Here is a 113939-nt window from a genome sequence, read left to right on the forward strand (position 1 = left end):
ATCCTATTATTTTGTTTGCCATACATTTTACTCCCCCGCCAGGCGAGGGAGCGATGCATCACAGATACGGCGACCAGGCAGGGAATTTGACCTGTCCATCAGTTGCCGGAAGACGCGCTTTGAAACGCCCATCGGTTGAAACCAACTGCAACACGGAACCCATCCCCTGAGTAGAGCTATAGATTACCATCGTGCCGTTAGGAGCCAGACTTGGCGTCTCATCCAGGAACGTGTCCGTTATTGTCTGAACGGCTCCCGTTTCCAGATCCTGTTTGGCGACGTGCTGCGCGCCACCGGCGCTGCTGATCATCACCATCGTTTTACCGTCAGATGACACATCCGCATCCTGGTTCTGAGCCCCTTCCCAGGTAATGCGCTGTGGCGTTCCGCCGTTAACGTTAACTTTGTAAATCTGTGGCGCACCGGCCTGATCCGAAGTGTAAGCCAGCGTCTGGCTGTCCGGGAACCAGGTAGGTTCGGTGCTGTTGTAGCGGCCATCGGTCACCTGACGCGTCTGACCGGAGGCCAGATCCATCACGTACAGGTTCAGGCTACCGGTTTTCGACAGGGCGAAGGCCAGCTTAGAGCCGTCCGGCGAGAAGGCCGGCGCACCGTTGTGACGCGGATAAGAAGCCACCTGACGGATAGCGCCGTTGGCCAGCGTCTGCACCACCAGCGCCGATTTACCGCTTTCGAAGGTCACGTAAGCCACTTTGCTGCCGTCTGGCGACCAGGCCGGTGACATCAGCGGCTGCGGCGAACGGTGTACCACAAACTGGTTGTAACCATCGTAGTCAGACACGCGCAGCTCGTACGGGAACTGACCACCGTTGGTCTGCACCACATAGGCGATACGGGTACGGAACGCGCCTTTGATACCGGTCAGCTTCTCAAACACTTCATCGCTGGCGGTATGCGCAGCATAGCGCAGCCACTGTTTGGTGACTTTATAGGAGTTCTGCGCCAGCACAGTACCCGGTGCGCCACCGGTATCCACCAGCTGATAAGCCACCTGGTAGCTGCCATCGGCGTTCGGCGTAACCTGCCCGACGACCACGGCATCAATACCCAGTGCGCTCCACGCGGCAGGCTGAACTTCCTGTGCGCTGGTCGGCTGCTGTGGCAGACGAGAGCGATCCAGCGGGTTGAATTTACCGCTGTTACGTAAGTCTGCTGCGACGATGCCACCAATATCTTCGGGTGCAGCGCCCGGACCGGCCCACTGGAACGGCACCACACCAATTGGGCGTGCGGTATTAACGCCCTGCGTAATTTCAATGCGTACTTCCGCGTGCAGCATCGCTGCCCACAGCAGTACAAAAAAACCTAAGGTTACACGAAGTGCCTGCTTCATCTTATCTCCCTTATCTGAACCTGAGTTCATGATAATTCGCACAGTTCCTGAAAAAACACGAGTACTCATAGAGTACGGCAAGCTAACCTTAGTTCAACCTGCCGTACGTTACTGCATTTATTGCGGCTTGAAATCCAGCGGCGCGTTTTTGAACACTTCATATACCGCCTGACTTGGCGGTTTAGGGATACGAGCCTGCCGAGCCGCTGCGACAGCAGCCTGGCATAGGGCAGTATCACCCCCCTGCGCTTTAACATCCGCTAACGTACCATCAGACATCATGACAATACGTAAAGTACAGGTGCGCCCCTTATAGCTTTCCCAATCGTAAAACTTACTTTTGATCGCAGCCTGAATTTGACCGGCATAGTTGCTAATGTCAGCACCCGATGCACCCGCTTTTTTCTGACTACCCTGGCCAGCTGGAGCACCACCAGCAGAGGAACCGCTTTTCGGCGCATTCTTACCGGAAGAGAGACCGCCTAACAGATCATCCACATCGCTCTCGTTCTTCGCCGCTTCGGCAGCCGCTTTCTTCTTCGCATCGGCGGCCGCTTTAGCTTTGGCCGCCGCATCCGCTTTGGCTTTGGCTGCTGCCTCAGCTTTCGCTTTGGCTTCGGCGGCCGCTTTCTCTTTCGCGGCTTCCGCAGCTTTCTCTTTGGCTTCCTGTGCAGCTTTGGCTTTCGCATCTGCCGCAGCCTGAGCTTTGGCTTCTGCCTCCGCTTTGGCTTTCGCTTCAGCTGCGGCTTTCGCCTGCTGCGCGGCTTTCTCTTTCGCCGCTTCGGCTGCGGCGGCTTTAGCCTGCTCTTCCGCTTTCTTCTTCGCGTCGGCTGCGGCCTGCTTCGCCTGCTCTTCCGCTTTGGCTTTCGCGTCCGCTGCAGCCTTCGCCTGAGCATCGGCCTGCGCTTTGGCATCGGCTTTGGCTTTCGCTGCGGCCGCTTCTGCGGCTTTCTGCTGCTCCTGCGCCTGCTTCGCTGCTGCTTCCGCCGCCTTCTGCTGCTCTGCCTGCTGCTTCGCCTGCTCTTTGGCTTCCTGCTGCGCCTGCAGACGCTCTTTTTCCAGCTCTTTCAGCCGCTGCTGTTCAGCGGCCTGCTTCTGCTGCAACTCTTCCGCCTGCTGCTGTGCCTGCTTCTGGCGCTGCTGCTCGGCGCGCTGACTATCACTCTGCTGATTCTGCTGACGGTTATACTGCTCAACCACCGCGCCAGGATCGACCATCACCGCGTCGATATCACTGCCGCCACCGCCGCCGCTGGCTTCGATATGTTCGTTAAACGAGCTCCAAATCAGCAGGGCGATCAGCACGATGTGCAGAATCACCGAAATGATTATCGCGCGTTTTAACTTCTCGTTCTGCTCGGTTGCCTTCGACACTCTCGGTTCCCAAAAACGGTTCGCGTTAAATCGGCTGCGTCATCAAACCGACGGATTTCACGCCAGCCTGATGCAACAGGTTCAGCGCCTTGATGATTTCGTCGTAAGGCACATCTTTCGCCCCACCAATCAGGAAGACCGTCTTCGGATTGGCTTCAATACGGCGCTGCGCTTCGCTCACCACCTGCTCCGGCGGCAGCTGCGTCATACGATCGTGATCCACCACCAGGCTGTACTGCCCTACCCCGGCCACTTCCACGATCACCGGCGGATTATCGTCGCTGGAAACGGTTTTCGAATCGGTTGCGTCCGGCAGGTCCACTTCCACGCTCTGCGTAATAATCGGCGCGGTTGCCATAAAGATGAGCAGCAACACCAGCAGCACGTCCAGCAGCGGAACAATGTTGATTTCCGACTTAAGATCGCGACGCCCGCGACCACGGGTTCTGGCCATCGTTAACCTCGACTTACTTGCTGTTGTCGGTAGAGAAAGCCTGACGATGCAGGATGGCCGTGAACTCTTCCATAAAGTTGTCGTAGCCCTGCTCCAGCTTGTTCACGCGCTGGTTCAGACGGTTATACGCCATAACGGCAGGAATGGCCGCGAACAGACCGATTGCGGTGGCGATCAGCGCTTCGGCGATACCGGGCGCAACCATTTGCAGTGTGGCCTGTTTCACCGCACCCAGTGCGATAAAGGCATGCATGATCCCCCACACCGTACCAAACAGACCGATATACGGGCTGATGGAACCGACGGTGCCAAGGAATGGGATGTGATTTTCCAGCGCTTCCAGTTCACGGTTCATCGAGATGCGCATGGCGCGACCGGCCCCTTCGACCACCGCTTCCGGCGCATGGCTGTTAGCGCGGTGCAGGCGGGCAAACTCTTTGAAGCCAGAATAGAAAATCTGTTCGGACCCGCTCAGCTCGTCACGGCGCGCCTGGCTCTCCTGATAGAGACGCGACAGCTCGATACCGGACCAGAACTTGTCCTCGAACGCCTCGGCCTCACGCCCCGCCGCGTTAAGAATGCGGGTGCGCTGAATGATGATTGCCCAGGAGGCAATAGAAAAGCCGATCAAAATCAACATGATAAGTTTGACCAGAAGGCTTGCCTTCAGGAACAAATCAAGAACGTTCATGTCAGTCACTGCTTGAACTCCGCGACAATAGACTTGGGAAGCGCAATCGGCTTCATTAGATGTGGGTTGATGCAGGCAATCAGGACGTCTGCTTCATTGAGCACTTTGCCTTCAGCATTCACGATACGCTGCGAGAACGTCATGGTTGCGCGCGTCATTGCTGTCACTTCGCTCTGGATCTCCAGAAGGTCGTCGAGACGTGCCGCGGCAATAAAGTCCACCGTCATGCGCCGTACCACAAAAGCCACCTGCTCTTCCAACAGGGCCTGTTGATTGAAATGGTGCTGGCGCAACATCTCGGTACGTGCTCGTTCATAAAAAGCAAGATAGCTGGCGTGGTAAACCACACCACCGGCGTCAGTGTCTTCGTAATAGACCCGAACCGGCCAGCGAAACAGCGTTGTACTCACTCTACATCCCGGTCTCATTTTAAACGTTGCTACTATACGCAAGTGAGATCGGCTTGGGAATGGTCCGCCAGAGCCAGGAGAAAATAATTATCAGACGTTAACAACTGGGAGGATTTTTGGGAGATTTCCTGACCAACCGCTGACAAAAACTCACGTCAGCAGCGGTAAAACAGCCCTTGCGGGCTGAGAAAGAACTTAATGGTAGAACCAGTAAATTCCCAGCGCCAGCACGATCAACGCCGGCAGCGGGGCAAACAGCGCCTGCCAGCGGGCACGCTGTGGCCGGAAACCGGTGCCGTGGATCACGCCGCTGCACACCGCCCAGATTAACAATAATCCGTGCCAGATAGCGAGCTCACTGGTGCGTGCGGCAAAGCGCGCCGGCTGCCAGATGACGCATCCGGCCAGCCACAGCGCCAGAATCAGTGAAAGGGCCCGCAGCGGGCCCTTATCCATCAGACGATACAGCGTCTGTATCAGGCTGCGCATCAGAGCTTGTCGTCCTGCGCGCCGCCCTCTTCCACATGCTCGATCGCCAGTGCCGTGACTACGCCAAACGCACAGGCCAGCAAGGTGCCAAGAATCCAGGCAAAATACCACATGCTCAATCTCCTCAATCAGTACAGGGAGTGCGTATTGCGCTCAATGTGTTCTTTGATGATGCGGCCATACATCTTGTAGTAACACCAGCTGGTGTAAGCCAGAATAATCGGCACAAAGATGATGGCGGCCACGGTCATGATCTGCAGCGTCAGCAGGCTGGAGGTCGCGTCCCACATGGTCAGGCTGGTGCCTGGCACGGTGCTGGATGGCATGATGAACGGGAACAGCGCAATGCCCGCCGTCATAATGACGCACGCCAGCGTCAGCGAAGAGAAGATAAACGCCCATGCGCCCTTCTCCATGCGCGAACACAGGATCGTCAGCAGCGGCAGCAGCGCGCCGAGCAGCGGGAACAGCCACAGCACCGGCATCTGTTCAAAATTGACCAGCCAGGCGCCGGCTTCACGCACCACGTCTTTACCCAGCGGGTTAGACGCCGCGTGATGATCGATTGCGCTTTTCAGCACATAGCCATCAATGCCGTACTTCACCCACACGCCGGCCAGTACAAAGCCTACCAGCATCACCAGCGCGCTGATTTGCGCCGCGGTGCGGGAACGCAGGTGCAGTTCGCCGCTGGTGCGCATCTGCAGGTAAGTCGCGCCCTGGGCCAGAATCATCGCGACGCTGATCACCCCAGCCAGCAGGCCAAACGGATTAAGCAGCTGGAAGAAATTACCGGTGTAGAACAGGCGCAGGTACTCATCAGCATGGAACGGCACACCCTGCAGCAGGTTACCGAACGCCACGCCAATCACCAGCGGCGGCACAAAGCTGCCAATGAAGATGCCCCAGTCCCAGGCACCGCGCCAGCGCATATCTTCAATCTTCGACCGGTAATCAAAGCCGACCGGACGGAAGAACAGCGAGGCCAGCACCAGAATCATCGCCACGTAAAAACCGGAGAACGCGGCGGCATAGACCATTGGCCAGGCGGCGAACAGCGCCCCGCCGGCAGTGATCAGCCAGACCTGGTTACCGTCCCAGTGCGGCGCGATGCTGTTAATCATGATGCGACGCTCGGTATCGGTGCGACCGAGGATGCGGGTCAGCATTCCCACGCCCATATCGAAGCCGTCGGTGACGGCAAAACCGATCAGCAGAATGCCAATCAGCAGCCACCAGACAAAACGCAACACTTCATAGTCAAACATGGTAGCTCTCCTTATCCGCGCGCCGGTTGAGTCACAGCCTGCACTGTTTCATGGTGATAGCGGCCGGTTTTCAGGCTGCTTGGACCAAGGCGGGCAAATTTGAACATCAGATACATTTCCGCCACCAGGAACACGGTATACAGGCCGCAGATCAGGATCATCGAGAACAGCAGATCGCCGACGGTCAGCGACGAGTTGGCCACAGCGGTTGGCAGCACCTCACCAATCGCCCACGGCTGACGGCCATATTCAGCGACAAACCAGCCAGCTTCGACGGCAATCCACGGCAGTGGAATACCGTACAGCGCCGCTTTCAGCAGCCAGCGATTCTTACCGATGCGGTTACGAATCACGCTCCAGAACGACAGCGCAATGATGCCCAGCAGCAGCACGCCACACAGCACCATGATGCGGAAGGCAAAATAGAGCGGTGCCACGCGCGGAATGGAATCCTGCGTTGCCTGCTGGATTTGCGCTTCCGTGGCGTTCGCCACGTCCGGGGTATAACGCTTGAGCAGCAGACCGTAGCCGAGATCCTGTTTATGCGTCTCAAACTCACTGCGCACCGCCGGATCTTTACTGCCGGCACGCAGCTCGTTCAGCAGCGCATAGGCTTTCATACCGTTACGGATGCGCACTTCATGCTGCGCCAGCAGATCTTTCAGGCCGGTGACCGGCGTATCGACGGAACGCGTAGCAATCAAACCGAGCAGATACGGGATCTGGATGGCGTACTTGTTCTCCTGCGTCGCCTGATCCGGCACGCCAAACAGCGTAAAGGCCGCCGGCGCCGGCTGGGTTTCCCATTCGGCTTCGATGGCGGCCAGCTTGGTTTTCTGCACGTCGCCCATTTCATAGCCGGATTCGTCACCCAGCACGATGACCGACAGCACGGCAGCCATACCGAAGCTGGCAGCGATCGCAAAGGAGCGTTTGGCAAACGCGATGTCGCGCCCTTTCAGCAGATACCAGGCGCTGATGCCCAGAATGAACATCGCTCCGGTGGTGTAGCCCGCGGCCACGGTATGCACAAATTTCACCTGCGCCACCGGGTTCAGCACCAGCTCGGAGAAGCTCACCATCTCCATACGCATGGTTTCGAAATTGAATTCAGAGGCGATCGGGTTCTGCATCCAGCCGTTCGCCACCAGGATCCACAGCGCGGACATGTTCGAGCCAAGTGCCACCAGCCAGGTCACCGCCAGGTGCTGCACTTTACCGAGGCGATCCCAGCCGAAGAAGAACAGGCCGACAAAGGTGGATTCAAGGAAGAACGCCATCAGGCCTTCGATGGCCAGCGGCGCACCGAAGATATCGCCGACGTAGTGGGAGTAATAAGACCAGTTGGTACCGAACTGAAATTCCATGGTCAGACCGGTGGCCACGCCCAGCGCAAAGTTGATACCAAACAACTTGCCCCAGAATTTGGTCATATCTTTATAAATCTGTTTTCCCGACAGGACATAGACCGTTTCCATGATCGCCAGCAAAAACGCCATACCGAGCGTTAAGGGCACGAACAGGAAATGGTACATCGCCGTCAGGGCAAACTGTAAACGCGACAGCTCGACAATATCTAACATGATGACTCCTTGCTCCTCGCATGAACTCATCCTGCGAATAACAACCACAAACAGCGGGCAGTGCGATGCAGAATAAGGTCAGGAACGACTGATTATTGATTCCAGTTTTGTTACCGACAGCACAATGCGTACTGCGGCCCGAAGTGAGCGAGTAACAGTGGTGAAAATTCCCCGAAAAACCGATCGCTTCAGCCTGTTTCGAGCAGGAGTAAGATGAGGAGGCGACAGAATTGATATGACAACGCCTGGCACAAACTCCTGAAAAATGATGAAAAAGACTGAATTGATGCAGCGCAATTTATACCGGTTGGGTTGCTTTTAGCCAGCGGTAAAGTTTGCTATATATCGCCTTTTATTGATCTGGATTAAGACAATAATTTTCCAGATATGTAGTGTTAGAGTTGTTGTTAATTAGTTGTCATAAATCGATGGCGCAATTAAGAAAACAATTACCTTTCCCGTAATTATTTAACCTCTTTGCCAGCCAGACGCCTGGACGCTGACGGGAAAAAGCACGCCTCTTTGCCCTTCTTTACTCAACGACAAAGTAAGCATAGCCGCAGAAAATGTTGCCGTTACGTTTTTACTGCAAATGTGTGAGGACGGCTAATGGCCGTGCATGACAGCCATAAAAAAAGCCACCCGCAGGTGGCTTTGTTCTTTCAGCAGCAAAATCTTATTTCGCTGGCAGTACCGCTTTCACCGCGTCGCCGATATCGGCCAGGCTGCGAACGGTTTTCACACCGGCCGCTTCCAGTGCAGCAAATTTCTCATCGGCGGTGCCTTTACCACCGGCAATGATGGCGCCGGCGTGGCCCATACGCTTGCCTTTCGGCGCCGTTACGCCGGCGATATAGCCGACGACAGGCTTGGTCACGTGCTCTTTGATGAACGCCGCGGCCTCTTCTTCAGCGCTGCCGCCGATCTCACCGATCATCACGATCGCTTCGGTCTGCGGATCGTCCTGGAACATTTTCAGGATGTCGATGAAGTTGGAGCCTGGGATCGGGTCACCGCCGATGCCCACACAGGTGGACTGGCCGTAGCCGATGTCGGTGGTCTGCTTAACCGCTTCATAGGTCAGCGTACCGGAACGTGACACGATACCCACGCGGCCTGGCTGGTGAATGTGGCCCGGCATGATGCCGATCTTACATTCGCCTGGGGTGATCACGCCCGGGCAGTTCGGGCCGATCATGCGCACGCCTGCTTCGTCCAGCTTCACTTTCACCGTCAGCATATCCAGCGTCGGGATACCTTCGGTGATGGTGATGATCAGTTTGATGCCCGCGTCGATCGCTTCCAGGATACCGTCTTTGCAGAACGGTGCCGGCACGTAGATCACGGTGGCGGTGGCGCCCGTGGCTTCTACTGCTTCACGCACGGTGTTAAACACCGGCAGACCGAGATGGGTGGTGCCGCCTTTACCTGGCGTCACACCGCCAACCAGCTGCGTACCATAGGCCAGCGCCTGCTCAGAGTGGAACGTTCCCTGGCCACCGGTGAAACCCTGGCAAATGACTTTGGTGTTTTTGTCGATCAGAATGGACATTATTTACCCTCCGCAGCAGCGACAACACGCTGTGCTGCGTCTGTCAGGCTGGTTGCTGCAATGATGTTAAGACCGCTGTCCGCCAGTTTCTTCGCGCCCAGCTCGGCGTTGTTACCTTCCAGACGTACCACGACCGGTACGTTGACACCCACTTCAGCCACAGCACCGATGATGCCGTCTGCGATCAGGTCGCAGCGCACGATACCGCCGAAGATGTTAACGAATACCGCTTTCACAGCATCGTCAGACAGGATGATTTTGAAGGCTTCGGTAACGCGCTCTTTGGTTGCGCCGCCGCCAACATCAAGGAAGTTTGCAGGCTGACCACCGTGGTGTTTCACGATGTCCATGGTGCCCATCGCCAGACCGGCGCCGTTGACCATACAGCCAATGTTGCCTTCCAGCGCGACGTAGTTCAGTTCCCACTGCGTCGCGTGGGCTTCACGGGGATCTTCCTGGCTTGGGTCACGCATTTCACGCAGCTCTGGCTGACGGAACAGGGCATTGCCATCGGCACCCAGTTTGCCATCCAGACAGATCAGGTCGCCCTGTTTGGTGATCACCAGCGGGTTGATCTCAACCATCGCCAGGTCGCGCTCCAGGAACATGGTCGCCAGACCCATGAAGATTTTGGTGAACTGACTGACTTGCTTGCCGGTCAGACCCAGTTTGAATGCCAGCTCGCGGCCCTGGTATGGCTGCGGGCCGGTCAGCGGATCCAGCGCCATTTTGTGGATCAGGTGCGGGGTTTCTTCCGCCACTTTCTCGATTTCCACGCCGCCTTCGGTTGACGCCATGAAGATCACGCGACGGGTGGCACGGTCAACCACCGCACCCAGATACAGCTCCTGATCGATGTCGGTCGCCGCTTCAACCAGGATCTGGTTTACCGGCTGACCATTGGCGTCAGTCTGGTAGGTCACCAGACGTTTGCCCAGCCAGTTTTCAGCGAAAGCACGAATGTCTTCTTTACTGTTAACCACCTTCACACCGCCCGCTTTACCGCGGCCACCGGCATGAACCTGACATTTCACCACCCACGGACCCGCGCCAATTTTCGAGGCGGCTTCTTCGGCTTCACGTGGCGTGGTGCAGGCGTAGCCAGTCGGTGCTGGCATACCATACCGTGCAAACAGCTGCTTCGCCTGGTATTCGTGTAAGTTCATGATGTTCTATCCATTCAGATCTAAACAGGGTTAATTTGGGCGCGCCTCGTGCCAGCGCGCCCGGCGAAAATCAGACATCCAGCAGCAGACGCGCCGGATCTTCCAGCAGCTCTTTCACCGCGACCAGATAGCCGACAGATTCACGACCATCGATCAGACGGTGATCGTAGGAGAGCGCCAGATACATCATTGGCAGCACCACCACCTGACCATTCACCGCCATTGGGCGATCTTTGATGGCGTGCATCCCCAGAATCGCGCTCTGCGGCGGGTTGATGATCGGCGTAGACATCAGCGAACCGAACACACCACCGTTGGTGATGGTGAAGTTACCGCCGGTCAGTTCTTCCACCGTCAGCTTGCCGTCACGGCCTTTCACCGCCAGCTCTTTAATTTTCTTCTCGATGTCGGCCATGCTCAGCGCATCAACATCTTTCAGCACTGGCGTCACCAGACCACGCGGCGTTGAGACCGCGATGCTGACATCGAAATAGTTGTGGTACACCACATCGTCGCCGTCGATCGACGCGTTGACTTCCGGGAAGCGTTTCAGCGCTTCGACCACCGCTTTGATGTAGAAGGACATAAAGCCCAGACGCACGCCGTGACGCTTCTCGAAGGCATCGCCGTACTGCTTGCGCAGATCCATGATCGGCTTCATGTTGACTTCGTTGAAGGTGGTCAGCATTGCGGTGCTGTTTTTCGCTTCCAGCAGACGCTCGGCCACACGCTTGCGCAGACGGGTCATTGGCACGCGCTTCTCGCTGCGGTTGGCGACTGCCTGCGGAGCCGCATCGGCTGCCGGTGCCGCTTTCGCGCCGTCGGCTTTCTTCGCCAGATGTTTTTCTACATCTTCGCGCGTCAGACGGCCGCCAACACCGGTGCCTTTAATCTGGCTGGCGTCGAGGTTGTTTTCCGCAATCAGGCGGCGCACGGCCGGGCTGAGCGCGTCATTGCTCTCTTCTTCCAGAGATGCAGTCTGACGCTGTGCAGGCGTAGACTCCTTGCTTTCCACTTTCGCCGTGGTCTCTTTCCCGCCGCTGTTGCCTTCCTTCAGACGGCCCAGAATCTGGCGCGATGTTACGGTGGCGCCTTCGTCTTCCAGCACCGCTTCCAGCACACCGTCAGCGGCGGCAGGCACTTCCAGTACCACTTTGTCAGTTTCGATCTCGACCAGCACTTCGTCGCGGGTCACAGAGTCGCCGGGTTTTTTATGCCAGGTGGCTACCGTGGCGTCCGCTACGGATTCAGGCAAATCGGGAACGAGAATTTCTACGCTACTCATTTTCTTTCCTTTTAATTAACCAAGGTTCAGCGCGTCATTGACCAGGTCTTGCTGCTGTTGTTGATGTACGGACATATAGCCCACGGCCGGTGAAGCAGAAGCCGGACGGCCTGCGTAACGCAGTGACGCACCAAATGGAACCACTTCGCGGAAATGATGCTGACTGCAATACCATGCGCCCTGGTTCAGTGGCTCTTCCTGACACCAGACGAAATCCTGAACATGGGCGTAATTCTTCAGCGCTTCCTGCACCGCTTTGTGCGGGAACGGATAGAGCTGTTCGATACGCACGATGGCGACATCGGTCTGCTCGTTCTTACGACGCTGCTCCAGCAGATCGTAATAAACTTTACCGGAGCACAGCACCACGCGTTTCACCTGCTGCGGATCGAGGTCGTCGATCTCACCAATCGCCGGCTGGAAGCTGCCGTTGGCCAGCTCATCAAGGCTGGATACCGCCAGCGGATGACGCAGCAGCGACTTCGGCGACATCACGATCAGCGGACGGCGCATACCGCGCAGCGCCTGACGACGCAGCATGTGGTACACCTGCGCTGGCGTTGATGGCACGCAGACCTGCATGTTCTGCTCAGCACACAGCTGCAGATAGCGCTCGAGGCGCGCGGAGGAGTGCTCCGGACCCTGCCCTTCATAGCCGTGTGGCAGCAGCATCACCAGACCACACATGCGGCCCCATTTCTGCTCGCCGGAGCTGATGAACTGATCGATCACCACCTGAGCGCCGTTGGCGAAGTCACCGAACTGCGCTTCCCAGATGGTCAGCACGCGCGGCTCGGCGGTGGCGTAACCGTATTCGAACGCCAGAACCGCTTCTTCCGACAGCACCGAATCCCACACCTTGAACTGACCCTGACCGTTATGGATGTGGTGCAGCGGGGTGTAAGTCGAACCGTTCTGCTGGTTGTGAATCACCGCGTGACGGTGGAAGAAGGTGCCACGGCCGGAGTCTTCACCCGACAGGCGCACCGGAATGCCTTCGTCCACCAGCGTGGCGTAAGCGAGGTTTTCCGCCCCGCCCCAGTCGAACAGCTTGTTGCCTTCCGCCATCTCTTTGCGGTCGTTATAAATCTTGGCAACGCGCGACTGCACTTCCACCGCTTCCGGAATGCTGCTGATGCGGCGCGCCAGCTCCTGCAGACGTTTCATGTCCACGGTTTCCGGGTAGCTCTCATCCCACTCGTGGTTGAGGTACGGAGACCAGGTGAACGAGTGCAGGCTCATCGGACGCCATTCCGGCACCACGCACTCGCCTTCATCCAGCGCATCGCGGTACAGGTTTACCAGCTCGGTGGCATCTTCCTGCGTGGCCACGCCTTCGCTTTCCAGCTGATCGGCGTAGATTTTGCGCGGCGTTGGATGCTTTTTGATTTTCTGATACATCAGCGGCTGGGTTGCGCTTGGCTCGTCGGCTTCGTTATGGCCGTGACGGCGGTAGCACACCAGGTCGATGAACACATCGCGTTTAAAGGTGTTGCGATAATCCAGCGCCAGACGGGTAACAAACGCTACCGCCTCCGGATCGTCCGCGTTGACGTGGAAGATCGGTGCCAGCACCATTTTGCCGATGTCGGTGCAGTACGGGGTAGAACGCGCATCTTTCGGATTCGAGGTGGTGAAGCCCACCTGGTTGTTAATCACGATGCGTACGGTGCCACCCACTTCGTAACCGCGAGCCTGCGACATGTTCAGGGTTTCCTGCACCACGCCCTGGCCAATAACCGCGGCGTCACCGTGAATGGTGATCGGCAGAACTTTGTTGCTGCCCGGCTCCGCCAGACGATCCAGACGCGCGCGCACCGAGCCCATGACTACCGGGCTTACAATTTCCAGATGCGACGGGTTGAACGCCAGCGCCAGGTGCACCAGGCCGCCTTCGGTTTCCACGTCTGACGAGAAGCCCATGTGGTACTTCACGTCACCGGTACCGAGGTGCTCTTTGTGCTTGCCGGAGAATTCGTCGAACAGATCCTGCGGTTTTTTACCCAGCACGTTGATCAGTACGTTGAGACGGCCGCGGTGCGCCATGCCAAGCACCACTTCGCGCGTGCCGCTCTTGCCGGCGTGGCGAATCATTTCGCGCAGCATCGGTACCAGCGCATCGCCGCCTTCCAGCGAGAAGCGTTTGGCACCCGGGAATTTCGCGCCGAGGTATTTTTCCAGGCCCTCTGCCGCCGTCAGCTCTTTCAGGAAACCTTTTTTCTCGTCCGCGCTGAATGACGCATGGCCTACTACCGATTCCAGACGCTGCTGAATCCAGCGCTTCTCTTCGGTGTTGTTGATGTGCATGTACTCTGCACCAATCGAACCACAGTAGGTCTGCTGCAGTGCGGCATAAAGATCGGCCAGCTTCATGGTCTCTTTGCCAATGGCGAAAGAGCCTACGTTAAAGCTTTCCTGAAAATCGGCGTCGGTCAGATCGTGGAAGGCCGGATCGAGATCCGCCACGCGTTCCTGCTTCCACAGGCCGAGCGGATCGAGGTTAGCGTGCTGATGGCCGCGGAAGCGGAACGCATTAATCAGCTGCAGCACTTTAACCTGTTTGGAATTAGCGGCCGGATCGGTGACTGTGGAGGTGTAGCGGGTGGCGTCTTTCGCCAGGCGGCGGAAATATTCACGCGTCGTGGAGTGAAACTGCTCAGGTTTCACGCCGGTGCCCGGCAGCTGCTGGAACATCGAGCGCCACACTTCATCAACAGAGTCAGGATCGGTCAGGAAATCCTCATAGAGTTGCTCTATGTAGGACTGGTTCGCGCCGGCCAGCCAGGAGGAGTCCAGCCAGGGTTTCATCGCGCTGTTCTGCATTGTGATCCCTTAAGCATTAATCTGCTTTTTTGAGGTTTCATTTGTTGCCGCTTACGCGGCTTGCCGTAGTGAGTTCAGCGATACGAACCTGTGCGCAACCGGCGCCTGGCCCGTAAGGGAACCTTTATAAGCGTGGTCAGTACCGCGCTTATAGAGGCTTCCGTAAACGATCGGGAACCTGAGTTCCCGACCGTGACTTCCGTTTATTACGCCCCGCGCTGCAGCAGCATCGACTTAATGTGGCCGATGGCGCGCGTTGGGTTTAAGCCTTTCGGGCACACGCTCACACAGTTCATGATGCTGTGACAGCGGAAAACACTGAAAGCATCATTCAGATTGTCGAGGCGCGCATCGGTTTCGGTGTCGCGGCTGTCAATCAGGAAGCGGTACGCCGCCAGCAGGCCGGCCGGACCGATGAACTTGTCCGGATTCCACCAGAACGACGGGCACGACGTGGAGCAGCAGGCACAGAGAATACACTCGTACAGGCCGTCCAGGTGCTCACGCTGCGCAGGCGTTTGCAGATGCTCGCGCGCTGGCGGATTTTCCCCATTATTCAACAGGAAAGGCTTAATCTTCTCATACTGAGCATAGAATTGTCCCATGTCCACCACGAGGTCGCGGATTACCGGCAGACCGGGCAGCGGACGGATAACAATCTTCTTGCTGCCATTGCCCAGTGCGGAGACCGGCGTGATACACGCCAGGCCATTTTTACCGTTCATGTTGAGGCCATCGGAGCCGCACACGCCTTCACGGCAGGAGCGACGGAAGGCCAGCGTAGGATCTTTTTCTTTCAGACGGATCAGCGCGTCCAGCAGCATCATGTCGCGACCATCTTCCGCTTCGAGGGTGTAATCCTGCATGCGCGGTTTGTCATCGACTTCCGGGTTGTAACGATAGATAGAAAATTCGAGTCTCATGATGATCTCCGCAATTAGTAAGTACGCGCTTTCGGCGGGAAGGCCGCACGCAGTTTCGGTTGCATGTTCACCTCACGGCGCGTCATGCTTTCCGTTTGCGGAACATAGAGGCTGTGGCACAGCCAGTTGGCATCATCACGCTCCGGGTAGTCGAAGCGGCTGTGAGCGCCACGGCTTTCGGTGCGGAAGTTGGCCGCTACCGCGGTTGCGTAAGCGGTTTCCATCAGGTTATCCAGCTCAAGGCATTCGATACGCTGGGTGTTGAAGTCCGGTGAACGGTCATCGAGACGCGCGTTTTTCAGGCGCTCACGAATCTCTTTCAGTTCGGCCAGGCCTTCACGCATCGCATCCCCTTCGCGGAATACCGAGAAGTTGTTCTGCATGCAGCGCTGCAGCGCCTTGCGGATTTCAACCGGGTCTTCACCGGTGGTGTTGTTTTCCCAGCGGTTGAAGCGGGCCATCGCCGCGTCGATTTCATCTTCGGTGGCGTCGCGCAGTTCGCCCTGCTCAGCGATGCACTCCATCAGATGAACACCGGCCGCGCGGCCGAATACCACCAGGTCGAGCAGCGAGTTGCCGCCAAGACGGTTTGCGCCATGTACCGATACGCAGGCAATTTCGCCTACCGCGAACAGGCCCGGAATCACTTCATCTTCACCCTGCTCGTTAACGCGCAGCGCCTGACCGGTCACGCGGGTCGGCACGCCGCCCATCATGTAGTGGCAGGTCGGGATAACCGGAATCGGCTCTTTAATCGGGTCGACGTGAGCAAAGGTGCGCGACAGTTCGAGGATGCCCGGCAGACGGGATTCCAGCACTTCAGCGCCCAGATGGTCGAGTTTCAGTTTGATGTGCGGACCCCACGGGCCGTCGCAGCCGCGACCTTCACGAATTTCCACCATCATTGAACGCGCCACCACATCACGGCCCGCCAGATCTTTGGCGTTCGGCGCGTAGCGCTCCATGAAACGCTCGCCATGCTTGTTCAGCAGATAGCCACCTTCACCACGGCAGCCTTCGGTCACCAGCACACCCGCACCCGCGATGCCGGTTGGGTGGAACTGCCACATCTCCATATCCTGCATTGGCACGCCGGCACGCAGCGCCATGCCGACGCCGTCGCCGGTGTTGATGTGGGCGTTGGTGGTGGACTGATAGATACGGCCAGCACCGCCGGTCGCGAGGATAGTGGCTTTGGCTTTGAAGTAGACTGTTTCACCGGTTTCGATGCAGATGGCGGTACAGCCGACGATCGCACCGTCAGCGTTTTTCACCAGATCCAGTGCATACCACTCGGAGAAGATGGTGGTTTTGTTTTTCAGGTTCTGCTGATACAGCGTATGCAGCAGGGCGTGGCCGGTACGGTCGGCAGCAGCAGCGGTACGCGCCGCCTGCTCACCACCGAAGTTTTTCGACTGACCACCAAACGGACGCTGATAAACGCGGCCGTCATCAAGACGGGAGAATGGCAGGCCCATGTGCTCCAGCTCCAGAATCGCTTCCGGACCGGTTTTACACATATATTCGATTGCGTCCTGGTCACCGATGTAATCGGAGCCTTTGACGGTATCGTACATGTGCCATTCCCAGTTATCTTCGTGGGAGTTACCCAGTGCCACGGTAATCCCGCCCTGCGCCGATACGGTGTGGGAACGGGTTGGGAACACTTTGGATAACAGAGCACAGCTCTGGCCCGACTGGGAGATTTGCAGCGCGGCGCGCATACCCGCACCACCTGCGCCGATCACCACGGCATCAAATTCTCTGACTGGCAAACTCATTTACACACCCCACACCACAACAGTTCCATAAATTGCATACGACAACAGCGCGACCACAATCACCAGTTGCAACACCAGACGCGTTGCCAGCGGTTTCACGTAGTCGGTCAGGACCTGCCACATGCCAATCCAGCCGTGGACCAGAATCGAGAACAGCGTCAGCAACGTGAACACTTTAGTAAAGGAGGAAGCGAAAAAGCCGCGCCAGACGTCATACGTCAGCGTGCCGGTCATCACGACAAAACCGAGGATGTAGAGAATGTAGAGCGTAATTAAGATTGCAGCAGCACGCAGTAACAGCCAGTCATGGATACCGTTGCGTCCTAATGCAGAAGCATTGCTTACCATACGAGGACTCCAGCCAGAATTGAGAGCACGACAGTGATAACAAAAACCGCTTGCGCGGTACGGGTTCCCACCTGCAGGGTTTCTGCCGTAAAACCGAAGTCGGCCAGCATGTGACGAATGCCGCTTGCTGCGTGATATGCCAGCGCGGTCAGAATGCCCCACATGATGAATTTGGCGAAGAAGCTATCCATGATGGATGCCGCTTGCTGGAAACCTTCCGGAGAAGAGAGGGAGAGACCCAGTAACCAGAGCAGAATTCCGAGAGCGACAAAGGTAATCACGCCGGAGACGCGGTGGAGAATGGACGATATTGCAGTAACGGGAAACCGGATCGTCGAGAGATCCAAGTTAACAGGTCTTTGTTTTTTCACGGTTTTGCCCACACAGCTCTTTTTTATTTTGCTTCCTCCGGTCCTGAGTTACAGAAGAGCACAGTGCGTGTTCGGACTGCAACCGCCACCAAAATAGCAACATCCAGTGTTAAGTGAAGCGGGTAAAACGCTGGGTGGCTCCTGGTGTCAGGGTATTCCGGAGACCTGGCGGCAGTATAGGAGGATCACATTCTGATTACAATTCCCCTACAATCTCTTTGGTCACATTTAAGCTGAACAGTGATCCGCCTCACGTATTTCACAATTTATACATTTTTAATTATCTGATTTGACAATAGATCAACATTTCAGTTACAAACGAACGCACTAAAACCCTATGATGCATAAAAGTTATGGGGATACACTTTCCCCTAAGCTCAAGTTATGTAACATTGCCTTTACGAGCAACACAAACCGTCAGGTTATTGGTTACCAAGAAGTTATGTCGTGACAGGATCTTTAACATCCACGATGTGCAGCGCGTCATGCCCGGACACCACCGATTGGCTTTACACATTTCGCTCCGTAACCTTGCAGCATGAACGTTACCGCGGAGTGATGCTGTGAAGATTCTGTTTTAGCCTAAGTCGTGCGGGTTGCAATAAGGCAGTAAGCGTGCAAATGATGGGCGTTTACGCAAGTAAATGACCGCACTGCGCGCGCGCAGCCAGTGTAGCGGCGGCCCGAAAATACGGCTGGTAAACGCAACATGATGACTGTTCTGGTGTCTAAGATCCTTACCTACTAAGGCGCTATGGAGACGAAAAATGACAGATAAAAAAGTGACGCTAACCCTACAAGATAACAACTCCGTGGAACTGGATGTGATGCAAGGCACGCTGGGACAGGATGTTGTTGATGTCCGCGCCCTTGGCTCAAAAGGCCTGTTCACCTTCGACCCCGGTTTTACCTCTACGGCGTCCTGCGAATCAAAAATTACCTTTATTGATGGTGATGAAGGGATTTTGTTACATCGCGGTTTCCCTATCGATCAGCTGGCTACCCACTCGAACTATCTGGAAGTGTGCTACATCCTGCTGAACGGCGAAGCCCCTACTCAGGCGCAGTACGACGAGTTTCGCACTACCGTAACCCGTCACACCATGATTCACGAGCAGATTACCCGCCTGTTCCACGGCTTCCGTCGTGATTCACACCCGATGGCGGTGATGTGCGGCGTGACCGGCGCGCTGGCTGCCTTTTATCACGATTCATTAGACGTGAATATTGAACGTCACCGTGAAATCGCCGCCTTCCGCCTGCTGTCAAAAATGCCGACCATGGCCGCGATGTGTTACAAATACTCCATCGGCCAGCCGTTTGTGTATCCGCGTAACGACCTCTCCTATGCCGGTAACTTCCTGCACATGATGTTTGCTACACCGTGTGAAGAGTACAAAGTGAACCCGGTGCTGGAACGCGCCATGGACCGTATCCTGATCCTGCACGCTGACCACGAACAGAACGCATCAACTTCTACCGTGCGTACCGCCGGTTCTTCCGGTGCCAACCCGTTTGCCTGTATCGCCGCCGGTATTGCCTCGCTGTGGGGACCTGCGCACGGTGGTGCCAACGAAGCCACGCTGCGTATGCTGGAAGAGATCAGCACCGTGGATCACATCCCGGAATTCGTGCGTCGCGCCAAAGATAAGAACGATTCGTTCCGTCTGATGGGCTTCGGCCACCGTGTGTATAAGAACTATGACCCGCGCGCGACCGTGATGCGTGAAACCTGTCATGAAGTGCTGAACGAGCTGGGCATGAAGGACGACCTGCTGGAAGTGGCGATGGAGCTGGAGCACATTGCGCTGAACGACCCGTACTTCATCGAGCGCAAACTCTATCCGAACGTCGATTTTTATTCCGGCATCATCCTGAAAGCGATGGGCATTCCGTCATCAATGTTTACCGTGATCTTCGCGATGGCGCGTACCGTTGGCTGGATTGCGCACTGGAAAGAGATGCACGACGAAGGCATGAAGATTGCCCGCCCACGTCAGCTCTACACCGGTTACACCGAGCGCGAATTCAGCTCGGCGCTGAAAAAATAACAATCAGGGCGGGTTATCCCGCCCTTTTCTTTTTTAGTATACGGCGAAAGTTTGGGGCGCATCGTGCCGAGCCCTGCCTGGCTGAGCCAGTCAGGGCATTAGCTCTGGTGCAGTTTGCCGCAAGACAATGCGGGGATAGCAGGACATGCTGCTTCTGCTGATGCAACGGGCTATCCGCAGCGCTGAGGCTTTTACGGTGCGCCAGGAGATTCCCGCAGGACGCGGGAATCAGGCCGGGCCGGTCAGGATGACCGATACCGGCCGGTCCGTCAGGCGGGCCGTGAACGCCGAGGGCACCGCGCAGCGGCGCGAGGACTGCCCGGCAGCAGCAGATGCAGCAGGTCCCGCGCCTTGTCTGCTCATTAACATCCGCATCTGCACAAAACTCAATGCTGACAGCCCGGACACCAGTAAAACGGTCGTGAGGACAGTACGCCCTTCTCAATGACGGTACCGCAGCGCCGGCACTTTTTGCCCTGGCGGTGAAACACCTCGAAACGAAACGCCGCCTCTTCGTGATACTTCTTCATGCTGCCACGCATCTGATAAGACAAACGCGGCACCGCCAGCATGGCGTGGCTCAACGCATCCAGCTGCTGGTCGCTCAAATCCTGTGCACGATGCTGCGCCAGCAAACCGGCGTGCCACAAAATCTCGACGCGCAGATAGTTGCCGAGCCCGGCGAGAAATGCCTGATCCAGCAGCAAACCGCTGAACTGGCGGCGACGAAAACGCGGCGACAGCAGTCGCTCGCGCACCTCTTCCACCGTCAGCGTAGCGTCCAGCACGTCCGGTCCGACGCGTTGCAAAAACGGATGCGCGCCGAGCGTATCTGCGTTCAGCAGCTCAATATCCGAAGCGCTATACAGCAAAATTGCCCGGTCGGCATTACCCAGCCGCACGCGCAGCTGGCGCGAAGTATTGGGCTCAGTCCCGCTCGGCACCACACGCCACACGCCGTACAGCTGATTATGGCTATACAGCGTCAGCCCGTTGGAGAAGTGCGTCAGCAGTGCCTTGCCGCGCGTTTCAAAGGCGTCGATGGTTTCCCCCATCAGCGCCGGTTCGTAGGTCTTCAGCGCCGGGAAAGCAAACCACACCTCGGTCAGAGGTTTGCCCACCATTGCCGCTGCAAGTTGATCTGCCGCGCGGCGGATCTCCGGTCCCTCTGGCATAACCGCTCCTGATTAATGGGTTGCGCCGCCCACTTCGCGAATGTCTTTCTCAGTGCTGAGAATCACCTGCAGCGACGTTTCCAGCGCCTGAATCACACTGGCGGTCGACATACTCGGTGCCCCAGGATGCTGCGCCGCCTGCTGCGGCATATAAGGAATATGCACGAAACCGCCGCGTGCTGTGCTGCCTGTGGTCTGCAGCCAGTGCAGCAGGTGATACATGACGTTATTACAGGTAAACGTCCCGGCGGTTTGCGACACCGAAGCCGGAATCCCCACTTCGCGCAGTGCCGCGACCATCGCTTTGATCGGCAGCGTAGAGAAATAGGCCGCCGGTCCCCCGGCGACAATCGGCTGATCGACCGGCTGCTGCTGGTCGTTATCCGGAATGCGCGCATCGTTCACATTAATCGCCACGCGCTCTACGCTGATATCGCTGCGCCCGCCAGCCTGGCCGACGCACAGCACGCGGTGCGGCTGCAGCTCTTCCAGCGCGGCGGTCAGCACCTGGCCGCAGCGGGCGAATACCACCGGCAGCTGGCGCACCACAATCCGCGCGCCGCCGAACTCCCGACCATCAAAGCTGCGTACCGCTTCCCACGACGGATTAATGCGCTCGCCGCCAAACGGCTCGAACGCCGTCATTAACACCGTTTTCATCGCAACCTCACAGGAACATCAGGAAATAAAGCAGGAAAATATTTACCAGTAACAGTAGCACACCGGTTGGCACCTGAGCCTTGATCACTGCGTTACGGTCCGGCAGCTCCAGTAAACGCGCCGGAACAATATTGAAGTTGGCAGCCATCGGCGTCATCAGCGTGCCGCAGTAACCGCAGAACATGCCGATCGCCGCCATCACCGCCGGATTGCCACCGTGCTGCAGCACCAGAATCGGAATACCGATGCCGGCGGTGACAATCGGAAACGCCGCAAACGCGTTGCCCATCACCATGGTCAGCAGCGCCATGCCCAGTGCATACACCGCCACCGCAATCAGCCGGTTATCCACCGCCAGATAGTGTTCGGTAAGATGTGAAATCGCTGTCCCAACGCCAGCGCTGGTAAACAGCAGGCCGAGCGTGGCGAGAATCTGCGGCAAAATAAATGCCCAGCCAACCGCATCCAGCAAACGCCGCGTCTCCTGCATCGACTGCAGCGGCTTCTCGTGGGTAAACTTCAGCGCAATCAGCCAGCCCAGCACGCAGCCAATCATCATCGAAAACAGCGTGACCAGCGTCGAATGATTGCCCGGGCCAAACACCCGCTCCTGCAGACCGGGAATATGATTGAACGCCAGCACGCCAATCACCGTCACCAGCGGAATTGCCAGCGCCGGCAGGAACAGCTTATTGCCGAGACGCTGCGCGCTCTGCTGCTTCTGTTCATCGCTGCGCTGATGATAGCGACCGAGGCGCACGCCGCCGAACCCGGCAATCAGCGCCATGACCACCACCGCCGCGCCCACGGCAATATGCAACCAGCGACGTCCCAGCTCCGCATCACCGGCCCACTGCCCCATCAGTTGATAAGCACCGTCGCCAATCAGGAAAATCACACCGTACAGCGCCCAGAATAAACCGGTGGTAAAACGGCGTGGGTTGGCGCTATCGCGCCATGACAGCAGCGCGACAATCAGCAGGATCGCCCCGGCCAGCCACATCAGATACTGTTGCTGAAACATCACTCACCTCCTTTTGCGCGCAGCGCCTGCTGGTTGAGCGCGCCCAGCTCACGCGACAGCTGACGGTCGAGCCGCACCAGTCGCGCAGCATGAATCAGGAACGCACACAGTGCGGTCGGAATGCCCCACAGCGCGATGTGCAACGGTTCGGTGCTGATGCCCGCTGACTCCTGCATAAAGTTGTGCATAAAAATGATCGCGCCGAAGGCCACGAAAATATCTTCACCGAAGAACAGCCCGACGTTATCGGTAGCCGCCGACATGGCGCGCAGCCGCTGACGAATCTCCGGTGATACGCTGCCGTAACGGTTTTCAGTAGCACCTTCGGCCATCGGCGCCAGCAGCGGACGCACCATCTGCGGATGCCCGCCCAGGCTGGTCAGCCCCAGCGCCGCAGTCAGCTCACGCACGAACAGATAGACGATCAGTAAACGGCCGGCGGTGGCGGTTTTGATCCGGGCGATCCACGTCTGCGCCCGCTCTTTCAAACCGTGGCGCTCCAGCAATCCGATGACCGCCAGCGGTAACAGCAGGATCAGCGGCAGATTACGGGTATTGAGAAAGCCGGAACCGAGCTTCTCCAGAATATCGCCGAGCGGCATATGCGCCGCCAGCCCGGTGACAAAACCGGCAACAATCACCACCAGCACCGGGTTGAAGCGCAGCACAAAGCCGAGCACAATCGCGGCAATGCCGAGTAACGGCCAGAGATTGACCACGTTATCCATGTTTTCCCCTCGTCAGAAATAAAAAGCCCGGCAACAGGCCGGGCTAACAGTCAATGATCAGGCGCTGGTGACAGCAATCTGATTTGTCGCAAAAGCGGCGCGCAGCGTGCGGGCGAATTCCAGCGCATGGGCGCCATCGCCGTGCAGACAGACCGTCTGCGCATTCACCGCTACCCATTCACCGCTGACGCTGCGCACCTGACGCTGCTGCACCATGGTGAGCGTCTGCGCCAGCGCCTGCTCAGCCTCTTTGATTAACGCCCCCGGCTGGCTGCGCGGCACCAGCGCGCCACTGGCCAGATAGCCGCGGTCAGCAAACACTTCTTCGCGCGTACGCAGACCATGATGCGCGGCGGCGGCAATTGAGGCGCTGCCCGCCAGGCCAACCAGAATCAGCGCCGGATCGACGGCTTTCACCGCGCGCGCAATCGCATCCGCCAGCGCTGCATCCGCCGCCGCCTGGTTATACAGCATGCCGTGCGGCTTCACGTGCACCAGCTTCGCCCCTTCACTTTCGGCGAGGCTTTTCAGGGCACCAATCTGGTAGATCACCTGCGCGTAGACGGTTTCCGGCGGCAGCTGCATGGCGGTCCGGCCAAAATTTTCCCGGTCGGGAAAGCTCGGATGCGCACCAATCGCCACGCCATTGGCGCTGGCCCAGCGCACCGACTGCAGCATGGTTTCGGCATCGCCGGCATGGAAACCGCAGGCGATGTTGGCCGAGCTCACCAGTTCCAGCAGGGCCCGATCGCTGGCACTGCCTTCACCGAGGTCGGCGTTAAGATCGATCTTCATGAGCAAGCCCCCAAGCTATCTGATCAAGCGAACGTTGCTGCTGCTGTTTGGCCAGCAGCGCCTCCTCCAGCGTGCAGCGGATGAAGTGAATCGGTTCTCCCAGACGAATCTGCGCCAGCTGATAGAGATCGGCCTCGATGACGCAGGCAATACGCGGATAGCCGCCGGTGGTTTGCGCATCGGCCATCAGCACAATCGGCTGACCGTTCGGCGGCACCTGCACCACACCCGGCACCAGGCCGTGCGACAGCAGTTCACGTGCGACACTGCGCTGCAGCGGACTGCCCTGCAGCCGGTAGCCCATGCGGTTACTTTGCGGGCTGAGCTGCCACGGGTTACGCCAGAATGCGTCCTGCGCGTCGTGGGTAAATTCGTTGTACTCCGGCCCCGGCAGTGCGCGGATGCGGTTGCCCCACAGCAGCTGCCGGACGCCAGCCTGATGGCTGAAGCGGTGCGTCGGCTTGCCCAGCGGCAGCTGATCGCCATCCTGCAGTTTACGCCCCTGCCAGCCGCCAAAGGCCGCTTTGAGATCGGTGCTGTGTGAGCCCAGCATGGCGTCGATGGCGAAACCGCCGTTCACCGCCAGATAGCTGCGCATACCGCGCGTGGGCATAGACAGACTCAGCACCTGGCCTTTTTTCACCGGCAGACGCCAGCCAGTCCACACCGGCTGGCCATCCAGTTCGGCGCTGCAGCTGGCACCGGTCAGCGCAAACCAGCCGTCGCGACGAAACTCCGCTTTGAACTGGCCGAGCACAATTTCCAGCACCGCGCTGTTTTCCGCGTTGCCGACCAGCATATTGGCCGTGCGCATTGAAGGCTCATCCAGTGCGCCGCTCAGGCTGATACCGTATTGTCGCCAGCCGTGGCGGCCGCGATCCTGCACCGAGGTCATTAATCCGGCACGCAAAATGTTTAACATACGCCCTCCCGTTGTGGCACGAAGCGGACGCTGTCGCCGGGACGCAGCAGCGTCGTCGGCTGCTGTTGTGGATCGAACAGGCTAAGCGGCGTGTGGCCAATCAGCTGCCAGCCACCGGGCGCGGCCAGCGGATAGATGCCGGTCTGGCTGCCGCCAATGCCCACCGAACCGCCAGGCACTACCAGCCGGGGCTCGGCGCGACGCGGCGTGTGCAGCCGCTCATCCAGCCCACCGAGATAAGGGAAACCCGGCTGAAAGCCAATGAAATAGACCACGTAATCCGCGCTGCTGTGCAGCTCCACCACCTGTTGCGAGGTCAGCTCCGCCGCACAGGCGACCTCCGCCAGATCCGGTCCGCCCGCGCCGCCATACACCACCGGAATCTCAACCTGACGCGGCTCGGCCAGCAACACCTCGCTCTCTTCCCACCAGCGCTGCAAACGCTCGATAGCATCCAGCGCTTTCAGCTGCGGATCGCGCAGCAGCAGCGTCAGGTTATTCATGCCCGGAATCACTTCCGCGATCTGCTCATTCTGCTGCAGCCGCTGGCACAATCCCCAGATGCGCTGCTGGCTGACGAGCGAAACCGGCGGTTCCAGCTCCAGTACCACCGCCCGCTCACCCAGCAGATAACAACGTGCTCGTTGCAAAACCCACCTCCCGGTCATTAATAAAACGCGCCGTGACCGCAGTGACGGCGCGCCTGAGGGCATTCGCTTATGCGAAAAGTCAATAAGTTATGCGAAAGTGAAGGAGATGTGTCAACTGATTTGCGCCCGGCACGTGTTTTCCGGGCGCATAAGCGAGGCGGTCAGGCGGGATTGTCGATATCGATAAAAGTCACATCCAGACCATGCTGGCTGGCGAGCCACTCACCGAGCGCTTTAATGCCGCCGCGTTCAGTGGCGTGATGGCCGGCAGCAAAGAAATGCAGTCCCTGTTCCCGGGCGCTGTGAATGGTCTGCTCAGAGACTTCACCGCTGATAAAGGCGTCAACGCCAAAGGCGGCGGCCGCATCGATAAAGCCCTGGCCGCCACCGCTGCACCATGCCACCCGGCGAATCAGCGCCGGAGCATTATCACCGCAGTGCAGCGGCTGGCGTCCAAGGCGCGCCGCGATTTTTTCCGCCAGCGCCGGACCGCTTAGCGGCTCAGCCAGCTCGCCCCAGGGCACCAGCGGCTGAATTTCACCTTTGACGTCGATATCAAACAGCGTGGCCAGCTGGGCGTTGTTGCCCAACTGTGGGTGAGCATCGAGCGGCAGGTGCCAGCCGTACAGGTTGATGTCATTGGCCAGCAGCGTGCGCAGACGCTGGCGCTTCATCCCTTTAATTACCGGCGCTTCGCTCTTCCAGAAGTAGCCATGGTGCACCAGTATCGCATCGGCGTGGCGTTTTACCGCCTCATCCAGCAGCGCCTGACAGGCCGTCACGCCGGTGATTACACGGCGCACCTGCTCACGCCCCTCAACCTGCAAACCGTTGGGCGCATAGTCGCTGAAGGCACTGGTGTTGAGTTGCTGATTGACGATCTGTTCTAACTCGAAATTATTCATAACGGCTCCGTGACTGCCTCAGGCTGCGCTGCGCGCGCGCTCAAAGGCGTCTAGTGTCTTTTTACGTGCCGCCTTATGTTCCACGATTGGCGCCGGATAATCGAGTTTCTTGTTATTTTTCTCCGCCCAGGCGTGCGGCTGATGGATGGCGCTGTCCGGCACGTCTTGCAGCTCCGGCAGCCACCGGCGGATAAACTCGCCCTGCTTATCAAAGCGCTCGCCCTGGGTCGTCGGGTTGAAGATGCGGAAGTAAGGCGCGGCGTCGGTGCCGGTCGACGCGGCCCACTGCCAGCCACCGTTGTTAGCCGCCAGATCGCCGTCAATCAGCTGCTGCATGAAATAACGTTCACCCTCGCGCCAGTCAATCAGCAGATCTTTCACCAGAAAGCTGGCGGTGATCATGCGTAACCGGTTGTGCATCCAGCCCAGCGTATTGAGCTGGCGCATCGCTGCGTCGACAATCGGATAACCGGTTTTGCCCTGCTGCCAGGCGGTAAGGTGTTGCTCATTCTGTTGCCAGCTGACGTTGCGCGTCCAGTCGACAAACGGCTGATGCTTACACAGCGCCGGAAAGGCCACCATCAGGTGACGATAAAATTCGCGCCAGACCAGTTCATTCAGCCACACCAGCGCGCTGCCGTTGTTTAGCGCCTGCGGATGCTCCTTCAGAATGCGATGCAGGCACTGACGCGGCGACAGCACACCAATCGCCAGATACGGCGACAGGCGGCTGGTGCCGTCAATCGCCGGTATGTCGCGCTGCTGGTCATATTTTTCCACCCGCTGCTGGGCAAACTGGCGCAGCTGCTTTAGCGCAGCCTCTTCTCCGGCGGGAAACCAGGTTTCGTCGAATTCTTCCACAGGGTAATCGAATGCTGCTATTTTTTTGCCGGCGGCCACGGGTGCCCCGGCGCGCGCTTTTGGTGCGTGATGGCACTCTGGCAGCCCCTGTTGCAGACGCCGGATAAACGCTTTGCTGAACGGCGTGAACACTTTGAACATGCTGTTGCTGCCGGTCTGTACGCTGCCCGGCGGTAACAGCAGGCTGTCATCGAATCCCTGGCACACCACGCCCTGCTGATCGAGCAGCTTCTCAGCCGCAGCATCGCGCTGACGCTCATTGATTTCATACTGATAGTTGTAAAACAGCGCATCCACCTTGTGCTGCTGGCAGAAGGTCGCCAGATAGTCGACCGACGCGGCGAAGTCATCGCACTGATGAAAGTGCAGCTTAATACCGCGTTCTGCCAGCGACTGCTGCAGCAGACACAGGTTTTGATGGATAAAAGCCGCCTGTTTGGGGGCCATGCTGTGTTGCTGCCACTGGCCGGGCGTGGCGATGAACAGCGCGAGCACCTCGGCCTGACTGTCGCGGCAGGCCGCGGCCAGTGCGCTGTTATCATTAATGCGCAAATCGTTACGCAGCCAGACTAAGTGAGTGCTCATAACGCTCCGTGTTTACTGGCCGTAGCGCAAACGCAGCGCTTCCGGGTAGGGATCGAAATAACGCTGCTGCGCCAGCCACGGGTGCGGGAACTCTGCCATGTAATGTTTCAGCATGGTGATGGGGGCCAGCAACGGCTGCACACCGCGACGGTAGCGGTCGATCAGCTGCGCCAGCTCCTGACGCTGCGGTGAACTCAGCTTCGGCCGGAAATAGCCCTGTACGTGCATCAGCACATTGGTGTGATTACGACGCGACGCCTGGTGCGACATCAGGTGCATCAGACGGTTACGGTATTCAAAGGCGTACGCATCCAGTGACTCCCACTGTTCCATCGCTGCGACAAACCGCCCCATTTCGCGGTACTCATCCTGCGCATGCGACAGCAGCAGTAATTTGTAGCGACTATGGAAGGCAATCAGCTTGTGGCGCGTCAGCCCGCTGCGCCACATTTCGTTGAACTCATGCAGCGCATAGACGCGCCCCATGAAGTTTTCGCGAATCGCATCATCGTGCAAGCGTCCATCCTCTTCCAGCGGCAGCCACGGCAGCTCTTTTTGCAGGAATGAGGTGAACACACCGGTGCCGGCTTTGCGATTGTTGTTAGTGTCAGGCTCGTAGACGCGCACGCGCTCCAGTCCGCAGCTCGGCGATTTGGCACACAGGATGTAGCCGCACAGATGGTGCAGCGATTTAACGCGCTCCGCAGACCAGCGGGCCATGTCGTCGGTCAGCTCTTCCCCGCCGTCTTTACTGAAACACAGGTGGATCTGATCGTCGCTCTGTTTGACCAGCCGCAGCGCCGGGCGCGGCGTCGGCAGACCGATGGCCATTTCCGGGCAGACAGGTTCGAAGCGCACAAATGGCGCGAGCTCGTCAGTTGCAAAGGCAAAACGCTTGTGGCCGCCATCGAATCGGACGCTATCCCCGAGCAGGCAGGCACTGATACCTACAGGAATTTTCTCGCTCATACTTGTACAACCTCCAAAATCTTGTAGAGGTTTAAGTGTAGCTGAAATGCCGCGAGATAACAGCGGGACAATGCGTTTGTCGCACCACTTTAAGATAAAAAAACCCGGTGCCTCGAGCGAGGTCACCGGGTTATCAGCGCGAAGCCGGGGGTTACCAGTAGATACCGCCTGCCGCTTCCGATTGCGCCAGCCAGACCGGTTTGGTGCTGGTTTTGCACCACATGCGGTGCAGATAACTGTAGAAGCGCGCGCGATCCTGGCGGAACAGCATCACTGGCAGCGCCAGTACGCCAATCAATACCACCAGCACACGGCGCAGCACAATTTTGGCGAGTGGATATGCCTGATACATCAATGCCTCCTCGTGGTAAATTTTGCTATGAAATGTGATCTGCCTCAGATATTACGCCTGATTGTGTAATTTTACTACTCATCCGACCACTATTTTGATCTTTTTTCAGTCATTTCCTGGCCGGGATGAAAGGAAGTTACATTTTTGTAAAATTTCGGATCACGGCGAGTTACTGAGATCGTGACGGACGCCGTCGCGGTTTATTGTTAAAGTAATGCGTTAACCTTATTTGCCGCAGGAGTCAGCGTGACGACCATCTTGATTGTCGAAGATGAAAAGGAGATTCGCCGTTTCGTGCGCCTGGCGCTGGAGAGCGAAGGCCTGAAGATTGTGGAAGCGGAGCAGCTGCAGCGCGGCCTGATTGAAGCGGCTACGCGCAAACCGGATTTGGTGATTCTCGATCTCGGTTTACCGGACGGCGATGGCAATGCCTTCATCCGCGAAGTGCGGCAGTGGAGCAGCATGCCGGTGATTGTGCTGTCAGCGCGCAGCGACGAGCAGGATAAAATAGAGGCGCTGGATGCCGGCGCTGACGACTATCTCACCAAGCCGTTTGGTATCGGCGAACTGCTGGCGCGCGTGCGCGTGGCACTGCGTCGTCATCAGCGCAGCCAGCCGGAACCGCTGGTGCAGTTTGGCGAAGTGAGCGTCGATCTCGCCGCGCGACGCGTGCTGCGCAGCGGCGAAGAGGTGCATCTGACGCCGACCGAATTTCGCCTGCTCAGCCTGCTGCTGAATAACGCCGGCAAAGTGCTGACCCAGCGCCAGTTGCTTAACCAGGTGTGGGGGCCCAACGCCGTGGAACACAGCCATTATCTGCGCATCTATATGGGACACCTGCGGCAAAAGCTGGAAGCCAACCCCACCCAGCCAACGCACCTGCTGACAGAAACCGGCATCGGCTATCGCTTCATGCCATAAAAAAAGGCCGCAAACGCGGCCTTCTTCATGCAGGATGCCCTGTCAGGCGTTTTTCAGCACTTCGCTGACAATTTCTACCGCTTCTTTCTCGATCTGCTGGCGATGCTCAGCGCCGAGGAAGCTTTCACAATAGATTTTGTAGGCGTCTTCCGTGCCGGATGGACGTGCCGCGAACCAGCCGTTTTCAGTCATCACTTTCAGACCACCAATCGAGGCGCCGTTGCCCGGTGCCGCGGTCAGACGTGCGGTGATCGGGTCGCCCGCCAGCGTATCGGCGCTGACCATTTCAGGTGACAGCTTCGACAGTGCCGCTTTCTGCGCAGAAGTGGCAGGTGCCTGCAGACGGTTGTAGCTTGGCGCACCAAAACGCGCGGCCAGCTCATCATAGTGCTGCTGCGGGTTCTTACCGGTAACCGCAGTGATTTCCGCCGCCAGCAGACACAGGATGATGCCGTCTTTGTCTGTTGACCAGGCGGAGCCGTCGAAACGCAGGAACGAGGCGCCGGCGCTCTCTTCGCCGCCAAAGCCAAAGCTGCCGTCGAACAGACCATCCACGAACCATTTGAAGCCGACCGGGACTTCCACCAGCTTGCGACCAATGTCGTTCACCACGCGGTCAATCATCGCGCTGGAAACCAGCGTTTTACCAACGGCCACCTCTTTGCCCCACTGCGGACGGTGCTGGAACAGGTAGTTGATCGCTACCGCCAGATAGTGGTTCGGGTTCATCAGACCGGCGGGCGTGACGATGCCGTGACGGTCGTAATCCGGATCGTTACCGAAGGCCAGATCGAACTTATCTTTATACGCCAGCAGACCGGCCATCGCGCACTCGGACGAACAGTCCATGCGCACCACGCCATCTTTATCCAGATGCATGAAGCGGAACGTCTGGTCGATGGCATCATTGACGATGGTCAGATCCAGCTGGTAGTGCTCAGCAATGCGCTGCCAGTAGGCCATGCCGGAACCGCCGAGCGGATCGACACCGATTTTCAGGCCGGCTTTCTGGATTGCCGGGAAGTCAATCACCTGCGCCAGACCTTCAACGTATGGCTGGATCAGATCCTGCTCAACGATGTGGCCACTGGCCCACGCCTGATCCAGCGCCAGACGCTTAACCTCTTTCAGCTCACCTTTGATCAGCTGATTCGCGCGATCTTCCACCACTTTGGTGACGTTGGTGTCAGCCGGTCCACCGTTCGGCGGATTGTACTTGATGCCACCGTCTTCCGGCGGGTTGTGCGACGGGGTAATCACGATACCGTCCGCCTGCGCGCCGCCGCGCTTGTTGTGCTCCAGAATGGCGTTGGAGATCGCCGGCGTCGGCGTATAGCCGTTGTCCTGCTGCACAATCACATCAACGCCGTTAGCGGCCAGCACTTCCAGCACTGACAGGATCGCCGGCTCAGACAGCGCATGGGTGTCTTTACCTACGTAGCACGGGCCGGTGATGCCGTTCTTTTTACGCTCTTCAGCGATCGCCTGCGCAATCGCCAGAATGTGTACTTCGTTGAAGCTATGACGTCCCGCGCTGCCGCGGTGGCCGGAGGTGCCAAATTTCACCGCATGGTCCGGGTTCGCCGCATCCGGCTTCAGGACGTAGTACTGCGAGGTTAATTGTGCAACGTTAATCAAATCGCTCTGCTGGGCAGGTTGCCCGGCACGGGGGTGATTGGCCATTGGCGCTTCTCCCTGACGCTTCGGTTTAAATGGTGCCGCAAACTTTCTCTGCCAGTTCCTGCGGGAACTGCATGGCGAGCATGATGTGTTCCACCATGCTGCATTTACGACCTGTATTGGTATTGGTGATCACCCAGTACGGCGTGCCGGGCACGTGCTTCGGCTTAGTATGGGTGCCATTTTGCAACAGCGTGTGCTCATCACCCGCGAAGTAAACGCGGGTGCGGCCCTGCAGTGAAGCAGTGGCATCAGCAAAGGCTGCCGGATCAAGACGATAAAGCGTTGACAGGATCAGCATGAAGCGATTAACCGCTTTCTTCTGCTCCGCATACTCGTCAGACAGCAGCAGCTCGCGTACGGCGCGCACGCGATCCTGAGGTCGCGCTTCGCTGCGTGCAGCCGGTGCTTCTTTTACCGCCGCATTCGCCGCTGGCGCAGCGGATGCGCTCTGGCCGGCAGTGAATTTCAGCATACGGCGCAAAATGTCCGAGGCGCTTTCACCAATATGCTGGGTGTGGCTGGCAATATAACGGTAGAGTTCTTCGTCAACTTCAATCGTTTTCATCTTTTTCCGTGCGATTCTGGCAAATGGCAGAACCACGCTACTTTGCAAAGGCCTTAACAAAATCCGGTCGTGCAAAATGTGAGCGGGCTCTAACATAAGGATTATAAAGTTAAATCCGCGACAGCCGGTAGCGCTGGCATCGTTTACGGGCAAAAGTCGGAATATGCCCTAATGCCTGACCGCCTGGCGCCGGGACAGGTGAATCCATGATACCCTAAGCCCAGGTCTCAACCGAAAGAACTTTAGCCATGATTTTGAACGCCCGTCTGCAAACTGAACAATCTGCCCCTGATGCCCAGCCCATTCTGTTAATTCATGGCCTGTTTGGTAGCCTGGATAACCTCGGCGTACTGGCGCGCGGCGTGCGCGATGCACGGCCCACGCTGCAGGTGGATGTCCGTAACCACGGCCTGTCACCGCGCAGCGAAGAGATGCACTACGCTGCGCTGGCGCAGGATATGGTTGACACGCTGGATGCGCACCACATCGAACGGGTCGATGTTATCGGCCACTCAATGGGCGGCAAAATTGCCATGGCGCTGAGCGCCGTTGCGCCCGAACGGATTGGCAAAATGGTGCTGATTGATATCGCGCCGGTGGATTACCAGACGCGACGCCACGATGAGATCTTCGCGGCGATCCGTGCGGTCAGCGCAGCTGGTGTCACGCGCCGCAGCGCTGCGGCCGACGTGATGCGTGAGCACGTGCGCGAAGAAGGCGTGATTCAGTTCATTCTGAAATCTTTCTATGAAGGCGAATGGCGCTTCAACGTGCCGGTGTTATGGGACAATTATCCGGTGCTCTCCGGCTGGCAGGAGGTGCCCGCGTGGCCTCATCCGGCGCTGTTTATTCGCGGCGGTGATTCACCCTATCTGGACAATCAGCACCGTGATGCGCTGCTGCGCCAGTTCCCGCAGGCGCAGGCGCACATTATCAGCGGTGCCGGCCACTGGGTGCATGCCGAAAAACCCGATGCCGTACTGCGCGCGGTGCGCCGCTTTTTTAACCTGTAAAAGCAAAAGCTTGCTACGGGCGGTTTAGGGTTGGCGTCGCGCCGGGCGCTGGAGTATGATGTCGCGCTAAAAATTTGCCGCGGATGCTTTTTTCGCCGCGGTCGGGCCGATAAATGTTTAAATCGCGCAGCGCCTTTCCGCCGTTCGCGCCCACGCAGTTTCACAAACCATGGCAAAAGAACAGACAGATCGTACCACGCTCGATCTCTTCGCAGACGAGCGGCGTCCCGGTCGCCCTAAAACCAGTCCGCTGTCGCGTGATGAGCAGCTGCGCATTAATAAGCGCAACCAGCTGAAGCGCGACCGGGTGCGCGGCCTGCGCCGCGTTGAGCTGAAAATGTCCAGCGAAGCGGTCGACGCGCTTAATACGCTGGCCGAGCAGCAGAACATCAGCCGCAGTGAACTGATTGAACAAATGCTGCTGGCGCAGCTCAAACTGGCGTAACGTGCGCAGACAGCACGCTGGAACACAAAGTCAGCGCTTTACACATTCCGCGCTTTTCGCCGGTCTGCTATCATTCGCATAACTGTGTCGTCTTCTGACTTACTTTCACAATCAGGATTTAAGAGGTTACTCACTCCATGGCAATCGTAGGCATTTTCTTCGGCAGCGATACCGGCAACACTGAAAACATTGCAAAAATGATCCAGAAACAACTGGGTAAAGATGTCGCCGAAGTGCATGACATTGCTAAGAGCACCAAAGAAGATCTCGAAGCATTCGATATTCTGCTGCTGGGTATTCCGACCTGGTACTACGGTGAAGCCCAGTGCGACTGGGATGACTTCTTCCCGACGCTGGAAGAGATTGATTTCAACGGTAAGCTGGTAGCGCTGTTTGGCTGCGGCGATCAGGAAGATTATGCCGAGTACTTCTGTGACGCGATGGGCACCATTCGCGACATCATTGAGCCAAACGGCGCAGTGATTGTGGGCCACTGGCCAACCGAAGGTTACCACTTCGAAGCCTCTAAAGGTCTGGCAGACGACAAACACTTCCTTGGCCTCGCCATCGATGAAGATCGTCAGCCTGAACTGACTAACGAGCGCGTCGACAAATGGGTTAAGCAGATCTTTGACGAGCTGCAGCTGCAGGCGATCATCGAAGCCTGATGCTTTCCTGTCCGATGTGGGCGCTGGCTCACATCGGGCAATGGAATTACCTATAAAAATAATAGCTACGGTTTTTTAACTTTTTCCCTCAATTCTGTAGAATACCCGCAACGGTCATCTGCTTATTCCTCGGGCATCAGACTGAGACTGCGCGAAAAGGAACATCGATCTGCACGATCCCGCTGAGGTTCACGACATTTCTCCTTACAGCATCCGGGGAATTGTCCGCCGCAGCCGGTTTTCATTTCGCAGGCTGAGCTCTATAATGAGACGCAAATGAGAATGCGCGTTGACCACACATTCAAGGCCTTTGCGCCGTAAGTGACTAGCAAAGTAACAGGACAATATCCGCATGACTGACAACAACTCCGCATTGAAAAAGGCTGGCCTGAAAGTCACGCTGCCCAGACTGAAGATTCTGGAAGTGCTTCAGGGACCCGGACCCGAGTCCCATCATGTCAGTGCGGAAGATTTGTACAAACGCCTGATCGACATGGGCGAAGAGATTGGTCTGGCGACGGTATACCGTGTTCTGAACCAGTTTGACGACGCCGGCATCGTGACGCGTCATAACTTCGAAGGCGGGAAATCCGTGTTCGAACTGACCCAGCAGCATCATCATGATCACCTGATTTGCCTCGACTGCGGCAAAGTAATCGAGTTTAGCGATGAATCTATCGAAACGCGTCAGCGTGAGATTGCGACACGCCACGGTATCAAACTCAGCAACCACAGCCTGTATCTGTACGGCCACTGTGCGCTGGGAGACTGCCGCGAAGACGAGACGCTCCACGATCAGTAATTGAATATGCTATGCAGTATAAAAAAACCGGTGCCAGGCACCGGTTTTTTTATGGCTGCGTTCAGGCGACCAGCGTTTCCTGCAAATAGCGCCAGCGCGGAACCGGCGTGCTGCAGTCCAGCACCGCCAGCGAAATGCGGGTCTGGTTGTTGCCGTTAAGCATTTGCAGTTCGTGATACTGAATGGTCACTTCCTGCTGCTGCTGGGAAATGATGGCATGCTCACTGGTGGCGATTCGCATCCCTTCCCGCTGCCCGTGCAGTTTGCGAAACAGGGTTTCAGTGTCATTGAGATCGAGCTGTTTGCCTTGCGGCGTCACCATTTTGAAGTCGGGATGAAAGTGCGACAGCAGCAGATCCATACTGTCATCGCTGCCTTCGGCCTGATTAAAAATACGTTCGATAAGCTGATGTAAAACCACCACGCTATGTTTGGCTTCCAGAGCGAGACTTGTCATTTTTCTTCCTTCGCTAACCCGCACAGCAACATTTAAGAGCGCATAGCCTACCTGAAAATAACGATTTCACACGGGTAAATTAGTTAATTTTATTAAAGTCAGATTAGTCGTAATCGCGCGTAATTACTGTTTTTTGTCTGGTTCAGCATAATCGATTCCCGTTTGCAGATAACGGGCAATAAAAAAGGGCGATTGCTCGCCCTTTGCTGATCATATCGTGCTATCAAGCAGTAAAATTATTCGCCGATTTTTGCCCAGGTATCACGCAGACCCACGGTGCGGTTGAACACCAGTTTCGACGGCTGCGAGTACACGCTGTCTGCGCAGAAGTAACCTTCGCGCTCAAACTGATACGGTGCCAGCGCGCTGGCGGCACGCAGACCCGGCTCAACGAAGCCCTGTTTGATCTCCAGCGAGTTCGGGTTAATGGTGGTGAGGAAATCCTCGGCCGCGCCCGGGTTTGGCACGCTGAACAGACGATCGTACAGACGGAATTCGGCAGGCAGCGCGTGAATCGCCGATACCCAATGGATAACGCCTTTCACCTTGCGGCCATCGGCCGGATCTTTGCTCAGGGTGTCGACATCGCAGGTAGCGTAGATGCAGGTGATGTTGCCGGCTTCATCTTTCGCCACGCGCTCGGCACGAATGACATAAGCGTTGCGCAGACGAACTTCTTTACCCAGCACCAGACGTTTGTACTGCTTGTTGGCCTCTTCACGGAAGTCGGCGCGATCGATCCACACCTCACGGCTGAACGGCACCTCACGCGTGCCCATCTCCGGCTTGTTCGGATGGTTCGGCATGCTGATGATTTCTTCATGCCCGGCCGGCAGGTTCTCGATCACCACTTTCAGCGGATCCAGCACCGCCATAGCGCGCGGCGCGTTCTCGTTGAGGTCGTCACGAATGCACGACTCCAGCGACGCCATCTCAACAATGTTGTCCTGCTTGGTCACACCAATACGGCGGCAGAATTCGCGGATTGACGCCGCGCTATAGCCACGACGGCGCAGACCGGATACGGTCAGCATGCGCGGATCGTCCCAGCCTTCAACAATCTTCTCGCTCACCAGCTGCGTCAGCTTACGCTTCGACATCACCGCATATTCCAGATTCAGGCGCGAAAACTCGTACTGACGCGGATGCACCGGAATAGTGATGTTATCCAGCACCCAGTCGTAGAGACGACGATTGTCCTGGAACTCCAGCGTACACAGGGAATGGGTGATGCCTTCCAGCGCATCGGAGATGCAGTGGGTAAAGTCGTACATCGGATAGATGCACCACTTGTTGCCAGTCTGGTGGTGTTCGGCAAATTTAATGCGGTACAGCACCGGATCGCGCATCACAATAAAGCTGGATGCCATGTCGATTTTGGCACGCAGACAGGCTTTGCCCTCTTCGAAGCCGCCATCACGCATCTTCTGGAACAGCGCCAGGTTCTCTTCCACACTGCGATCGCGATACGGGCTGTTTTTGCCCGGCGCGGTTAGCGTGCCGCGATATTCACGGATCTGCTCTGGCGACAGCTCATCAACGTAGGCCAGGCCTTTGTTGATCAGCTCAACCGCGTAGTTGAAGAGTTGGTCAAAGTAGTCAGAGGAGTAACGAATGTTGCCGCTCCACTCAAAGCCCAGCCATTGCACATCATTCTTGATCGATTCAACGAACTCCATATCCTCTTTGACCGGATTGGTGTCGTCGAAACGCAGGTTGCACTGCCCCTGATAATCTTGTGCGATACCAAAGTTCAGGCAGATCGATTTTGCATGGCCAATATGCAGGTAACCATTGGGCTCAGGCGGGAAACGGGTATGCACACTGTTGTGCTTACCGCTCGCCAAATCTTCGTCGATGATCTGACGAATAAAGTTCGTTGGGCGGGCTTCAGCCTCACTCATCTCAAAATCCTCAAAACAATAGCGGGTGATTTGTACCACGAAGTAACGGAGTATGATCCACAAAGCGCTGAAGGGAAACAACCGTTTGTTGGTCGTTTTAAAACAAAAAAGGCAGGAATTGCTTCCTGCCTTCAGTGACGATCAATACGTGTTAATTTTTGACTTCGTACAGCGGCGTAACGCCTGCCACCACGGTACCGCCTGCCAGCAGATTCAGACCAGCAAAATCATCGCTGTTGCTGACCACCACCGGGCTGATCATCGAACGCGCATTGGCGTTGAGGAAGTCCAGATCCATTTCGAGGATCGGCTGACCCGCTGTGACGGTTGCGCCCTCTTCCACCAGACGGGTAAACCCTTTACCTTCCAGCGCGACGGTATCGAGACCCATGTGCACGACAATCTCAACGCCATTTTCGGCTTCAAGGCAGAATGCATGGTTGGTGTTGAAGATTTTCACCACAGTGCCCGCCACCGGCGCGACGACAGTTTTATCGCTCGGTTTGATCGCCAGACCATCGCCTACCGCTTTGCTGGCGAAGGCTTCATCCGGCACGTTTTCCAGCGCTACCACTTCGCCACTGACCGGTGCCAGCAGCGTTGCAATCACCTTTTTCTCGCTGTTGCGCACGGCCTGGGGCTGAGCAGCCGCAGGCGCGGCGGTGGTTGCCGCAGCAGGTGCCGCTGCGCCGGCTACCGGACCTTTGCTCAGTACGGTTTTCATCGCGGTCGCAATGCTTTCGGCCTGCGTACCAACAATGATCTGCACGCTCTGCTTGTTAAGGCGGATCACACCAGAAGCACCGAGGCGTTTAGCCACACTCTCATTCACCTGCGCAGAGTCTTTCACATTCAGACGCAGACGGGTGATGCAGGCGTCGATGTTGGTCAGGTTGTCAGAACCGCCCACCGCGCCGATGTAGCGACGTGCCAGAGATTCGGTTTCGCTCTCACCGTTGCTGCTGTGATCAACGTTGACGTCGTAGCCATCTGTCTCATCACCGGCAGCCAGCTCGCGGCCCGGCGTCAGCAGGTTGAATTTCTGAATGGTGAAGCGGAACACCACATAGTAGATGACGAAGAACACCAGACCCTGCGGGATCAGCATCCACCAGTGCACAGCCAGCGGGTTACGCGTCGACAGCACCATGTCCACCAGACCGGCACTGAAACCGAAACCGGCAATCCAGTGCATGCTGGCAGCGATGAAGACCGAAATACCGGTCAGCACGGCGTGGATTACATACAGCACTGGCGCCACGAACATGAAGGAGAATTCCAGCGGCTCGGTGATGCCGGTGAAGAAGGCGGCGAATGCCGCTGCCAGCATGATACCACCGACTTTGGCGCGGTTTTCCGGACGTGAGCAGTGATAGATTGCCAGCGCCGCACCCGGCAGACCGAACATCATGATCGGGAAGAAGCCCGCCTGATAGCGACCGGTGATACCCGGGATGCCGGTACCGTTGGCGATAGACTGCGCGCCGCCCAGGAATTTCGGAATGTCGTTGATGCCCGCCACGTCGAACCAGAACACCGAGTTCAGCGCGTGGTGCAGGCCAACCGGAATCAGCAGACGGTTAAAGAAGGCGTACACGCCCGCGCCGACCGAGCCCAGTTTCTGGATGTGCTCACCAAAGCTCACCAGACCGCCGAAAATGATCGGCCAGACATACATCAGGATAAAGGCGACCACAATCATCAGGAAGGAGACCAGGATCGGCACCAGACGGCGACCGCTGAAGAACGACAGCGCCTTGGGCAGCTCAACGTGGCTGAAGCGGTTGTACACTTCCGCCGAGAGAATGCCCACCAGAATGCCGACAAACTGGTTATTGATTTTACCGAAAGCGGCAGGAACCTGCTCCACCGGCATTTTCTGAATCATGGCCACCGCGGCGGGTGAACACAGGGTAGTAACCACGAGGAAACCTACAAAGCCGGTTAATGCCGCTGCACCGTCTTTATCTTTTGACATGCCGTAAGCCACACCGATGGCGAACAGCACGGACATGTTGTCGATGATGGCAGAACCCGATTTGATCAGCAGTGCTGCCAGCGCATTGCCTGCGCCCCAGCTGTCCGGATCGATCCAGTAACCTACCCCCATCAGGATTGCCGCTGCCGGCAGGGTCGCTACCGGCACCATAAGCGCGCGGCCGACCTTTTGCAGATATCCTAAAATACTCACCTTATTCTCCCCCTATGAGACTGGCGTTTTGCCGTGATGCGGGTTGATTTTATTATCCCGGCACCCGGTACCTTGATGACACACTTCACCACGAGGCGCAGTGTAAAGATAAATTAATTCGCCTCGCAAATTAAAACCAGTGTAACTGTGACTTTAATCACCAAAATGGACGTTTTTCACTGCGAAATGCTAGCCACCACCACAAACTTATTTTATGATGAAAAATATCAGGTCGCACTTTTCCAACGCCGCGAGCGCGCAAACGGGTTACCCTATAAGCAGCCAGCTGCAGCAGTAAACGCGACCCTAACTTTCCAATCTTAACTGAGGTGAAGACATGAGACTGATCCCTTTGGCCACACCGACCCAGGTGGGTAAATGGGCTGCACGCCATATCGTTAATCGCATCAATGCCTTTAAACCCAGCGCAGACCGTCCCTTTGTGCTGGGACTGCCAACCGGCGGTACGCCGCTGGAAGCCTACAAGCACCTGATCGAGATGCATAAAGCGGGCCAGGTTAGTTTCAAACACGTGATCACCTTCAATATGGATGAGTATGTCGGACTGCCGAAAGAGCATCCGGAAAGCTATCACAGCTTTATGCACCGTAACTTTTTCGATCACGTTGATATTCAACCAGAAAATATCAATCTTCTGAATGGCAATGCCGAAGATATTGACGCAGAATGTCGCCAATACGAAGAGAAGATCCGCGCACTGGGTAAAATCCACCTGTTTATGGGCGGCGTCGGCAACGATGGCCACATTGCGTTCAACGAGCCGGCTTCTTCGCTCTCTTCCCGCACCCGCATTAAAACCCTGACGCACGACACCCGTGTGGCGAACTCGCGTTTCTTCGACGGCGATGTTGATCAGGTGCCTAAATATGCCCTGACCGTGGGCGTCGGCACGCTGCTGGATGCGGAAGAAGTGATGATTCTGGTGACCGGCCACGTCAAAGCCCAGGCGCTGCAGGCGGCGGTAGAAGGTAACGTCAACCACATGTGGACCATCAGCTGCCTGCAGCTGCACCCGAAAGCGGTGGTGGTGTGTGATGAGCCAGCCACCATGGAACTGAAAGTGAAAACCGTGAAATATTTCCGCGAAATGGAAGCGGAAAATATGAAAGGTGTGTAACAACACGTTGTAGAAAGCCTGCTGTTAAGCGCAGCAGGTTCAGCCGGGAGAAGAGATGATGTACGCATTAGTTAACGGCCGGATTTTTACCGGTCATGAAGTTCTGGACAATCACGCCGTGGTGATTGCCAATGGCCTGATTGAGCGTGTCTGCCCGCGCGATGCGCTGGACGCCGCGATTCCACAACAGGATGTGGCTGGTGCGTTCATCGCTCCCGGATTTATCGACCTGCAGCTCAACGGCTGCGGCGGCGTGCAGTTCAACGATGACATCAATGCCCTGAGCGTGGAAACGCTGGAGATCATGCAGCGTGCCAATGAAAAATCCGGCTGCACCAGCTATTTACCGACGCTGATTACCAGCAGTGATGAACTGATGAAGCGCGCGATTGAAACCATGCGCGCTTACCTGGCGAAGCATCAGAATCAGGCGCTGGGCCTGCATCTGGAAGGTCCGTGGCTGAATAAAGAGAAGAAAGGCACTCACAATCCGCAGCTGATTCGTCTGCCGGATGCGGAGCTGGTGGATTTCCTGTGCGCCAACGCTGACGTCATCACCAAAGTTACGCTGGCACCGGAAAATGCGGGCAGCGCAGTGATTCGCCAGCTGCGTGACGCCGGAATTATTGTGTCGTCCGGTCACTCCAATGCTACCTATGCCGAAGCCAAAGCGGGCATCAGCGCGGGCGTCACCTTTGCCACCCACCTGTATAACGCCATGAGCGCCTTTAGCGGTCGTGAGCCAGGTCTTATCGGTGCGCTGTTTGATTCGCCTGATGTATACTGCGGCATTATTGCAGACGGTTTACATGTCAATTACGCTAACGTGCGCAATGCAAAACGAATCAAAGGCGACAAACTGGTGCTGGTGACCGATGCCACCGCGCCGGCCGGTGCGTCGATTGATCAATTCATTTTTGCAGGTAAAACAATATACTATCGCGACGGCCTGTGCGTAGATGAGAACGGTACCCTGAGCGGATCTGCGCTGACGATGATTGAAGCGGTGCAGAATAGCGTGGAACATTGTGGTATCGCGCTGGACGAAGCGCTGCGCATGGCGACCCTGTATCCGGCAAGGGCAATGGGTGTGGAAAAGCAGTTTGGTACGGTGGAAGCAGGAAAAGTCGCCAACCTCACTGTCTTTACCCGCGATTATCAAATCACTAAGACGTTCGTCAACGGAGACAACGTCCTCAGCGAGTAAGTACTGAATGACCACTGGCGGCCAGACTCAAATAGGAAATGTCGATCTTGTCAAACAACTTAACAGTGCAGCTGTTTACCGGCTGATTGATCAACAGGGGCCGATTTCGCGTATTCAGATTGCCGAACTCAGCCAGCTTGCGCCCGCCAGCGTCACCAAAATTACCCGTCAGCTTATCGAACGCGGCCTCATCAAAGAGGTGGAGCAACAGGCCTCCACCGGTGGGCGCCGCGCCATCTCCATCATCACCGAAACCCGCCATTTTCATACCATCGGCGTGCGCCTGGGGCGCAACGATGCCACGCTGACGCTGTTCGATCTCAGCGGAAAATCGCTGGCGCAGGAAGATTATCCGCTGCCGGAGCGCACCCAGGAGACGCTGGAGAACGCGCTGTTCAACGCCATCAGTGCCTTTATGAGCGCGCACCAGCGTAAAATTCATGAGCTGATCGCTATCGCGGTGATCCTGCCGGGGTTGGTCGACCCGATTAACGGCATCATTCGCTACATGCCGCACATTGCCGTCAGCCACTGGCCGCTGGTGGCGAGCCTGAAAAAACGCTTTAACGTCACCAGCTTTGTCGGCCACGATATCCGCAGCCTGGCGCTGGCTGAGCACTATTTCGGTGCAAGCCGCGACTGTGCAGACTCCATTCTGGTGCGTTTACACCGCGGAACCGGCGCCGGCATCATCGCGAACGGCCACATTTTTCTCGGCAGCAATGGCAACGTAGGTGAGATTGGCCACATTCAGGTCGATCCGCTCGGCGAACGCTGCCACTGTGGCAACTTTGGCTGCCTCGAAACCATCGCCGCCAACGGCGCGATTGAGAACCGCGTGCGCCACCTGCTCAATCAGGGTTATCCCAGCAGCCTGACGCTGGATGATTGCCAGATGCCGCAAATCTGCCGCGCCGCCAATCAGGGCGACGCGCTGGCCTGCGAAGTGATCGAGTACGTTGGCCGCTATCTCGGCAAAGCGATCGCTATCGCCATTAACCTGTTTAACCCGCAAAAAGTGGTGCTGGCCGGCGAAATTACCGATGCCGATAAAGTGCTGTTCCCGGCGATTGAGGGCTGCATTAACACCCAGGCGTTGAACGCGTTTCGCAAAAATCTGCCCGTGGTGCGGTCTGAGCTGGACCATCGTTCGGCAATTGGCGCTTTCGCGCTGGCAAAACGCGCTATGCTGAATGGCATTCTGCTGCAGCACCTGCTGGAAGAATAATAGAAAGCCTGCCGGCTGGCAGGCCCGACCGGAAGCCATCTATGACCATCAAAAGCGTAATCTGTGACATCGACGGCGTGTTGATGCACGACAATACCGCCGTTAAAGGCGCAAACGAATTCCTGCAACGCATTCTGGAAAAAGAGATGCCGCTGGTGGTACTGACCAACTATCCGTCACAAACTGCGCAGGATCTAGCCAACCGCTTTGCCAACGCCGGCGTCGACATTCCGGATTCGGTGTTTTACACCTCCGCCATGGCAACCGCGGATTTCCTGCGTCGTCAGGAGGGCAAAAAAGCCTACGTGATTGGTGAAGGCGCGCTGATTCATGAACTGTATAAGGCCGGTTTTACCATCACTGACGTCAACCCGGATTTCGTCATCGTCGGCGAGACGCGATCGTTTAACTGGGAGATGATGCATAAAGCCGCCTTCTTTGTGGCTAACGGTGCGCGTTTTATCGCGACCAATCCCGATACCCACGCACGCGGCTTTGTGCCGGCCTGTGGCGCGCTCTGTGCCGGTATCGAAACCATTTCCGGCCGCAAACCGTTTTATGTCGGTAAGCCCAGCCCTTACATCATGCGCGCCGCACTGAATAAAATGCATGCGCATTCAGAAGAGACGGTGATTGTGGGCGATAACCTGCGCACCGATATTCTGGCTGGCTTCCAGGCCGGTCTGGAAACCATTCTGGTGCTGTCCGGCGTCTCTACGCTGAGCGATATCGACGCCATGCCGTTCCGTCCGGACTGGATCTACCCTTCCGTGGCTGATATCGACCTGTTCTGATTCGCGTCATGCTGTCTGCTTATGGCCCTGCTCGCCGTTACGGTGTGCAGGGCTTTTTTATGTGTCTGGCATAGCGCTGTGATTCAGCCGCTGACGCGGCCTCATCGGTTGCGCACAAAACCATCACTTCTGACAATTCATTAGACACCATCTAATTTAATAGTTATATTTTTGAATAAAATTCAACATTACTTCACACCAACAATCTTTTTATCAGTATTTGGTGATTTCGCTTGCGTTACCACTATCAATTAGCGCATTTTCTTATACATCACGCAGCGCAGTCTGCCGGACAAACAAGTCAATAACATCGCCACAGGGTGAGATCAGGAGTCAGTTATGTGTTCGATTTTTGGTGTGCTGGATCTGAAGACCGATCCTGTTGAACTGCGCAAGAAAGCGCTGGAATGTTCCCGTCTGATGCGTCACCGCGGCCCGGACTGGTCAGGCGTCTTCGCTGATGAGAAAGCCATTCTGGTGCACGAGCGCCTGTCCATCGTTGACGTGAACAACGGCGCCCAGCCGCTGTACAACGCGGATCACACCCACGTACTGGCTGTTAACGGCGAAATTTATAACCACCAGGCGCTGCGCGCGGAACTGAGCGATCGCTACGCGTTCCAGACGGGTTCAGACTGCGAAGTCATCCTCGCGCTGTATCAGGAAAAAGGCCTCGACTTCCTCGACGACCTGCAGGGCATGTTCGCCTTCATTCTGTGGGACAGCGTCAAACAGCAGTATCTGATTGGCCGCGATCACATCGGTATTATTCCGCTCTATATGGGCAACGATGAGCACGGCAACCTGTATGTTGCTTCTGAAATGAAAGCGCTGGTGCCGGTGTGCCGCAGCATCAAAGAATTCCCGCCGGGAAGCTACCTCTCCAGCACCGATGGCGAAATCCGTCGTTACTGGCAGCGTGACTGGATGGATTTTGCCGCCGTGGCGCAAAACACCACCGATGCCGCTGGCCTGAAGCACGCGCTGGAAGAGTCAGTGAAGAGTCACCTGATGTCAGACGTACCGTACGGCGTGCTGCTGTCCGGCGGACTCGACTCTTCCATCATCTCTGCGGTGACCAAGCGCTTTGCCGCCAAACGAGTGGAAGATCAGGACAAGAGCGATGCATGGTGGCCGCAGCTGCACTCGTTTGCCGTCGGTCTGGAAGGATCGCCGGATCTGAAAGCGGCGCAGGCGGTGGCCGATCACCTCGGTACCGTGCACCATGAAATTCACTTCACCGTGCAGGAAGGTCTGGATGCGATCCGCGATGTGATTTACCACATCGAAACCTACGATGTGACCACCATTCGTGCGTCGACGCCAATGTATCTGATGTCGCGTAAAATCAAAGCGATGGGCATCAAAATGGTGCTTTCCGGTGAAGGTGCGGATGAAGTGTTTGGTGGTTACCTCTACTTCCATAAAGCACCGAACGCTCAGGAGTTCCACGAAGAAAACGTGCGTAAGCTGCTGGCACTGCACATGTTTGACTGCGCGCGCGCTAACAAAGCGATGTCGGCGTGGGGCGTGGAAGCACGCGTGCCGTTCCTTGATAAGAAATTCCTTGATGTCGCGATGCGTATCAACCCGGAAGACAAAATGTGCGGCAGCAACGGCAAAATGGAAAAACACATTCTGCGTGAGTGTTTCTCCTCTTACCTGCCGGAGAGCGTGGCGTGGCGTCAGAAAGAGCAGTTCTCTGATGGCGTAGGCTACAGCTGGATTGACACGCTGAAAGAAGTGGCGGCGAAGCAGATTAGCGAGCAGCAGCTGGCGACCGCACATTTCCGCTTCCCGCACAACACGCCAACCTCGAAAGAAGCGTATCTGTATCGCGAAATCTTTGAGGAGCTGTTCCCACTGCCAAGCGCAGCAGAGTGCGTTCCGGGCGGTCCATCCGTGGCCTGTTCGTCAGCGAAAGCCATTGAGTGGGATGAAGCGTTTAAATCGATGGACGATCCGTCTGGCCGTGCGGTAGGCGTGCATCAGTCAGCGTACAAATAAGCATTTTCTTTATGCGTATAAGGGGCCCATTGTGGCCCCTTTTTCTTGCATCTGACGCGGATACGATCGAAAATTGCCGAATAAATCATCAGCCTGGTTACAAGCCAGACAAACAGGCGCGTTAAGGCAAAAAACGGCAAAAAATTTGTTGACGCTACAAAGCTCAATACGCATAATGCGCCCCGCAACGCCGATGAAGGTAACGCGAAAAAAGATGGCTACGTAGCTCAGTTGGTTAGAGCACATCACTCATAATGATGGGGTCACAGGTTCGATTCCCGTCGTAGCCACCATCTTTTTGCGGGAGTGGCGAAATTGGTAGACGCACCAGATTTAGGTTCTGGCGCCGCAAGGTGTGCGAGTTCAAGTCTCGCCTCCCGCACCATTTCAGTCTTCGGCAGCCGGATGGGGTATCGCCAAGCGGTAAGGCACCGGTTTTTGATACCGGCATTCCCTGGTTCGAATCCAGGTACCCCAGCCAATCCGATGCACTCTCGTGGATACGAGTCGACGAATGGGATATCGCCAAGCGGTAAGGCACCGGTTTTTGATACCGGCATTCCCTGGTTCGAATCCAGGTATCCCAGCCATCATCGGGTGCAGTAAAGCAGTACAATCTGGCTACGTAGCTCAGTCGGTTAGAGCACATCACTCATAATGATGGGGTCACAGGTTCGATTCCCGTCGTAGCCACCAAACAAATTGGGGTGTCGCCAAGCGGTAAGGCAGTGGATTCTGATTCCACCATTCCGGGGTTCGAATCCCTGCACCCCAGCCATACAAAGACAATTTGACCAAACACCTATTGGGGTGTCGCCAAGCGGTAAGGCACCGGATTCTGATTCCGGCATTCCGGGGTTCGAATCCCTGCACCCCAGCCAAATTGCACAACAGGCCCGCTTTTGCGGGCTTTGTTGTTTTTGTCGTTCCTCAATTTCACGCCTTATACAACAGATGGCGCCGCCACGATTGCGGCGCCCGGTGAGTTTACAACCCCAGCGCGTAACGCAGCACCTGACGCTTGAGCACGCCAGCATTCTCTGCCGCAATCAGTCCAAGGTTACGCACTACACGTAGCGGCGGCAGCGCGTTGCTAAAGGCGAAGTAGAACAGATCCATACCGCCCTGCATCAGCAAGTTATCTTTGTAGCGCTGGCGGTGATAACGCTGCAATACCGGCAGCGATGCCCAGCGCTGCGCCTGGTTGCGCGCATCCACCAGCGTATCAATCAGCGCATCCACATCCCGGTAGCCGAGATTAACCCCCTGCCCGGCCAGCGGATTGATGGTGTGCGCAGCATCACCGACCAGCGCCAGGCCCGGCAGCACGTAGCGTGTGGCATGGCGGCGCACCAGCGGAAACGACGCCGCGTTCTTCACCTGGAAGCGGCCGACACGCGCCGGGAAGTTAGCCTGCACCTCTTTGGCCAGCTGGCTGAGCGGCAGATTTTGCAGCTGACGGATCCGCGCCGGCGCGTCGTACCACACCAGCGAAGCGTGGCGATCGAACAGCGGCAGAAACGCGCGCGGTCCATCCGGCGTAAATTGCTGCCAGGTGGCATCGCCGGCCTCGTGTTCACACTCAACGCTGATTAGCATGCAGGATTGCGCATAGTTCCAGCCGCGCACGCCGATACCCGCCAGCTGTCGCACGCGCGAATTAGCACCATCGGCCCCCACCACCAGCTGGCTATCCAGCGTGGTCCCGTCATCCAGCTGTAGCTGCCAGCCGCCGCTGTGCGCCTGTAACGCCTGCAGTGAGGCCGGGCACAGCAACGTTACGCCATCCTGCTGCATCTGTTCCCACAGCGCGCGCTGCAGCACGCTGTTTTCCACCATATAGCCCAGCTCGGGAATGCCCAGTGCAGCCGCGTCGAAGGTGACGTGTGCGCTTTGCCATTCCCAGGTTTCCAGCTTGCGGTAGGGCGCGCTGCGCATCGCCTGGACACGCGGCCAGACATTGAGCTGGCGCAGCAGCGCCACCGATGACGCACCAATGGCGGAGATACGTATATCCGGCGCCAGGCTGGCGTCAAACGCGGCCGGCTCGGCACGTTCAATCACCGCCACGCGAAACTGCTGCTGCGCCAGACCACAGGCCAGCGCGGCACCGACCATGCCGCCGCCCACTACCACCACATCAAACTGTGAATCCTGCATCGACTCTTATCCTTCTGATTGCCGTGACGCCTTGCGGCAGCACTCTATGTGGCAAAGTGTACCGGAAATTTACCGCACCAGCAGAAAAGCCCTGCTAACCTTGTGCTTCAGACGGCTCAGCCGCGCGAAGTATAACCGGGCATCATGCCCTGAATAATTCGTGCGCCAGGAAGGCGGCAAGCAAGGATCTCCCCGGAAGCTTACATCAGTAAGTGACCGGGGGAGCCGCGCGCAGCCAACGCACCTGGCATGTGAAGTATGACCGGCATCATGCCCTAAATAATTCGTGCGCCGGGAAGGCGGCAAGCAAGGATCTCCCCGGGAGCTTACATCAGTAAGTGACCGGGGGAGCCGCGCGCAGCCAACGCACCTGGCGTGCGAAGTATGACGGGCATGCTGGTCACACCCGCGCCAAAGCATTACAATACGCGCCCTGCACTTCTCTGCTCAGAATCAATGGCTAGTTCAATGACCAAAAAACTGCATATCAAAACCTGGGGCTGTCAGATGAACGAATATGATTCATCGAAGATGGCTGACCTACTGAACAGCACGCACGGCTATACCCTGACGGAGGAAGCCGAAGACGCAGACGTACTGCTGCTGAATACCTGCTCCATCCGTGAGAAGGCGCAGGAAAAAGTGTTTCACTTGCTGGGACGCTGGAAGAAGCTGAAGGCGAAGAATCCTGAGCTGATTATTGGCGTGGGCGGCTGTGTGGCTTCGCAGGAGGGCGATAAAATTCGCCAGCGCGCGCAGTGCGTGGACATCGTTTTTGGCCCGCAGACGCTGCATCGTCTGCCGGAGATGATTAATCAGGTGCGCGGCAGCAAGAGTCCGATTGTTGACGTTTCGTTCCCGGAAATCGAAAAGTTTGATCGCCTGCCGGAGCCACGCGCTGAAGGTCCGACGGCTTTTGTCTCGATCATGGAAGGCTGCAATAAATATTGCACTTTCTGCGTGGTGCCTTATACGCGCGGCGAGGAAGTGAGCCGTCCCTGCGATGACATCCTGCTGGAAGTTGCCCAGCTGGCGGCGCAGGGCGTGCGTGAAGTGAATCTGCTGGGGCAGAACGTCAACGCCTATCGCGGCGCGACCTTTGACGACCAGATTTGTACCTTTGCCGAGCTGCTGCGTCTGGTGGCCGCGATTGACGGGATTGACCGGATTCGTTTCACCACCAGCCATCCGATTGAGTTCACCGACGACATCATCGACGTTTATCGTGATACGCCGGAGCTGGTGAGCTTCCTGCATCTGCCAGTGCAGAGCGGTGCCGATCGTATTCTGACGCTGATGAAGCGAGCGCACACTGCGCTGGAGTACAAAGCGATTATCCGCAAGCTGGTGGCCGCGCGCCCGGATATCCAGATCAGTTCAGATTTCATCATTGGCTTCCCGGGCGAAACCCAGCAGGATTTCGAGCAGACCATGAAGCTGATCGGCGAAGTTAATTTCGACACCAGCTTCAGCTTTATCTATTCGGCGCGTCCGGGGACGCCAGCGGCCGATCTGCCGGACGACGTGCCGGAAGAGGAGAAGAAGCAGCGTTTGTACATTTTGCAGGATCGCATCAATCAGCAGGCGATGGCATGGAGCCGCCGCATGCTTGGTACCGTTCAGCGTATTCTGGTGGAAGGCACCTCACGTAAGAATGTGATGGAGCTGACCGGCCGTACCGAAAACAACCGCGTGGTCAACTTTGAAGGCGACGTGCGCATGATCGGTAAATTTGTTGATGTCGAAATCGTCGATGTTTATACCAATTCGCTGCGTGGCGTCGTGGTTCGCACCGAAGAGGAGATGGGCCTGCGCGTCGCGGAGAGTCCGGCATCGGTGATTGCGCGTACGCGTAAAGAGGATGAGATCGGCGTGGGCCTGTATCAACCTTGAGACCGCGATTACTGAGCGACAGCGCACAACGCGCTGTCGCCTGTTTCATCCCGCAGCCCTTGCTTTCCGCAGCTGCCGCCCAAATATCTCCCCTGAAGCTTGCGCCCGGGCGCGACCCCATAAATAATTCCGTAAAGATGCTGACGCCTGGCGTACGGTATCTGCTATTTCTTTCAACTGGCCCTGAGTGACCCAAAGGATTCATTTGAATATAGAAACTCGTGAAATCGCCCTTGAACCGGCAGACAATCGTCGACTGATGAGCCTGTGCGGTCCGTTTGATGACAACGTAAAACAGCTGGAGCGCCGTCTGGGCATTGAGATCAATCGCCGCGACAACCTGTTTAAGCTGGTCGGCCGTGCGCTGAGTGTCGAGGCGGCCGCCAATATTCTGCGTTCGCTGTACGTTGATACCGCGCCGGTGCGCGGCCAGATCCCGGACATTGAACCGGATCAGATCCATCTGGCGATCAAAGAGAGTCGCGTGCTGGAACAGACGGCCGACAGCGTGCCGGAGTACGGTAAAGCGGTAAACATCAAGACCAAGCGCGGCGTAATTAAACCGCGTACGCCAAACCAGGCGCAGTACATCGCCAATATTCTCGATCACGACATCACCTTCGGCATTGGGCCGGCCGGGACCGGGAAAACCTATCTGGCGGTCGCCGCCGCGGTGGATGCGCTGGAGCGGCAGGAGATTCGCCGTATTCTGCTGACGCGTCCGGCGGTCGAAGCCGGCGAAAAGCTCGGCTTTCTGCCCGGCGATCTCAGTCAGAAAGTCGATCCTTACCTGCGTCCGCTGTATGACGCTCTGTTTGAAATGCTGGGCTTCGAGCGCGTCGAGAAGCTGATGGAGCGCAACGTGATTGAAGTCGCGCCGCTGGCCTACATGCGCGGCCGTACGCTGAATGACGCGTTCGTGATTCTTGATGAGAGCCAGAACACCACCATCGAACAGATGAAGATGTTCCTGACACGTATCGGCTTCAACTCCAAAGCGGTGATTACCGGTGACGTGACGCAGATTGACCTGCCGCGCAGCACCAAATCCGGTCTGCGCCACGCCATTGAAGTGCTGGCCAATGTGGAAGAGATCAGCTTCAACTTTTTCCACAGCGAAGACGTGGTGCGTCATCCGGTGGTCGCACGCATTGTTAATGCTTATGAAGCCTGGGAAGAAGCGGACCAGAAACGCCGTGATAAACTGGCGGAAGAGCGTAAGCGTGAAGCACAGGCGGCACAACCTGCCAGCCAGCCGACGCCGCAGGAGCCTTCATGAGCACGGTGATTTTAGATTTGCAGCTGGCGTGTGCCGATGAAAACGGCCTGCCCGCAGAAGCGGCGTTTCAGCGCTGGCTGGAGGCGGCGGTCACGCCGTTTCAGCCTGAGAGCGAAGTCACGATACGGCTGGTCGATGAAGCGGAGAGTCATGAGCTTAATCTGACTTATCGCGGCAAAGATAAGCCGACTAACGTGCTGTCGTTTCCGTTTGAAGCACCACCGGGCATTGAGCTGCCGCTGCTGGGCGACCTGATTATTTGTCGTCAGGTTGTCGAGCAGGAAGCGGCCGAGCAGGGCAAAAGCCCTGAAGCGCACTGGGCACACATGGTGGTTCACGGCACGCTGCATCTGCTGGGTTATGACCATATTGAAGACGAGGAAGCTGAAGAGATGGAAGCGCTCGAGACCGAGATAATGCTTGCTCTTGGCTATCCCGATCCGTACATTTCGGAAAAAGAAGACGCCTGAACCGCCGGTTCAGGACATTGCGCTGCTGGCGAGGATGCCGGCAGTTCCTTTCCCTCATTCGAGAGAACTAAATAAAAACGCCATGAGCGACGACCATTCTCAAAACAACGACGCACCCAGTAGTAAAAAGGGTTTTTTCTCCCTGTTAATCAATCAGCTTTTCCACGGCGAACCCAAAAACCGTGACGAACTGCTGGGGCTGATCCGCGATTCTGAGCAAAAAGAGCTGATCGACCAGGACACCCGCGACATGCTGGAAGGGGTGCTGGATATTGCCGAACAGCGCGTGCGCGACATTATGATCCCGCGCTCGCAGATGATTACCCTGAAGCGCAACCAGAGCCTTGAAGAGTGCCTGGCAGTGATTATTGAATCTGCCCACTCGCGCTTCCCGGTAATCAGCGAAGATAAAGACCATGTTGAAGGCATTCTGATGGCGAAAGATCTGCTGCCGTTTATGAGCAGCAGCGCCGAGCCATTCAGCATGGAAAAAGTGCTGCGCCCGGTCGTGGTGGTGCCTGAGAGCAAGCGCGTCGATCGCATGCTCAAAGAGTTCCGCTCGCAGCGCTATCATATGGCAATCGTCATTGATGAGTTCGGTGGTGTCTCCGGACTGGTGACCATCGAAGATATTCTTGAGCTGATCGTCGGCGAAATTGAAGACGAATATGACGACGAAGAAGATCGCGATATCCGCCAGCTCAACCGCCACACCTATACGGTGCGTGCGCTGACGCCGATTGAGGATTTCAATGAGGTATTTGGTAGCGATTTCAGCGATGACGAAGTCGATACCATTGGCGGTCTGGTGATGCAGGGATTCGGCCATCTGCCGGCGCGCGGTGAAAGCATCGACATTGAGGGTTACCAATTCAAAGTTGCGATGGCTGACAGCCGCCGTATCATCCAGGTGCATGTGAAAATTCCGGAAGACTCTCCGCAACCGCAACTGGAAGACGAATAATTTTATGGCATTAGCCTCTCTCTACTCGCAGCAGCGGGTTCGCCTGCTGCTGGCATTAATTCTGGGTGCCGCGGGCACCCTTTCCTTTTCCCCGTATGATTTCTGGCCCGCCGCCCTGCTCTCTCTGGCTGGTTTGCAGTTGCTGTTGCTGGATCGCCGCAGCGCGCAGGCGGCAGGCATCGGTTTTGCCTGGGGCTTTGGCCTGTTCGGTAGCGGCATCAACTGGGTGTACGTCAGCATTGCGACGTTTGGCGGCATGCCCGGCCCGGTCAATGTGTTCCTCGTGGTGCTGCTCGCCGCCTATCTGGCGCTCTACCCGCTGCTGTTTGCCCTGCTGCTGAACCGCTTCTGGCCACGAGCCACGCTGTGGCGCATGGCGCTGGCGGCACCGGCGCTGTGGCAGATCACCGAGTTTCTGCGCGGCTGGGTGCTGACCGGCTTTCCGTGGCTGCAGTTTGGCTACAGCCAGATCGATGGGCCGCTGAAAGGCCTGGCGCCGCTGGCTGGCGTGGAAACCATCACCTTCCTGCTGATGGTGATTGCCGGTCTGCTGGCCTCGGCCTGCTATCACCGCAGCGTGAAAAACCTGATTATCGCCGTCGCGCTGCTGCTGCTGCCCTGGCCACTGCGGATGCTGCAGTGGTATCAGCCGCTGCCGCAGCGCAGCGTCAATGTAGCGATGGTGCAGGGCAATATTCCGCAGTCAATGAAGTGGGATCCGCAGCAGCTGCTGACCACGCTGCGCGTCTATACCGCATACAGCAAGCCGTTTATCGGCAAAGCGCCCATCATCATCTGGCCGGAGTCGGCAATTACCGATCTGGAGAGTAATCAGCAGCCGTTTCTGCATGCGCTGGATGACGAACTGCGCGCGCGCGGCAGCACGCTGATCACCGGCATTGTTGATTCGCGCGTGGAGAGCGACAACCGCTATCACGATTACAACTCGGTGATTGTGCTGGGCGGCGCGCAGCCTTACAGCTATCAGAGCCGCAACCGCTACCAGAAAAATCATCTGGTGCCGTTTGGCGAGTTTGTGCCGCTGGAAGGTCTGCTGCGTCCGCTGGCGCCGTTCTTCGACCTGCCGATGTCCTCGTTCAGCCGTGGCGCCTACCTGCAGCCGCAGCTGAAAGTGGCGGGCTACAACCTCACCAGCGCCATTTGCTATGAGATCGTGCTGGGCGAACAGGTGCGCGCCAACTTCCGTCCGGACACCAACTTCCTGCTGACGGTATCGAACGATGCCTGGTTCGGTCATTCGATTGGTCCGTGGCAGCATTTCCAGATGGCGCGCATGCGTGCGCTGGAGCTGGGTCGCCCGCTGCTGCGCTCAACGAACAACGGTGTTACCGCAGTGGTGAATGCGCAGGGAGACGTGGAGAACATCATCCCGCAGTTCACCCGCGAAGTGCTGAGCGCAACAGTCACGCCTGCCAGCGGGGAAACGCCGTATGCACGCGTCGGTATCTGGCCGGTATGGCTGCTGACGCTGGCGGGCATCGTGCTGGCGATTTTACGCCGCCGCACCTGATATCCCGCCCCCTTTTACCAGGCGAAGCGCAGGCTTCGCCTTTTTTCTGCGCAGTTTTCCGCTCCCTTTATCCTTAGTCACCACCACTTTCTGCTGCCTTTTTGCCCGCTCTCCGCGTACTGGCACGATCATTGCTAATTATTTCAGTGGTTTTAGCAACATCCGTGATTTGTCAGCGTAATGCCACGTTTGCGCACCATGATCTGGCACCGAAGCGCACTTAATTGGCGCAGAGGCTGTTTTTTGCCTCTTATTGGTGCGGAGCGGCTCGCAAAAAACGAACTTTTTTGTTTCATTACGTTAACAATTCGCTATGTTAATCACTATCCTGCGCGCAGTTGCGCTAAGGGATAATTAAAAAAGCAGCAGGAAATACACACAACATCACAATCTGCGCAGTTTATGTTCTGCGCAACATTCACACGAAGGAGTAGGAACATGCAGATTCGCAAAGTGGCATTATCGCTTCTGCTGTTGGGCGCAGCAGCGGGCGCGGCCCAGGCGGAAGATCTCACCGGCACCCTGAAAAAAATCAATGATAGTGGCGTGATTGTCGTGGGGCACCGTGAGTCATCCGTTCCCTTTTCTTACTACGACAACCAGCAGAAAGTGGTGGGCTATTCGCAGGACTACTCCAACGCCATTGTTGCCGCCATCAAAGCGAAACTGAATAAGCCGGATCTGCAGGTCAAAATGCTGCCGATCACCTCACAAAACCGTATTCCGCTGCTGCAGAACGGCACCTACGATTTCGAGTGTGGCTCGACCACCAATAACGTAGAACGTCAGCAGCAGGCGGCGTTCTCTGACACCATCTTCATCATCGGTACGCGTCTACTGGTGAAAAAAGGTGGCGACATTAAAGATTTCGCCGATCTGAAAGGCAAAACCGTGGTCGTCACCTCGGGCACCACCTCTGAGATTCTGCTGCGCAAGCTGAATGACGAGAAGAAAATGGATATGCGCATCATCAGCGCGAAAGATCACGGTGACTCGTTCCGCACGCTGGAAACCGGTCGCGCAGTGGCCTTCATGATGGATGACGCGCTGCTGGCCGGTGAACGTGCCAAGGCGAAGAAACCGGATAACTGGGAAATCACTGGCACGCCGCAGTCCAAAGAAGCCTACGGCTGCATGCTGCGTAAAGACGATGCGCCGTTTAAACAGCTGATGGATGACACCATCGCCAAAGCGCAGACATCGGGTGAAGCCACCAAATGGTTCGATACCTGGTTCAAACAGCCAATTCCGCCGAAGAACCTGAACCTGAACTTCGAGCTGTCTTCTGACATGCAGGCGCTGTTTAAAGCACCGAACGACAAAGCACTCTGAATTAACAATGAAAACAAGGGCGACACTGCTGCCCTCTCGATTGCTGAACACGCGGTGCGGACAGACAGACTGTAACAGGCCGTTCCCCTGAAGCAGGACACAAGACACCGCTCAACAATCTTATGGGTAGCCTCGCTACCCTTTTTTTACCGGAGCTCGTTATGGGTATCGATTGGAACTGGGGCATCTTTTTACAGCAGGCTCCGTTCGGCAATACGACTTACCTCGGCTGGCTGTGGTCCGGATTTCAGGTGACCGTCGCGGTCTCCTGCTGCGCCTGGATTATCGCCTTCCTGGTAGGTTCCTTCTTTGGCATTCTGCGTACCGTGCCTAATCGCTGGCTGTCCACGATTGGCACCTGCTACGTGGAGCTGTTTCGTAATATCCCGCTGATCGTGCAGTTCTTCTTCTGGTATCTGGTGGCGCCAGAACTGGTCGGGGAGAAGCTCGGCATGTGGTTTAAGGCTGAACTGGACCCGAACATCCAGTTTTTCCTCTCTTCGACCATCTGTCTCGGTCTGTTCACCGCCGCACGCGTGTGTGAGCAGGTGCGCGCCGCGATTCAGTCGCTGCCGCGCGGCCAGAAAAACGCCGGTCTGGCGATGGGCCTGACGCTGCCGCAGACCTACCGCTACGTGCTGCTGCCTAACGCCTATCGCGTGATTGTGCCGCCGATGACCTCGGAAATGCTTAACCTGGTGAAGAACTCCGCCATCGCCTCTACCATCGGTCTGGTCGACCTGGCGGCGCAGGCGGGCAAGCTGCTGGATTACTCGGCGCATGCCTATGAATCTTTCACCGCTATCACCCTGGCCTACGTCGGTATTAACCTGGTGATCATGCTGATTATGAGTCTGGTAGAACGCAAAATCCGCCTGCCCGGCAACCTGGGAGGCAAATAATGTACGATTTTGACTGGAGTTCGATTCCGCCCAGCCTGCCCTATCTGCTGAACGGCATGATCATTACGCTGAAAATCACGGCGGTGGCGGTGGTGTTTGGCATTATCTGGGGCACTATTCTGGCGGTGATGCGTTTGTCCGCGTTCGCCCCGATCCGCTGGTTCGCCAAACTGTATGTAAACCTGTTCCGCTCGGTGCCGCTGGTGATGGTGCTGCTGTGGTTCTATCTGGTGGTCCCCAGCTTCCTGCAACAGGTGCTTGGGCTGTCGCCGAAAACCGATATCCGGCTGATCTCCGCCATGGTGGCGTTCGCGCTGTTTGAAGCCGCCTACTACTCGGAGATTATCCGCGCCGGCATCCAGAGCATCTCGCGCGGCCAGTCCAACGCCGCGCTGGCGCTGGGCATGACGCAGTGGCAGTCGATGAAGCTGATCATCCTGCCGCAGGCGTTCCGCGCCATGGTGCCGCTGCTGCTGACGCAGGGCATCGTGCTGTTCCAGGATACCTCGCTGGTGTATGTGTTAAGCCTGGCGGACTTCTTCCGTACCGCGTCCACCATTGGTGAACGTGACGGTACCCAGGTTGAAATGGTTCTGTTTGCCGGTCTGGTCTATTTCGTGATCAGCCTGAGCGCTTCGCTGTTGGTTAGCTATCTGAAAAGAAAAAGGACGGTTTAAATGATTAGCCTGAAAAATGTTTCTAAGTGGTATGGGCACTTTCAGGTGCTGACCGACTGCTCCACCGAGGTGAAGAAAGGTGAAGTGGTGGTGGTCTGCGGGCCGTCCGGTTCCGGCAAATCGACGCTGATTAAAACGGTGAACGGACTGGAGCCCGTGCAGCAGGGTAGCATTCAGGTGAACGGCACCGAAGTGAACAACAAGAAAACCAATCTTGCCCAGTTGCGCAGCAAAGTGGGCATGGTGTTCCAGCACTTCGAACTGTTCCCGCACCTCAGCATCATTGATAACCTGGTGCTGGCGCAGGTGAAAGTGCTGAAGCGTGACAAAACTGCCGCGCGCGAGAAAGGTCTTGCGCTGCTGAAGCGCGTGGGTCTGGCGGCGCATGCGGAGAAATTCCCTGGTCAGCTGTCTGGCGGTCAGCAGCAGCGCGTCGCCATCGCCCGTGCGCTGTGCATGGATCCTATCGCCATGCTGTTCGATGAACCGACTTCCGCACTGGATCCGGAGATGATCAACGAAGTGCTGGATGTGATGGTGGAGTTAGCCAACGAGGGCATGACGATGATGGTGGTGACGCACGAGATGGGCTTTGCACGCAAAGTGGCGAATCGCGTCATCTTTATGGATGAAGGGAAGATCGTTGAAGACACCAACAAGGATGACTTCTTCAGCAATCCGCAGTCCGAACGTGCCAAAGACTTCCTGGCGAAAATCCTGCACTAATACCCACAATGCTGGCGGTCCACGGACCGCCAGCGTCAGGGCTTGTCTTGCCCCTCCTGCCCTTCACCAAAATCGATATATTGCTGCTGTGATGTGGTACCCGACTGCGCAAGGCATAGCGTCTTGCCGCACCGGCATGAATCCTCCTGGAGCCTGCCGCCGCGCCTTCCCTGGCGCGGAGGCTGCCGCAAGGCGCTATGCCTTGCGCACCATTAAGCTTCATCATCGCGGTAACTAAATGCGCGCATACCGCCGCACCTGTTTTTTACGGCAGAAGGGATCCTGAACTAAGCCGGACGTCACGCGGCAGGGATGCCGCGTGTCGAGGCACGCAGGGATGCGGGTTTTGCCGATCCGGGCGTGTTCAGGTTCCCTTCTGACAGTCCGCACGCCTTCAGCAACAATACTTTTTTGCTTCAGAGCACGGTGATAATTCAGGGCTCAAACGGCTGACGCTGGAACTGATCGTGGCCGCACTCCGGGCAGCGCGTCAGGCTCTCCGGGGTGTAAATCGCCCGGGTAAAGCCGCACTTTTCACACACCAGGTTACCCAGTCCCACCACTTCGCCGCTCTGATACACGCCGTGATGCCGCAGATCCTGGAACACTTCGCGCCACTCCAGCTGGCTCTTATCGGTGATATCGGCCAGCTCTTTCCACAGGCTTTCACGGATCACCCGCAGAAACACTGAATCGCCGAGCGCTTCGCTGGATTCCTGATAGCTGAGCGCGAACTCGTGCAAATCGCGCCGCACCGCGCGCATGACCTCGTCGACTTCGGCGGTGGTCAGCGTCTGTTTCTGCAGCAGCGCACTACGCGCCTCGGCGACCAGTGCGTCGACATCACGCTCGCCACGCTCCAGCCGCTGGGTTAATGCTGCTACCGTTGCACGATACTCCTGCGCCACATTATTCATTTTGTTCTCCTTTCCGCTGCGGATGCTGAGTTAAGTTTAGCCGCTTTGCCATATTTGCTGCGCTTAGCGCAGAGGAAATCGCAAAAGGGTGAAAGCGCTGGCGCATTCCGCACAAATCACGCCGCCGGAGGGCGTCAATTGTTGTTGAGGGGCGGCCTTATGGGTATGCTATGCGGATCAAAAGTGTTTAAAAAACGATTTCACAAGGACCACAGGCAGCCATGCAAGAGCAATACCGCCCGGAAGAGATAGAATCCCGCGTCCAGCAGCACTGGGACGAAAACGAAACCTTCAAAGTGACCGAGCAGGAAGGCAAAGAGAAATACTACTGCCTGTCTATGCTGCCCTATCCTTCTGGCCGCCTGCACATGGGCCACGTGCGTAACTACACCATTGGCGATGTAATTGCGCGCTACCAGCGCATGCTGGGCAAAAACGTCCTGCAGCCGATTGGCTGGGATGCCTTTGGCCTGCCCGCCGAAGGGGCGGCGGTGAAAAACAACACTGCGCCAGCGCCCTGGACCTACGACAACATCGAATACATGAAAAACCAGCTGAAACTGCTGGGCTTCGGCTATGACTGGAGTCGCGAACTGGCGACCTGTCAGCCTGAGTATTACCGTTGGGAACAGTGGTTCTTCACCAAACTGTACGAAAAAGGTCTGGTCTACAAAAAAACCTCCGCGGTCAACTGGTGCCCGAACGACCAGACCGTACTGGCGAACGAACAGGTGATCGATGGCTGCTGCTGGCGCTGCGACACCAAAGTCGAACGCAAAGAGATCCCGCAGTGGTTCGTGAAAATCACCGATTACGCCGAAGAGCTGCTCAACGACCTCGATAAGCTGGAAGACTGGCCGGAGCAGGTCAAGACCATGCAGCGCAACTGGATTGGCCGTTCTGAAGGTGTCGAGATCACCTTTGACGTGGCCAACAGCGCGGAAAAAGTCACGGTTTACACCACCCGTCCGGACACCTTCATGGGGGCAACCTATGTCGCCGTGGCAGCCGGTCATCCTCTGGCACGCCAGGCTGCCGTCAACAACCCGGCGCTGGCTGACTTCATTGCTGAATGCAGCAACACCAAAGTCGCCGAAGCGGACATGGCCACGATGGAGAAGAAAGGCATGGCCACCGGCCTGCACGCTATCCATCCGCTGACGGGCGAGGAGATTCCGGTCTGGGTCGCTAACTTCGTGCTGATGGAGTACGGCACCGGTGCCGTGATGGCCGTACCGGGTCATGACCAGCGCGACTGGGAATTCGCCACCAAATATGATCTCAACATCAAGCCGGTGGTACTCAACCTCGACGGTACCGCGCCGGATATCAGCGCCGCAGCGATGACCGAAAAAGGCACGCTGTTCAACTCCGGCGAGTTTGACGGTCTGGACCACGACGCCGGCTTCAATGCCATCGCCGATGCGCTGGCGGCCAAAGGCGTCGGCGTGCGTAAAGTGAACTATCGCCTGCGCGACTGGGGTGTGTCACGCCAGCGCTACTGGGGTGCGCCAATTCCGATGGTGACGCTGGAAGATGGCACCGTGATGCCAACCCCAGAAGATCAGCTGCCGGTAATTCTGCCGGAAGACGTGGTCATGGACGGTATCACCAGCCCAATCAAAGCCGATCCGGAGTGGGCAAAAACCACCGTTAACGGTCAGCCGGCGCTGCGTGAAACCGACACCTTCGACACCTTTATGGAATCATCGTGGTACTACGCGCGTTACACCTGTGCGAACTACAACGAAGGCATGCTGGATCCGGCGGCAGCGAACTACTGGCTGCCGGTCGATCAGTATGTGGGCGGTATCGAACACGCCATCATGCACCTGATGTATTTCCGCTTCTACCACAAGCTGCTGCGCGACGCGGGCCTGGTCAACTCTGACGAGCCGGCCAAACGCCTGCTGTGCCAGGGCATGGTACTGGCAGACGCCTTCTATTACGTCGGCGCCAACGGCGAGCGCAACTGGGTTTCTCCGGTTGACGTTAACGTCGAGCGCGACGAAAAAGGCCGCATCACCAAAGCCATCGACAATCAGGGCCGCGAAGTGATCTACGCGGGCATGAGCAAAATGTCGAAGTCCAAAAACAACGGCATCGACCCGCAGCTGATGGTTGAGCGCTACGGCGCAGATACCGTGCGTCTGTTCATGATGTTTGCCTCCCCGGCGGAAATGACGCTGGAGTGGCAGGAGTCAGGCGTGGAAGGCGCTAACCGCTTCCTGAAACGCGTATGGAAGCTGGCGTACGATCACGTGGCTAAAGGCGCGACCGTGGCGCTGGATGTCAACGCGCTCAACGATGAGCAGAAAGCGCTGCGTCGCGATCTGCACAAAACCATCGCCAAAGTGGCGGATGACATCGGCCGTCGTCAGACCTTCAACACCGCGATTGCGGCGATCATGGAGCTGATGAACAAACTGCTGCGCGCGCCGCAGGAGAGCGAACAGGATCGCGCCCTGATGCAGGAAGCGCTGGTCGCCGTAACGCGCCTGCTCTACCCATTCACCCCGCACGCCAGCTACGTGCTGTGGCAGGCACTGGGTGGCGAAGGCAGCATCGACGACGCCAGCTGGCCGGTTGCCGATGAAGCAGCAATGGTAGAGGATTCGCTGCTGGTGGTGGTGCAGGTCAACGGTAAAGTGCGTGGTAAAATTACCGTGGCGCCGGATGCGACGCAGGAACAGGTGCAGGCGCGTGCGGCACAGGAGCATCTGGTGGCGAAATATCTCGATGGCGTCACCCTTCGTAAAGTGATTTATGTCCCTGGCAAACTGCTTAACCTGGTCGTAGGTTAAGTTCAGGAGGAACTGTGCGACAACTCGTTATCAGGCTGTTTGTCCTGCTGGCAGTGCTGGTCACTGCCGGCTGTGGTTTTCATCCGCGCGGCACCACGCAGGTGCCACCGGAAATGAAAACGCTGATCGTCCAGAGCGGCGATCCGTATGGCCCGCTGGCGCGCACCGTGCGTCAGCAGCTGCGCATCAACGATGTCAAAATCGTTGAAGACAGCAAAGCGGCCAGTGCGCAATACCCGACGCTGCGTCTCGGCGCGGAGAGTCAGGGACGCGACACCGCGTCGGTATTCATCAGCGGCACCACCGCCGAATACTCGCTGGTGATGACCGTCAGCGCGCAGGTGTTGCTGCCGGGTAAAGGCATTTATCCGATCAGCACCACGGTGTACCGTTCGTTCTTCGACAACCCGAACGCCGCGCTGGCGAAGGATGCCGAGCAGGATATGATCGTGCAGGAGATGCGTCAGCGCGCCGCCGAGCAGCTGGTGCGTAAGCTGCTGACGGTGCACGCCGCGCAGGAGAGCAACAAAGAGACGCTGCCGCAACCTGAAGTGATTGCGCCAGGTGCGGACTCACCGGAAGTGCCCTCCTCGTCAGCCACCAGTCTGCAATGATCAGGATCTATCCTGAACAACTGCGCGCGCAGCTTCGAGAGGGGCTGCGCGCCTGTTATTTTCTCACCGGTAATGAACCCCTGCTGATTCAGGAGAGCGCAGATGCCATCCGCGCCGCCGCCGCTCAGCAGGGCTTCGACGAGCATTTTTCCGTCAGCGTTGATGCGCAGACTGACTGGGAGGCGATTTTCGCCAGCTGTCAGTCGCTGAGCCTGTTCACACAGCGCCAGACGCTGACGCTGCAACTGCCGGAAAACGGCCCCAATGCCGCCATCGCCGAACAGCTGGTGAAACTGGCCGCGCTGCTGCACAGCGACATTATGCTGGTGCTGCGGATGGCGAAGCTGACCAAAGCGCAGGAAAACAGCGCCTGGTTCAAAGCGCTCAGCGCCAGTGCGGTGCTGGTGCCGTGCCAGACGCCGGAACAGGCGCAGCTGCCGCGCTGGGTAGCCGCCCGCGCGAAAGCCCTGCAGCTGAGTATTGATGACGCGGCAATTCAGCTGCTCTGCTACTGTTATGAAGGTAATCTGCTGGCGCTGGCCCAGGCGCTGGAGCGGCTGTCGCTGCTGTGGCCGGACGGCAAACTGACGCTGCCCCGCGTGGAAGAAGCGGTGAACGATGCCGCGCATTTCACGCCGTTTCACTGGGTTGATGCGCTGCTGGCCGGCAAGAGCAAACGCGCGCTGCACATTTTGCGTCAGTTGCAAAAAGAGGACAGCGAAGTGGTGATTCTGCTGCGCACGCTGCAGCGCGATCTGCTGACGCTACTGCAGCTGCAACGCCAGCAGGCGAAGCAGCCGCTGCGCACGCTGATGGATCAACAGCGTATCTGGCAGAACCGCCGTGCCCTGTTCACTGAAGCGCTGCAGCGACTGGATGCGCAACGGCTGCAGCAAGCGGTGCATCTGCTGGCTCAACTCGAACTGACCATGAAGCAGGACTACGGTCAGAATCTGTGGCCGCAGCTGGAGACGCTGTCATTGCTGCTGTGCCATCGTGATTTTCCGCTGGGTTTAACCGATGTCTGACCTTTACGCGCTGTTTGGCGGCACTTTCGATCCAATTCATTTCGGCCATCTGCGTCCGGTCACCGCGCTGGCGCAGCAGGTTGGCCTGCAAAAAGTGACGCTGCTGCCGAACAACGTGCCGCCGCACCGGCCACAGCCGGAAGCCAGCGCACAACAGCGCGTGGCGATGCTGCGCTGCGCCATTGCCGATCGTCCGCTATTTGATATCGACACGCGCGAGCTGACGCGCACCACGCCGTCATGGACGGTGGACACGCTGGAAACCCTGCGCGCCGAGCGCGGTGCACAACAGCCCCTGGGGTTTATCATCGGTCAGGATTCTCTGCTAACGTTAGGAAAATGGCATCGCTGGCAGGAGCTGCTGTCGCTGTGTCACCTGCTGGTTTGTCAGCGTCCAGGCTACGCCGCGCAGATGGCTACGCCAGAGATGCAGCAGTGGCTGGATGCGCACCGCGCGCATGAAGTGCAGCAGCTGCATCGCGCACCAGCAGGCCACATCTGGCTGGCCGACACGCCGCTGTTCGACATTTCTGCCACTGAGATTCGCCAGCGCCGCCATCATGGCCTGGACTGCGCCGATCTGCTGCCGGCGGCGGTGATCGACTACATCGATCGCGCGGGCTTATATCGCGATTGATCGCCGCGTGCTATACTGCGCCGCTTCATTTTTGGCTGCGTTTTCCGGGGCATTCAGCCTGCCCATAATCACCTGTTTTTAAGGGGAACCTTTTGCAAGGCAAAGCACTCCAAGAGTTCGTTATTGATAAGATTGATGATCTCAAAGGCCAGGACATCGTTGCGATTGATGTGCAGGGCAAATCCAGTATCACCGATTGCATGATTATCTGTACCGGGACCTCCAACCGTCACGTCTCCTCCATCGCTGACCATGTGATGCAGGAATCGCGCGCGGCTGGCCTGAAACCGCTCGGCGTCGACGGCAAAGCGGCTGCTGACTGGGTTGTGGTCGATCTCGGTGAAGTGATCGTGCACGTGATGCAGGAAGAGAGCCGCCAGCTGTATGAGCTGGAAAAGCTCTGGAGCTAAACGTTGAAACTGCAGCTTGTCGCCGTCGGCACCAAAATGCCCGACTGGGTTCAGACCGGTTTCATGGAGTACCTGCGTCGCTTTCCCAAAGATATGCCGTTTGAGCTGACTGAAGTGCCGGCCGGTAAACGCGGCAAAAACGCCGACATCAAACGCATTCTGGAAAAAGAGGGTGAAGCGATGCTGGCGGCGGTGGGCAAAGGCAACCGCATTGTGACGCTGGATATTCCCGGACAGCCGTGGGAAACGCCGCAGCTGGCGCAGCAGTTAGAGCGCTGGAAGCTGGACGGGCGTGATGTCAGCCTGCTGATTGGTGGGCCGGAAGGTCTGGCGCCGGCGTGTAAAGCGGCAGCCGAGCAGAGCTGGTCACTGTCCGCGTTAACGCTGCCGCACCCGCTGGTGCGTGTGCTGGTGGCGGAAAGCCTGTATCGTGCCTGGAGTATTACCACCAATCACCCTTATCACCGTGAATAAACGCCTGACAACCTCCAGACAATAAACGCAGCGGATGAAATTACAGAGCAACGCTTTTCGCGATTACACTGCCGAACAGAAACTGTTTGTCCGCCGCGCCCTGGTGGCCTTTGTCGGCATCCTGCTGCTCTCCAGCGTGCTGGTGGTCAATCTGTATCATCTGCAGATCCTGCGCTTCGACGACTACAGCACCCGTTCAAACGAAAACCGCATCAAACTGGTGCCGGTTGCCCCCAGCCGCGGCATCATCTATGACCGCAACGGTGTGCCGCTGGCGCTCAATCGCACCATTTACCAGGCCGAGCTGGTGCCGGAAAAAGTCGATGACCTGAAGCAGACGCTGCAGGATCTGCGGCCGGTGCTGGATTTGACCGACGACGATATCGATGCGTTTGAAAAAGAGCGCAAGCGCTCGCGCCGCTTTACCTCGATTCCGGTCAAAACCGGCCTGAATGAAGTGCAGGTCGCGCGCTTTGCAGTGAACCAGTACCGTTTCCCGGGCGTGGAAGTGAAAGGCTACCAGCGCCGCTACTACCCTTACGGCCAGACGCTGACGCACGTGGTGGGCTACGTCTCGAAAATCAACGATCGTGACGTCAAGCGCCTTGATGAAGAAGGCAAATGGCCGAACTACGCCGCCACCCACGACATCGGTAAGCTCGGCATCGAAAACTATTACGAAGATGTGCTGCACGGCAAAACCGGTTACGAAGAGGTTGAAGTCAACAACCGCGGTCGCGTGATCCGTCAGCTGCATGAGCAGTCACCGCAGGCCGGACGCGATATCTGGTTAACCATCGATCTCAAGCTACAGCAGTACATCGAAACCCTGCTGACCGGCAGCCGCGCCGCCGTGGTGGTGAGCGATCCGCGCACCGGTGAGATTCTCGCGCTGGTCTCCACACCCAGTTACGATCCGAATCTGTTTGTCGATGGTATTTCGAGTAAAGATTATAAGGCGCTGCTCGGCGATGAGAACCGCCCGCTGTATAACCGTGCGCTGCAGGCATCGTATCCGCCAGCTTCCACGGTTAAACCTTATGTGGCGGTCTCAGCGCTCAGCGCCGGCGTGATCAACCGCAATACCAGCCTGTTCGATCCGGGCTGGTGGCAGCTGCCGGGCTCGGAAAAACGCTACCGCGACTGGAAAAAGTGGGGCCACGGTCGCCTCAACGTCACCAAATCGCTGGAAGAGTCGGCGGATACCTTCTTCTATCAGGTGGCCTATGACATGGGCATCGACCGCCTGTCGGAGTGGATGACCAAATTCGGCTACGGCCACCGTACCGGTATCGACCTGCCGCAGGAGAGCCCCGGTAACATGCCGACGCGCGAATGGAAGATGAAGCGCTTCAAGAAGCCGTGGTATCAGGGCGATACCATTCCGGTCGGTATCGGCCAGGGCTACTGGACGGCGACCCCGGTGCAGATGAACAAAGCGCTGATGATCCTGATTAACGACGGCGTGATTAAAGTGCCGCACCTGCTGCGTGCCACCCGTGAAGGCAACAGCATGGTGCCGTATCGCCAGCCGCCGGATGCGCCGATTGGCGACATTCACTCCGGCTACTGGGAGATCGCCAAAGACGGGATGTATGGCGTGGCCAACCGCGCCAACGGCACCGCGCATAAAAGCTTTGCCGATGCACCGTACAAGATTGCGGCGAAATCCGGTACCGCACAGGTGTTTGGCCTGAAAGAGAATGAGACTTACAACGCGCATAAAATTGCCGAACGGCTGCGTGACCATAAGCTGATGACCGCCTTCGCGCCGTACGACAAGCCGCGCGTCGCCGTCACCATGATTCTGGAAAACGGCGGTGCCGGCCCGGCGGTGGGCACCGTGATGCGCCAGATTCTCGACCACATAATGCTGGGCGACAACAATACCGTGCTGCCAGAAGCCGCACCCATGCCGCCCGGCTACGAAGGTGAATAACGATGTCGATGAACGATAGTCCCCAGAAAAGAACGATCTGGACGCGTATCCATATCGACCCGCTGTTTATGCTGATCATCATCAGCCTGCTGGCCTACAGCGCCATTGTTATCTGGAGCGCCAGCGGCCAGGATCCGGGCATGATGGAGCGCAAGCTCGGGCAGATTGCCATGGGCACCATCATCATGCTGGTGATGGCGCAGGTGCCGCCGCGCGTGTATGAAAGCTGGGCGCCCTACCTCTACATTGTCTGTGTGATTTTGCTGGTGGCGGTCGATGCCTTCGGCCACATCAGTAAAGGGGCACAGCGCTGGCTGGATCTCGGTTTTGTGCGCTTTCAGCCGTCGGAAATCGCTAAAATCGCCGTGCCGCTGATGGTGGCACGCTTCATCAACCGCGATGTCTGCCCGCCGACGCTGAAAAACACCGGCATCGCGCTGGTGCTGATTTTCATGCCGACGCTGCTGGTGGCGGCGCAGCCGGACCTCGGTACTTCCATTCTGATCGCCGCCTCCGGCCTGTTTGTGCTGTTCCTCTCGGGCATGAGCTGGAAGCTGATTGGCGTGGCCGTGCTGCTGGTGGCGGCGTTCATCCCGATTCTGTGGTTCTTCCTGATGCACGATTATCAGCGCGACCGTGTGATGATGCTGCTCGATCCGGAGAGCGATCCGCTCGGTGCCGGCTACCACATTATTCAGTCCAAGATTGCTATCGGCTCCGGCGGCCTGCGCGGCAAAGGCTGGCTGCATGGCACCCAGTCGCAGCTGGAGTTTCTGCCCGAACGTCACACCGACTTTATCTTCGCGGTGCTGGCGGAAGAGCTCGGCCTGGTGGGCGTCCTGCTGCTGCTGGTGCTTTATCTGCTGCTGATCATGCGCGGGCTGGTGATTGCCGCACGCGCGCAAACCACCTTTGGTCGCGTGATGTCCGGCGGCCTGATGCTGATTCTGTTTGTGTATGTTTTCGTTAACATTGGCATGGTTAGTGGTATCTTACCGGTGGTTGGCGTGCCGCTGCCGCTGGTGAGCTACGGCGGATCGGCGCTGATTGTGTTAATGGCCGGATTTGGCATCGTGATGTCGATCCACACTCATCGAAAAATGTTATCTAAAAGCGTTTAAGAGGCTGCACATGCGTAAGGACTGGCTTGGGGTTGCTCTGGCATCACTGGTACTGGCTGCCTGTTCCACACCGGAACAGCAGACGAACACGGCCCCGCCGCAGCCGGCCTACAATGGCCCGGTGGTGGAGATTCCCGGCGTGGAGCCGCGCTATGAGCCGATCAATCCTTCTACCAGCCAGGACTACAGCGTCAACGGCAAAACCTACCGGGTGATTAAAGATCCGTCTAACTACAGTGAAGTTGGTCTGGCAACCTGGTACGGCGAAGAGGCGCAGGGCAACCGCACCGCGCTGGGTGAAACCTACGATCCGGACGCGTTAAGCGCCGCACACCCTACCCTGCCGCTGCCAAGCTACGTGCGCGTCACCAACCTGGCTAACGGCCGGCAGATTGTGGTGCGCGTCAACGATCGCGGCCCTTACACGCCGGGCCGGATTATCGACCTGTCGCGCGCCGCGGGCGATCGCCTGAATATTTCCAATAACACCCGCGTACGGGTGGATTACATCAAAGTAGCACCGGACGGTTCGGTGTCCGGCCCGGGCACCATCGGCACCACCGTGGCCAAACAGAGCTATGCGCTGCCGGCGCGCCCTGACCTGAGCGGCGGCATGGTGATGACCGGCGCCAGCAGCGCGCCAGCGCCTGCCGCACAGGATGTCCGCGCGGTGGATAACAGTTCACTGCAGAGCAACGGCAACATCGGTGCACCGGTGCAGAGCAGCGGCTTTCTCGGCGCACCGCAGCCGTTAGCCAGCGGCGTACTGGAAGGCAGCGCGCCGGCCACACCGGTTGTCGCCAGCCCTGCCGCACCAGCTGCGGCAGCGGCAGCGAGTCCGGCTCTGGCCAGCCATAACGCCAGCGCCCATGCCGGCAGCGGTTTTGTGGTACAGGTTGGCGCCCTGAATGATGCCGCACGCGCCCGGCAGATGGCGGACAGCCTTGGCCAGCGCTTTGGTGTACCCGGCGCGGTGGAAGCCAATGGCAACGTCTACCGCGTGCAGCTTGGCGGTTTCAGCAGCCGGGCTCAGGCCGCGGCGCTGCAGCAGCGTCTGAGCACTGAAGCGCAGATCAGCTCCTTTATTACCACGGCCCGCCCGTCAATGTGACGGGCCGTGCCCTTGCCTGCTGACACTGAGGCATAAAGCCAGATGTCGCACGATGGCAGCTTTGCTATAGTAAGGCACTTTTTTCACTCTTAACCCCACGGATGCTGTAGTCCTGAACATGAATACGCTGAAACCTTCTCGTTTTCTGAAACGCCTGACAGTGGGATCACTGGTCGCTCTCTCCCTCAGCCACGTTGCCTTTGCAGATGATGTTAATCTGAAAACCATGATTCCGGGCGTGCCGGACATCGATGCCGAAGCTTACGTGCTGATCGACTATAACTCCGGCAAAGTGCTGGCGGAAAAGAACGCGGACGCGCGCCGCGACCCGGCCAGTCTGACCAAAATGATGACCAGCTACGTCATCGGCCAGGCGGTCAAAGCGGGCAAAATCCATCAGGATGACATTGTTACCGTCGGTAAAGATGCCTGGGCAACCGGCAATCCGGTGTTCAAAGGCTCCTCGCTGATGTTCCTCAAGCCGGGCGATCGCGTACCGGTCTCTCAGCTGACGCGCGGTATTGTGCTGCAGTCCGGTAACGACGCCTGCGTGGCGATGGCCGATTACGTCGCCGGCAGCCAGGACGCGTTCGTTAACCTGATGAACAACTACGTGGGCGCGCTGGGCCTGAAAAATACCCATTTCCAGACCGTGCACGGTCTTGATGCTGATGGTCAGTACAGTACGGCGCGTGACATGGCGCTGATTGGCCAGGCGCTGATTCGCGATGTGCCGGATGAGTACGCGGTCTACAGAGAGAAAGAGTTCACCTTTAATAACATCCGCCAGATGAACCGTAACGGCCTGCTGTGGGATACCAGCCTGAACGTCGACGGCATCAAAACCGGCCACACCGAAGCCGCCGGCTACAACCTGGTGGCGTCAGCGACCGAAGGCCAGATGCGTCTGATCTCGGCGGTGATGGGCGGTCACACCTTCAAAGGCCGTGAAACCGAAAGTAAAAAGCTGCTGACCTGGGGCTTCCGCTTTTTCGAAACCGTGGCACCGCTGAAGGCGGGCAAAGAGTTTGCGTCTGAGCCGGTATGGTTTGGCAACAGCGATCGCGTGCAGCTCGGCGTGGAAAAAGATGCCTACCTGACCATCCCGCGCGGCCGCATGAAAGACCTCAAGGCCAGTTACGTGCTGAACAACACCGAACTGCACGCGCCGCTGCAGAAAAACCAGGTCGTGGGCAGCATCAACTTCCAGCTGGATGGTAAAACCATTGAACAGCGTCCGCTGGTGGTGCTGAACGAAGTGCAGGAAGGCGGTTTCTTCAGCCGCATCATCGATTACATCAAACTGATGTTCCATCACTGGTTCGGCTAAGGCGCGCTTGAAAAATCGCCAATCCGTCCCCAGATAAGCTACTATATTGCTCCCGCTTCGGCGGGAGCCTGTTTTTTATGCACCGGAGTTAATATGAAAACCAAACTGAATGAACTGCTCGAATTCCCGACGCCTTTTACCTACAAAGTGATGGGCCTGGCGCAACCGGAGCTGGTTGATCAAGTGGTTGAAGTGGTGCAGCGTCATGCGCCCGGCGACTACAGCCCTGACGTGAAGCCCAGCAGCAAAGGCAATTATCACTCGGTGTCGATCACCATTAACGCCACCCACATCGAACAGGTGGAAACCCTGTACGAAGAGCTGGGCAACATCGAAATCGTGCGCATGGTGCTGTAATGCTGACGCTGGTAAAGGCCGCTTTGCCAGCGTTATACTCTGCCCTCCACTCGCTACCGGACTTCTGCTTTGTCTGCTAATACGCTTCTTGTTCGTCAGCTTGGCCAGCGCGACTGGCAGCCCGTCTCCGATGCCATGCATCACTTTACCGATCGGCGCGACAGCGCCACCGCCGATGAAATCTGGCTGGTGGAACACCCCGCGGTGTTTACTCAGGGCCAGGCGGGCAAAGCCGAACATGTGCTGGTGCCGGGCGATATTCCGGTGGTACAGAGCGATCGCGGCGGCCAGGTAACCTATCATGGCCCGGGCCAGCAGGTGATGTATGTCCTGATTGACGTTAAACGCCGCAAGCTGGGCGTGCGCGATCTGGTCACCGCACTGGAAGAGACGGTCATCGCTACGCTGGCTGATTACGACATCAGCGCGCGTGCGCGTGCGGATGCGCCCGGCGTATACGTTGGCGATGCGAAAATCTGTTCGCTCGGCCTGCGCATCCGCAAAGGCTGCTCGTTTCACGGTCTGGCGCTCAACGTCGCGATGGATCTGGCGCCCTTCCTGCGCATCAATCCCTGCGGCTATGCCGGCATGCAGATGACGCAGATCAGCGCCTTCCGGCCCGACGTCACGCCGGCGGACGTGCAACCGCGCCTGGTGCAGCATTTCGCGCGCCTGACCGGCTTTAGCGACACGGAATGGCATGATGAGGCCGCGTACTGACCTTGACCGTACGTGCGCATTTACAAAATTGTAACTTTCGCCACGGCTTATCGGCTGCTTCTGTCCCGGCGAGATGATATAATTTTTGCAATTTTTTCAAATAAAGTTGAAAGCCTGGTTCTCAGTTTGAGTGAGGAAGCTTTCAAATCGCAATCCCGACCGGAACCTGCAGATTTATGAGTAAACCAATTCAGATGGAACGTGGCGTCAAGTATCGCGATGCCGACAAAATGGCGCTGATTCCGGTAAAAACCGTGGTCACCGAACGCCAGGAAATCCTGCGTAAGCCGGAGTGGATGAAGATCAAGCTGCCTGCGGATTCCAGCCGCATTCAGGGCATCAAAGCGGCGATGCGTAAAAACGGCCTGCACTCGGTGTGTGAAGAGGCTTCCTGCCCTAACCTTGCCGAATGCTTTAACCACGGCACCGCCACCTTTATGATCCTCGGTGCCATCTGTACCCGCCGCTGTCCGTTCTGCGATGTGGCACACGGTCGGCCAAACGCGCCGGACGCCAACGAGCCGCTGAAGCTGGCACAAACCATCGCCGACATGGCGCTGCGCTATGTGGTGATCACCTCGGTGGACCGCGACGATCTGCGTGACGGCGGTGCACAGCACTTTGCTGACTGCATCAGCGCCATCCGCGAGAAAAGCCCGACCATTAAAATTGAAACGCTGGTGCCGGACTTCCGCGGCCGTATGGATCGCGCGCTGGAGATCCTCACGGCGACCCCGCCGGATGTGTTCAACCATAACCTGGAAAACGTACCGCGCGTCTATCGTCAGGTGCGTCCGGGCGCTAACTATGAGTGGTCGCTGAAGCTGCTGGAGCGTTTCAAAGAGGCGCATCCGGACGTGCCAACCAAATCCGGTCTGATGGTCGGTCTCGGGGAAACCAATGCGGAAATCATCGAGGTGATGCGCGATCTGCGTCGCCACGGTGTCACCATGCTGACTCTCGGCCAGTATCTGCAGCCAAGCCGTCACCATCTGCCGGTGCAGCGTTACGTCAGCCCGGCTGAATTTGATGAGATGAAAGAGGAAGCGCTGGCGATGGGCTTTACCCACGCCGCCTGCGGTCCGTTCGTCCGCTCGTCTTATCACGCTGATATGCAGGCCAAAGGCCTGGAAGTGAAGTAATCTCCTGCCGCGATTGCGCCCTGCTGCGGCGCAATTGCAAAAATTCTGCTTAAACCGCTTAATTCCTGTCGCAAATCTGTCGCTTTAACCGCTGAGGCCATAAGAGCCTGTTTATTATTTTATTTTCTCAGTGTTTTTTTCATAAAGGTCAGATTATGCAATCATCCTTTCATATCGATGAGCTCGATTTTATGCGGGCGGCGGATGTGTCAGGTCCATCCTCTGGTAGACCGCGAAGCGGCGCGTCGGGCGAAAGCCTGGATGCGCTAAAAGCGCGTACCACGCCCATGGATATCACTAATCCGTTCGTGACGCCCCATGCGTCGTGCGAACTGGCGTTTCTTGCAACCGCCATCAGCATCGACCACCGCTACGACGAAATTCATCTGCACCTGCCGCAAAGCGCGCAGCCTGCGTCTGCGCCCGCGCCCACACTGCCGTTCACCGAACTGCGCAGCGTAACGCCGGATGAAACGCCGTTGCTGCCAGCGCTGCCGCCGCAGGAGTCAGCGCTGCAGGCCGGCGGCGAGAGCGTCTGGCACAGCCTGCCTGAGGTTCCGGCGCTCAGCCCGGCGCTGTCGCTGGTCAGCGCGCTGCCTGCGGCATGGTATGCCGCTGAACATCAGACGCTCCACCCGTCGCCTGTCCCCACGCTCCCAGCCCGGCAGCCGCTGAGTCTGCCAGAGGTGGCTGTGCTGCGCGACATACAGCAACACGACTATGCGGTGGATTACGATGACAGCGGTGAGCCGAAAATGTTTAGCGGCACGCTGGCGGCGGGCGCTCAGGTGCATATTTATATCGATAATGTGCTGATTGAAGTGGTAACGGGCGACGCACAGGGTCACTGGCAGTTCGCTCAGCCCGCCGATTTAAGCGCGGCACAGCATGTTTTCAGCGCAGAGTTCGTCGATGAACAGGGGCATGTCAGCAGCCGTTACAATAAGTTGATTACCATACTGCCGCAGCCTGCCGCTATTATCACGCCGATTGATGACAGCGATCTCAGCGCGATTGATTGTGCACTGATGGAACTGGCGATGCAGCAGGATGATATTGCGCCCGCTCTTCTGCCGCTGACCTTCAGCGAAGCATGGCTGGATGAGTGGCACAGCGCTGACAGCACACTGACCGCCAGCGGCGATCATGGTGGCAACCTGCCAGGCTGGGATGAACCGCTGGAACATCACATTGTCTGGCACTAAAAAACGAAAACCAGACTGTGGCAGTCTGGTTTTTTAACGTAATAAATATTTACACTTATTGACGTTCAGCGCAGAGATTACTCTTTATGGCCGACGCGTTCAGCAGGCGTTTCTTCGGCACTGCTTTTGGTTGCGGTGGATTCATCATCTTTCATGGCTTTTTTAAAGCCCTTGATTGCGGAACCCAGATCGCCACCCAGTGAACGTAACTTGTTGGTGCCAAAAAGCAGTACGATAAGCGCACCGATGATCAGCAGTTTGGCAATACTGATACCTTCCATATTTTACCTTTCAACCTTCGCGAAAAACGGACAGCACTATTAACGCGCAGTTATTCACCACGCTCAACTGCAATCTGTAACAGAGTGAGATCTCACGGTCAGATAAAGCGGCTGAGAAACGCCTGGGTACGCGGATGCTGCGGATTGCCAATCACCTGCTCTGGCGGTCCCTGTTCCACCACCACGCCACCATCCATGAACACCACGCGATCGGCGGCTTCACGCGCAAAGCCAATCTCATGCGTTACCACAATCATGGTCAGGCCGCGATTGGCTAAGGTACGCATGGTAGCCAGCACTTCCCCCACCAGCTCCGGATCCAGCGCTGAGGTCGGTTCATCGAACAGCATCAGCAGCGGTTTGATCGCCAGCGCACGGGCGATCGCCACGCGCTGCTGTTGTCCCCCCGACAAATGTCGCGGCCAGGCGTCGGCTTTATCGCTCAATCCGACCGTTGCCAGCAGCTCACGCGCGTGTTGCAGCACCTCATCACGTGGGAACTTGTGCACGCCAATCGGCGCTTCCATGATGTTTTGCAGTACCGTCATATGGGGATAGAGATTGAACTGCTGAAACACCATGCCGATTTTCTGCCGCTGATGGGCAATTTTCCGCGCCGACAGGCGATGCAGCAGGCCGCGCTTTAGCGCATAACCAATCTGCTCGTCGCCCACCATAATCGAGCCGGCATTCATCTCTTCCAGATGATTAATGCAGCGCAGAAAGGTCGACTTGCCGGAGCCCGAAGGCCCGAGAATCACCACCACTTCGCCCGGAAACACATCAAGGTCGATGCCTTTCAGCACCGCGTTATCACCGAAGCTCTTTTGCACATTACGCGCGCGCACCAGCGGCTGACTCTCGCTCATACGTCCTCCTTTAAACGCGGGGCCGCGGCTAGCGCCGTGTCACTGCTGGCGCGTCGTTTGTTCACCACCACGGTACGTTTGCTGCCGCGCGCGTAGTAGCGCTCAATGGCTGACTGGCCGACGTTGAGGATCGAGGTAATCAGCAGATACCAGATCACTGCCACCATCAGCATCGGAATGATTTCAAAGGTACGGTTGTAAACGGCCTGCACCGAATAGAGCAGATCGCCCATCGCGATGACGCTCACCAGCGACGTGGCTTTGATCATGCTAATCAGCTGGTTGCCGGTCGGGGGAATAATGGCGCGCATCGCCTGTGGAATGATGATACGCCGCAGCGCGCGGCTGCGGCTCATGCCAAACGCCTGAGTGGTTTCAACCTGACCGTGATCGACCGACAGCAGGCCGGCACGGATAATCTCCGCCATATAGGCAGCCTCGTTGAGCGCCAGACCGGCGATGGCGGCAGTCAGCGGCGTGATCAGATCGTTAGTATTCCAGCTGGCAAAGGTGATGTCCGTCCACGGCACGGTGATCGATAGCGTGGGAAACAGTGTCGACAGGTTGTACCAGAATATCAGCTGCACCAGCAGCGGCGTACCGCGAAAGAACCAGATGTAGAGCGCCGACACGCCGCTCAGCAGTTTATTCTCTGACAGCCGCCAGACCGCCAGCAGCAGCCCCAGCAGGGTGCCCAGCACCATCGACACCACCGTCAGCCCGAGCGTCACCTGCAGCCCTTTCAGCACCGAGCCTTCGGTAAACCACTGCAGCACCACGTGCCACTCAAAATTGGGATTGGTCGCCACCAGCCACAGACCATTCGCTGCCAGCGTCAGGACCACGATCCAGCTAACCCAGCGTCCATACGCGGGCGCGCTACGGGCAAAAGCGACGTCGCGCTGCGTCACGTCCCCCTGATCCGTGGGGCGCGCGTTGGGGCCGACGGCACTCATTTTGCCGTCTCCTGCGCCAGGTTACGTCCCGGCTGCGGCAGCATGTTGCCGTCCAGCTGCCATTTTTTCATGATGGCCGCGTAGGTGCCGTTGGCAAACAGTTCTTTGTAGGCATCCAGCACCACCTCGCCCAGCGGCGAGCCTTTGGGAACGACCGTGCCCTGAAAGATATCGCCAAAGCCATTTTTCTGCCCCTGACCAGACAGTTCAAGCTGCCCCTGCGCCTGCTCAATGAAGTAGGTCAGCGGCGCCTGCGAGGAAAAGAAGGCATCCGAACGCTTCGAGCGCACCGCCAGTATCGACGAAGGCTGATCGGTAAAGGACTGCACCACGACTGCAGGTTTGCCCGCAGCCTCACAGGCGGCTGACTGTTTGCGGATCACCTGCTCCGCCGAACCGGCCGCCATTACCGCGATGCGCTTGCCGCAGGTATCTGCCAGACCGTTGATGTGCGCCGGATTGCCCTTCTGCACGCCAAACACCACGAACTCCTGCACGTAGTCGATGAAGTCCACCTTCTGCTGGCGATCCGGATAATCACCTATCGGCCCGATGGCCATCTGATAGCGTCCGGAATTAATACCGGCCAGTACGCCGGACAGACCGCTCACCGTCGCGTGTTCAATTTTCACGCCCAGCAGCTGGCCGAGCGCCACGGTAAGATCGGCCGAGGCGCCATCCATTGAGTGCGGCCCGTTAACGATTTCATACGGCGGAAAGGAGCCGTTGTTTACCGAGATCATTTTGCCAGCCTGCTTGATCTGCGCCGGCAGCCGATCGTGCAGCGCCTGATCCATTTTTTGCGTCGGAATGGCGTCCGCTGCCTGGACGACGCTCGCCGTCAGGCCGGTCGCCAGCGCGATGGCGGTTAAAAGCATTTTCATCAGTCAGTTTCCCCCAGGCAGGTCAAAGTGATTGCAATTCCGGACGGGCAAAGCGGCGATTTTCCAGTACCGGCAGCACGCTGCGGGCGTAGGCGATGCGGGCCGGATCCAGTTCGGCAAACACCAGTGCGGCGCACTCCGGTGCCTTAGCAATCACCACGCCAAGCGGATCGATCACCAGACTGTTACCAATGTTGCGCGGCCCGCACTCGCCTACCGCCACCATGTAGCAGGTGTTTTCCAGCGCGCGCGCACTGGTCAGCAGTTCCCAGTGCATCTCCTTTAACGGTCCTTTTACCCAGGCGGAAGGCAGCACCAGCACGTCGGCACCGTCCAGCACCAGCCGGCGCGCCAGTTCGGGAAAACGCACGTCGTAGCAGGTCATCAGCCCAACTTTCATGCCGGCCACCTCAACCAGTGGCGGCACGGCATCACCCGGATTGACCCGCTGCGACTCCTGCATGGCGAAGGCATCGTACAGATGCAGCTTGACATACTGCGCGATGATTTCGCCATTACGCAGGGCAATCAGTACGTTGTGCGCTTTGTTATCCTGCGTCGGCACGTGCACGCTCATCATGGTGGTCAGCGCGTTACCTTTGCTGGTTTCCAGCAGCTGACTGACAAACGGCCCGTCCAGCGGCTGTGCGGCCTTTAACACCAGATCGGGATCGGCGATATCGCGCGCCAGCACGCCTTCCGGCAGCACCAGCAGATCGGCGCCCGCTGCCAGCGCATCCTGCATCAGACCGCGACAAATGGCGGTGTTCTCCTGCCATTCGCGGCTAACGGCGAACTGCCCCATGGCTACTTTCATCTTCACTCCCCTCTGGCCGCCGCCGGGAAAATCTCCTCCGGCGAGAGCAACGTTGTGGTTAAGCCCTGCTGAAACAGCTCACGGGCGAAGTCGGCAATCATCCTTTTGTTAGCGGTAAATCCGTTTTGATTCCAGTCGGCAGGCAATTCCTGCGCGGTGCGTCGCAAATCATCCAGCAGCCACGGCGTGGTATCCGCGTACTTCTCGCGTTTGCGCATCCACAGCTGATACGCGCGATCGATCACCTCGCTCAGCGCCTGCGGCAGCCACGGATGCGCCGCCGCCAGCGCCGGCTTCAGCGCCAGCAGATGAATACCGGGCACATAGCCGACGCGGTTGAAGTAGTCGCGCTCAGCACTGACGAAATCCGCCTGCAGCTGGCGCAGACCGGAATCTTTCAGGAAAAAACCCTCAGGCATAAACGGCGTGAACACCGCATCCAGCTCGCCGGCTTTCAACAGTTCAATCAGCGGACGCTCGTCCGGCGCCGGTTCGATGCGGCCCGGGCGACCAAATCCCGCCAGCCGGTCAACAATCGGATGATCAGCGGTCAGGCGTCCGGCAAACCAGAAGGCGTCGTTGATATCGACGCCCGCTTCACGCAGCACGGTGCGCGTCCAGGTATTACCGGAGTCCTGCCAGCCGGTAACGCCGATTCTTTTGCCTTTCAGCTGGGCTGGGGTGGTGAGCGGGCTGGTTGTGGTGGTTATGATGCAGCGCTGGCGAAAGCCACGCATCAGAAAGTGCGGCAGGCCGAGCAGTGAATCGTCGCCGCGCGCCCGTGCCTGCGCATAGCGGCTAAACGACACCTCACCGCCTTCGTAGTGTTCACTGCTGGCCAGGTTATCCACCAGCGTGCCTACGCGGTCAATGACCAGCCTGAAGCCCTGTGGCTGAATATCGCCCAGCGCCAGCGGCGTGAAGTAATCCCAGTCGCGCACCGCCAGTCTGATAGTGATCATCGTGTGCTTCTCCGTTTGTTCAGCCGCCACGCTGGCGCTGTGCATTTTTTCTGCAAATTGTGCTTGAATTTGAGTCTAAAACGCGAATACTAATCTGAACAATCATTTCTTTGTTACTGAACAAAGCTTTTTCTTATGACGCAAATTGTGGATGCAGAGTGGCTCAGCCAGCAGATTAACGACGCCTCGGTAAAAGGCATTACCCTCGCCGCGTCAACATTGATTCGCGACGGACAGATTGCCGTAGGCATGCAGATGCCGGCGGTGCGCGATTTGGCGGAGCGGCTGGGCGTGAGTCCGGCCACGGTATCCGCGGCCTGGGCGCAGCTGAAAAAGCAGAAAGTGCTGGCGGGTAAAGGGCGAAGCGGAATCTGGGTGTGCGGCAACAGTGTGATGCCGCGACCGGTCCGCTTTGAGAAAATTGGCAACTATGGTGAAAACGTCAAAGCCGCGCTGGCGATGGCAGCACCCGATCCGGCACTGCTGCCGGATCTGCGCCCGGCGATGCTGGCCGGGCTGGCGTCACCGCAGCTGAATAGCTATCAGCGTGAGGCGATTTCGCCACAGCTGCAGGCGGCCATTGCGCCACGCTGGCCCTGTCCGGCGGAGGCGTGGCTGGCGACCGATGGCGGCTTTGATGCCATGAACCTGATAGTGCAGACGCTGCTGTCACCCGGCGATCGGGTAGTGATTGAAGATCCGACCGCGACGCGTCTGCTGGATATGCTCGACAACATCGGTGCCGAGATCCTGCCGCTGCCCGGTGATGAGCAGGGACCGCTGCCTGAGGTGCTGGCGACACACTTACAGAAAGCGCCAGCGATGTTCATTTATCAGCCACGCACCCACTCGGCGACCGGCTACAGCGTCAGCCAGCAGCGCAGCGAAGCGCTGGCGCAGGTGCTGGCGCAGAGTGCCACCCTGATTGTCGAGGATGATGGCATCGGCGATTTGTCGCGCTGGCCGGTATGGAGTCTCGGCCGCCACTATCCGCAGCGTACGTTGCACGTGCACTCCTTTTCCAAAGCCTACGGCCCGGATCTGCGGCTGGCGGTGGTATCCGGCACGGCAGAACTGGTGAAACGGCTGCAGTCGTGGCGTAACTTCGGGGTCAGCTGGACCAGCCGTATTTTGCAGGATGCGGTGGCCTGGATGCTGAGCGATGCGCCCACCCAGCAGCGCATACAGCAGGCCAAAGGCACGTATGCCGCGCGCCGTCAGCAGTTGCTGGCCGCACTGGCGCGGCGCGGGCTGGTACAGGAAGATCGCGACGGCCTGAGCGTGATGCTGCCGGTGGCGTCAGAGCAGTATGCCATGATCACCCTCGCCGCCCGGGGCATCACCGTGCTGCCAGGCGAACGCTGCAGCATCAACAGCGGACAGTTCATTCGCGTCAGCATTGCGCGGCTGCCGGCCGATCAGCTCGACAGCATCGCCGATGCGTTAGTGATTGCCTGCGGACGCGAGCTTAATATCAGCCCAGATCTTTGATGTGATAGCGTGGCGACTCAACGTAGCCTTCACGCGCATAAAACTGGTTGGCTTTCAGTCGCGAGGCGTGACAATGCACTTCCATGCGGTCGCAGCCGCGGGCGCGCGCCAGTTGCTCGGCGTGGTTCAGCAGTTGCTGGCCGCTGCCTTTACTGCGCTCGCCCTCGGCGATACAGAAATAGCTGATGCGCGCGAAATCGCCCGCTAATGCCAGCTGCGGAATGAAGTGCAGCGAAAGAAATCCCAGCACCTGGTTACCGTGTTCCGCCACCAGCAGCGTCTCGTCGGGATGGGCGCACAATTGCGCCAGCCGATCGCTGATAAATTTTTCCGTGCCGCGATAACCCAGCTCGGTTAACAGTGCACTCAGGGCAAAGCTGTCTTTGGCCTGTGCTTCACGTATGTTCATCCTGCCTCCTCCGTTCCCTGACTGCTGTTATATAGCGTTGCCGCTAAAAAATCTGCAAGTAAGCTTTGTTATGAGTATGTTACGGGAATTATCTGTGAGCGACGCCGCAGAATGTGCCTTGTCATACCGCTGTCACGCTGGCTTAAGGCTGGCTTAATCTTGCTTTGCCATGCTGGCATAAATGAAGTTGCGAGGCATGGCACATGAAGAATCTGGTACCGCACTGTTTAAATGAATGGCTGGCGCTGTCGCTCAGTACGCTGGTGATTATCGCCTGGGCCATTAGCTGGTGGCAGGGCTGAAAAAAGCACAAAAAAAACCCGCCATCAGGCGGGTTTTTAAAATTCTGACTGTTAACTTACAGAGCGGTAACGTTAGCAGCAGATGGGCCTTTAGCGCCGTCGGTGATTTCAAACTCTACACGCTGACCTTCAGCCAGAGTTTTGAAGCCGTTGCTCTGGATAGCAGAGAAGTGTACGAATACATCTTTGCTGCCATCTTCTGGAGTAATGAAACCGAATCCTTTGGACTCATTAAACCACTTAACGTTACCTTTGATCTTGGACATCTATATTACCTTTACATGAAAAATGGACACTAAACTGTGTCGGCATCTAGTACAGCAATTGCAGTGACATTTGTCCAGCGCGAATTGATGAAAAAGTGATAAATATTGATTTTTTCCATGCCCTTCACACTTTCTGCGCATCTTCAGCGATTAAAACTGAAATCTTAACCAGGCAAAATAGACGTTGCCGTTGTTATAAGTGCCTGGAATGTAAGTCATTTGGAAGGTTGCCGGGCCATACCCTATCGAAGCCAGCGGCAATACCAGCGGAACCGGGATATATCGCCAGTTATCCCTGGCCGTCACGCCTGCGGTGTAACCGGCGCCCAGATGGAAATTCTGATCGTTCAGCGGTCGCCAGGTCGCTTCCCAGCCGTAGCCGGCGATGGGCTCCCACTTGTTAAACGAGTCTTTGAACGCCATGGCATACAGGCCGTGCCAGTTGCCCTTTTCATCCCAGCGCGAAACGCCACCGCCCGCGCCCCACGGCCGCTCGTTGTACTTTTTGATGTGTTCATCATCGTAAGTAAAGCGGTTGTGCCAGGTGATAGCCGGGACGTAAAGATCGTAATTTTGCGGTTGTGTCCAGGTTTGCGCCACGTTATCGGAGAAGGTATTCCAGCCCGATTTAATCGCTTCGCCTGTGGTTGCCGCTAGTGTCGAAAAAGAGACCGATGAAGTCAAAATACAGCCGCAAAAGGCTGCAGAAATACGCCAGTTCACAACAATGCTTCCTGTTAAATCATCCTGTATCCGGCAGGCACCGCGTAGCGCCACATCGCGCCGCACCGTGCTGCCGTGGGTTAATGGCTGATGCCACGAGCGTGTACAGCGCGCGCGCCACAGTGGCGCCAGTCGCACCCGGCTCTGCTGGCAATCAGCTGGTTAATTTTACCTCACTGCGCGAACGGAGTCGAAACGGCAAATAAACAAAACGCAGAGGGTAAAAGGTGCAGAAAATGCACTGCTCAGTTGATGATTACTTAGGGTGATTACTTAATATTCAGCAACTTATCCACACAAATTGATTTCATGAATAAATTAATAAAATTTATCAATTGAACTCACCCGATGATTGAGATAAATCTCATCACTCCAGGACGGAGAGAGGAGGAACTGAGATGACAATTCGTTGCAGCCGCTGCGGTTGCGCCAAATTTTTTTATACAGTACCCGGCAAGGAAAAGGTCGACGATTCCGATCATCACGGCGCCTGTTGCGCCGCGTGCGGCAAGCCGATCAGCCTGCGCGATGTGATCCCGCTGTCATCCCTGCAACCGGCTTCTGCCGCCCGTCACGTTGAATAATGTTTTCAGGCACCCGCCGGGTGCCTGAACGCGTCAGAAAATCAGTTTAAACACGCCAGTAATCGTCAGTAACCCGACAATAAAGATGATGGCAATAATCCACAGTATTATTTTCATAGTTCGCTCCTTCAGGATGAAAAATAACGCATCGTGCATTCAGTATAGATGATTATTCCGGCTTCGCTGGGCGCTGCGAGCGCGATCCCAGTCACTTGCATCAGAGACTGTTGCCTGCTCTTTTTTTCTGCGAGCCCGGTCGCAGCTTATCGCTTACGTTGCTATCCCGCCGCACGCGTAGCGCGCTGATTGTCTAAAATTACAGCGCCTGTAGCAGGCCTCAATTGTTCGCTATGTCTACGTAACAAGGAGATGATATGAGCACGATTAATACCAGCATGGGTCGTTACAGCCTCAAGGCAAAGGATCATGGCAGTCACATTCGTGGCAGCATTGCGATTAATGACGAAGGCGGTACGCAGCTCACCCTGCAAGAGTTTGATGAGCATTATCTTGACGATGTCGTCAACAACGTTATTTATCCAATCACGGGTGGGAACCGTGAAATTGCACGCGCACTGCGTGAACAGATGGTTAAAGCCGGCTTCGAACAGCCGCACTGAGTTTGTTGGGCCACGTGTTGTGGCCCTTTATCAGCCCTTACTTGCGGTTATTATCCATTTCAGCGCAGGATGCTCTCTCCCCCCATAAGGAGATTAACCGCGTGACTGAACTGCATCGTGTTTCCCCTTCCCGCTTACATCAGTTTGTTCAGGCTATCTGGCTGCATGCCGGTAGCAGCGCCGAAGAAGCGCGCCTGGTGGCTGACCATCTTGTTGCTGCTAACCTCGCGGGCCATGACTCCCACGGCGTCGGCATGATACCGAGCTACATGGCCTCGCTGACGCAGGGCTTTCTACAGCTCAATCAGCACGTCAGCATCGAAAAAGACGCTGGCGCGGTCCTCACCCTTAATGGCCAGAAAGGCTTTGGCCAGGTGGCCGCGTACGAGGCCATGCAGCACGGCATTGAGCGGGCGAACAGGTTTGGCCTTGCGGCGGTCGGCCTGCATCATTCGCACCACATTGGCCGTATCGGTCACTGGGCGGAGCAGTGTGCCGCAGCGGGCTTTGTCTCCTTTCACTTCGTTAATGTGATGGGCGATCCAATGGTGGCGCCGTTTAACGGCAGCGATCGCCGCTTCGGCACCAATCCGTTCTGCGCGGTGTTTCCGCGTCGCGACGGCGAACCGCTGCTGCTGGACTTTGCCACCAGCGGCATCGCCTTTGGTAAAACGCGTGTGGCGTATAACAAAGGTCAGCCGGTCGCACCGGGCTATTTGCTTGATGCGCAGGGCCAGCCGACCACCGATCCGGGCGTGATGCATCAGTCGCCGTATGGCGCGCTGACCGCCTTCGGCCTGCACAAAGGCTATGCGCTGGCGACGATGTGCGAAATCCTTGGCGGCGCGCTGTCCGGCGGTCGCACTACGCATGACGCCACGCTGCTTTCCGGCACTGACGCCATCTTTAACGGCATGACCACCATTATCCTGAACCCTGACGCGTTTGACGCACCGGCGATGCAGCAGGAAGCCGAAGAATTTCTCGCGTGGGTCAGGCGTTCACCGCAAAGTGGTGAGGCGGAGATTCTGGTGCCGGGCGAATGGGAAACGCGCAACCGGGCAGAACGTGAACGCGAGGGCATTCCGCTGGACAGCAACAGCTGGCAGCAGATTTGCGCAGCGGCACGCCAGGCTGGCATGCCGGAGGACGAACTGGCGGCCTTCCGCGCCTTAGCGCAGTAAGCCGCCGGGGCTGAGGCGCGGTGCCTCAGCCGGTTACAGCGCAGCGGACAGCAGCAAACAGCCCAGCAGACCGCACACCGAGATGATGGTTTCCAGCGCCGACCACGAGCGAATAGTTTCACCGATGGTCAGGTTGAAGTACTCCTTGAACAGCCAGAAGCCCGGATCGTTGACGTGCGAGAAGATGACACTGCCGGAACCGACGGCAATGACCATCAGCTCCGGGCTGGCGCCGCTGGTGGCAATCAGCGGTGCCACAATGCCGCCGGCGGTAATCGCCGCGACGGTGGCAGATCCCAGCGCAATACGCAGCACTGCCGCAATTGACCACGCCATAAAGATTGGCGAGACGTTGGTTTCATGCATCATGCCGGCGATGTATTTATCCACGCCACTGTCCACCAGCACCTGTTTAAAGGCGCCACCGCCCCCGATGATCAACAGCATCATGGCAATGATTTTGATCGAGTCAGTGATGGTGCCCATCACCTCATCCATGCTGCGGCCACGGTTAAGGCCAAAGGTGAAGATGGCAATCAGCACCGCAATCAGCGTCGCCATGATCGGATCGCCAAAAAATTCCGCATACGGCAGCAGCACATGGCCTTTCGGCAGCAGCATTTCTGCCACGGCACGCAGCGCCATCAGGATCACCGGCACCAGCGCCGTCCACACGCTAACGCCAAAACCCGGCATCTCCGCTTCACTGAAAGTTTTCGGGTTCCACAACCCTTCCGGAATCGGCTTATCAATGCCTTTCAGAAAACGCGCATACACCGGCCCGGCCAGAATCACCGTCGGAATACCCAGCAGCGTACCGTACAGCAGGGTTTTACCCATGTCGGCATTAAATAACGTGGCGATCGCGGTCGGGCCCGGATGCGGTGGCAGAAAGCCGTGCGTGACGGATAAGGCGGCCGCCATCGGCACGCCGACATACAGCAGCGGCACGCGCGCCGACGCGGCAATGCTGAACACCAGCGGCAGCATCAGCACGAACCCGACTTCATAAAACAGCGCGAAGCCCACAGTGAAGCCGGTCAGCACCAGCGCCCACTGAATGTGCTTTTGGCCGAATTTTTCGATCAGCGTGGTGGCGATACGCTGCGCACCGCCGCAGTCGGCCAGCAGTTTCCCCAGCATCGCGCCAAAGCCCATGATCAGCGCCAGGCTGCCTAGAGTACCGCCGACGCCGGTTTTGATCGATCCAATCACTTTATTGACCGGCATGCCCTGCATCATGCCTACCGCCAGTGCCACCAGAATCAGCGCGATGAAGCCGTTAAGTTTGAAGCGAATCATCAGCAGCAGCAGTAACGCCACGCCAATTGCCACATAGAGTAATGGCATAATTTTTCTCCACTTTTGCGCTCGGCGTATTACCGGCAGCGGTTTGTTGTAATGGGACAAAGGGGTTATCAGTGCCAGATGTTTCAGAATGCGACATCCTGTTACCGGTATCATGTTAAGGGTAACATTGACGGGAAAGCACCTGGTGCAGCGGGTGAATTTCTGTTTTGCGAAGGTGATCAACTTTTTGTCGGAGGGTTATCAGAATGTTTGCCCCGGCAGCGGCGTGGCTTTTGGTTACACTAGCTGTTTTATGCCAACCGATAAGGATCTGCAGGTGAGTGAGAATCTGATTGAGCTGTACAGTAATCAACAAACCCTGTTTGGCCGTGGCAGCATCGACCGCCTGGTCCCGCTGCTGGCGGCGAATCCGCAGCCCACGCTGCTGTTCTGCGGCCGCTCATTTCTCAACAGTGCGGCGTGGGCGCGTCTGGGCGCGACGCTGAACGATCACATTCTGGGCTATGAAATTGTCAGCCATGAAGCCTCGCCAGACGAGATCGATGGCTAGGTGACGCGCTGGCGTGGCCACGTCGATCGCGTTGTCGCCATCGGCGGCGGCAGCGTGCTGGATGCGGCCAAAGCCTTTGGCGCCATGATGCAGCATCCGCTGAATATCGCGCGCTACCTCGAGAAAGTGGGCGATACGCCGGTACAGGCGGTCACGCTGCCGCTGATCGCCATTCCTACCACCGCCGGCACCGGCAGCGAGGTCACGCAGAATGCGGTGGTGACCGATCAGCAGCACATTAAGGTGAAGGCCTCGCTGCGCCATCCGGTGTTTGTGCCGCAGGTGGCGATTCTCGATCCCGATCTGCTCAAAGGGGCGCCGGATCGCGTGCTGGCCACCTGCGCCATCGATGCCTTTACCCACCTGTTCGAGGCTTATCTGTCACGCAAGGGCAACCTGTTCAGTCAGCAAAACGCGCTCAACGGGCTGCAACTGTTCATGCAGGCGTGGCCGTACCTCAATCTGGACGACAGCCGCGGCGATGCGGCACGTGAAGCCATGATGATGGCATCATGGCTCGGCGGCGTCAGCCTGAGCAGCGCCGGTTTGGGGGTGATCCACGGTATTGCCGGCGAGCTGGGGGCGATTAAACCGTTCCATCACGGCGAAGTCTGCGGTCGTCTGCTGTTCCCGTTCCTTGATGTACTGGCGGAGAGCGCGCACCCCGAACAGCAGCGGCTGATGGCGGCGCTGGCTGAACGCCTGCTGCCCGATGAAACGGCACCGCCGGCGCTGGCGCTGAAAGCCTGGCTGCAGCAGCAGGCTATCGTGCCGTTCTGGCTGGAAGGACCGACGCTGGCTGCGGAAGAGGTCGACTGGATTGTGGCGCGCGCCAACAGCAAAAACGGCTGGGTCAATTATGATCCCGCCACGCTCACGGAGATGATTACCGCCGCGTGGCGCGTCGTCTGAGCCTTTCGGGCAGCGCAGGCTGCCCGTTGCTTATTCAGCCAGCAAACGGCCCTTCCCCCGCCAGCATCTGCTCAATCACCTGCAGCACGCCTTCCTGGTTATTGGACGGTGCGCCGTAGCGCGCAGCGTCTTTGACCCGCTGCGGCGCATTCTGCATGGCAAAGCTGAAGCGCGACTGCACCAGCATCTCCAGATCGTTACCGCCGTCGCCAAACGCCAGCACCTCATCGCTGCTGATGTCCCAGCGCTGCTGCAACAGACGCAGCCCGTTGGCTTTGTGCAAGCCGGGCACAATCAAATCCACCGAGCCGTGCCCGCTGGAGGTCGCCGCCGCCGCGCCCTGATGCAGACGCTCAATATCAGCCATCAGAATATCGACATAATCATCGGACAGATTCAGCGCAAACTTGAACAGCCGGTCATCGCCCACGTCAGCGAGGCTATCGATCGCCTTGAGGCGATGGCAGTAGTGACGCATTTTGACCAGCCACTGCTCATCCATGGTGTTGAAGTGATAAGCGCTGTTGCGGCCGCAGAGGATGTATTTCAGGTTGGGATAGTTACCGCGCTGCAGGGTATCGAGCACGGCATTAACGTCCTCGCGCGAGAACGCGCCGCAGAACAGCTCCTCATCCCTATCGAGGATCCACGCGCCATTTTCGGCGACAAAGGCGATCTCACTGGCGATGTCGGGAAAGAAGGATTTGAGCTGGTAATACTGATTACCGCTGGCGACCACAAATTTGATGCCGCGCCGCGTCATCTCCTGATAGCAGGCCTGAAAACGTGCCCGGTTGTACTGTTTTTTATCGTCGAGAAAGGTGCCGTCCATATCCACCGCCACCATTTTTACCATGGTCATCATGACTCCTTAACGCGTTGAAAGGAAAAACGGGTTGTCCAGAGAATAACCTGGTGAGCGGTGAAAGCGGAGAGAAACACGGATGGCCGTCGCCATCCGTGCGGCAGGATTAGTTAAATGCGTTATTCAGCAAAATGGCGGTGATAATCCCGGTCGCGGCCGCCACTAACACATAATTTCCGTCGATAAAGGCCCAGTGCTCGCCGCGCGGCGGCTCATACAGACCGCGTGCCCGCCAGTCATCGACGCGATAGTGTGGACCGCGAAACTCCGGCGGTGCCGGATAACCACGGCGAAAATCATGACCGCGCCAGGCAAAGCGATCGCCGCCACGATGTCCCTCCGGCATACGGTGGTCAGCATAGTGATCGTGACGATCCGGGCCCGGTCCGCGATCGTGGCCAAAGTCACGACGGTCATGATGATCGGGACCCGGGCCGCGATCCTGATGGCGGTCGCCGCCGTGCGAATCCCAGCGAGGATCACCGGGACCGTCGGCCCAGGAGACGCTGGAAAACAATGTGCTGCATGCAATAAATGACGCAATAATCGTAAGTGTTGTTTTTTTCATGGTGTTACCTCCAGGGATAACGGCAGTCTGCGCGCCGTTGAGGCTTACTATTACCTAAACAAAGCTAAAACAGCATTTCCAAAACTCTTAAAAATCGGTGACTTACAATACATTACGCCAGGTTAGCGCTTTCTTAACGATTGTGGAGACTTTATGGTGGCGTGGCACGATAAGGCTGGCAGGGAAATAAGCAATTAATTCAGCGGAAATAAAGAAAACCCGATCGCGGGGATCGGGCGGACAATGCTATTTCCATAAAAAGCATAAAGCGGGGAAACCCTGCTAAAAAGAGGGTAAAACTGAAGCACACAACGCCACATCACTAGCATTGCCCGGAAAGAATAACATTCATCAGGGCAAAATACTTTCAGAAAACTTCTATTTTCAGAAAAAACCGTAAAAATGTTCATGGCAGCGAAAATAACCACCAAAGGTACATAACGTGAAAGGAAATAAGGTCCGTGCTCTGACCAGCTGTCGCCAGGAAATATAGTCAGCCCGTATAAAATATCGACATAAAATCACAATACATTGAATTTGAAAGGTAAAAATTAATCAATGCCATTTTTTAGTTATGCCGCCATTTAAGCCGACCGGCAAAATAGCTGACCGGCACATTTCATTGATAGCGAGAGCCCTATTGCTGTGCTGGCAATTAATCGATGTGCGTGATTAATATAACGCTAATTTTTCGTTGCGCTGAAGCATAAGGTTAAATAACCAGCAAGCGGGCGCACAATAATTATGCGCCGGCTGTTAATCCAATTGCGCTGGCGAATTTAGCGGGGTGGCGCAGAAACAGGATATCGCTGAGTTGCAGCCGGATGGCGCAGCAGCGCCTGCGCCGGACGTATCGGCCGCCGCACCAGTTCACCCGCACAATTCGGACAACGCTGCGCCAGCACGCCTTCCGCGCAGTCAACGCAAAACGTGCACTCAAACGAGCAGATGCGCGCATCAGGCGAGGCCGGCGGCAGATCTTTATCGCAGCATTCACAGTTAGGACGTAATTCCAGCATGGCACTCTCCTGTCAGGGTTCAGGGCTATCATCGTCGCCGCCGCCCCGGCGCGCCAGCCTGTGAGCGGACATAGGGCGGACAGTTCGGGACAGCTTTTCATCCTGCACGCCTTGCCTTGCGCGCTAAAAACATTACATTCCGCAAAAGCCGTTCTATAGTTCATTCGCTACGTTTATCTGCGAGGCTTTTGCATGCGTGTTAAAGGGTTAAATATCGGTTTCTTTATAGTGATTCTGGCGATTGTCACGATCGCCTTTTTTGATGTGCTGGCGCCCTATTTCTCTGCCATTTTGTGGGCGGCGATTCTGGCGGTGATCTTTGCGCCGCTGAAGTCACTGCTGCGGCGCAAAATGGGCGACCGCAACGGGCTGGCCTCTTTTGTGACCTTACTGATTATCTGCCTGATCGTGTTCACCCCGCTGGCGATCATCACCTCGTCGCTGGTGGTCGAGATCAATACGGTGTACACCAAGCTGCAAACCAATTCCGCGCAGTTCCCGACGGTGTTTGCCTCGCTGCTGCAGCATCTGCCGGAGTGGGCACAAACCTGGCTGGCGGATCACGATCTGAACAATGCCGCACAGATTCAGCAAAAACTCTCCGGCTTTGCGCTGAAGGGCGGACAATACATGGCGGGCAGCGTGTTCCTGATCGGTAAAGGAACTTTCACCTTCACCGTGGGCTTTGGCGTGATGCTTTATCTGCTGTTTTTCCTGTTGAAAGACGGCGCCTGGCTGGTCGGGCTGATTCTCGAAGCGCTGCCGCTCTCCACCTATGTTAAGCACCATCTGCTGATGAAATTTGCCGCTGTATCGCGCGCGACGGTCAAAGGCACCGTGGTGGTGGCCGTGGTGCAGGGGGTGCTTGGTGGCTTTGCCTTCTGGATCACTGACATCGACGGCAGCCTGCTGTGGGGCGCGCTGATGGCGTTCCTGTCGCTGATTCCGGCAGTCGGCTCGGCCATCGTCTGGGTGCCAGCGGCCATCTTCTTCTTCGCCACCGGTGCGCTGTGGAAAGGCCTGTTCCTGGTGGGCTTCTTCGTTATCGTGGTCGGGCTGGTGGACAACATCCTGCGTCCGCTGCTGGTTGGCAAAGATACCAAAATGCCGGATTACCTGATCCTGATTGCCACGCTGGGCGGCATGGAAGTGTACGGCATCAACGGCTTCGTGATTGGTCCCTTGATCGCTGCCCTGTTCATCGCCTGCTGGAATCTGCTCTCCGGCCGCGACAACCGGGAAAATGTCGAAGAGATCGACGAAGAGTTTATCGAAGAGGGTAAAACCCGCGAGTAGCAGCGGTATAACAACTAAAGACCTGCTGACGGGCCACTATCGCTCACTGGCAGGCTCATCCAAAGCGGCGCTTTAAAGCGCCGCTTGTCTTTTCAGCGCGGCCGCCAGGCTGTCTCGCACGCAACGCTGTCTGCGCCTTTACTGACCTTTCCCTCCTGCCTTCACCCTTTTACCGGGCTCAGTCAGCACTCAGCCCGGACGTTTCACAATTAAACCCATGCTGCTAAGGTGTCAGAGGACAATCGCGACAATCTGGAGCGTATAATGCTTACAACAATAATTTATCGCAGCCACATCTCTGAAGATGTTCCCGTCAATATCCTGCCGGAGATGGTGGCAAAAGCGAGTCTGCTCAATGCTGAGCATCATGTTACCGGCATCCTGCTGTTTAACGGCACGCACTTTTTTCAAATCCTGGAAGGGCCGGAGCAAGGCGTTCTGGCAATCTACGCCCGCATCTGTGCCGACCGGCGTCATCACAATGTGGTCGAGCTGATGCGCGACTACTCCCCTTCGCGGCGTTTCGGTAATGCTGGCATGGAGCTGTTCGATTTGCGTAATCACCACAGCGGCAGTGTGCTGCAGGCGGTGCTTGATCGCGGCACGTCGAAATATCAGCTGACCTATGACGATCGCGGGCTACAGTTCCTCAGAACCTTTGTCGAAGCGCGTGAAAAAGAGAACTACTTTGAAGTGCCGCCGGCTGATTGCTGGGAGTTCATCCCCGCGGAAGGGCAATCTCCCGCGCCGGCCAGTGGCGTCACTTTCCGCCCAGTGGTTGATCCCCTCGGCCGTGAAGTGACGGCCATTGAGGCGATTCCGCACGCGCAACCCGCCGGATTAAAGGAACATGAGCGTTACATTCATGACCTCAACGTGGTGACAGACGCACTGCATAAAGCCGGCCAGGCATGTCCCGATGGCATGACGCTGTATATCAGTATCCTGCCGATGACGCTGGTTTATCTTCCCGATGCGGTAAGTCAGCTGGTCAGCGCCATCGCGCAGGCGGAGCTGGTGCCGCAGCAAATCATTCTTGGCGTGAGCGAAACGGAAGTCATCTCCCGGCTGGAAGATTTTTCCACGGCGGTCAGACAGCTGAAAGAGGCTGGCATCAGCCTTTCCATTGATAACTTCGGCGACGGCTCGGCCGGTCTCTCTTTACTGGCGCACGTCCAGCCTGACCGGGTACGTATCGGCGCAAATATTGTACGTGATATTCATCGTAGCGGCCCGAAGCAGGCGGTGATGCAGGCGGTCATCCGCTGTTGTTCGGCGCTGGAAATCAACGTCATTGCGGCCGGCATTGAGCGTCCCGAAGAGTGGATGTGGCTGGAGGCGGCCGGGATCATCGATTTCCAGGGCAGCCTGTTTACGCCTGAGGGCGGTGCCGTGGCATGGCCTGAGAGCCGCGAGGCGATCTGAAAGCGGTTAAGCCTGACGACGCAGAACCTCTGAAGAGATAAAACGTCAGGCTCACAGGAGAAGACAATGCTGAGCGATGCCCGACTGCAGTTTATATCCAGCCATCCGGAGGAGAACGAACCGGAGGCGGTATCCATGGCGCGCGAGTTACTTCGGTACCGCAGTGCGCTGGCGCAGCCATGGGCTGTGGTGGAGGGACTGGGTGTGAAGTACGTGGAGGACGGTAACGGGGCGATGATCTGGCCGGCGCGTTACTGCGAACGCGGCGACACCTTACTTTATCGTCTGGATCAGGCGGCTTCAGAGGTCAGCGGGCGCGCTGAAGCCGCGGAACCCGTCAGAAAGTAGCGCCGTGATGGCCGGTGCGAACGCAAATGTCATCCTCTTTGCAACGCCGGCAACGCAATATGCTGATCATTGCGCCGATAACCCGCGTCCGGCATCTTTTAGCGGAGTTTGATGTGCTCAATGTGTCCGGGTGAGATTCCTGTGGTAAGCTCATTGCCCTAACCGCAGCCGGACAGACTGATGAAAAACAATTTTGACGATAAAATGGCGGATATCATCATCGGAGAAGCCGTAACGGCGTTACTCGATGATAACGTCGCCATAAGCTGGGCGGCCCTCAACGACAGGCTGCAGGCGATGCTTGACCGCGAAACAGACAGTGACCGAATTCGTGCTGTGCTGCGTGTCATTGAGGACGTCAGACGGGAAATGGAGATGAGCGCGGTGAAGAAAGAGACGTTCACTGCCGGGCATTTTTCTTTTTCCGGCAAGCTGCACTGATCGCTGCCTGACAATCTGCCGCGCCTGACGCTGTGGTTTCTGCTATACTGTATGCTTATCCACCAACGGATGGAGGTCATTTGAGCGATGACACCACCGCCGAAGATATCTACGCCGTTATTGGAACGGTTGTGGCACGCCTTCTTAAGCCGGACCAGCACCTGACACTTCAGGATATCACCCATGCCCTGCATCATCTTGGCGAAACGGCAAGCGAAGATAAACAGCGGCAGGCCTGTTTAAACGCCATCAGTATGCTTGTGAAGCAGATGCACTAAGCTTAATCTACTGCTCCGGCTTACTAACCTTTTCAGAACCCTTCATCATCCGGCGTTCTGCCGACCACGATTTCAAGCACGTTGCGCAGTACATCCAGTTTGACAATATCGGTGGTCATCTCAAGCTCTGCGATGAGATACAAGATGATGGTTTTGCTCGTCACTTTTTGGCCATGGATGACGATGTCGCGAATCACGGCATCCAGTGCCGCGGCTTCGGCTGCATAGCGCTCACCGCCGCTGCGAAAATGGTGAATAAGGGCCGCTTCAGCGCTGAATGCGTGTTCGTTGGTTTGCATGTGTAGTTATCCGTAAACCGGGCGCTGCTGACAGCCCGGTGGTCGCCAAAAAAATCGGCCATCCTGAGATGGCCGTGTTATGCCGGGCGTCCTGCCACACTCCGGTTAATCACGAGATCGTATCGTCCCTGTCATTAATGCTTTTTACCAGCCCTGGGTTGTGACATCCCGCCCAGAGCAGCCATCGGCTTTTCACGATTTTCCCGGGCTGCTGACTGCATCTGCAGCTCCCTAATGGCGATCCTGATCGCCTCCAGACGGTCGGGATTAAATTCCTCTGCGGCCATTGACCGGAGCCGGGCTGAAACGGTCGCCACATTGATTCGTTCATTATTATCGAGCAGCCTGACCACCGCCTCGCCCAGAACGATTTCGGTTAAACGTTCAATTTGACTTCTCTGCATGCCCACCCCCTGCGGGACTGTGCCCTTTCGGACAAGTGGCTGACCCTTCCCGGGTCATAAAGCGCATGCTGCAGGTACCACCGATTATCCCTTTTCGTATCAGCGTTCAAACAGCATGCCAATCAGCGTCTGGTAATGACGCTCTTCTTCATAATTCGCCGCGACCTCAAGGCGTCTCAGCAGTTTGGTGCAGATCGCCTTACGGTTGAGGTTTTTTCCTGCGCGCAGGATCTCAACGACAATCTGCCCCAGCGTTTCCTGCTGAGTAGGTGCTGTCGCTCTGCTGAAATAGCGGGCAATCTCACTGGCGCTATCTGGAAATTTTGCAACATTCTGACGCATGATGAACCCCTCGAATGGTTAAAATACCGTCGCTTCTCTCTGTGCGTAAACTTATACAAAGAAATAAAACTTGTACAGCAATACTGTTTCTGTATTAGCTACGTTCTTGTGCAAAAAATGCTAACACCTTAATCTCAGGGGCTTACGCGCTGAAATAACCGGCATGATGGCTGGGTTCAGCGGCAGGAAAAACGGTATCGGTTTGGACAACCCGCTGATTTCCTGACACGGGGAGAGGATTGTTGCTGTACAGACGATATCGTATCGGTTACTTTGCGCCCTACAAGATGATCGTGTGCTGCAGGTGGACAAATGAGAAACAACGGGCTGCCGCCTTGTCACAATACCGGACTAGCCGGTTACTTCAGTCAGGTCACCGATCCCCGCCAGATTGCGCTACTGGGACGCATCACCGTTGAAATTTTGCGTCAGGAACGTCGGCTGACGCGCACCGCGATCTGTCTCAAGCTTATCGGGCACATCAATGACACGGACGATGACGTCGAAGCGGAACAGGCACGTTCCCTGCTGGCGATGCTGTTTGGTCGCTGATCGTTTGATTCATCCGCTCACCTTCAGCGCGTTGCACATTCGTCGCTAAAGCCCGCATCCGTTGCCACATGCCGCGTTGCCGAAAATCGTTAATACGAGGTTTGATGGTGGTGAAGACGTCATCCCTGACAGTTTTCTCCGGCCGGTACACGCTAACGCGCGTCCGATGAGGTCATCTACGTTGTCGTCTTCCGGCCAGAGCCGGACTACGTCTTATGGCGTCAGTTCTTCTCGTCGTTCAGGCCTGCAAGCGTCTGCAGGTACGGCACATGGATCGCGGCCTGCTCAGGCTCATCGAAGCTTCTGAGCCAGCCGATCGCCTCTGAAATCGCGGACAGACGTATGTCGCTGCCGCCAGCGCGTTTCATGTGTCTGAGCTCGTCGATAAGCGTATTAACGCTGATCTTCTTTTTGCCCAAAGCCAGGCTTAGTGCCGCTTCGCCAATAATGACGTGCCCTTTCCCGTCGTGTTGAATAGACAAATTTACTTCCTCCATTTCACGTTGATGAGAACCTCACGTCACACTGTAGACCCTATTGAGCGAACCGGTGCAGGCAAGTTCTGAAATGAAGCCTGTAACAGGAATTATTTAACAGAGTATGGCGATAATGCCGCGGCGGGTGCCGCGGCACAGCGTGCTGGGGATCAGGTTGATGACGCGGCTTGATCCGCAGGTTCACCAAAATGCTCGCGCATGTGAGATTCAATCTCTTCCAGTGATTTCCCCCGGGTTTCCGGCAACATCACGGCAATAAACATCAGGGAAGCCACATTGATTGCGGCAAAGATAAAGAACGCCTTATTACCAACCAGCGACAGCAAAGGCGGAAATGCAAGCGCTACCACGGCGTTGCATATCCACTGAAACGCTACCGCTGAACCGGTTAATACCCCGCGAACTTTCATCGGAAACAACTCCGACATCAGCAGCCAGTAAACCGGGGAAATGCACATCTGCATAAAGAACAGGAACACCAGAATACACGCCAGCGCCAGCAGGCTTTGCGTCAGGCTTTGCGGCATGAGAACCAGCACCGCGCCCAGCGCCAGCTGCATCGCAATCACCACCGACAGCCCGGTCATCAGCATCGGGCGCCGGCCGAAATGGCTGATGGCTTTAATGCCGGCAAAGGTGGCCAGTACTGATACCACCCCGTTGCCGATGGTGGCCGCAATCGAAGCACTGGTGCCCAGCCCGGTACTTTTCAGAATGACCGGCGTGTAATACATGAAGGCGTTGACGCCGGTAAACTGCGCGACAATGCCCATGCCACAGCCCAGCAGCAGCAGACGCACAATCCATTTTTCTTTTAACAGTTCGCGTGCGGGTGGCCCCTGACGGGCTTCGCGGGCATTCTGCCGCATCTCTGCCATCTCTTTTTTAATCTCGCGCGGATTTTCCCGCAGTTTGCGCAGGATACGCAGCGCCTCATTAAAGCGCCCTTCCGCCACCATCCAGTGCGGTGAGGCCGGGACAAAAAAGGTGCCAATAAACAGCAGAATACCGGGGATCATCGCCAGCGACAGCATATAGCGCCACATGCCCGGATCGTGCAGTAACAAACTCATGGCGGCGCTGACGACATAAGCCAGCAGTTGCCCTGACACAATCATCAGTTCGTTGCGGCTGACCAGCGGTGCCCGGCGCTTAGGCCCGGCAATTTCAGCGATAAAGACCGGAACCGTTGACGATCCGCCGCCCACCGCGAAACCCAGAATAAAGCGCATCACCACCATGATTTCCAGATTCGGCGCAACCGTGGTGCCTAACGCCCCGGCAATGAACAACAGGGCAAGGCTGCGTAACGTGATACGGCGACCAAAGCGGTCCGAGACATAACCGCTGATGAACGCGCCGAGCGCGGAGCCAAAGGTGAGCGCAGAGGTCACCAGCCCTTCGGTAAATGGCGTGAGATCGAGACCGCCCTGCGCGGCGGGCAGCGTCATGTAGGGCAGCGCGCCGGAAATAATGCCGGTGTCGTAGCCAAACGCCAGCGCGCCCATCGTGGCGACTAACACCACAAAAAACAGGCGCTGCTGAACAGTAAACGTCAGGCTGCCGCCATCATCTGATTGAGACTGCAAAGGATTTTGCTTGCTATCGTCCATGGGTGATTCAAGACCTGGTCAATGACGGGATAAAAAGGAGGTTTGAGTATAGTCAGAAACGAGAAAGTGTGAGGCCGGTCACGATTTTTACCGGATGGCGACTGATTAAAATTCCGCACCGCCCTGACTGCACAGCACATGTTTGCGCCGCAGCCGCGCGCTCGCACTGCGCTCAAATCCTGGCTGGCCTGCTGCAATCCCGCCCCCGACAGGGGGAAAATTTTCTGCTAAGGTACGCTGGCTGGTTAAAGAGAAACACGCTGAGGCGTAACGCAGAAAGGCAGGTCCGTCGACAGGTTGCTGAATTAACGTTCAGGAAAACGGTGTCTTTTAAGGTTGAACGTGAAAAAAGAAACGGTTAAGAAAAATATCATTCTCGCGGCGCTGCAGCTGTTTCGGGAGCGCGGCTTCAACAATGTTTCAACCCGCGATCTGACCAACACGCTGGGCATATCCCGCAGCCACATCTACCACTATTTCAAAAACTGGGATGCGCTGAGGCTGGACTCGATTGCTTTCATGCTGGATGAGGACGTTGCCGCTTTCTCTGTAGAGAGCGAAAAGAGGGATGATTCACAGCATGACGCCTTTTTTCGTGCGCTGGTGGATTATCTCCTGCCAGACGGGCCGGCTTCTCACTGGTTGATCTACCTCGAGTTGTGGCCGCTGGCGGCAAGGGATACGCAATATGAGCAGCTGCTGCTCTCCAGCACGCAGACGTGGACGGCGATCATCCGTCAGGGCTTATCAGGCCAGGCATTTGGCCACCTCAGCGAAGCAGGTAAAGACGAGGTGGCGCGTAATCTTCACGCCCTGATTGACGGTTATTCAAGCGCGCTTATTCTTAACTACTCTGCGGATAAGCGGACACATTTTTTTCTTGAGATAATGGCCGCCTTGCAGAAACTTTGTCGCTAGCAGGGATTTTTCCACATAGCCGCTTACCTCCCGGGCTTTAAATCATTAAACAGCCTGGCCATCTTGCTGCCGGCTGAGGTGTAGGCCGGATTGTTTTTCTCCGGCGCCATCCAGCTTTCATCCGCTTCCGGATGCGGTCCGCTCAGGAGCACCGTGCCTTTACCGTAAGTATATTTCGCCAGCGCGATATCACCGTTGGCATAGCGCGCCAGAGCGACGAAGCCGTGCGCGTCTTCGGCATTCAGGTAAGGACCATCCTGATAATAAAATTTTTCGGTTTTCCCCTCCCAGACAACATCGACAACGTAATCGCCTTCGTCGGGTATGTTAGTCCCCTTGCGCATGACTTCAGAGTCCAGCGATGAGGGGATCAGCCCCAGCCAGTTTTCATCGGCCAGATACGCGCCCATACACAATCCGAGAAAGCTTTTTCCATTGCGGACAAATTTGCGTATGGCCTCAGCCCCTTCGTCGCCCAGCGCAGCAAAGGCGCCGGGGATGTCCTGCCCGCCGCCGGGCTGGATGTACACATCAAAACTGGCGAGATTATCCTCCGTGACCTTTATTTTTTCCTGCTCTCCGACATAGGCGATGTCCAGCGGCAGACCACTCTGTTCCAGCGCTTTACGGACCATTTCGGAGCAGCCCGGACAACCGGCACCGCCGCGATAGATAGCGACATGGGTGACGGCAGCACTGGCCATATTCGCGGTGGCTAACCCACCGGCAAACAGAATGGCAGCATACGTCAGAAGGTTCTTCATCAGATAACGCCAGAAACAGGAGGAGGCTCTCAGTAACATTGTTTTCACCATCAGCGGCAGGACCAGGCTCAAAATTAGAGCGACCGCTCAATTTAAGGCCAGCACGAAGAGGCTGTCAACAGCCTGACAGCGCGAAAAATACAAACCCCTGTTTTAATTAGTCTTTCACATGATCCCGTCAACGGCTGCCGCGATTGTGCCGGTTGCAGAAGGAGTGTCTGAACCTGACCGGCCGGGAATTATTCGATAAAACCGCTGGCAGACTGCCGTAACCGCCCGGTGATAGCGATCAACCCTTCGATGTCTTCCGGCGTCAGCAAATCGAGGAAATTTCGCCGCACGCCCGCGGCATGTATCGGCCGCGCTGTAGCAAGCAGCTGGCTCCCTGCCTCTGTCATGCGGACTGAAATCCCTGCGCGAGTCGTGCGGCTGCGCTGTACCAGATCCCGGGCGGCCATACGTGAAAGCTGGTGCGATAGCCGCGACTTGTCCCATTCAAGGTATTCCAGCAACTCTCGCTGCAGCAGTACGCCCTGCGGACTGCGGTTGATTTCCATCAGGATCATGAAATCCGGACCGGACAACCCGGTCGCCTCATTGATCTCTCTGACAATGCGTCCGGTGATGATTTCAGCAAGCCGGCGATATCCGCGCCATGCCTGCCACTCTGCGTCTGAAATCTCTGTGCTGCCCATTATTTATCCCGTCGCGTAGTTGATATGTCAACTTTGTGATTATACAGTATCCACTTTCACATTGGGGAAGAAAAGACATGTCGGACAAACTGACTATCGCTATTGTGGGCGGCGGCCCGGCAGGCCTCACGGCGGCCGTGATTCTTCAGCGCCACGGTTTTAACGTAACGGTGTTTGAGGATGAGCCGGCGGATGCTGCGCGGAGTCAGGGCGGCTCGCTTGATTTGCATGCTGACAGCGGCCAGGCGGCACTGCACAGAGCGGGCCTGCTGGAGCAGTTCATCAGTATCGCCAGGCATGAGGATCAGGAAAGCCGGATGCTGAATTACCTTACCGGAGACATTGAGGTCGACAGATTCACGCCGGAAGGTGAAATGGATAAACCGGAAATCGATCGCGGTGAGTTGAAAAACCTGCTGCTGAGCGCCCTGTTACCGCAGACCCTGCAGTGGGATCACAAACTGCATTACATTGACTATGGCCAGCAAAAAGCGCATGGGTTGGTGTTCAGAAACGGCAGCCGCTACGAAGCCGATATCGTGATTGGTGCAGACGGTGCCTGGTCGCGGGTCCGCCGTTATCTGACGCCGGTACGTCCGGTTTATACCGGCATTACCTTTTTCGAAGGCTGGATAGATCACCCGTCCGACCAAATCAACAGCATTGCCGGCAACGGGACCGCGTTCAGCTTCGGCGGTGCGCAGGCGCTGGTCACGCAACGCAACGGCGGCGGGAGGATTTGCGTCTATGCGGCGATGAAGCGCGCCCCTGATGTCATCGATCAACACATAGCCTCCTCCGGCCTCACCGCCTGGGTGCGCGACAGCTACCGCGACTGGGCCGCTTCCCTGCAGTTGGTGGTAAACGCCACCGGTGACTATGTCAGACGCCCGATTTACAGCCTGCCCGCCGATTTTGGCTGGGCACCACGGCCGGGCATCACCCTGATTGGCGATGCCGCTCACCTGATGCCGCCGGTTGGCGTCGGAGTCAACCTGGCGATGCTTGATGCTTCAGACCTGGCTCTGGCACTGTGCGAGGCCTCGCACCCGCAGAACGGACTGCGCTCTGCGGAGATCCTGATTATGGAACGCGCACGCGACATGATGCCTGATGCAATAGCGGGGTTTCAGAACTGGTTCGATGAGAAAGCCTGAGCCGATCTGACAGCATGAGTTCAGACAACGCACTCGCGGATTATTGCCTAACCCGCGTGATAGCCGGTTTTTACTCCCTTAATTACGCTTTTGTCATCGTCGCTTCCCGGTAACATAAAAAACATAAAAATATTAATCATCTCTGGGTAGCGCATGAATGCTTCTTCAACCGCCGGGCGTATTTACGCCTGGCTGATAACGGCTGCTTTTTTTTGGGGTATCACTCCGTCAGCCTCAGCGTTATCTAACGGCTGTGCTACCGTCAATGCCCTGTCAGGTTCCACCTCTCTGTCCTATAGCGCCAACAGGTATCCTGCCTCGGACTTTACCGCTGGCGACGCGTTGACGCTGAGCTTTACCGACAGCGGTTCTGCTGTGGGCGGCACTCCCATGAACGCCGACAGTCTGAGCGTGGCCCGTTTTGACCTGAGTAATGCTCAGACTTACAACGCCGTAAATTCAACCACAACCACTTCCCACACCGTGACAATCACCGTACCGGCCGGCAGTCTGGAGACCAACGGGCTGGCCGTGCGGATTACCACCTCGCATGGACAGCTCAGTAACCTCGTATTTAACTGTACCAGTGCAACATCGTCATCCAGCGATGCCACGCTGTCAGGCCTGTCATTGTCTGCTGGCGCACTGTCACCGTCTTTCAGCGCCGCCACCAGCAATTACAGCGCATCGGTTGCGTTCGATGTTTCGTCGGTGACGGTAACGCCGGTAGTGAATGAAAGCCATGCCACGGTGACAGTCAATGGCTCATCAGTGGCTTCGGGTTCGGCCTCGCAGGCCATCGCGCTTAACGTCGGAAGCAACACTATTTCCGTGGTGGTGAGCGCGCAGGATGGTACCACCCGCGGGTACAGCATCAGCGTGACCCGTGCAGAAGCGCCGCCAGCCTCGGCAAACAGCAGTTCAACCGTTGCGGCCAACAGCACCAATAACACTATTTCGCTGGCGCTCAGCGGTGAGGCGGCGACGTCGGTAACTCTCGTAACGCCTCCGGCACACGGTAGCGCCACGGTTTCAGGTATTGACGTGATGTATACGCCGGCAGCAGGTTATTCCGGCAGCGACAGCTTTGTCTGGCATGCCGCAAATGGGGGTGGAACCTCTGCGGATGCTACCGTAGCGCTGACTGTCAGCGCTCCCGCGCTGGCGCTGTCACCGACATCGGGTGCGCTGTCCGCCGCGACGGTCGGCAACACCTGGTCGCAGACGCTCACCGCCTCAGGCGGCACGGCTCCGTATACCTGGAGCAGCACCGCTTTGCCGCCAGGCCTGTCGCTGAACGCATCCGCCGGTACGCTGTCCGGAACGCCCGCAGCGGCAGGAAATTATCACTTCCAGGTCATCGCGACGGACGCCCTAGGCGCCAGCGGCTCCGCCAGCTACACGCTGACTATCAACGCTGCGGCCCCCTCAGCCAGCAACAGTACCGCCACGGTCGCCGCCAACAGCAACAACAATACGCTGCCTCTCAGCCTTTCCGGCGGCGTCGCGACGTCCATCACCATCATTACTCCACCTTCACACGGCAGCATTACCGTATCCGGCACCAGCATAACGTACCAACCTGCTGCAGGATTCTCGGGAAGCGACAGTCTCACTTACACCGCCAGCAACAGTAGCGGAACCTCCAGCAGCGCGCAGGTTTTAATCAGCGTGTCGCAGTCCGTCCTGACGCTTTCGCCACCCGGCGGAACGCTGCAGCCTGCAACCGCCGGCAGCGACTGGACAACAACAGTGACCGCAGCAGGCGGGACGGCTCCCTATTCTTTCAGCGCGCTTAACCTGCCAGCAGGCATCAGCCTGGACAGCCCGACAGGCAAACTCTCAGGCACACCTGAGGCAGCCGGGAATTATCGTTTTCAGATCACCGCAGCAGACAGCCTGGGTAACCGCAGCACAGCCAGTTATACCCTGGCTGTCACGGCAGCTACGCAGTCAGTCCTGCAGCTACAACCCGCAGGCGGTCAGTTGCCACCAGCTGAAGCAGGAAAAATGTACGCACAGACTTTCAGCGTGACGGGAGGAACCGCGCCCTATCGCTGGCTGTCTGGCGGAACGCTGCCTGCGGGCATGGCGTTCGCTGATGGACAGCTCAGCGGTGTGCCACAGGCAGCCGGTAATAGCCAGTTCAGTGTTCAGGTTACCGATGCTGTCGGCGCTACCGTGCGGGTTAATTACACGCTGTCGGTGACGGCTGCCGGGCCTCAGGCCACTGACCACAGCGCCACGCTTGTTGCCGGTCAGTCGGTCATGGTGAACCTGACCAGCGGTGCGACAGGCGGTCCGTTTACCGGCGCGCAGTTGCTTGATCAACCGGAAAGCAGCCTCGGCAAAGCCGAAATACGTGCGTCGGGAAGTGAGTTTCAGCTGTTTTTCACCGCAGCCGCACAGGCCAGTGGCAGCGTCGCACTGCGCTATGTGCTGACCGGCCCTGCTGGCACAACGCCGCCGGCCGGCGTGACGTTGACGATTACCGCCCGTCCCAACCCTGCGCAGGACGCAGATGTCATTGGTCTGGTCAGCGCTCAGTATCGTGCCGCGCAGAGTTTCGCTCGCGCGCAGCTACGAAACTTCAGCGACAGGCTGGAACAGTTACACAGCGGCGGCGAGCTCCCTTCGGACATCAACGGCATCCGCTTTTCGCTGCCATCGGCTCAGGCAGAGCATGATGCTGACGAGAAAATGTGGGCAACCGCGTGGCAGCAGAAAGCCTTCATTGATCACCGTCCGACGCAGCCCTCTCTCCCCGCGCTGCCCTTCTCCACCGGCAGGCAGGTACAGCGCCTGTCTTACTGGACAGGCGGCTATGTTGATTTTGGTGGTGATAAAGCCGGCGGCGTGCATTTCAGTCATACCACCGTGGGCGTGTCTACCGGTGCCGACTACCGCTTCACTTCCGCCGTCGCGGCAGGATTAGGTATTGGTTTTGGCCGTGACGTCAGCGACATTGGCGACAGCGGCACGCGGACCAACGGGCGCGCATTCAGCACAGCACTGTATGGCAGCTATCATCCAGGGACGTTCTTCGTGGACGGCCTGCTTGGGCATGGCGTGATGGACTTCGATAGCAAACGCGTCATCACCGGCACTTCCAGTGAAGCTCGCGGCAGCCGTTCCGGACGGCAGATTTTCGCTTCGCTGACCTCAGGCTATGAATTGCGAACCACAGACAGCCTGTTATCACCTTATGGCCGCCTGCAGTATTACCGCACATGGCTTAATGGCTACAGTGAGTCCGGCGCTGGCGCATATAGTCTGGCTTATGCTCCGCAAACGGATTCTCAGATTATTGGTGGTGCCGGGCTGCGCGGTGAGCATCGGGTAACGAGCGGTCAAATCGCGCTGCGCTTGCAGGGCCGGGTGGAGTACGCGCAGACACTCAGCAACAATGGTATCGCTCGTGTAGGTTATGCTGATACGGGCAACGACACGTGGCGAGTACCGCTGACCGAGCCGAGCCGCCAGACGTTAACGGCAGGCACCGCAGTCGATTTTCTGCTGCCGCACAATATCACGCCCGGAATCGCTTACCAGGGAACGCTGGGGCTTGATGCACAGCGCACCCGCGATCAGATGATCATGATTCGGGTGAATATTGGATTCTGAGTGGAGAGTTGCGGAGTTGGATAACTTACTGATGAGGCAAAGACTCATCACAAAGCAGAAGACACCAGTTGGAAGCTGCAGCTACTCAGTTCCATACACTGTCGATGTAAAGCCCAGCCTCTGACAGCAAAACCTAAAAAGCGTCCTTCGCGACGCTTTTTCATATTTATAAGACTTATTTCTGGCCAGGGCTAAATCAGACATCGCTCTCAGCCAGTCGCAAAAGATTATCACCCGGCTTTGAATATGCCCGGCGCGGTTTACTGTTGCTGTTGCTTTTGTTCCGCCTCTTTCTGTTTTTTGGCGGCCATGTGGTGGCCCACCGCGCAGCCAGCTGCCGCACCGGCAACGCCATGATGAACCAGATGACCTGCCACGCCGCCAGCGACAGCGCCTTTCAGGCAGCCTTTTGCCTCTGCCTGGGCGCTAACCACTAAAAGAAGGCCTGCCGCTGCCAGGGCCGCAATCCACTGTTTTTTCATTGCCGTAAATCTCCATAAAGATACGTGTTATCTCTGTGATGCTGAGCATAGCCTGGCCGGGCTGACGGCGTGATATACAGGGGTTAAACGGCAAACTTTGTTACCTATGGTTACGCTTATGCAGCAACGGTCTGATCGGGAGAAAGCCAGTCAGGGCGCAAAACGCACCGGTATCTTTTCTTTCAGATACGCAGGCCGCATGGGAAAGGTGTTGGCATCTATCGCCTGCTTTACCGCATCGATAGCGACGGCGCACAGATCAGCATCTCCGGCCTGCGCAGTGACGTTTGTCGGTGGCTGACCTAAGGGTTGCGTAATGACCAAATCACAGGTCTTACCGTGATATAAATTCGCGTCAAAAAACCGATACTGTATTGCGGTAACGGCCTGACAAAGCCACAGATGGGTATCTTTATTTGCTAATTGCGAGGAGGTTTGCGATTCGCACTCACTTCTTATCTCGGAAGCGGTTGGAAACCTGAATGATTGCCTTGCTGTTTGTTTAGTATGGGACTGGCAGCCGACTAATAACATGACGGCGATAAGTGAGAGTGTTTTTTTCATCATGGCATCCATGCAAATCATTTATGCATTTATAGCATCCCGGATAGATTGCGGAAACCGTGCCTGCTATCGGGTTGCTTTCGCATTGGCAGCGAATACTCACCCCAGCAACCGACCGCATTCCAGATGTGAGAATAAACAGCGTAACGTCTCAAGCCAATTCGCAGACCCCATCAAAGGTTGCGAAATAAGGCCAGCGTGTTTTGGCCAGCCTGACATGCAGGGATAGGTTTCTGTTGAAAAGTCGGGACGGCTGCAGAATAAATTCAGCAAACATCTTTCTACCCCGCCCGACTCAATCCCCAATATGCACGTAAGTTATTGAGCGTCCTTAGTCTGATTTCTACTCAGGAACGCTGAGCCCTTTTACGTCAGACACGAAATGTGTCTACCATCCCCCGCAGAGCGTGCGCCTGCTCAGAGAGAGACTGAGACGCCGAAGAGGACTCTTCAACCAGTGCAGCGTTATTCTGCGTGACACCATCCATCTGACTTACCGCAATGCTAACCTGAGAAATGCCCTGCATCTGTTCTGAAGAAGCCAGTGAAATATTATCCATGGCCTCTGCCAGTTCGCCCACCATGCTGACAATCTTCAATATGCTCTGCCCTGTACCTGCTGCCACCTCAACGCCGCTTTCGACCTGCTCAACGGCCTGTTCAATCAGCTGTTTGATGTCGCGAGCAGCATTTGCACTGCGCTGTGCAAGCGTTCTGACTTCACCGGCAACCACGGCAAAACCGCGTCCTTCTTCACCTGCCCGGGCAGCCTCCACGGCTGCGTTGAGCGCCAGAATGTTGGTCTGGAAGGCAATGCTTTCGATCACGGAGGTGATGTCCCTTACCTTTGTCGCGCTCAATGAGATCTCATTCATGGTTTCAGACATACGCTGTACGTCGGCCTCACCTGCGCGTGCCAGCGTTGCCGCATCCCGGGCAGACCCAGCGGTCTGCTGCGCGCCGGCCGTATTACTTTTCACGGTGGCGGTAAGCTGCTCCATACTGGCCGCAGTTTCCTGCAGCGCTGCAGCCTGCTCCTCGGTGCGGGATGACAATTCTGTATTGCCCTGTGATATCTCATCCGCTGCCAGCGCCACAGAAGCAGCAGAGTCTTTTATCTTTGATACCAGACCACGCAGGTTTGCCTGCATGCCATCCAGAGAAGCCATCAGGCTGGTACTGTCATTGTTTCGCAGCGTTACAGGCGTCGTCAGGTCGCCAGAAGCAATGGTCGCCGCAAGTGTCTGCGCCTGCACTGGCTCGCCGCCCAGCTGGCGCATCAGTACGCGAATGGTCATAACGCATGTTCCCACTGCCAGCAGTGCTGATGCGGCCGCGAGCAACATCAGTATCAGCGATGCCCGGCGTGTCGCCTGACTGTTGGTTTCAACAGCGGACTGCGTATTTTTCATCTGAACCAGCGTCATGTCATTAAGCGCTTTGAGCAAGGTACTCTGCACCGGGCGCGTAACGTTCAGCAGATAGGCAGTGGCTTCCTCAGCGCGATTTTCAAGCCCGAGCCGGCCAGCCTGCTTCAGCGACGAAAGTGCAGGCTCCTCAGCTTCAGTAATGCGGCTCATGACTTCCCGCCCCTGCGGTGTTGAATCCTCCTGCATCACCTCAGCCAGAGCGTTGCGGCTGGCTATATACTGCGCTTCTTGTTTTTGGACGCGCTCCCATTCAGGCTTCATTGCCTGAACATCCGTCAGGAGCGCCAGGTTACGAACCGCAATGCCCATATCCCTGATGCTGCCTCGCATATCCAGCACCAGCTGATACTTTTTCATTTTGACGTTGACCGCATCGTCCATGCCTTTGGTCGCACTACTCAGGGCGTTGAGCGCAATGCCGGTACAGATAATAAAAAGCACAATAAGCAGGCCAAAGCCCGTTGCAAGCCGGGTAGATATTTTCATATTAATTCTCGCTGTAAGTAGATGAGAGTGTCAGATATGAATGTGTTATCGGCATTGTGTGACGCAGATTCATCACCCGGAATAGTTAATTTTAAAATTTATTTCGGACCCGTTATTCAGATTTACGTGGGTTACATATCGCTATATTAGTGACACTCTCAATATAAAATTAACCCCCGGCTTTTTGAGAGAAATAATTCTTGCATGCAGGTAATCAATACCTGGCTTAAAACCCTCCGCACCAGGAAATTTTTCACCGATATGCTACCGCTGACACCCTCTTCTTTTCCTGACGCAATAATTCTGGCAACGTTCAGGAGCGATAACCAATCAATTGATTTTAATGGAAAAAATAATGAATAAATTTTCTTCAATTGACCTGCAATCCTGCCAACGCTAAACACCTGTTATCATCCAGTCGTAACGCCACTAAACCAGAAAAAGAAAAATAGCCCGCAAAGTTATTATAAAAGGTTAATTATTATTTACTATCCCCACTTAAAAGGTGACAGGTTGATATTAACGGCCGTAAGTATTTAGCAGGAATGGCCTGACGCGCTCCCGAATCAGGTGCCATAATTATTTCTCAAACATTTTCAATGAATATCGTCATCCGCGCCTGACTGACAGAGATTCAGAAAATTCACCTGGCAGGAAACCTCGTATCTATCCTGAATGATCAGGTTAACGTATATAATTCCGGTCTAAAAAGGCATCGTGCGCTGACTGTCAGCGGGAATAATTCATCAGGGTGCTTATGCCTCAGTGAGCTGGCGTTTCGCCTCGTCATGCTGTGCTCTGGCATCAGCACAGAGATGGGCGGATGAGAGAGCATCGAAATGGTTCAGCGCTATGCTCACCTGGCACCTAATCATCTGACCGAGCATGCGAGGCAAATTGACTCACTATTAGGGAGAACGACGCAAATACGACACAAGGAGAAAATCAGGCTGAGTTGAAGCTTGAGTAATTAGCTGATTTTTATTTGCACCCTACAGGATTCGTTCTCCTGCCCCTTAAACCTTGCTACCACTGGTTTTTCCTCGTGTTCAAAAAACGCAGAGGCCTCCAATAAGGCCCCAAACGTGTTTCACTGAAAACATAAGCGCTTTCGAGAGCGGGCATTGTAGCGGCTAACCGCCGCTACGCCAACTTGCCATTGTGAATGGTATCTTCCTTGAACTGTGTGAGTTGTTTAGCAAATTAGCCAGCTTCTACGCTTTCGTAACCTACTAACAATTAAGATTTTAGACCGGAGCTTTTAACAGAGATAAATCAACCTCATTTTGGATACGCTGCGCCATACTGACAATTGACTGAGCAAAACTTCCTTCTCCACGCTCAAGTAGTAAAGCCCAAGCATCAAAGTCCATATTCCAGTTGCGTGGAACATTCATACCCACATCTGCGTGGCACCACCAAGGCCACCATCCCGGAGTTCCAACATATGCATCAATTTCAGGAAAAGCATTGCGCATTGCTGCTGCAATTGAAGGAAAATGATTTTTCTTTAGCTTTTCGCTGGGCTCACTGACCGAGCTAATCCCGTAAGCCAAATTGCGATAATCTGAAGTATCAAACTCCCAGCTTAACATGAAATCATCCCCCTCTCTAAATAAGATAGAAAAGGATGCATATTTACCTCCTAATCGCAACTCATCATTAAAATCCACACTAACCCCGACAGGTGCCAATTGCTTAGAGAGATGTTTGATGAAATTTTCCCAAAGCCGTTCTTTTACTTGACGCATATTCTGTGTAATCAAAAATGCCGCGCTAAGATTTTGCGGTGAAGCCACCAGGCTCTCTGTTAATTCAGTTTGCAATTCCATAACTGTTTCTCCATTAATATCTTCACGAATGAATTTAAGCAAAGCGTCGACAAAGCAGCGCACTGATGGTGCTTCTACATGTAAAACGCAATCTGAAAGCCATCTTTCAAGTTGAAAAAAAGTAATTGGCTTTACATGCTTGTTCATCTCTTCTGAAGCCTGAGAGCGATAAGAAGACTCACTAACCTCATTGTTACAGAGATATATTAATGACCATCCAACTCCTCTACGCTGTGCTTCAACCGCTAACCAGTGAGCATAGTCATGAAGTTGGTCCTTTTGATCTACTGCCCAAGGCTTGTTTTCAATGCCCGTCAACTCGTTTTTATCTTCAATCAGTATGTCAATTCGCCGCCCACCCGAAATTGTATATTCCGTTGTCACTCGTGTTTTATGGCTAACTGCGTAGTCCTCAGGCTTCTCAATTAATTGATAAAAACGACTGAGAAATAAGTCACCCTGGCCGTGAGTTTCGTCCGTTGTGAGAAGAAATGCCAGACATTTTGAAAGGGTGTTTTCATTGATGTTAAAGAAGCGAAATAGTCGAAAATCGGGAGCAATTTTACTTGAGTATCGTTTCTTGGCTTGTTGATAGCTTTCCCGAAGGAGTGCGGTACTACGTAGCAACTCCTTTATACTTTTCCATTCTTCAGTATTTTCCATAATTCATTCCTTTGTATAGCCAATTGGCTTCAGATAATTTTGACTAATTAAATTTGTGATAATTGGTAAAGCCACCTTACTGAAGGCTCACATAGTTTAATCTTGTTCTACCTTTCAGCCAACATCCTTGGATAATGTTAAGCAATGATAACGTTCATCTTCTCCACTAACTCAGGCTGCTTGAATGTGAGATGCGCAGTGCCCTTCTGAAAGTAGCGAATGGAGAAGACGTATCGTCATAAACTTCCTTGCCAGGGTTAGCGCGGATGTGGTTTATCAGGTTGATGGAGATGTCTGAATCGCCACGGGTAATCCAGGCACTTCCGAGCCGTTGATAATACTGGTTTTCATATTCTGTCGGTGACATCTGATTGCTCGAACCATGCCGACGCTTACTGTTATAAAACATTTCGATGTAATCAAAAATATCGCTGCGGGCTTCTTCCCGCGTTCCGTAGATCTTTTTCTTTATCCGTTCGCGTTTCAGCAACTGGAAAAAGCTTTCTGCAACCGCATTATCGTGACAGTTACCGCGACGGCTCATGCTGCCCTCCAGGCCGTGTGATTTCAGGAACGACTGCCACTCATGGCTTGTAAACTGACTGCCCTGATCAGAATGAAGCAGCACCTGTTTTTGGGGATTATGCCGCCATACAGCCATCAGCAATGCGTTCAGGACAATGTCCTTTGTCATCCGGGATTGCATTGACCAGCCGATAATTTTGCGTGAGAACAGATCAACAACCACGGCAAGATACAGCCAGCCTCCGTGGGTCCTGATGTAGGTGATGTCCGTTACCCAACGCTCATCCGGAGCATTCGGATTGAACTGTCGCTGGAGCCTGTTGGCCGACACGATACTGGCCTCGCCTTTACGTGCCCGCGGGCTCCGATATCCGACCAGAGCCTTTATCCCGGCACGTTTCATCAGTCGCCAGACTCTGTTTACTCCGCACGGTTGCCCGCTGTCCCGCAGATTCAGATGGATCTTGCGATAACCATAGACGCATCCCGATTCCAGCCAGAGCTTTTTAATCTGTCCTGTCAGTCTCAGGTCTGCCTGATGGCGTTATGGCAAGGCTATTGACGTGGCTCTGAATGATACCGCATGCAAAGTGCTCAAAGGGCAGATAGGGAAGCATTCACGCTGGGTGTTCGTACACACCAAGCCGAAGCATCGCAGTGACGGCACTATTGCGCCGGCAGTAAGGAAGATGCGCAGTGATGATAACAAGGCGTAGAAGATCGGGCTACAGCGCGCCGGTATTGAAGACTTCAGATTTCACGATCTGAGACATACATGGGCAAGCTGATTAATCCATTCCGGCGTTCCCCTATCTGCATTGCAGGAAATGGGCGGATGGGAAAACATCGAAATGGTTCAGCGCTATGCTCACCTGGCACCGAATCACCTGACGGAACATACGCGCAAAATTGACTCACTTTTAGGGGGTAACGACACAAATACGACACAAATACGACACAAGGAGAAAATCAGGTAGGCTTGAAGCTTGCGTAAGTCATTGAAAGTATTTGGCACGCCCTACAGGATTCGAACCTGTGACCTACGGCTTAGAAGGCCGGTGCTCTATCCAGCTGAGCTAAGGGCGCATAGAAGATGCGTCGGATTATACGTCGGCACGCTGGCGCGTCAACGTTTTTGCCGCCAACGGACGGCAGAGTGTCGAGGGAATGAACAATTCGCCTTAATGACGCTGACGCCACTCGCTCAGTGAGACCAGATTACTCACCTCCGCGGATTCCCCTTCCAGTTCAATCCCCTGCGGCGTGAAGCGCGCATTATACTGCTCGCGTAACGCATTCAGCTCCTGGCTGTCCGGCTCCAGCTGGCGCAGGAATCCCAGCGCCAGCAACAGCTGCTGACGTGAAATCAGAGCGGAGAACCCCGCCTTCGTCAGAATGTGATGCCAGCGCTGCGCGTTCTCATCGCTGCCATCGACAATCAGCACCTGCCAGATCAGCAGCACTGCCGCGCCATTATTGAGGTGCACTTCGTTGTCGCCGCGAATGTAATCGGTGAACTCATTTGCCGCCTCTTTGCCCATCTGTGCAAGCAGCGATTCAACATGCACCGGCGGCAGTTGCAGCCGCTTGCTGAGCGCCTGCGCGGCGTGGCGCGAACCGGCGGTCAGCAGCTGAAATCCCACAACAAACACTATCGCCAGCGTGGCGAGCATCAACCAAATCATCACGTGTTCCACATCATTGCCTGGCGGGCATAATACGCGCTAAGCCTGGCGCGCGCCACGGCGAAAAATCGGGAAACCGGTCGCGTAAACGAATCTGTGACTGACAGCCGCACGCGCTTCTGACAGAATAGGCGCCATCCCCGATTTAACTCTCTACAGATGGATTTCCTCTCTGATGGCAGCAAAAATTATTGACGGTAAAACGATTGCGCAGCAGGTGCGCCTTGAGGTTGCCGAAAAAGTGCAGCAGCGTCTCGCTGCCGGTAAACGCGCCCCTGGCCTGGCCGTGGTGCTGGTCGGTGAAAACCCGGCATCGCAGATCTATGTCGCTAACAAACGCCGCGCCTGCGAAGAGGTCGGTTTTGTGTCGCGCGCTTATAACCTGCCCGCCAGCACCAGTGAAGCTGAACTGCTGGAGGTGATCGATGAGCTGAACAATGACGACGCTATCGATGGCATTCTGGTGCAGCTGCCGCTGCCGGCCGGGATCGATAATGTCAAAGTGCTGGAGCGCATCACGCCGGATAAAGACGTCGATGGCTTCCATCCTTATAACGTCGGTCGTTTGTGCCAGCGCGCCCCTAAGCTGCGTCCGTGTACGCCACGCGGCATCGTGACGCTGCTGGAGCGCTATAACATCGATACCTACGGCCTGAACGCCGTGGTGGTTGGCGCATCGAATATCGTTGGTCGCCCGATGAGCATGGAGCTGCTGCTGGCCGGCTGCACCACCACTGTCACGCACCGTTTCACTAAAGATCTGCGCCATCACGTTGAGCATGCCGACCTGCTGGTAGTGGCAGTCGGTAAGCCGGGCTTTATCCCGGGCGACTGGATTAAACCAGGTGCGATTGTGATTGATGTCGGCATTAACCGGCTGGAAAGCGGCAAAGTGGTCGGCGATGTGGATTTTGCGTCAGCCTCTGAGCGCGCGGCTTACATCACGCCTGTACCGGGCGGCGTTGGCCCGATGACGGTTGCCACGCTGATTGAGAACACGCTGCTGGCGTGCGAGCAATATCACGATGTGGAGCAGGCATAATGGCGAGTTTTTCACTGGGTAAACATGCGCACGTTGATTTGTGCGATCTGCTGAAGCTGGAAGGCTGGGTGGAGAGCGGCGCGCAGGCCAAAGCGGTGATCGACGAAGGCGAAGTGCGCGTTGATGGTGCTATTGAGACGCGTAAGCGCTGCAAGATTTTTCCCGGTCAGACGGTTGAGTTTGCCGGTCAGCGCGTAACCGTTGTGGCCTGATTTTACCAGGCAAATCCGGACCTGTAGCGGCGCAATTTATTGCGCAATGAATTGCGCCGCTACGATAAGTGCATCAGGTTAATTACCCATAACCAGTGGGTTAAAGTTAGCCGTATAAAAAAGGGCGAACCGCAGTTCGCCCTTTTTGTTATTTACGGCGCCAGCTTGACCCCTGCGGGCCATCTTCCACGATGACGCCCAGCTCGTTCAGCTTGTCACGTGCGATGTCTGCCTGCGCCCAGTCTTTTGCAGCACGCGCATCGGCGCGGGTTTTCACCCAGTGTTCAATCTCTGCCACTTCGTCGGCATTGACCTGTGCGCCACTCTGCAGGAACTGCTCCGGATCCTGCTGCAGAATGCCCAGTACATCGGCCAGCTGACGCAGTTTCGCGGCCAGCGCATCGGCGGCGGCTTTATCTTCACCCTTCAGGCGATTGACTTCACGCGCCATATCGAAGAGCACCGAGTAAGCTTCCG

110 protein-coding genes, 8 tRNA genes and 5 pseudogenes (1 of these 123 cut by a window edge) are annotated in these 113939 nt (G+C 56.7%); 58 read left to right on the top strand and 65 right to left on the bottom strand.

Going from position 1 to position 113939, the window contains the following annotated elements:
- Window positions 1-58 precede the first annotated feature (58 nt).
- The 17 genes from tolB to sdhC form a co-directional block, all read right to left on the bottom strand.
- The gene (gene tolB / locus H7K56_RS04920; RefSeq protein WP_021508528.1) at window positions 59-1354 is read right to left on the bottom strand and encodes a Tol-Pal system beta propeller repeat protein TolB; all 1296 of its coding nucleotides are present in this window, start codon (window positions 1352-1354) and stop codon (window positions 59-61) included.
- Between the two features lie 117 nt (window positions 1355-1471).
- On the bottom strand, window positions 1472-2728 hold the full coding sequence (gene tolA, locus H7K56_RS04925; protein WP_150360928.1) for a cell envelope integrity protein TolA: 1257 nt from the start codon (window positions 2726-2728) through the stop codon (window positions 1472-1474).
- Between the two features lie 25 nt (window positions 2729-2753).
- Window positions 2754-3182, bottom strand: coding sequence for a colicin uptake protein TolR (tolR, locus tag H7K56_RS04930; protein WP_021508530.1), 429 nt, complete (start codon window positions 3180-3182; stop codon window positions 2754-2756).
- A gap of 13 nt (window positions 3183-3195) precedes the next feature.
- Window positions 3196-3882, bottom strand: a complete 687-nt coding sequence (gene tolQ, locus H7K56_RS04935) for a Tol-Pal system protein TolQ (protein ID WP_010616001.1) — start codon at window positions 3880-3882, stop codon at window positions 3196-3198.
- Window positions 3879-4301 (bottom strand): tol-pal system-associated acyl-CoA thioesterase, encoded by a 423-nt coding sequence (gene ybgC / locus H7K56_RS04940; RefSeq protein WP_168714917.1) that lies wholly within the window; start codon window positions 4299-4301, stop codon window positions 3879-3881. Before ybgC ends, tolQ begins: the two co-directional genes overlap by 4 nt.
- 177 nt (window positions 4302-4478) lie before the next feature.
- Window positions 4479-4772 (bottom strand): cyd operon protein YbgE, encoded by a 294-nt coding sequence (gene ybgE / locus H7K56_RS04945; RefSeq protein WP_058775290.1) that lies wholly within the window; start codon window positions 4770-4772, stop codon window positions 4479-4481.
- Window positions 4772-4885: a cytochrome bd-I oxidase subunit CydX gene (cydX, locus tag H7K56_RS04950; RefSeq protein ID WP_010615998.1), complete on the bottom strand. Its 114-nt coding sequence runs from the start codon at window positions 4883-4885 to the stop codon at window positions 4772-4774. The genes ybgE and cydX overlap by 1 nt, the downstream gene beginning before the upstream one ends.
- Window positions 4886-4900: 15 nt before the next feature.
- Entirely contained in the window at window positions 4901-6040 is a 1140-nt protein-coding gene (gene cydB, locus H7K56_RS04955) for a cytochrome d ubiquinol oxidase subunit II (protein ID WP_150360927.1), read from the bottom strand.
- A gap of 11 nt (window positions 6041-6051) precedes the next feature.
- Window positions 6052-7623 (bottom strand): cytochrome ubiquinol oxidase subunit I, encoded by a 1572-nt coding sequence (gene cydA, locus H7K56_RS04960; RefSeq protein ID WP_058757874.1) that lies wholly within the window; start codon window positions 7621-7623, stop codon window positions 6052-6054.
- Window positions 7624-8299: 676 nt separating this feature from the next.
- On the bottom strand, window positions 8300-9175 hold the full coding sequence (sucD, locus tag H7K56_RS04965; protein WP_021508535.1) for a succinate--CoA ligase subunit alpha: 876 nt from the start codon (window positions 9173-9175) through the stop codon (window positions 8300-8302).
- Window positions 9175-10341 carry an ADP-forming succinate--CoA ligase subunit beta gene (sucC, locus tag H7K56_RS04970; RefSeq protein WP_006118458.1) on the bottom strand — a complete coding sequence of 389 codons (1167 nt, stop codon included), beginning with the start codon at window positions 10339-10341 and terminating at the stop codon, window positions 9175-9177. Before sucC ends, sucD begins: the two co-directional genes overlap by 1 nt.
- 70 nt (window positions 10342-10411) lie before the next feature.
- Complete coding sequence (gene odhB / locus H7K56_RS04975; RefSeq protein WP_021508536.1) at window positions 10412-11626, bottom strand: 2-oxoglutarate dehydrogenase complex dihydrolipoyllysine-residue succinyltransferase; 1215 nt, start codon at window positions 11624-11626, stop codon at window positions 10412-10414.
- A gap of 15 nt (window positions 11627-11641) precedes the next feature.
- Complete coding sequence (sucA, locus tag H7K56_RS04980; RefSeq protein WP_021508537.1) at window positions 11642-14449, bottom strand: 2-oxoglutarate dehydrogenase E1 component; 2808 nt, start codon at window positions 14447-14449, stop codon at window positions 11642-11644.
- 206 nt (window positions 14450-14655) lie between these two features.
- A complete protein-coding gene (locus tag H7K56_RS04985; RefSeq protein ID WP_021508538.1) occupies window positions 14656-15372 on the bottom strand; it encodes a succinate dehydrogenase iron-sulfur subunit in 717 nt (238 codons plus the stop codon).
- Between the two features lie 14 nt (window positions 15373-15386).
- The gene (gene sdhA, locus H7K56_RS04990) at window positions 15387-17153 is read right to left on the bottom strand and encodes a succinate dehydrogenase flavoprotein subunit (RefSeq protein WP_021508539.1); all 1767 of its coding nucleotides are present in this window, start codon (window positions 17151-17153) and stop codon (window positions 15387-15389) included.
- Complete coding sequence (gene sdhD, locus H7K56_RS04995) at window positions 17154-17501, bottom strand: succinate dehydrogenase membrane anchor subunit (protein ID WP_021508540.1); 348 nt, start codon at window positions 17499-17501, stop codon at window positions 17154-17156. It abuts the gene before it with no gap.
- Window positions 17495-17884, bottom strand: a complete 390-nt coding sequence (gene sdhC / locus H7K56_RS05000) for a succinate dehydrogenase cytochrome b556 subunit (protein ID WP_021508541.1) — start codon at window positions 17882-17884, stop codon at window positions 17495-17497. The genes sdhD and sdhC overlap by 7 nt, the downstream gene beginning before the upstream one ends.
- 755 nt (window positions 17885-18639) lie before the next feature.
- On the opposite strand from sdhC, the gene H7K56_RS05005 reads away from it, so the two are divergent.
- Complete coding sequence (locus H7K56_RS05005; protein WP_021508542.1) at window positions 18640-19923, top strand: citrate synthase; 1284 nt, start codon at window positions 18640-18642, stop codon at window positions 19921-19923.
- Between the two features lie 386 nt (window positions 19924-20309).
- Here H7K56_RS05005 and nei read toward each other — a convergent pair whose 3' ends face one another.
- The 11 genes from nei to H7K56_RS05060 form a co-directional block, all read right to left on the bottom strand.
- Window positions 20310-21098, bottom strand: a complete 789-nt coding sequence (nei, locus tag H7K56_RS05010) for an endonuclease VIII (RefSeq protein WP_058769449.1) — start codon at window positions 21096-21098, stop codon at window positions 20310-20312.
- Between the two features lie 12 nt (window positions 21099-21110).
- Window positions 21111-21758: a pyroglutamyl-peptidase I gene (pcp, locus tag H7K56_RS05015; protein ID WP_058769448.1), complete on the bottom strand. Its 648-nt coding sequence runs from the start codon at window positions 21756-21758 to the stop codon at window positions 21111-21113.
- Window positions 21759-21765: 7 nt separating this feature from the next.
- Window positions 21766-22782 (bottom strand): DUF979 domain-containing protein, encoded by a 1017-nt coding sequence (locus tag H7K56_RS05020; protein ID WP_021508545.1) that lies wholly within the window; start codon window positions 22780-22782, stop codon window positions 21766-21768.
- Entirely contained in the window at window positions 22782-23510 is a 729-nt protein-coding gene (locus H7K56_RS05025) for a DUF969 domain-containing protein (RefSeq protein WP_021508546.1), read from the bottom strand. Before H7K56_RS05025 ends, H7K56_RS05020 begins: the two co-directional genes overlap by 1 nt.
- Before the next feature lie 57 nt (window positions 23511-23567).
- The gene (pxpA, locus tag H7K56_RS05030) at window positions 23568-24305 is read right to left on the bottom strand and encodes a 5-oxoprolinase subunit PxpA (protein WP_150360925.1); all 738 of its coding nucleotides are present in this window, start codon (window positions 24303-24305) and stop codon (window positions 23568-23570) included.
- Window positions 24289-25227 (bottom strand): 5-oxoprolinase subunit PxpC, encoded by a 939-nt coding sequence (gene pxpC, locus H7K56_RS05035; protein WP_088516295.1) that lies wholly within the window; start codon window positions 25225-25227, stop codon window positions 24289-24291. The genes pxpA and pxpC overlap by 17 nt, the downstream gene beginning before the upstream one ends.
- Window positions 25221-25877 carry a 5-oxoprolinase subunit PxpB gene (gene pxpB, locus H7K56_RS05040; RefSeq protein ID WP_150360924.1) on the bottom strand — a complete coding sequence of 219 codons (657 nt, stop codon included), beginning with the start codon at window positions 25875-25877 and terminating at the stop codon, window positions 25221-25223. The genes pxpC and pxpB overlap by 7 nt, the downstream gene beginning before the upstream one ends.
- A gap of 161 nt (window positions 25878-26038) precedes the next feature.
- Window positions 26039-26782 carry a type 2 GTP cyclohydrolase I gene (locus H7K56_RS05045; RefSeq protein ID WP_150360923.1) on the bottom strand — a complete coding sequence of 248 codons (744 nt, stop codon included), beginning with the start codon at window positions 26780-26782 and terminating at the stop codon, window positions 26039-26041.
- Window positions 26783-26800: 18 nt separating this feature from the next.
- Complete coding sequence (phrB, locus tag H7K56_RS05050; protein WP_150360922.1) at window positions 26801-28228, bottom strand: deoxyribodipyrimidine photo-lyase; 1428 nt, start codon at window positions 28226-28228, stop codon at window positions 26801-26803.
- Window positions 28229-28240: 12 nt separating this feature from the next.
- Entirely contained in the window at window positions 28241-29197 is a 957-nt protein-coding gene (locus H7K56_RS05055; protein ID WP_058757888.1) for a YbgA family protein, read from the bottom strand.
- A gap of 151 nt (window positions 29198-29348) precedes the next feature.
- Window positions 29349-29549, bottom strand: coding sequence for a YbfA family protein (locus tag H7K56_RS05060; protein ID WP_031279882.1), 201 nt, complete (start codon window positions 29547-29549; stop codon window positions 29349-29351).
- A gap of 246 nt (window positions 29550-29795) precedes the next feature.
- On the opposite strand from H7K56_RS05060, the gene kdpE reads away from it, so the two are divergent.
- Window positions 29796-30470 (top strand): two-component system response regulator KdpE, encoded by a 675-nt coding sequence (gene kdpE / locus H7K56_RS05065; protein ID WP_021508554.1) that lies wholly within the window; start codon window positions 29796-29798, stop codon window positions 30468-30470.
- Window positions 30471-30512: 42 nt separating this feature from the next.
- Here kdpE and pgm read toward each other — a convergent pair whose 3' ends face one another.
- Entirely contained in the window at window positions 30513-32153 is a 1641-nt protein-coding gene (gene pgm, locus H7K56_RS05070) for a phosphoglucomutase (alpha-D-glucose-1,6-bisphosphate-dependent) (protein ID WP_021508555.1), read from the bottom strand.
- A gap of 25 nt (window positions 32154-32178) precedes the next feature.
- Window positions 32179-32718 carry a replication initiation negative regulator SeqA gene (gene seqA / locus H7K56_RS05075; protein ID WP_010616121.1) on the bottom strand — a complete coding sequence of 180 codons (540 nt, stop codon included), beginning with the start codon at window positions 32716-32718 and terminating at the stop codon, window positions 32179-32181.
- 248 nt (window positions 32719-32966) lie between these two features.
- Between seqA and ybfF the strand changes: the two genes are divergently transcribed.
- The 4 genes from ybfF (at window position 32967) to fur (ending at window position 35646) form a co-directional block, all read left to right on the top strand.
- Window positions 32967-33731, top strand: a complete 765-nt coding sequence (gene ybfF, locus H7K56_RS05080) for an esterase (RefSeq protein WP_150360921.1) — start codon at window positions 32967-32969, stop codon at window positions 33729-33731.
- 169 nt (window positions 33732-33900) lie between these two features.
- A complete protein-coding gene (ybfE, locus tag H7K56_RS05085) occupies window positions 33901-34176 on the top strand; it encodes a LexA regulated protein (protein WP_010616122.1) in 276 nt (91 codons plus the stop codon).
- Between the two features lie 137 nt (window positions 34177-34313).
- Window positions 34314-34844, top strand: coding sequence for a flavodoxin FldA (gene fldA / locus H7K56_RS05090; protein WP_021508557.1), 531 nt, complete (start codon window positions 34314-34316; stop codon window positions 34842-34844).
- 352 nt (window positions 34845-35196) lie between these two features.
- A complete protein-coding gene (fur, locus tag H7K56_RS05095) occupies window positions 35197-35646 on the top strand; it encodes a ferric iron uptake transcriptional regulator (RefSeq protein ID WP_021508558.1) in 450 nt (149 codons plus the stop codon).
- Window positions 35647-35707: 61 nt separating this feature from the next.
- Here fur and H7K56_RS05100 read toward each other — a convergent pair whose 3' ends face one another.
- From H7K56_RS05100 to nagE, 3 genes are all read right to left on the bottom strand, one after another.
- Window positions 35708-36103: a hypothetical protein gene (locus H7K56_RS05100; protein ID WP_021508559.1), complete on the bottom strand. Its 396-nt coding sequence runs from the start codon at window positions 36101-36103 to the stop codon at window positions 35708-35710.
- A gap of 236 nt (window positions 36104-36339) precedes the next feature.
- Window positions 36340-38007, bottom strand: coding sequence for a glutamine--tRNA ligase (gene glnS / locus H7K56_RS05105; protein WP_058757889.1), 1668 nt, complete (start codon window positions 38005-38007; stop codon window positions 36340-36342).
- Window positions 38008-38158: 151 nt separating this feature from the next.
- On the bottom strand, window positions 38159-40192 hold the full coding sequence (gene nagE, locus H7K56_RS05110; RefSeq protein ID WP_058758041.1) for an N-acetylglucosamine-specific PTS transporter subunit IIBC: 2034 nt from the start codon (window positions 40190-40192) through the stop codon (window positions 38159-38161).
- Between the two features lie 343 nt (window positions 40193-40535).
- On the opposite strand from nagE, the gene nagB reads away from it, so the two are divergent.
- The 12 genes from nagB (at window position 40536) to H7K56_RS05170 (ending at window position 47453) form a co-directional block, all read left to right on the top strand.
- Window positions 40536-41336, top strand: coding sequence for a glucosamine-6-phosphate deaminase (nagB, locus tag H7K56_RS05115; protein WP_104187117.1), 801 nt, complete (start codon window positions 40536-40538; stop codon window positions 41334-41336).
- A gap of 58 nt (window positions 41337-41394) precedes the next feature.
- On the top strand, window positions 41395-42543 hold the full coding sequence (gene nagA / locus H7K56_RS05120) for an N-acetylglucosamine-6-phosphate deacetylase (protein WP_058758042.1): 1149 nt from the start codon (window positions 41395-41397) through the stop codon (window positions 42541-42543).
- Between the two features lie 7 nt (window positions 42544-42550).
- The gene (nagC, locus tag H7K56_RS05125; RefSeq protein WP_021508564.1) at window positions 42551-43771 is read left to right on the top strand and encodes a DNA-binding transcriptional regulator NagC; all 1221 of its coding nucleotides are present in this window, start codon (window positions 42551-42553) and stop codon (window positions 43769-43771) included.
- A gap of 41 nt (window positions 43772-43812) precedes the next feature.
- The gene (locus H7K56_RS05130; RefSeq protein WP_021508565.1) at window positions 43813-44565 is read left to right on the top strand and encodes an HAD-IIA family hydrolase; all 753 of its coding nucleotides are present in this window, start codon (window positions 43813-43815) and stop codon (window positions 44563-44565) included.
- Window positions 44566-44904: 339 nt separating this feature from the next.
- Window positions 44905-46572: an asparagine synthase B gene (asnB, locus tag H7K56_RS05135; RefSeq protein ID WP_021508566.1), complete on the top strand. Its 1668-nt coding sequence runs from the start codon at window positions 44905-44907 to the stop codon at window positions 46570-46572.
- A 216-nt stretch (window positions 46573-46788) separates the two neighbouring features.
- Window positions 46789-46865, top strand: a tRNA-Met gene (locus tag H7K56_RS05140).
- A gap of 7 nt (window positions 46866-46872) precedes the next feature.
- A tRNA-Leu gene (locus H7K56_RS05145) sits at window positions 46873-46957 on the top strand.
- A 21-nt stretch (window positions 46958-46978) separates the two neighbouring features.
- Window positions 46979-47053 (top strand) — tRNA-Gln (locus H7K56_RS05150).
- 34 nt (window positions 47054-47087) lie between these two features.
- Window positions 47088-47162 (top strand) — tRNA-Gln (locus tag H7K56_RS05155).
- Between the two features lie 29 nt (window positions 47163-47191).
- Window positions 47192-47268, top strand: a tRNA-Met gene (locus H7K56_RS05160).
- A 7-nt stretch (window positions 47269-47275) separates the two neighbouring features.
- Window positions 47276-47350 (top strand) — tRNA-Gln (locus H7K56_RS05165).
- Window positions 47351-47378: 28 nt separating this feature from the next.
- Window positions 47379-47453: transfer RNA gene (locus H7K56_RS05170), tRNA-Gln, on the top strand.
- 106 nt (window positions 47454-47559) lie between these two features.
- On the opposite strand, the gene ubiF is transcribed toward H7K56_RS05170, so the two are convergent.
- Window positions 47560-48732, bottom strand: a complete 1173-nt coding sequence (gene ubiF, locus H7K56_RS05175) for a 3-demethoxyubiquinol 3-hydroxylase (RefSeq protein ID WP_150360920.1) — start codon at window positions 48730-48732, stop codon at window positions 47560-47562.
- 468 nt (window positions 48733-49200) lie between these two features.
- Here ubiF and miaB point away from each other — a divergent pair, with 468 nt between their 5' ends.
- The 9 genes from miaB to H7K56_RS05220 all read left to right on the top strand — a co-directional run bounded on the left by miaB (window position 49201) and on the right by H7K56_RS05220 (window position 58506).
- Window positions 49201-50625, top strand: a complete 1425-nt coding sequence (gene miaB, locus H7K56_RS05180; RefSeq protein WP_021508568.1) for a tRNA (N6-isopentenyl adenosine(37)-C2)-methylthiotransferase MiaB — start codon at window positions 49201-49203, stop codon at window positions 50623-50625.
- Between the two features lie 205 nt (window positions 50626-50830).
- On the top strand, window positions 50831-51904 hold the full coding sequence (locus H7K56_RS05185; RefSeq protein WP_058769440.1) for a PhoH family protein: 1074 nt from the start codon (window positions 50831-50833) through the stop codon (window positions 51902-51904).
- Entirely contained in the window at window positions 51901-52374 is a 474-nt protein-coding gene (gene ybeY / locus H7K56_RS05190; RefSeq protein WP_010616134.1) for an rRNA maturation RNase YbeY, read from the top strand. Before H7K56_RS05185 ends, ybeY begins: the two co-directional genes overlap by 4 nt.
- Before the next feature lie 82 nt (window positions 52375-52456).
- A complete protein-coding gene (corC, locus tag H7K56_RS05195) occupies window positions 52457-53338 on the top strand; it encodes a CNNM family magnesium/cobalt transport protein CorC (protein ID WP_021508571.1) in 882 nt (293 codons plus the stop codon).
- Window positions 53339-53342: 4 nt separating this feature from the next.
- Window positions 53343-54869, top strand: coding sequence for an apolipoprotein N-acyltransferase (lnt, locus tag H7K56_RS05200; RefSeq protein ID WP_150360919.1), 1527 nt, complete (start codon window positions 53343-53345; stop codon window positions 54867-54869).
- A 438-nt stretch (window positions 54870-55307) separates the two neighbouring features.
- Window positions 55308-56201 carry a glutamate/aspartate ABC transporter substrate-binding protein gene (locus H7K56_RS05205; protein ID WP_021508573.1) on the top strand — a complete coding sequence of 298 codons (894 nt, stop codon included), beginning with the start codon at window positions 55308-55310 and terminating at the stop codon, window positions 56199-56201.
- Between the two features lie 161 nt (window positions 56202-56362).
- Window positions 56363-57103, top strand: coding sequence for an amino acid ABC transporter permease (locus tag H7K56_RS05210; protein ID WP_021508574.1), 741 nt, complete (start codon window positions 56363-56365; stop codon window positions 57101-57103).
- Window positions 57103-57780: a glutamate/aspartate ABC transporter permease GltK gene (gltK, locus tag H7K56_RS05215; RefSeq protein WP_021508575.1), complete on the top strand. Its 678-nt coding sequence runs from the start codon at window positions 57103-57105 to the stop codon at window positions 57778-57780. The genes H7K56_RS05210 and gltK overlap by 1 nt, the downstream gene beginning before the upstream one ends.
- A complete protein-coding gene (locus H7K56_RS05220; RefSeq protein WP_021508576.1) occupies window positions 57781-58506 on the top strand; it encodes an amino acid ABC transporter ATP-binding protein in 726 nt (241 codons plus the stop codon).
- A gap of 434 nt (window positions 58507-58940) precedes the next feature.
- Here H7K56_RS05220 and H7K56_RS05225 read toward each other — a convergent pair whose 3' ends face one another.
- Window positions 58941-59423 (bottom strand): zinc ribbon-containing protein, encoded by a 483-nt coding sequence (locus H7K56_RS05225; protein ID WP_021508577.1) that lies wholly within the window; start codon window positions 59421-59423, stop codon window positions 58941-58943.
- A gap of 221 nt (window positions 59424-59644) precedes the next feature.
- On the opposite strand from H7K56_RS05225, the gene leuS reads away from it, so the two are divergent.
- From leuS to H7K56_RS05295, 14 genes are all read left to right on the top strand, one after another.
- Entirely contained in the window at window positions 59645-62227 is a 2583-nt protein-coding gene (leuS, locus tag H7K56_RS05230; protein ID WP_058769436.1) for a leucine--tRNA ligase, read from the top strand.
- A 14-nt stretch (window positions 62228-62241) separates the two neighbouring features.
- Window positions 62242-62841 (top strand): LPS assembly lipoprotein LptE, encoded by a 600-nt coding sequence (lptE, locus tag H7K56_RS05235; protein ID WP_021508579.1) that lies wholly within the window; start codon window positions 62242-62244, stop codon window positions 62839-62841.
- A complete protein-coding gene (gene holA / locus H7K56_RS05240; protein WP_021508580.1) occupies window positions 62838-63869 on the top strand; it encodes a DNA polymerase III subunit delta in 1032 nt (343 codons plus the stop codon). The genes lptE and holA overlap by 4 nt, the downstream gene beginning before the upstream one ends.
- Window positions 63862-64506: a nicotinate-nucleotide adenylyltransferase gene (gene nadD, locus H7K56_RS05245; protein ID WP_150360918.1), complete on the top strand. Its 645-nt coding sequence runs from the start codon at window positions 63862-63864 to the stop codon at window positions 64504-64506. Before holA ends, nadD begins: the two co-directional genes overlap by 8 nt.
- Before the next feature lie 92 nt (window positions 64507-64598).
- On the top strand, window positions 64599-64916 hold the full coding sequence (rsfS, locus tag H7K56_RS05250) for a ribosome silencing factor (RefSeq protein ID WP_021508582.1): 318 nt from the start codon (window positions 64599-64601) through the stop codon (window positions 64914-64916).
- A gap of 3 nt (window positions 64917-64919) precedes the next feature.
- Window positions 64920-65390, top strand: a complete 471-nt coding sequence (gene rlmH / locus H7K56_RS05255) for a 23S rRNA (pseudouridine(1915)-N(3))-methyltransferase RlmH (RefSeq protein WP_058757899.1) — start codon at window positions 64920-64922, stop codon at window positions 65388-65390.
- Window positions 65391-65424: 34 nt separating this feature from the next.
- Complete coding sequence (mrdA, locus tag H7K56_RS05260) at window positions 65425-67329, top strand: peptidoglycan DD-transpeptidase MrdA (RefSeq protein WP_021508584.1); 1905 nt, start codon at window positions 65425-65427, stop codon at window positions 67327-67329.
- Window positions 67330-67337: 8 nt separating this feature from the next.
- Entirely contained in the window at window positions 67338-68450 is a 1113-nt protein-coding gene (mrdB, locus tag H7K56_RS05265; RefSeq protein ID WP_031279886.1) for a peptidoglycan glycosyltransferase MrdB, read from the top strand.
- Between the two features lie 10 nt (window positions 68451-68460).
- A complete protein-coding gene (gene rlpA, locus H7K56_RS05270) occupies window positions 68461-69561 on the top strand; it encodes an endolytic peptidoglycan transglycosylase RlpA (protein ID WP_021508586.1) in 1101 nt (366 codons plus the stop codon).
- 118 nt (window positions 69562-69679) lie between these two features.
- Entirely contained in the window at window positions 69680-70891 is a 1212-nt protein-coding gene (gene dacA / locus H7K56_RS05275; protein WP_021508587.1) for a D-alanyl-D-alanine carboxypeptidase DacA, read from the top strand.
- Window positions 70892-70984: 93 nt separating this feature from the next.
- On the top strand, window positions 70985-71248 hold the full coding sequence (gene ybeD / locus H7K56_RS05280) for a DUF493 family protein YbeD (RefSeq protein WP_010618866.1): 264 nt from the start codon (window positions 70985-70987) through the stop codon (window positions 71246-71248).
- Window positions 71249-71317: 69 nt separating this feature from the next.
- Window positions 71318-71968, top strand: a complete 651-nt coding sequence (gene lipB / locus H7K56_RS05285) for a lipoyl(octanoyl) transferase LipB (RefSeq protein ID WP_125309959.1) — start codon at window positions 71318-71320, stop codon at window positions 71966-71968.
- Window positions 71969-72144: 176 nt separating this feature from the next.
- Complete coding sequence (lipA, locus tag H7K56_RS05290; RefSeq protein ID WP_058757902.1) at window positions 72145-73110, top strand: lipoyl synthase; 966 nt, start codon at window positions 72145-72147, stop codon at window positions 73108-73110.
- A gap of 155 nt (window positions 73111-73265) precedes the next feature.
- Entirely contained in the window at window positions 73266-74315 is a 1050-nt protein-coding gene (locus tag H7K56_RS05295; protein ID WP_150360917.1) for a hypothetical protein, read from the top strand.
- A 77-nt stretch (window positions 74316-74392) separates the two neighbouring features.
- Here H7K56_RS05295 and tatE read toward each other — a convergent pair whose 3' ends face one another.
- The 6 genes from tatE to H7K56_RS05325 form a co-directional block, all read right to left on the bottom strand.
- A complete protein-coding gene (tatE, locus tag H7K56_RS05300) occupies window positions 74393-74596 on the bottom strand; it encodes a twin-arginine translocase subunit TatE (protein ID WP_010618871.1) in 204 nt (67 codons plus the stop codon).
- 98 nt (window positions 74597-74694) lie between these two features.
- Window positions 74695-75465 carry an amino acid ABC transporter ATP-binding protein gene (locus tag H7K56_RS05305; protein ID WP_150360916.1) on the bottom strand — a complete coding sequence of 257 codons (771 nt, stop codon included), beginning with the start codon at window positions 75463-75465 and terminating at the stop codon, window positions 74695-74697.
- Window positions 75462-76421 (bottom strand): amino acid ABC transporter permease, encoded by a 960-nt coding sequence (locus H7K56_RS05310; protein ID WP_150360915.1) that lies wholly within the window; start codon window positions 76419-76421, stop codon window positions 75462-75464. The genes H7K56_RS05305 and H7K56_RS05310 overlap by 4 nt, the downstream gene beginning before the upstream one ends.
- A complete protein-coding gene (locus H7K56_RS05315; protein WP_150360914.1) occupies window positions 76418-77305 on the bottom strand; it encodes an ABC transporter substrate-binding protein in 888 nt (295 codons plus the stop codon). The genes H7K56_RS05310 and H7K56_RS05315 overlap by 4 nt, the downstream gene beginning before the upstream one ends.
- A 22-nt stretch (window positions 77306-77327) precedes the next feature.
- Window positions 77328-78122: a deaminated glutathione amidase gene (locus H7K56_RS05320; protein ID WP_059010522.1), complete on the bottom strand. Its 795-nt coding sequence runs from the start codon at window positions 78120-78122 to the stop codon at window positions 77328-77330.
- 2 nt (window positions 78123-78124) lie between these two features.
- Entirely contained in the window at window positions 78125-79084 is a 960-nt protein-coding gene (locus tag H7K56_RS05325; protein WP_150360913.1) for a type 2 periplasmic-binding domain-containing protein, read from the bottom strand.
- Between the two features lie 135 nt (window positions 79085-79219).
- On the opposite strand from H7K56_RS05325, the gene H7K56_RS05330 reads away from it, so the two are divergent.
- On the top strand, window positions 79220-80575 hold the full coding sequence (locus H7K56_RS05330; RefSeq protein ID WP_150360912.1) for an aminotransferase class I/II-fold pyridoxal phosphate-dependent enzyme: 1356 nt from the start codon (window positions 79220-79222) through the stop codon (window positions 80573-80575).
- Here H7K56_RS05330 and H7K56_RS05335 read toward each other — a convergent pair.
- The 4 genes from H7K56_RS05335 to H7K56_RS23575 all read right to left on the bottom strand — a co-directional run bounded on the left by H7K56_RS05335 (window position 80559) and on the right by H7K56_RS23575 (window position 83015).
- Window positions 80559-80984 carry a GNAT family N-acetyltransferase gene (locus H7K56_RS05335; RefSeq protein WP_021508597.1) on the bottom strand — a complete coding sequence of 142 codons (426 nt, stop codon included), beginning with the start codon at window positions 80982-80984 and terminating at the stop codon, window positions 80559-80561. The two genes, H7K56_RS05330 and H7K56_RS05335, sit on opposite strands and share 17 nt — an antisense overlap.
- Before the next feature lie 358 nt (window positions 80985-81342).
- On the bottom strand, window positions 81343-81552 hold the full coding sequence (gene cspE / locus H7K56_RS05340; RefSeq protein ID WP_010615627.1) for a transcription antiterminator/RNA stability regulator CspE: 210 nt from the start codon (window positions 81550-81552) through the stop codon (window positions 81343-81345).
- Window positions 81553-81702: 150 nt separating this feature from the next.
- Entirely contained in the window at window positions 81703-82281 is a 579-nt protein-coding gene (gene pagP / locus H7K56_RS05345; protein ID WP_375140408.1) for a lipid IV(A) palmitoyltransferase PagP, read from the bottom strand.
- Window positions 82282-82892: 611 nt separating this feature from the next.
- Window positions 82893-83015 (bottom strand): small membrane protein YohP, encoded by a 123-nt coding sequence (locus tag H7K56_RS23575; protein ID WP_445081475.1) that lies wholly within the window; start codon window positions 83013-83015, stop codon window positions 82893-82895.
- Window positions 83016-83233: 218 nt separating this feature from the next.
- On the opposite strand from H7K56_RS23575, the gene H7K56_RS05350 reads away from it, so the two are divergent.
- Complete coding sequence (locus H7K56_RS05350; RefSeq protein ID WP_021508600.1) at window positions 83234-83479, top strand: hypothetical protein; 246 nt, start codon at window positions 83234-83236, stop codon at window positions 83477-83479.
- Window positions 83480-83580: 101 nt separating this feature from the next.
- Complete coding sequence (locus H7K56_RS05355; RefSeq protein ID WP_150360909.1) at window positions 83581-84663, top strand: malate/lactate/ureidoglycolate dehydrogenase; 1083 nt, start codon at window positions 83581-83583, stop codon at window positions 84661-84663.
- A gap of 33 nt (window positions 84664-84696) precedes the next feature.
- Here H7K56_RS05355 and gntT read toward each other — a convergent pair whose 3' ends face one another.
- Window positions 84697-86013 (bottom strand): gluconate transporter, encoded by a 1317-nt coding sequence (gntT, locus tag H7K56_RS05360; RefSeq protein ID WP_021508602.1) that lies wholly within the window; start codon window positions 86011-86013, stop codon window positions 84697-84699.
- A gap of 277 nt (window positions 86014-86290) precedes the next feature.
- Here gntT and H7K56_RS05365 point away from each other — a divergent pair.
- Window positions 86291-87436: pseudogene (locus H7K56_RS05365) on the top strand (iron-containing alcohol dehydrogenase).
- A gap of 34 nt (window positions 87437-87470) precedes the next feature.
- Here the strand turns inward: H7K56_RS05365 and H7K56_RS05370 are convergent.
- The 3 genes from H7K56_RS05370 to H7K56_RS05380 form a co-directional block, all read right to left on the bottom strand.
- The gene (locus tag H7K56_RS05370) at window positions 87471-88298 is read right to left on the bottom strand and encodes a Cof-type HAD-IIB family hydrolase (RefSeq protein ID WP_021508604.1); all 828 of its coding nucleotides are present in this window, start codon (window positions 88296-88298) and stop codon (window positions 87471-87473) included.
- A gap of 109 nt (window positions 88299-88407) precedes the next feature.
- Complete coding sequence (locus H7K56_RS05375) at window positions 88408-88869, bottom strand: RcnB family protein (protein ID WP_058769425.1); 462 nt, start codon at window positions 88867-88869, stop codon at window positions 88408-88410.
- Window positions 88870-89648: 779 nt separating this feature from the next.
- A complete protein-coding gene (locus H7K56_RS05380) occupies window positions 89649-89888 on the bottom strand; it encodes a DUF1272 domain-containing protein (RefSeq protein WP_010615634.1) in 240 nt (79 codons plus the stop codon).
- A 192-nt stretch (window positions 89889-90080) separates the two neighbouring features.
- Between H7K56_RS05380 and H7K56_RS05385 the strand changes: the two genes are divergently transcribed.
- The 5 genes from H7K56_RS05385 to H7K56_RS05405 all read left to right on the top strand — a co-directional run bounded on the left by H7K56_RS05385 (window position 90081) and on the right by H7K56_RS05405 (window position 93676).
- Complete coding sequence (locus tag H7K56_RS05385; RefSeq protein WP_058769423.1) at window positions 90081-91184, top strand: AI-2E family transporter; 1104 nt, start codon at window positions 90081-90083, stop codon at window positions 91182-91184.
- A 264-nt stretch (window positions 91185-91448) separates the two neighbouring features.
- Complete coding sequence (locus H7K56_RS05390) at window positions 91449-92609, top strand: diguanylate phosphodiesterase (RefSeq protein WP_104092678.1); 1161 nt, start codon at window positions 91449-91451, stop codon at window positions 92607-92609.
- Between the two features lie 66 nt (window positions 92610-92675).
- A complete protein-coding gene (locus H7K56_RS05395; protein ID WP_021508608.1) occupies window positions 92676-92957 on the top strand; it encodes a hypothetical protein in 282 nt (93 codons plus the stop codon).
- A gap of 180 nt (window positions 92958-93137) precedes the next feature.
- Complete coding sequence (locus H7K56_RS05400) at window positions 93138-93398, top strand: hypothetical protein (RefSeq protein ID WP_058769420.1); 261 nt, start codon at window positions 93138-93140, stop codon at window positions 93396-93398.
- An 80-nt stretch (window positions 93399-93478) separates the two neighbouring features.
- The gene (locus tag H7K56_RS05405) at window positions 93479-93676 is read left to right on the top strand and encodes a hypothetical protein (protein WP_058769419.1); all 198 of its coding nucleotides are present in this window, start codon (window positions 93479-93481) and stop codon (window positions 93674-93676) included.
- A 32-nt stretch (window positions 93677-93708) separates the two neighbouring features.
- On the opposite strand, the gene H7K56_RS05410 is transcribed toward H7K56_RS05405, so the two are convergent.
- From H7K56_RS05410 to ycgZ, 3 genes are all read right to left on the bottom strand, one after another.
- Complete coding sequence (locus H7K56_RS05410) at window positions 93709-93975, bottom strand: biofilm development regulator YmgB/AriR family protein (protein ID WP_104189066.1); 267 nt, start codon at window positions 93973-93975, stop codon at window positions 93709-93711.
- A gap of 134 nt (window positions 93976-94109) precedes the next feature.
- The gene (locus tag H7K56_RS05415) at window positions 94110-94379 is read right to left on the bottom strand and encodes a hypothetical protein (RefSeq protein WP_058775261.1); all 270 of its coding nucleotides are present in this window, start codon (window positions 94377-94379) and stop codon (window positions 94110-94112) included.
- A 99-nt stretch (window positions 94380-94478) separates the two neighbouring features.
- Window positions 94479-94721: a regulatory protein YcgZ gene (gene ycgZ, locus H7K56_RS05420; RefSeq protein WP_021508613.1), complete on the bottom strand. Its 243-nt coding sequence runs from the start codon at window positions 94719-94721 to the stop codon at window positions 94479-94481.
- A gap of 312 nt (window positions 94722-95033) precedes the next feature.
- Between ycgZ and H7K56_RS05425 the strand changes: the two genes are divergently transcribed.
- Window positions 95034-95273 (top strand): biofilm development regulator YmgB/AriR family protein, encoded by a 240-nt coding sequence (locus tag H7K56_RS05425; RefSeq protein WP_021508614.1) that lies wholly within the window; start codon window positions 95034-95036, stop codon window positions 95271-95273.
- Between the two features lie 221 nt (window positions 95274-95494).
- Here H7K56_RS05425 and H7K56_RS05430 read toward each other — a convergent pair whose 3' ends face one another.
- Together H7K56_RS05430 and H7K56_RS05435 are read right to left on the bottom strand one after the other, a co-directional pair.
- A complete protein-coding gene (locus H7K56_RS05430; protein WP_059010549.1) occupies window positions 95495-95755 on the bottom strand; it encodes a hypothetical protein in 261 nt (86 codons plus the stop codon).
- Window positions 95756-95919: 164 nt separating this feature from the next.
- Entirely contained in the window at window positions 95920-97383 is a 1464-nt protein-coding gene (locus H7K56_RS05435; RefSeq protein ID WP_259395357.1) for a sugar porter family MFS transporter, read from the bottom strand.
- Between the two features lie 342 nt (window positions 97384-97725).
- Here H7K56_RS05435 and H7K56_RS05440 point away from each other — a divergent pair, with 342 nt between their 5' ends.
- A complete protein-coding gene (locus tag H7K56_RS05440) occupies window positions 97726-98301 on the top strand; it encodes a TetR/AcrR family transcriptional regulator (protein ID WP_058781239.1) in 576 nt (191 codons plus the stop codon).
- A 23-nt stretch (window positions 98302-98324) separates the two neighbouring features.
- Here the strand turns inward: H7K56_RS05440 and H7K56_RS05445 are convergent, their stop codons facing one another.
- On the bottom strand, window positions 98325-99065 hold the full coding sequence (locus tag H7K56_RS05445; protein WP_375140405.1) for a BPL-N domain-containing protein: 741 nt from the start codon (window positions 99063-99065) through the stop codon (window positions 98325-98327).
- A gap of 239 nt (window positions 99066-99304) precedes the next feature.
- Complete coding sequence (locus H7K56_RS05450) at window positions 99305-99760, bottom strand: MarR family winged helix-turn-helix transcriptional regulator (protein WP_058769416.1); 456 nt, start codon at window positions 99758-99760, stop codon at window positions 99305-99307.
- Window positions 99761-99837: 77 nt separating this feature from the next.
- On the opposite strand from H7K56_RS05450, the gene H7K56_RS05455 reads away from it, so the two are divergent.
- Window positions 99838-100917 (top strand): FAD-dependent oxidoreductase, encoded by a 1080-nt coding sequence (locus H7K56_RS05455; protein ID WP_150360906.1) that lies wholly within the window; start codon window positions 99838-99840, stop codon window positions 100915-100917.
- A 390-nt stretch (window positions 100918-101307) separates the two neighbouring features.
- Entirely contained in the window at window positions 101308-104541 is a 3234-nt protein-coding gene (locus H7K56_RS05460; protein WP_170264755.1) for an autotransporter domain-containing protein, read from the top strand.
- A gap of 260 nt (window positions 104542-104801) precedes the next feature.
- Here H7K56_RS05460 and H7K56_RS05465 read toward each other — a convergent pair whose 3' ends face one another.
- The 3 genes from H7K56_RS05465 to H7K56_RS05475 all read right to left on the bottom strand — a co-directional run bounded on the left by H7K56_RS05465 (window position 104802) and on the right by H7K56_RS05475 (window position 107503).
- The gene (locus tag H7K56_RS05465; protein ID WP_136545622.1) at window positions 104802-105023 is read right to left on the bottom strand and encodes a hypothetical protein; all 222 of its coding nucleotides are present in this window, start codon (window positions 105021-105023) and stop codon (window positions 104802-104804) included.
- A 150-nt stretch (window positions 105024-105173) separates the two neighbouring features.
- A complete protein-coding gene (locus H7K56_RS05470) occupies window positions 105174-105599 on the bottom strand; it encodes a cell envelope integrity TolA C-terminal domain-containing protein (RefSeq protein ID WP_249042725.1) in 426 nt (141 codons plus the stop codon).
- 359 nt (window positions 105600-105958) lie between these two features.
- Window positions 105959-107503, bottom strand: coding sequence for a methyl-accepting chemotaxis protein (locus H7K56_RS05475; RefSeq protein ID WP_058775255.1), 1545 nt, complete (start codon window positions 107501-107503; stop codon window positions 105959-105961).
- 827 nt (window positions 107504-108330) lie between these two features.
- On the opposite strand from H7K56_RS05475, the pseudogene H7K56_RS05480 reads away from it, so the two are divergent.
- Window positions 108331-108462 (top strand): annotated as a pseudogene (locus H7K56_RS05480) (integrase); the annotation flags it as partial.
- Between the two features lie 288 nt (window positions 108463-108750).
- Here H7K56_RS05480 and H7K56_RS05485 read toward each other — a convergent pair.
- The 3 genes and pseudogenes from H7K56_RS05485 to H7K56_RS05490 all read right to left on the bottom strand — a co-directional run.
- The gene (locus H7K56_RS05485; RefSeq protein ID WP_150360905.1) at window positions 108751-109998 is read right to left on the bottom strand and encodes a PDDEXK-like family protein; all 1248 of its coding nucleotides are present in this window, start codon (window positions 109996-109998) and stop codon (window positions 108751-108753) included.
- A 137-nt stretch (window positions 109999-110135) separates the two neighbouring features.
- Window positions 110136-110233 (bottom strand): annotated as a pseudogene (locus H7K56_RS23475) (DUF4942 domain-containing protein); the annotation flags it as partial.
- 84 nt (window positions 110234-110317) lie between these two features.
- Window positions 110318-111067 (bottom strand): annotated as a pseudogene (locus tag H7K56_RS05490) (IS3 family transposase); the annotation flags it as partial.
- A 4-nt stretch (window positions 111068-111071) separates the two neighbouring features.
- Here H7K56_RS05490 and H7K56_RS05495 point away from each other — a divergent pair.
- Window positions 111072-111517: pseudogene (locus H7K56_RS05495) on the top strand (tyrosine-type recombinase/integrase); the annotation flags it as partial.
- A gap of 15 nt (window positions 111518-111532) precedes the next feature.
- Here H7K56_RS05495 and H7K56_RS05500 read toward each other — a convergent pair.
- Window positions 111533-111609, bottom strand: a tRNA-Arg gene (locus H7K56_RS05500).
- 95 nt (window positions 111610-111704) lie between these two features.
- The gene (locus H7K56_RS05505; RefSeq protein WP_058769413.1) at window positions 111705-112208 is read right to left on the bottom strand and encodes a DUF1198 family protein; all 504 of its coding nucleotides are present in this window, start codon (window positions 112206-112208) and stop codon (window positions 111705-111707) included.
- 175 nt (window positions 112209-112383) lie between these two features.
- Here H7K56_RS05505 and folD point away from each other — a divergent pair, with 175 nt between their 5' ends.
- Both folD and ybcJ read left to right on the top strand, forming a co-directional pair.
- The gene (gene folD / locus H7K56_RS05510) at window positions 112384-113250 is read left to right on the top strand and encodes a bifunctional methylenetetrahydrofolate dehydrogenase/methenyltetrahydrofolate cyclohydrolase FolD (protein ID WP_058757932.1); all 867 of its coding nucleotides are present in this window, start codon (window positions 112384-112386) and stop codon (window positions 113248-113250) included.
- Complete coding sequence (gene ybcJ, locus H7K56_RS05515; protein WP_010618497.1) at window positions 113250-113462, top strand: ribosome-associated protein YbcJ; 213 nt, start codon at window positions 113250-113252, stop codon at window positions 113460-113462. The genes folD and ybcJ overlap by 1 nt, the downstream gene beginning before the upstream one ends.
- Before the next feature lie 148 nt (window positions 113463-113610).
- On the opposite strand, the gene cysS is transcribed toward ybcJ, so the two are convergent.
- Window positions 113611-113939, bottom strand: partial view of a cysteine--tRNA ligase gene (gene cysS, locus H7K56_RS05520; protein WP_104092672.1) — the 3' end only. The gene runs 1057 nt beyond the window's last position; only the last 329 of its 1386 coding nucleotides appear in the window; the start codon falls outside the window, past its right edge — the gene reads right to left on this strand; its stop codon occupies window positions 113611-113613.

The sequence above is a fragment of the Pantoea dispersa genome, assembly GCF_014155765.1.
Taxonomy (GTDB): Bacteria; Pseudomonadota; Gammaproteobacteria; order Enterobacterales; family Enterobacteriaceae; genus Pantoea; species Pantoea dispersa.

What these genes read in the sequence shown, in the direction of transcription:
- ybeY (WP_010616134.1), top strand. Translation starts at nt 51,901, where the DNA reads ATGAGCACGGTGATTTTAGATTTGCAGCTGGCGTGTGCCGATGAAAAC.
- ybgC (WP_168714917.1), bottom strand. Translation starts at nt 4,301, where the DNA reads ATGAGACCGGGATGTAGAGTGAGTACAACGCTGTTTCGCTGGCCGGTT.
- H7K56_RS05315 (WP_150360914.1), bottom strand. Translation starts at nt 77,305, where the DNA reads ATGAAAATGCTTTTAACCGCCATCGCGCTGGCGACCGGCCTGACGGCG.
- H7K56_RS05395 (WP_021508608.1), top strand. Translation starts at nt 92,676, where the DNA reads ATGCTGAGCGATGCCCGACTGCAGTTTATATCCAGCCATCCGGAGGAG.
- pxpC (WP_088516295.1), bottom strand. Translation starts at nt 25,227, where the DNA reads ATGTTAAACATTTTGCGTGCCGGATTAATGACCTCGGTGCAGGATCGC.
- folD (WP_058757932.1), top strand. Translation starts at nt 112,384, where the DNA reads ATGGCAGCAAAAATTATTGACGGTAAAACGATTGCGCAGCAGGTGCGC.
- ybgE (WP_058775290.1), bottom strand. Translation starts at nt 4,772, where the DNA reads ATGCGCAGCCTGATACAGACGCTGTATCGTCTGATGGATAAGGGCCCG.
- gltK (WP_021508575.1), top strand. Translation starts at nt 57,103, where the DNA reads ATGTACGATTTTGACTGGAGTTCGATTCCGCCCAGCCTGCCCTATCTG.
- ybeD (WP_010618866.1), top strand. Translation starts at nt 70,985, where the DNA reads ATGAAAACCAAACTGAATGAACTGCTCGAATTCCCGACGCCTTTTACC.
- H7K56_RS05005 (WP_021508542.1), top strand. Translation starts at nt 18,640, where the DNA reads ATGACAGATAAAAAAGTGACGCTAACCCTACAAGATAACAACTCCGTG.
- leuS (WP_058769436.1), top strand. Translation starts at nt 59,645, where the DNA reads ATGCAAGAGCAATACCGCCCGGAAGAGATAGAATCCCGCGTCCAGCAG.
- H7K56_RS05130 (WP_021508565.1), top strand. Translation starts at nt 43,813, where the DNA reads ATGACCATCAAAAGCGTAATCTGTGACATCGACGGCGTGTTGATGCAC.
- H7K56_RS05410 (WP_104189066.1), bottom strand. Translation starts at nt 93,975, where the DNA reads ATGCAAACCAACGAACACGCATTCAGCGCTGAAGCGGCCCTTATTCAC.
- sucD (WP_021508535.1), bottom strand. Translation starts at nt 9,175, where the DNA reads ATGTCCATTCTGATCGACAAAAACACCAAAGTCATTTGCCAGGGTTTC.
- sucC (WP_006118458.1), bottom strand. Translation starts at nt 10,341, where the DNA reads ATGAACTTACACGAATACCAGGCGAAGCAGCTGTTTGCACGGTATGGT.
- H7K56_RS05020 (WP_021508545.1), bottom strand. Translation starts at nt 22,782, where the DNA reads ATGTTTCAGCAACAGTATCTGATGTGGCTGGCCGGGGCGATCCTGCTG.
- H7K56_RS05375 (WP_058769425.1), bottom strand. Translation starts at nt 88,869, where the DNA reads ATGAAAAAAACAACACTTACGATTATTGCGTCATTTATTGCATGCAGC.
- H7K56_RS05205 (WP_021508573.1), top strand. Translation starts at nt 55,308, where the DNA reads ATGCAGATTCGCAAAGTGGCATTATCGCTTCTGCTGTTGGGCGCAGCA.
- H7K56_RS05100 (WP_021508559.1), bottom strand. Translation starts at nt 36,103, where the DNA reads ATGACAAGTCTCGCTCTGGAAGCCAAACATAGCGTGGTGGTTTTACAT.
- rlpA (WP_021508586.1), top strand. Translation starts at nt 68,461, where the DNA reads ATGCGTAAGGACTGGCTTGGGGTTGCTCTGGCATCACTGGTACTGGCT.
- cydB (WP_150360927.1), bottom strand. Translation starts at nt 6,040, where the DNA reads ATGTTTGACTATGAAGTGTTGCGTTTTGTCTGGTGGCTGCTGATTGGC.
- nagA (WP_058758042.1), top strand. Translation starts at nt 41,395, where the DNA reads ATGTACGCATTAGTTAACGGCCGGATTTTTACCGGTCATGAAGTTCTG.
- nadD (WP_150360918.1), top strand. Translation starts at nt 63,862, where the DNA reads ATGTCTGACCTTTACGCGCTGTTTGGCGGCACTTTCGATCCAATTCAT.
- H7K56_RS05400 (WP_058769420.1), top strand. Translation starts at nt 93,138, where the DNA reads ATGAAAAACAATTTTGACGATAAAATGGCGGATATCATCATCGGAGAA.
- H7K56_RS05385 (WP_058769423.1), top strand. Translation starts at nt 90,081, where the DNA reads ATGCGTGTTAAAGGGTTAAATATCGGTTTCTTTATAGTGATTCTGGCG.
- sdhA (WP_021508539.1), bottom strand. Translation starts at nt 17,153, where the DNA reads ATGAGTTTGCCAGTCAGAGAATTTGATGCCGTGGTGATCGGCGCAGGT.
- fldA (WP_021508557.1), top strand. Translation starts at nt 34,314, where the DNA reads ATGGCAATCGTAGGCATTTTCTTCGGCAGCGATACCGGCAACACTGAA.
- ubiF (WP_150360920.1), bottom strand. Translation starts at nt 48,732, where the DNA reads ATGCAGGATTCACAGTTTGATGTGGTGGTAGTGGGCGGCGGCATGGTC.
- H7K56_RS05475 (WP_058775255.1), bottom strand. Translation starts at nt 107,503, where the DNA reads ATGAAAATATCTACCCGGCTTGCAACGGGCTTTGGCCTGCTTATTGTG.
- cydX (WP_010615998.1), bottom strand. Translation starts at nt 4,885, where the DNA reads ATGTGGTATTTTGCCTGGATTCTTGGCACCTTGCTGGCCTGTGCGTTT.
- H7K56_RS05470 (WP_249042725.1), bottom strand. Translation starts at nt 105,599, where the DNA reads ATGGATGCCATGATGAAAAAAACACTCTCACTTATCGCCGTCATGTTA.
- ybfF (WP_150360921.1), top strand. Translation starts at nt 32,967, where the DNA reads ATGATTTTGAACGCCCGTCTGCAAACTGAACAATCTGCCCCTGATGCC.
- seqA (WP_010616121.1), bottom strand. Translation starts at nt 32,718, where the DNA reads ATGAAAACGATTGAAGTTGACGAAGAACTCTACCGTTATATTGCCAGC.
- pgm (WP_021508555.1), bottom strand. Translation starts at nt 32,153, where the DNA reads ATGGCCAATCACCCCCGTGCCGGGCAACCTGCCCAGCAGAGCGATTTG.
- H7K56_RS05435 (WP_259395357.1), bottom strand. Translation starts at nt 97,383, where the DNA reads ATGGACGATAGCAAGCAAAATCCTTTGCAGTCTCAATCAGATGATGGC.
- H7K56_RS05225 (WP_021508577.1), bottom strand. Translation starts at nt 59,423, where the DNA reads ATGAATAATGTGGCGCAGGAGTATCGTGCAACGGTAGCAGCATTAACC.
- pcp (WP_058769448.1), bottom strand. Translation starts at nt 21,758, where the DNA reads ATGAAAACGGTGTTAATGACGGCGTTCGAGCCGTTTGGCGGCGAGCGC.
- H7K56_RS05025 (WP_021508546.1), bottom strand. Translation starts at nt 23,510, where the DNA reads ATGGATAACGTGGTCAATCTCTGGCCGTTACTCGGCATTGCCGCGATT.
- nagC (WP_021508564.1), top strand. Translation starts at nt 42,551, where the DNA reads ATGACCACTGGCGGCCAGACTCAAATAGGAAATGTCGATCTTGTCAAA.
- H7K56_RS05450 (WP_058769416.1), bottom strand. Translation starts at nt 99,760, where the DNA reads ATGGGCAGCACAGAGATTTCAGACGCAGAGTGGCAGGCATGGCGCGGA.
- glnS (WP_058757889.1), bottom strand. Translation starts at nt 38,007, where the DNA reads ATGAGTGAGGCTGAAGCCCGCCCAACGAACTTTATTCGTCAGATCATC.
- fur (WP_021508558.1), top strand. Translation starts at nt 35,197, where the DNA reads ATGACTGACAACAACTCCGCATTGAAAAAGGCTGGCCTGAAAGTCACG.
- nei (WP_058769449.1), bottom strand. Translation starts at nt 21,098, where the DNA reads ATGCCAGAGGGACCGGAGATCCGCCGCGCGGCAGATCAACTTGCAGCG.
- H7K56_RS05505 (WP_058769413.1), bottom strand. Translation starts at nt 112,208, where the DNA reads ATGATTTGGTTGATGCTCGCCACGCTGGCGATAGTGTTTGTTGTGGGA.
- phrB (WP_150360922.1), bottom strand. Translation starts at nt 28,228, where the DNA reads ATGAGCACTCACTTAGTCTGGCTGCGTAACGATTTGCGCATTAATGAT.
- H7K56_RS05045 (WP_150360923.1), bottom strand. Translation starts at nt 26,782, where the DNA reads ATGAATAATTTCGAGTTAGAACAGATCGTCAATCAGCAACTCAACACC.
- pxpA (WP_150360925.1), bottom strand. Translation starts at nt 24,305, where the DNA reads ATGAAGATCGATCTTAACGCCGACCTCGGTGAAGGCAGTGCCAGCGAT.
- H7K56_RS05310 (WP_150360915.1), bottom strand. Translation starts at nt 76,421, where the DNA reads ATGAGTGCCGTCGGCCCCAACGCGCGCCCCACGGATCAGGGGGACGTG.
- H7K56_RS05220 (WP_021508576.1), top strand. Translation starts at nt 57,781, where the DNA reads ATGATTAGCCTGAAAAATGTTTCTAAGTGGTATGGGCACTTTCAGGTG.
- nagB (WP_104187117.1), top strand. Translation starts at nt 40,536, where the DNA reads ATGAGACTGATCCCTTTGGCCACACCGACCCAGGTGGGTAAATGGGCT.
- ybfE (WP_010616122.1), top strand. Translation starts at nt 33,901, where the DNA reads ATGGCAAAAGAACAGACAGATCGTACCACGCTCGATCTCTTCGCAGAC.
- H7K56_RS05335 (WP_021508597.1), bottom strand. Translation starts at nt 80,984, where the DNA reads ATGAACATACGTGAAGCACAGGCCAAAGACAGCTTTGCCCTGAGTGCA.
- ycgZ (WP_021508613.1), bottom strand. Translation starts at nt 94,721, where the DNA reads ATGCGTCAGAATGTTGCAAAATTTCCAGATAGCGCCAGTGAGATTGCC.
- H7K56_RS05330 (WP_150360912.1), top strand. Translation starts at nt 79,220, where the DNA reads ATGACGCAAATTGTGGATGCAGAGTGGCTCAGCCAGCAGATTAACGAC.
- H7K56_RS05305 (WP_150360916.1), bottom strand. Translation starts at nt 75,465, where the DNA reads ATGAGCGAGAGTCAGCCGCTGGTGCGCGCGCGTAATGTGCAAAAGAGC.
- tatE (WP_010618871.1), bottom strand. Translation starts at nt 74,596, where the DNA reads ATGGAAGGTATCAGTATTGCCAAACTGCTGATCATCGGTGCGCTTATC.
- H7K56_RS05055 (WP_058757888.1), bottom strand. Translation starts at nt 29,197, where the DNA reads ATGAGCGAGAAAATTCCTGTAGGTATCAGTGCCTGCCTGCTCGGGGAT.
- mrdB (WP_031279886.1), top strand. Translation starts at nt 67,338, where the DNA reads ATGAACGATAGTCCCCAGAAAAGAACGATCTGGACGCGTATCCATATC.
- H7K56_RS05390 (WP_104092678.1), top strand. Translation starts at nt 91,449, where the DNA reads ATGCTTACAACAATAATTTATCGCAGCCACATCTCTGAAGATGTTCCC.
- H7K56_RS05445 (WP_375140405.1), bottom strand. Translation starts at nt 99,065, where the DNA reads ATGAAGAACCTTCTGACGTATGCTGCCATTCTGTTTGCCGGTGGGTTA.
- mrdA (WP_021508584.1), top strand. Translation starts at nt 65,425, where the DNA reads ATGAAATTACAGAGCAACGCTTTTCGCGATTACACTGCCGAACAGAAA.
- sucA (WP_021508537.1), bottom strand. Translation starts at nt 14,449, where the DNA reads ATGCAGAACAGCGCGATGAAACCCTGGCTGGACTCCTCCTGGCTGGCC.
- lnt (WP_150360919.1), top strand. Translation starts at nt 53,343, where the DNA reads ATGGCATTAGCCTCTCTCTACTCGCAGCAGCGGGTTCGCCTGCTGCTG.
- gntT (WP_021508602.1), bottom strand. Translation starts at nt 86,013, where the DNA reads ATGCCATTACTCTATGTGGCAATTGGCGTGGCGTTACTGCTGCTGCTG.
- H7K56_RS05425 (WP_021508614.1), top strand. Translation starts at nt 95,034, where the DNA reads ATGAGAAACAACGGGCTGCCGCCTTGTCACAATACCGGACTAGCCGGT.
- H7K56_RS05295 (WP_150360917.1), top strand. Translation starts at nt 73,266, where the DNA reads ATGCAATCATCCTTTCATATCGATGAGCTCGATTTTATGCGGGCGGCG.
- asnB (WP_021508566.1), top strand. Translation starts at nt 44,905, where the DNA reads ATGTGTTCGATTTTTGGTGTGCTGGATCTGAAGACCGATCCTGTTGAA.
- H7K56_RS05465 (WP_136545622.1), bottom strand. Translation starts at nt 105,023, where the DNA reads ATGAAAAAACAGTGGATTGCGGCCCTGGCAGCGGCAGGCCTTCTTTTA.
- corC (WP_021508571.1), top strand. Translation starts at nt 52,457, where the DNA reads ATGAGCGACGACCATTCTCAAAACAACGACGCACCCAGTAGTAAAAAG.
- H7K56_RS23575 (WP_445081475.1), bottom strand. Translation starts at nt 83,015, where the DNA reads ATGCACGATGCGTTATTTTTCATCCTGAAGGAGCGAACTATGAAAATA.
- H7K56_RS05455 (WP_150360906.1), top strand. Translation starts at nt 99,838, where the DNA reads ATGTCGGACAAACTGACTATCGCTATTGTGGGCGGCGGCCCGGCAGGC.
- H7K56_RS05460 (WP_170264755.1), top strand. Translation starts at nt 101,308, where the DNA reads ATGAACGCCGACAGTCTGAGCGTGGCCCGTTTTGACCTGAGTAATGCT.
- odhB (WP_021508536.1), bottom strand. Translation starts at nt 11,626, where the DNA reads ATGAGTAGCGTAGAAATTCTCGTTCCCGATTTGCCTGAATCCGTAGCG.
- H7K56_RS05415 (WP_058775261.1), bottom strand. Translation starts at nt 94,379, where the DNA reads ATGCAGAGAAGTCAAATTGAACGTTTAACCGAAATCGTTCTGGGCGAG.
- H7K56_RS05060 (WP_031279882.1), bottom strand. Translation starts at nt 29,549, where the DNA reads ATGTATCAGGCATATCCACTCGCCAAAATTGTGCTGCGCCGTGTGCTG.
- H7K56_RS05210 (WP_021508574.1), top strand. Translation starts at nt 56,363, where the DNA reads ATGGGTATCGATTGGAACTGGGGCATCTTTTTACAGCAGGCTCCGTTC.
- dacA (WP_021508587.1), top strand. Translation starts at nt 69,680, where the DNA reads ATGAATACGCTGAAACCTTCTCGTTTTCTGAAACGCCTGACAGTGGGA.
- tolR (WP_021508530.1), bottom strand. Translation starts at nt 3,182, where the DNA reads ATGGCCAGAACCCGTGGTCGCGGGCGTCGCGATCTTAAGTCGGAAATC.
- H7K56_RS04985 (WP_021508538.1), bottom strand. Translation starts at nt 15,372, where the DNA reads ATGAGACTCGAATTTTCTATCTATCGTTACAACCCGGAAGTCGATGAC.
- H7K56_RS05325 (WP_150360913.1), bottom strand. Translation starts at nt 79,084, where the DNA reads ATGATCACTATCAGACTGGCGGTGCGCGACTGGGATTACTTCACGCCG.
- H7K56_RS05485 (WP_150360905.1), bottom strand. Translation starts at nt 109,998, where the DNA reads ATGGAAAATACTGAAGAATGGAAAAGTATAAAGGAGTTGCTACGTAGT.
- H7K56_RS05370 (WP_021508604.1), bottom strand. Translation starts at nt 88,298, where the DNA reads ATGACCATGGTAAAAATGGTGGCGGTGGATATGGACGGCACCTTTCTC.
- cydA (WP_058757874.1), bottom strand. Translation starts at nt 7,623, where the DNA reads ATGTTAGATATTGTCGAGCTGTCGCGTTTACAGTTTGCCCTGACGGCG.
- miaB (WP_021508568.1), top strand. Translation starts at nt 49,201, where the DNA reads ATGACCAAAAAACTGCATATCAAAACCTGGGGCTGTCAGATGAACGAA.
- H7K56_RS05350 (WP_021508600.1), top strand. Translation starts at nt 83,234, where the DNA reads ATGAGCACGATTAATACCAGCATGGGTCGTTACAGCCTCAAGGCAAAG.
- H7K56_RS05380 (WP_010615634.1), bottom strand. Translation starts at nt 89,888, where the DNA reads ATGCTGGAATTACGTCCTAACTGTGAATGCTGCGATAAAGATCTGCCG.
- ybcJ (WP_010618497.1), top strand. Translation starts at nt 113,250, where the DNA reads ATGGCGAGTTTTTCACTGGGTAAACATGCGCACGTTGATTTGTGCGAT.
- lipA (WP_058757902.1), top strand. Translation starts at nt 72,145, where the DNA reads ATGAGTAAACCAATTCAGATGGAACGTGGCGTCAAGTATCGCGATGCC.
- holA (WP_021508580.1), top strand. Translation starts at nt 62,838, where the DNA reads ATGATCAGGATCTATCCTGAACAACTGCGCGCGCAGCTTCGAGAGGGG.
- sdhD (WP_021508540.1), bottom strand. Translation starts at nt 17,501, where the DNA reads ATGGTAAGCAATGCTTCTGCATTAGGACGCAACGGTATCCATGACTGG.
- tolB (WP_021508528.1), bottom strand. Translation starts at nt 1,354, where the DNA reads ATGAAGCAGGCACTTCGTGTAACCTTAGGTTTTTTTGTACTGCTGTGG.
- cspE (WP_010615627.1), bottom strand. Translation starts at nt 81,552, where the DNA reads ATGTCCAAGATCAAAGGTAACGTTAAGTGGTTTAATGAGTCCAAAGGA.
- H7K56_RS05320 (WP_059010522.1), bottom strand. Translation starts at nt 78,122, where the DNA reads ATGAAAGTAGCCATGGGGCAGTTCGCCGTTAGCCGCGAATGGCAGGAG.